This window comes from Vogesella aquatica (assembly GCF_028548455.1).
Taxonomy (GTDB): domain Bacteria; phylum Pseudomonadota; class Gammaproteobacteria; order Burkholderiales; family Chromobacteriaceae; genus Vogesella; species Vogesella aquatica.
On the sequence record NZ_JAQQLF010000014.1, the window covers coordinates 1 to 113,998 of the forward strand.

104 protein-coding genes, 4 tRNA genes and 1 riboswitch (1 of these 109 cut by a window edge) are annotated in these 113,998 nt (G+C 62.1%); of the genes, 40 read left to right on the top strand and 68 right to left on the bottom strand.

Translation table 11 applies throughout. From position 1 onward, the window contains the following. Positions 1–95 precede the first annotated feature (95 nt). The 39 genes from PQU95_RS11800 to PQU95_RS11990 all read right to left on the bottom strand — a co-directional run bounded on the left by PQU95_RS11800 (position 96) and on the right by PQU95_RS11990 (position 46,483). Positions 96–713 (bottom strand): sugar transferase, encoded by a 618-nt coding sequence (locus PQU95_RS11800; protein WP_272752205.1) that lies wholly within the window; start codon positions 711–713, stop codon positions 96–98. Between the two features lie 170 nt (positions 714–883). After that, on the bottom strand, positions 884–2,053 hold the full coding sequence (locus PQU95_RS11805; RefSeq protein WP_272752206.1) for a DegT/DnrJ/EryC1/StrS family aminotransferase: 1,170 nt from the start codon (positions 2,051–2,053) through the stop codon (positions 884–886). Next, positions 2,050–3,276: a glycosyltransferase family 4 protein gene (locus PQU95_RS11810; protein WP_272752207.1), complete on the bottom strand. Its 1,227-nt coding sequence runs from the start codon at positions 3,274–3,276 to the stop codon at positions 2,050–2,052. Before PQU95_RS11810 ends, PQU95_RS11805 begins: the two co-directional genes overlap by 4 nt. A gap of 4 nt (positions 3,277–3,280) precedes the next feature. Continuing rightward, on the bottom strand, positions 3,281–4,369 hold the full coding sequence (wecB, locus tag PQU95_RS11815) for a non-hydrolyzing UDP-N-acetylglucosamine 2-epimerase (protein WP_272752208.1): 1,089 nt from the start codon (positions 4,367–4,369) through the stop codon (positions 3,281–3,283). Continuing rightward, entirely contained in the window at positions 4,366–5,466 is a 1,101-nt protein-coding gene (locus PQU95_RS11820) for a glycosyltransferase (RefSeq protein ID WP_272752209.1), read from the bottom strand. The genes wecB and PQU95_RS11820 overlap by 4 nt, the downstream gene beginning before the upstream one ends. Then, on the bottom strand, positions 5,466–6,479 hold the full coding sequence (locus PQU95_RS11825) for a glycosyltransferase family protein (protein WP_272752210.1): 1,014 nt from the start codon (positions 6,477–6,479) through the stop codon (positions 5,466–5,468). Before PQU95_RS11825 ends, PQU95_RS11820 begins: the two co-directional genes overlap by 1 nt. Further along, on the bottom strand, positions 6,467–7,795 hold the full coding sequence (locus PQU95_RS11830) for a hypothetical protein (RefSeq protein ID WP_272752211.1): 1,329 nt from the start codon (positions 7,793–7,795) through the stop codon (positions 6,467–6,469). The genes PQU95_RS11825 and PQU95_RS11830 overlap by 13 nt, the downstream gene beginning before the upstream one ends. Next, positions 7,796–9,073, bottom strand: a complete 1,278-nt coding sequence (locus tag PQU95_RS11835; protein WP_272752212.1) for an oligosaccharide flippase family protein — start codon at positions 9,071–9,073, stop codon at positions 7,796–7,798. It abuts the gene before it with no gap. An 824-nt stretch (positions 9,074–9,897) separates the two neighbouring features. Then, a complete protein-coding gene (locus tag PQU95_RS11840) occupies positions 9,898–10,956 on the bottom strand; it encodes a Gfo/Idh/MocA family protein (protein WP_272752213.1) in 1,059 nt (352 codons plus the stop codon). A gap of 2 nt (positions 10,957–10,958) precedes the next feature. Continuing rightward, positions 10,959–12,263: a nucleotide sugar dehydrogenase gene (locus tag PQU95_RS11845; protein ID WP_272752214.1), complete on the bottom strand. Its 1,305-nt coding sequence runs from the start codon at positions 12,261–12,263 to the stop codon at positions 10,959–10,961. Between the two features lie 17 nt (positions 12,264–12,280). Continuing rightward, positions 12,281–13,471: a GumC family protein gene (locus PQU95_RS11850; protein ID WP_272752215.1), complete on the bottom strand. Its 1,191-nt coding sequence runs from the start codon at positions 13,469–13,471 to the stop codon at positions 12,281–12,283. 19 nt (positions 13,472–13,490) lie between these two features. Continuing rightward, a complete protein-coding gene (locus PQU95_RS11855) occupies positions 13,491–15,767 on the bottom strand; it encodes an SLBB domain-containing protein (protein WP_272752216.1) in 2,277 nt (758 codons plus the stop codon). A 101-nt stretch (positions 15,768–15,868) separates the two neighbouring features. Next, positions 15,869–18,664 carry a YjbH domain-containing protein gene (locus PQU95_RS11860; protein ID WP_272752217.1) on the bottom strand — a complete coding sequence of 932 codons (2,796 nt, stop codon included), beginning with the start codon at positions 18,662–18,664 and terminating at the stop codon, positions 15,869–15,871. Then, on the bottom strand, positions 18,606–18,971 hold the full coding sequence (locus PQU95_RS11865; RefSeq protein ID WP_272752218.1) for a hypothetical protein: 366 nt from the start codon (positions 18,969–18,971) through the stop codon (positions 18,606–18,608). The genes PQU95_RS11860 and PQU95_RS11865 overlap by 59 nt, the downstream gene beginning before the upstream one ends. 263 nt (positions 18,972–19,234) lie before the next feature. Next, entirely contained in the window at positions 19,235–19,492 is a 258-nt protein-coding gene (locus PQU95_RS11870) for an acyl-CoA-binding protein (protein WP_017508078.1), read from the bottom strand. A gap of 107 nt (positions 19,493–19,599) precedes the next feature. Next, positions 19,600–20,160, bottom strand: a complete 561-nt coding sequence (locus PQU95_RS11875; RefSeq protein WP_272752219.1) for a hypothetical protein — start codon at positions 20,158–20,160, stop codon at positions 19,600–19,602. Between the two features lie 3 nt (positions 20,161–20,163). Beyond that, on the bottom strand, positions 20,164–20,922 hold the full coding sequence (locus tag PQU95_RS11880; RefSeq protein WP_272752220.1) for a DsbC family protein: 759 nt from the start codon (positions 20,920–20,922) through the stop codon (positions 20,164–20,166). A gap of 19 nt (positions 20,923–20,941) precedes the next feature. Next, positions 20,942–22,096: a UbiH/UbiF family hydroxylase gene (locus PQU95_RS11885; protein WP_272752221.1), complete on the bottom strand. Its 1,155-nt coding sequence runs from the start codon at positions 22,094–22,096 to the stop codon at positions 20,942–20,944. A gap of 78 nt (positions 22,097–22,174) precedes the next feature. Beyond that, positions 22,175–23,344, bottom strand: coding sequence for an FAD-dependent oxidoreductase (locus PQU95_RS11890; protein WP_272752222.1), 1,170 nt, complete (start codon positions 23,342–23,344; stop codon positions 22,175–22,177). 42 nt (positions 23,345–23,386) lie between these two features. Further along, the gene (locus tag PQU95_RS11895) at positions 23,387–24,676 is read right to left on the bottom strand and encodes an aminopeptidase P N-terminal domain-containing protein (RefSeq protein WP_272752223.1); all 1,290 of its coding nucleotides are present in this window, start codon (positions 24,674–24,676) and stop codon (positions 23,387–23,389) included. Between the two features lie 36 nt (positions 24,677–24,712). Then, positions 24,713–25,084, bottom strand: a complete 372-nt coding sequence (locus tag PQU95_RS11900; protein ID WP_272752224.1) for a VanZ family protein — start codon at positions 25,082–25,084, stop codon at positions 24,713–24,715. 144 nt (positions 25,085–25,228) lie between these two features. Further along, positions 25,229–26,038 (bottom strand): MetQ/NlpA family ABC transporter substrate-binding protein, encoded by an 810-nt coding sequence (locus tag PQU95_RS11905; protein WP_227303087.1) that lies wholly within the window; start codon positions 26,036–26,038, stop codon positions 25,229–25,231. Positions 26,039–26,081: 43 nt separating this feature from the next. Further along, positions 26,082–26,768 (bottom strand): methionine ABC transporter permease, encoded by a 687-nt coding sequence (locus tag PQU95_RS11910; protein WP_272752225.1) that lies wholly within the window; start codon positions 26,766–26,768, stop codon positions 26,082–26,084. Beyond that, positions 26,769–27,506, bottom strand: a complete 738-nt coding sequence (locus PQU95_RS11915) for a methionine ABC transporter ATP-binding protein (protein WP_272752226.1) — start codon at positions 27,504–27,506, stop codon at positions 26,769–26,771. It abuts the gene before it with no gap. Positions 27,507–27,802: 296 nt separating this feature from the next. Next, positions 27,803–28,564 (bottom strand): hypothetical protein, encoded by a 762-nt coding sequence (locus PQU95_RS11920; RefSeq protein WP_272752227.1) that lies wholly within the window; start codon positions 28,562–28,564, stop codon positions 27,803–27,805. A 162-nt stretch (positions 28,565–28,726) separates the two neighbouring features. Then, positions 28,727–28,915: a hemin uptake protein HemP gene (gene hemP / locus PQU95_RS11925; protein WP_272752228.1), complete on the bottom strand. Its 189-nt coding sequence runs from the start codon at positions 28,913–28,915 to the stop codon at positions 28,727–28,729. Positions 28,916–29,017: 102 nt separating this feature from the next. Further along, positions 29,018–31,240, bottom strand: a complete 2,223-nt coding sequence (locus tag PQU95_RS11930; RefSeq protein ID WP_272752229.1) for a catecholate siderophore receptor Fiu — start codon at positions 31,238–31,240, stop codon at positions 29,018–29,020. Between the two features lie 204 nt (positions 31,241–31,444). Then, positions 31,445–32,797: a sulfite reductase subunit alpha gene (locus PQU95_RS11935; protein ID WP_272752230.1), complete on the bottom strand. Its 1,353-nt coding sequence runs from the start codon at positions 32,795–32,797 to the stop codon at positions 31,445–31,447. Further along, positions 32,794–33,807, bottom strand: a complete 1,014-nt coding sequence (locus tag PQU95_RS11940; protein WP_272752231.1) for an FAD:protein FMN transferase — start codon at positions 33,805–33,807, stop codon at positions 32,794–32,796. The genes PQU95_RS11935 and PQU95_RS11940 overlap by 4 nt, the downstream gene beginning before the upstream one ends. Positions 33,808–33,913: 106 nt before the next feature. After that, complete coding sequence (locus tag PQU95_RS11945; RefSeq protein ID WP_272752232.1) at positions 33,914–34,792, bottom strand: DUF4198 domain-containing protein; 879 nt, start codon at positions 34,790–34,792, stop codon at positions 33,914–33,916. A gap of 15 nt (positions 34,793–34,807) precedes the next feature. Beyond that, the gene (locus tag PQU95_RS11950; protein ID WP_272752233.1) at positions 34,808–35,320 is read right to left on the bottom strand and encodes a DUF2271 domain-containing protein; all 513 of its coding nucleotides are present in this window, start codon (positions 35,318–35,320) and stop codon (positions 34,808–34,810) included. A 59-nt stretch (positions 35,321–35,379) separates the two neighbouring features. Further along, entirely contained in the window at positions 35,380–36,582 is a 1,203-nt protein-coding gene (locus PQU95_RS11955) for a DUF3857 domain-containing protein (RefSeq protein ID WP_272752234.1), read from the bottom strand. 123 nt (positions 36,583–36,705) lie between these two features. Then, positions 36,706–38,097 carry an efflux transporter outer membrane subunit gene (locus tag PQU95_RS11960; RefSeq protein ID WP_272752235.1) on the bottom strand — a complete coding sequence of 464 codons (1,392 nt, stop codon included), beginning with the start codon at positions 38,095–38,097 and terminating at the stop codon, positions 36,706–36,708. A 12-nt stretch (positions 38,098–38,109) separates the two neighbouring features. Continuing rightward, a complete protein-coding gene (locus PQU95_RS11965; protein WP_272752236.1) occupies positions 38,110–40,053 on the bottom strand; it encodes a MacB family efflux pump subunit in 1,944 nt (647 codons plus the stop codon). After that, positions 40,050–41,813 (bottom strand): efflux RND transporter periplasmic adaptor subunit, encoded by a 1,764-nt coding sequence (locus PQU95_RS11970; protein ID WP_272752237.1) that lies wholly within the window; start codon positions 41,811–41,813, stop codon positions 40,050–40,052. The genes PQU95_RS11965 and PQU95_RS11970 overlap by 4 nt, the downstream gene beginning before the upstream one ends. A gap of 6 nt (positions 41,814–41,819) precedes the next feature. Further along, positions 41,820–42,491: a PepSY-associated TM helix domain-containing protein gene (locus tag PQU95_RS11975; RefSeq protein ID WP_272752238.1), complete on the bottom strand. Its 672-nt coding sequence runs from the start codon at positions 42,489–42,491 to the stop codon at positions 41,820–41,822. Between the two features lie 201 nt (positions 42,492–42,692). Next, on the bottom strand, positions 42,693–43,439 hold the full coding sequence (locus tag PQU95_RS11980; protein ID WP_272752239.1) for an endonuclease/exonuclease/phosphatase family protein: 747 nt from the start codon (positions 43,437–43,439) through the stop codon (positions 42,693–42,695). Positions 43,440–43,570: 131 nt separating this feature from the next. Continuing rightward, positions 43,571–44,824: an HD-GYP domain-containing protein gene (locus PQU95_RS11985; RefSeq protein WP_272752240.1), complete on the bottom strand. Its 1,254-nt coding sequence runs from the start codon at positions 44,822–44,824 to the stop codon at positions 43,571–43,573. A gap of 96 nt (positions 44,825–44,920) precedes the next feature. Then, a complete protein-coding gene (locus PQU95_RS11990) occupies positions 44,921–46,483 on the bottom strand; it encodes a 2Fe-2S iron-sulfur cluster-binding protein (protein ID WP_272752241.1) in 1,563 nt (520 codons plus the stop codon). 146 nt (positions 46,484–46,629) lie between these two features. On the opposite strand from PQU95_RS11990, the gene PQU95_RS11995 reads away from it, so the two are divergent. The 3 genes from PQU95_RS11995 (at position 46,630) to PQU95_RS12005 (ending at position 47,943) form a co-directional block, all read left to right on the top strand. After that, on the top strand, positions 46,630–47,037 hold the full coding sequence (locus PQU95_RS11995) for a DUF1924 domain-containing protein (RefSeq protein WP_272752242.1): 408 nt from the start codon (positions 46,630–46,632) through the stop codon (positions 47,035–47,037). 10 nt (positions 47,038–47,047) lie between these two features. Continuing rightward, positions 47,048–47,548, top strand: coding sequence for a diheme cytochrome c (locus PQU95_RS12000; protein WP_272752243.1), 501 nt, complete (start codon positions 47,048–47,050; stop codon positions 47,546–47,548). Between the two features lie 125 nt (positions 47,549–47,673). Then, complete coding sequence (locus tag PQU95_RS12005) at positions 47,674–47,943, top strand: PepSY domain-containing protein (RefSeq protein WP_272752244.1); 270 nt, start codon at positions 47,674–47,676, stop codon at positions 47,941–47,943. A gap of 151 nt (positions 47,944–48,094) precedes the next feature. On the opposite strand, the gene PQU95_RS12010 is transcribed toward PQU95_RS12005, so the two are convergent. Beyond that, positions 48,095–49,330: an anion transporter gene (locus PQU95_RS12010; protein ID WP_272752245.1), complete on the bottom strand. Its 1,236-nt coding sequence runs from the start codon at positions 49,328–49,330 to the stop codon at positions 48,095–48,097. A gap of 53 nt (positions 49,331–49,383) precedes the next feature. On the opposite strand from PQU95_RS12010, the gene PQU95_RS12015 reads away from it, so the two are divergent. Continuing rightward, positions 49,384–49,656 carry a DMT family protein gene (locus PQU95_RS12015; RefSeq protein WP_272752246.1) on the top strand — a complete coding sequence of 91 codons (273 nt, stop codon included), beginning with the start codon at positions 49,384–49,386 and terminating at the stop codon, positions 49,654–49,656. A 122-nt stretch (positions 49,657–49,778) separates the two neighbouring features. Then, the gene (locus PQU95_RS12020) at positions 49,779–51,452 is read left to right on the top strand and encodes a SulP family inorganic anion transporter (protein ID WP_272752247.1); all 1,674 of its coding nucleotides are present in this window, start codon (positions 49,779–49,781) and stop codon (positions 51,450–51,452) included. Positions 51,453–51,534: 82 nt separating this feature from the next. Here the strand turns inward: PQU95_RS12020 and ppk2 are convergent, their stop codons facing one another. After that, positions 51,535–52,383, bottom strand: coding sequence for a polyphosphate kinase 2 (ppk2, locus tag PQU95_RS12025; protein ID WP_227305276.1), 849 nt, complete (start codon positions 52,381–52,383; stop codon positions 51,535–51,537). A 354-nt stretch (positions 52,384–52,737) separates the two neighbouring features. Between ppk2 and PQU95_RS12030 the strand changes: the two genes are divergently transcribed. Both PQU95_RS12030 and ushA read left to right on the top strand, forming a co-directional pair. Further along, complete coding sequence (locus tag PQU95_RS12030) at positions 52,738–54,423, top strand: glutamine--tRNA ligase/YqeY domain fusion protein (RefSeq protein ID WP_272752248.1); 1,686 nt, start codon at positions 52,738–52,740, stop codon at positions 54,421–54,423. 105 nt (positions 54,424–54,528) lie between these two features. Beyond that, complete coding sequence (gene ushA, locus PQU95_RS12035) at positions 54,529–56,169, top strand: bifunctional UDP-sugar hydrolase/5'-nucleotidase UshA (protein ID WP_272752249.1); 1,641 nt, start codon at positions 54,529–54,531, stop codon at positions 56,167–56,169. 178 nt (positions 56,170–56,347) lie between these two features. Here the strand turns inward: ushA and PQU95_RS12040 are convergent, their stop codons facing one another. The 4 genes from PQU95_RS12040 to PQU95_RS12055 form a co-directional block, all read right to left on the bottom strand. Beyond that, positions 56,348–57,235, bottom strand: coding sequence for a dienelactone hydrolase family protein (locus PQU95_RS12040; protein ID WP_272752250.1), 888 nt, complete (start codon positions 57,233–57,235; stop codon positions 56,348–56,350). Between the two features lie 176 nt (positions 57,236–57,411). Then, on the bottom strand, positions 57,412–57,855 hold the full coding sequence (locus PQU95_RS12045; RefSeq protein ID WP_272752251.1) for a DUF192 domain-containing protein: 444 nt from the start codon (positions 57,853–57,855) through the stop codon (positions 57,412–57,414). Positions 57,856–57,872: 17 nt separating this feature from the next. After that, complete coding sequence (locus PQU95_RS12050) at positions 57,873–58,913, bottom strand: aminopeptidase (RefSeq protein WP_272752252.1); 1,041 nt, start codon at positions 58,911–58,913, stop codon at positions 57,873–57,875. A 133-nt stretch (positions 58,914–59,046) separates the two neighbouring features. Beyond that, on the bottom strand, positions 59,047–59,625 hold the full coding sequence (locus PQU95_RS12055) for a TMEM175 family protein (protein WP_272752253.1): 579 nt from the start codon (positions 59,623–59,625) through the stop codon (positions 59,047–59,049). A 176-nt stretch (positions 59,626–59,801) separates the two neighbouring features. Here PQU95_RS12055 and PQU95_RS12060 point away from each other — a divergent pair, with 176 nt between their 5' ends. From PQU95_RS12060 to PQU95_RS12090, 7 genes are all read left to right on the top strand, one after another. Beyond that, positions 59,802–60,866, top strand: a complete 1,065-nt coding sequence (locus tag PQU95_RS12060; RefSeq protein WP_272752254.1) for an extracellular catalytic domain type 2 short-chain-length polyhydroxyalkanoate depolymerase — start codon at positions 59,802–59,804, stop codon at positions 60,864–60,866. Positions 60,867–60,905: 39 nt separating this feature from the next. Further along, on the top strand, positions 60,906–61,346 hold the full coding sequence (locus PQU95_RS12065; RefSeq protein ID WP_272752255.1) for a hypothetical protein: 441 nt from the start codon (positions 60,906–60,908) through the stop codon (positions 61,344–61,346). Between the two features lie 124 nt (positions 61,347–61,470). Beyond that, a complete protein-coding gene (locus PQU95_RS12070; protein ID WP_272752256.1) occupies positions 61,471–62,289 on the top strand; it encodes an AraC family transcriptional regulator in 819 nt (272 codons plus the stop codon). Positions 62,290–62,512: 223 nt separating this feature from the next. Next, positions 62,513–63,481 (top strand): DMT family transporter, encoded by a 969-nt coding sequence (locus PQU95_RS12075; RefSeq protein WP_272752257.1) that lies wholly within the window; start codon positions 62,513–62,515, stop codon positions 63,479–63,481. 164 nt (positions 63,482–63,645) lie between these two features. Beyond that, positions 63,646–63,721 (top strand) — tRNA-Ala (locus PQU95_RS12080). Between the two features lie 13 nt (positions 63,722–63,734). Continuing rightward, a tRNA-Glu gene (locus PQU95_RS12085) sits at positions 63,735–63,810 on the top strand. A gap of 8 nt (positions 63,811–63,818) precedes the next feature. Continuing rightward, positions 63,819–63,894 (top strand) — tRNA-Ala (locus PQU95_RS12090). A gap of 92 nt (positions 63,895–63,986) precedes the next feature. On the opposite strand, the gene PQU95_RS12095 is transcribed toward PQU95_RS12090, so the two are convergent. The 3 genes from PQU95_RS12095 to PQU95_RS12105 form a co-directional block, all read right to left on the bottom strand. Continuing rightward, positions 63,987–64,508: a hypothetical protein gene (locus PQU95_RS12095; protein ID WP_272752258.1), complete on the bottom strand. Its 522-nt coding sequence runs from the start codon at positions 64,506–64,508 to the stop codon at positions 63,987–63,989. A 44-nt stretch (positions 64,509–64,552) separates the two neighbouring features. Beyond that, positions 64,553–65,161 (bottom strand): GTP cyclohydrolase II, encoded by a 609-nt coding sequence (ribA, locus tag PQU95_RS12100; RefSeq protein WP_272752259.1) that lies wholly within the window; start codon positions 65,159–65,161, stop codon positions 64,553–64,555. An 87-nt stretch (positions 65,162–65,248) separates the two neighbouring features. Further along, a complete protein-coding gene (locus PQU95_RS12105; RefSeq protein WP_272752260.1) occupies positions 65,249–65,944 on the bottom strand; it encodes a GAF domain-containing protein in 696 nt (231 codons plus the stop codon). Positions 65,945–66,009: 65 nt separating this feature from the next. On the opposite strand from PQU95_RS12105, the gene PQU95_RS12110 reads away from it, so the two are divergent. Next, on the top strand, positions 66,010–67,089 hold the full coding sequence (locus tag PQU95_RS12110) for a hypothetical protein (protein WP_272752261.1): 1,080 nt from the start codon (positions 66,010–66,012) through the stop codon (positions 67,087–67,089). Here the strand turns inward: PQU95_RS12110 and PQU95_RS12115 are convergent. The 6 genes from PQU95_RS12115 to PQU95_RS12140 form a co-directional block, all read right to left on the bottom strand. After that, complete coding sequence (locus PQU95_RS12115; RefSeq protein ID WP_272752262.1) at positions 67,084–68,319, bottom strand: response regulator transcription factor; 1,236 nt, start codon at positions 68,317–68,319, stop codon at positions 67,084–67,086. The genes PQU95_RS12110 and PQU95_RS12115 overlap by 6 nt on opposite strands. Next, entirely contained in the window at positions 68,292–70,004 is a 1,713-nt protein-coding gene (locus PQU95_RS12120) for a putative bifunctional diguanylate cyclase/phosphodiesterase (RefSeq protein WP_272752263.1), read from the bottom strand. Before PQU95_RS12120 ends, PQU95_RS12115 begins: the two co-directional genes overlap by 28 nt. Then, a complete protein-coding gene (locus tag PQU95_RS12125; protein WP_272752264.1) occupies positions 70,001–73,081 on the bottom strand; it encodes a PAS domain S-box protein in 3,081 nt (1,026 codons plus the stop codon). The genes PQU95_RS12120 and PQU95_RS12125 overlap by 4 nt, the downstream gene beginning before the upstream one ends. Before the next feature lie 150 nt (positions 73,082–73,231). Next, a complete protein-coding gene (locus tag PQU95_RS12130; RefSeq protein ID WP_272752265.1) occupies positions 73,232–74,410 on the bottom strand; it encodes a GGDEF domain-containing protein in 1,179 nt (392 codons plus the stop codon). A gap of 260 nt (positions 74,411–74,670) precedes the next feature. Next, positions 74,671–75,738 carry an alanine racemase gene (gene alr, locus PQU95_RS12135; protein ID WP_272752266.1) on the bottom strand — a complete coding sequence of 356 codons (1,068 nt, stop codon included), beginning with the start codon at positions 75,736–75,738 and terminating at the stop codon, positions 74,671–74,673. Between the two features lie 7 nt (positions 75,739–75,745). Further along, the gene (locus tag PQU95_RS12140) at positions 75,746–77,065 is read right to left on the bottom strand and encodes a D-amino acid dehydrogenase (RefSeq protein ID WP_373321401.1); all 1,320 of its coding nucleotides are present in this window, start codon (positions 77,063–77,065) and stop codon (positions 75,746–75,748) included. A gap of 181 nt (positions 77,066–77,246) precedes the next feature. Between PQU95_RS12140 and PQU95_RS12145 the strand changes: the two genes are divergently transcribed. The 9 genes from PQU95_RS12145 (at position 77,247) to PQU95_RS12185 (ending at position 85,993) form a co-directional block, all read left to right on the top strand. Next, on the top strand, positions 77,247–77,723 hold the full coding sequence (locus PQU95_RS12145) for an Lrp/AsnC ligand binding domain-containing protein (protein WP_272752268.1): 477 nt from the start codon (positions 77,247–77,249) through the stop codon (positions 77,721–77,723). Positions 77,724–77,799: 76 nt separating this feature from the next. Next, a complete protein-coding gene (locus PQU95_RS12150; RefSeq protein WP_272752269.1) occupies positions 77,800–78,426 on the top strand; it encodes a 4'-phosphopantetheinyl transferase family protein in 627 nt (208 codons plus the stop codon). A 257-nt stretch (positions 78,427–78,683) separates the two neighbouring features. After that, positions 78,684–79,883, top strand: a complete 1,200-nt coding sequence (locus PQU95_RS12155) for an ammonium transporter (protein ID WP_272752270.1) — start codon at positions 78,684–78,686, stop codon at positions 79,881–79,883. A 142-nt stretch (positions 79,884–80,025) separates the two neighbouring features. Continuing rightward, a complete protein-coding gene (hemP, locus tag PQU95_RS12160; RefSeq protein ID WP_272752271.1) occupies positions 80,026–80,199 on the top strand; it encodes a hemin uptake protein HemP in 174 nt (57 codons plus the stop codon). A gap of 65 nt (positions 80,200–80,264) precedes the next feature. Beyond that, positions 80,265–82,364 carry a TonB-dependent hemoglobin/transferrin/lactoferrin family receptor gene (locus tag PQU95_RS12165; RefSeq protein ID WP_272752272.1) on the top strand — a complete coding sequence of 700 codons (2,100 nt, stop codon included), beginning with the start codon at positions 80,265–80,267 and terminating at the stop codon, positions 82,362–82,364. 10 nt (positions 82,365–82,374) lie between these two features. Beyond that, positions 82,375–83,430 (top strand): hemin-degrading factor, encoded by a 1,056-nt coding sequence (locus PQU95_RS12170; protein WP_272752273.1) that lies wholly within the window; start codon positions 82,375–82,377, stop codon positions 83,428–83,430. Next, complete coding sequence (locus PQU95_RS12175) at positions 83,420–84,235, top strand: heme/hemin ABC transporter substrate-binding protein (protein ID WP_272752274.1); 816 nt, start codon at positions 83,420–83,422, stop codon at positions 84,233–84,235. Before PQU95_RS12170 ends, PQU95_RS12175 begins: the two co-directional genes overlap by 11 nt. Further along, positions 84,232–85,236, top strand: a complete 1,005-nt coding sequence (locus tag PQU95_RS12180; RefSeq protein ID WP_272752275.1) for a FecCD family ABC transporter permease — start codon at positions 84,232–84,234, stop codon at positions 85,234–85,236. Before PQU95_RS12175 ends, PQU95_RS12180 begins: the two co-directional genes overlap by 4 nt. Further along, positions 85,217–85,993: an ABC transporter ATP-binding protein gene (locus PQU95_RS12185; RefSeq protein WP_272752276.1), complete on the top strand. Its 777-nt coding sequence runs from the start codon at positions 85,217–85,219 to the stop codon at positions 85,991–85,993. Before PQU95_RS12180 ends, PQU95_RS12185 begins: the two co-directional genes overlap by 20 nt. A 133-nt stretch (positions 85,994–86,126) precedes the next feature. Here PQU95_RS12185 and map read toward each other — a convergent pair whose 3' ends face one another. Next, positions 86,127–86,924, bottom strand: coding sequence for a type I methionyl aminopeptidase (gene map, locus PQU95_RS12190; RefSeq protein ID WP_272752277.1), 798 nt, complete (start codon positions 86,922–86,924; stop codon positions 86,127–86,129). Then, on the bottom strand, positions 86,921–87,154 hold the full coding sequence (locus PQU95_RS12195) for a ParD-like family protein (RefSeq protein WP_272752278.1): 234 nt from the start codon (positions 87,152–87,154) through the stop codon (positions 86,921–86,923). Before PQU95_RS12195 ends, map begins: the two co-directional genes overlap by 4 nt. Before the next feature lie 417 nt (positions 87,155–87,571). On the opposite strand from PQU95_RS12195, the gene PQU95_RS12200 reads away from it, so the two are divergent. Further along, positions 87,572–88,048 carry a YbaK/EbsC family protein gene (locus PQU95_RS12200; protein WP_272752279.1) on the top strand — a complete coding sequence of 159 codons (477 nt, stop codon included), beginning with the start codon at positions 87,572–87,574 and terminating at the stop codon, positions 88,046–88,048. An 80-nt stretch (positions 88,049–88,128) separates the two neighbouring features. Here PQU95_RS12200 and PQU95_RS12205 read toward each other — a convergent pair whose 3' ends face one another. From PQU95_RS12205 to PQU95_RS12230, 6 genes are all read right to left on the bottom strand, one after another. Further along, the gene (locus PQU95_RS12205; RefSeq protein ID WP_272752280.1) at positions 88,129–89,823 is read right to left on the bottom strand and encodes a methyl-accepting chemotaxis protein; all 1,695 of its coding nucleotides are present in this window, start codon (positions 89,821–89,823) and stop codon (positions 88,129–88,131) included. A gap of 344 nt (positions 89,824–90,167) precedes the next feature. Then, complete coding sequence (locus PQU95_RS12210; protein WP_272752281.1) at positions 90,168–90,755, bottom strand: SIS domain-containing protein; 588 nt, start codon at positions 90,753–90,755, stop codon at positions 90,168–90,170. A 117-nt stretch (positions 90,756–90,872) separates the two neighbouring features. Then, positions 90,873–91,817, bottom strand: coding sequence for an ABC transporter ATP-binding protein (locus PQU95_RS12215; protein WP_272752282.1), 945 nt, complete (start codon positions 91,815–91,817; stop codon positions 90,873–90,875). After that, complete coding sequence (locus PQU95_RS12220) at positions 91,801–93,333, bottom strand: ABC transporter permease (RefSeq protein WP_272752283.1); 1,533 nt, start codon at positions 93,331–93,333, stop codon at positions 91,801–91,803. Before PQU95_RS12220 ends, PQU95_RS12215 begins: the two co-directional genes overlap by 17 nt. Positions 93,334–93,456: 123 nt before the next feature. Then, positions 93,457–94,470 carry a thiamine ABC transporter substrate-binding protein gene (locus PQU95_RS12225; RefSeq protein WP_272752304.1) on the bottom strand — a complete coding sequence of 338 codons (1,014 nt, stop codon included), beginning with the start codon at positions 94,468–94,470 and terminating at the stop codon, positions 93,457–93,459. A gap of 55 nt (positions 94,471–94,525) precedes the next feature. Continuing rightward, a riboswitch (TPP riboswitch) is annotated at positions 94,526–94,620 on the bottom strand. A 289-nt stretch (positions 94,621–94,909) separates the two neighbouring features. After that, positions 94,910–96,442 (bottom strand): methyltransferase regulatory domain-containing protein, encoded by a 1,533-nt coding sequence (locus PQU95_RS12230; RefSeq protein ID WP_272752284.1) that lies wholly within the window; start codon positions 96,440–96,442, stop codon positions 94,910–94,912. A gap of 431 nt (positions 96,443–96,873) precedes the next feature. On the opposite strand from PQU95_RS12230, the gene PQU95_RS12235 reads away from it, so the two are divergent. After that, a tRNA-Thr gene (locus PQU95_RS12235) sits at positions 96,874–96,949 on the top strand. Positions 96,950–97,239: 290 nt separating this feature from the next. On the opposite strand, the gene PQU95_RS12240 is transcribed toward PQU95_RS12235, so the two are convergent. Beyond that, entirely contained in the window at positions 97,240–97,935 is a 696-nt protein-coding gene (locus tag PQU95_RS12240; RefSeq protein WP_272752285.1) for a thermonuclease family protein, read from the bottom strand. Between the two features lie 113 nt (positions 97,936–98,048). Here PQU95_RS12240 and PQU95_RS12245 point away from each other — a divergent pair, with 113 nt between their 5' ends. Further along, positions 98,049–99,467 (top strand): DUF945 family protein, encoded by a 1,419-nt coding sequence (locus PQU95_RS12245; RefSeq protein WP_272752286.1) that lies wholly within the window; start codon positions 98,049–98,051, stop codon positions 99,465–99,467. Positions 99,468–99,522: 55 nt separating this feature from the next. Here PQU95_RS12245 and PQU95_RS12250 read toward each other — a convergent pair whose 3' ends face one another. Then, positions 99,523–100,317, bottom strand: coding sequence for an AraC family transcriptional regulator (locus PQU95_RS12250; protein ID WP_272752287.1), 795 nt, complete (start codon positions 100,315–100,317; stop codon positions 99,523–99,525). A gap of 95 nt (positions 100,318–100,412) precedes the next feature. On the opposite strand from PQU95_RS12250, the gene PQU95_RS12255 reads away from it, so the two are divergent. The 6 genes from PQU95_RS12255 to PQU95_RS12280 all read left to right on the top strand — a co-directional run bounded on the left by PQU95_RS12255 (position 100,413) and on the right by PQU95_RS12280 (position 105,177). Then, positions 100,413–101,300 carry a DMT family transporter gene (locus PQU95_RS12255; RefSeq protein WP_272752288.1) on the top strand — a complete coding sequence of 296 codons (888 nt, stop codon included), beginning with the start codon at positions 100,413–100,415 and terminating at the stop codon, positions 101,298–101,300. A 102-nt stretch (positions 101,301–101,402) separates the two neighbouring features. Next, positions 101,403–102,122, top strand: a complete 720-nt coding sequence (locus tag PQU95_RS12260; RefSeq protein WP_272752289.1) for a phosphatase PAP2 family protein — start codon at positions 101,403–101,405, stop codon at positions 102,120–102,122. A 187-nt stretch (positions 102,123–102,309) separates the two neighbouring features. Continuing rightward, on the top strand, positions 102,310–102,579 hold the full coding sequence (locus tag PQU95_RS12265; RefSeq protein ID WP_227304197.1) for a PepSY domain-containing protein: 270 nt from the start codon (positions 102,310–102,312) through the stop codon (positions 102,577–102,579). Between the two features lie 57 nt (positions 102,580–102,636). Beyond that, the gene (locus tag PQU95_RS12270) at positions 102,637–103,179 is read left to right on the top strand and encodes a cytochrome b/b6 domain-containing protein (protein ID WP_272752290.1); all 543 of its coding nucleotides are present in this window, start codon (positions 102,637–102,639) and stop codon (positions 103,177–103,179) included. 40 nt (positions 103,180–103,219) lie between these two features. Then, on the top strand, positions 103,220–103,882 hold the full coding sequence (locus PQU95_RS12275) for a winged helix-turn-helix domain-containing protein (protein ID WP_272752291.1): 663 nt from the start codon (positions 103,220–103,222) through the stop codon (positions 103,880–103,882). Beyond that, complete coding sequence (locus tag PQU95_RS12280) at positions 103,879–105,177, top strand: ATP-binding protein (RefSeq protein ID WP_272752292.1); 1,299 nt, start codon at positions 103,879–103,881, stop codon at positions 105,175–105,177. Before PQU95_RS12275 ends, PQU95_RS12280 begins: the two co-directional genes overlap by 4 nt. 90 nt (positions 105,178–105,267) lie before the next feature. Here PQU95_RS12280 and PQU95_RS12285 read toward each other — a convergent pair whose 3' ends face one another. The 3 genes from PQU95_RS12285 to PQU95_RS12295 are packed head-to-tail and all read right to left on the bottom strand — an operon-like array spanning position 105,268 to position 107,559. Continuing rightward, a complete protein-coding gene (locus PQU95_RS12285) occupies positions 105,268–105,624 on the bottom strand; it encodes a translation initiation factor Sui1 (RefSeq protein ID WP_272752293.1) in 357 nt (118 codons plus the stop codon). 28 nt (positions 105,625–105,652) lie between these two features. Further along, positions 105,653–106,618 carry an alpha/beta hydrolase gene (locus PQU95_RS12290; RefSeq protein WP_272752294.1) on the bottom strand — a complete coding sequence of 322 codons (966 nt, stop codon included), beginning with the start codon at positions 106,616–106,618 and terminating at the stop codon, positions 105,653–105,655. Then, the gene (locus tag PQU95_RS12295; protein WP_272752295.1) at positions 106,615–107,559 is read right to left on the bottom strand and encodes a LysR family transcriptional regulator; all 945 of its coding nucleotides are present in this window, start codon (positions 107,557–107,559) and stop codon (positions 106,615–106,617) included. Before PQU95_RS12295 ends, PQU95_RS12290 begins: the two co-directional genes overlap by 4 nt. A gap of 119 nt (positions 107,560–107,678) precedes the next feature. Between PQU95_RS12295 and PQU95_RS12300 the strand changes: the two genes are divergently transcribed. The 7 genes from PQU95_RS12300 to PQU95_RS12330 all read left to right on the top strand — a co-directional run bounded on the left by PQU95_RS12300 (position 107,679) and on the right by PQU95_RS12330 (position 112,684). Continuing rightward, positions 107,679–108,791, top strand: a complete 1,113-nt coding sequence (locus PQU95_RS12300) for an alkene reductase (protein ID WP_272752296.1) — start codon at positions 107,679–107,681, stop codon at positions 108,789–108,791. A 16-nt stretch (positions 108,792–108,807) separates the two neighbouring features. Beyond that, positions 108,808–109,461, top strand: coding sequence for an oxygen-insensitive NAD(P)H nitroreductase (gene nfsB / locus PQU95_RS12305; protein WP_272752297.1), 654 nt, complete (start codon positions 108,808–108,810; stop codon positions 109,459–109,461). 82 nt (positions 109,462–109,543) lie between these two features. Continuing rightward, on the top strand, positions 109,544–109,999 hold the full coding sequence (locus tag PQU95_RS12310) for a VOC family protein (RefSeq protein ID WP_227304215.1): 456 nt from the start codon (positions 109,544–109,546) through the stop codon (positions 109,997–109,999). Next, positions 109,996–110,913 (top strand): glycine betaine ABC transporter substrate-binding protein, encoded by a 918-nt coding sequence (locus PQU95_RS12315; RefSeq protein WP_272752298.1) that lies wholly within the window; start codon positions 109,996–109,998, stop codon positions 110,911–110,913. The genes PQU95_RS12310 and PQU95_RS12315 overlap by 4 nt, the downstream gene beginning before the upstream one ends. Positions 110,914–110,956: 43 nt before the next feature. Then, positions 110,957–111,454: an Atu1372/SO_1960 family protein gene (locus PQU95_RS12320; protein WP_272752299.1), complete on the top strand. Its 498-nt coding sequence runs from the start codon at positions 110,957–110,959 to the stop codon at positions 111,452–111,454. Next, the gene (locus PQU95_RS12325; RefSeq protein WP_272752300.1) at positions 111,451–112,554 is read left to right on the top strand and encodes an MFS transporter; all 1,104 of its coding nucleotides are present in this window, start codon (positions 111,451–111,453) and stop codon (positions 112,552–112,554) included. Before PQU95_RS12320 ends, PQU95_RS12325 begins: the two co-directional genes overlap by 4 nt. Further along, positions 112,547–112,684: a hypothetical protein gene (locus tag PQU95_RS12330; protein WP_272752301.1), complete on the top strand. Its 138-nt coding sequence runs from the start codon at positions 112,547–112,549 to the stop codon at positions 112,682–112,684. The genes PQU95_RS12325 and PQU95_RS12330 overlap by 8 nt, the downstream gene beginning before the upstream one ends. 24 nt (positions 112,685–112,708) lie before the next feature. Here the strand turns inward: PQU95_RS12330 and PQU95_RS12335 are convergent, their stop codons facing one another. After that, positions 112,709–113,998, bottom strand: partial view of an MFS transporter gene (locus PQU95_RS12335; RefSeq protein ID WP_272752302.1) — the 3' portion only. 57 nt of this gene lie beyond the right edge of the window; only the last 1,290 of its 1,347 coding nucleotides appear in the window; the start codon falls outside the window, past its right edge; the stop codon is at positions 112,709–112,711.

A 113,998-nucleotide genomic window follows, 5' to 3' on the forward strand; every position in this document is an offset into this window, starting at 1 on the left:
GCTCGGGAAAGTCGGTAGTGACCTCGAACTGCACGGCACCGCAGTGGCAGCTACCCCGATAGGTTTGTTCCGGTCGGCTCATGCTTGTTGTCCTGTTATCGGGTCACGATCTTCAGCAAAGTAGCGACGATGATCTGCACGTCGCCAACCAGTGTGTGGCTTTGCGCGTAGCGCACGTAGTAGCCCAGTTTTTCCGGCAGCACCTGCTCGATGTAGGCGCGCTCCGGGTCGGCGGCTTTGCCCAGGATCTCGTTCTCGTCGATCATGCGGATCGACGCCCAGTCGGTAATGCCGGGGCGTACCGACAGCACGATGTCCTTCACGCTATCCGGGTAGTGCGCCACGTATTTGGGTACCTCGGGGCGCGGGCCCACCAGGCTCATGTCGCCGTACAACACGTCCAGCAACTGCGGCAGCTCGTCCAGCTTGGTCTTGCGCAGCAGGTGGCCGGCACGCGTCACACGCTGGTCGGCGCCCACCGTCAGCTGGCCGGCGGCTTCGGCGCCAATCTTCATGGTACGGAACTTGTGGATGCGGAACAGCTGGCCGCCACGCCCTACCCGCACCTGGCGGAAGAACACCGGGCCGGGCGAGTCCAGCTTGACCCACAGCGCGATAGCCAACAGCAGCGGCCAGATCAGCCACAGCCCGGCCAGCACCGCCACCAGGTCGAACAGGCGCTTGGCCAGCGCCGAGCCGGGGCGGGCGGCCAAGGTTGGCCGCAGCGTGTCTGGTGGCCCAAAGCTGCTGCGCGACGCGTCTGCTGCGTTGGCCGGTGCTCGCTCCCTCGCTGTACCGTTTGTACTATCTCGGTCGCTGCGCGCCGTCCGCCTTGCATCCGGGCCGCTCGCGGCGCTTTGGCTGTCTTGTTGCGGATCGCGCATCACTGGCCCAGCAGCTGACGCACGGCGGCGATAACGCGGGTCTGGTCGTCGTCGCTCATGCGGGTGTACAGCGGCAGCGTTACTTCGGCTTCAAACGCCGCGTCGGCCACCGGGAACTGCTCGCGCGTCAGGCCGTAGCTATCGCGCCATACCGGCTGGCGGTGCAGCGGAATGAAATGCACCGAGCAGCCAATGCCCAGCTCGGCCATTTTCACGATGAAATCATCGCGGCTGATGCCGGCCTGCGGCTGCAGGCGCACCGGGTACAGATGCCAGGCGTGGTTGCTGCCGGCGTCGGCCGGGTGCGCCGGCAGGGTCAGCGGCAGGCCGGCCAGCTCGGCGTCGTAACGCGCCGCCATCGCCTCGCGCTTTTGCAGGAAGGCGTCGATCTTCTTCAGCTGGTGGATGCCCATCGCCGCGGCGGTATCCGGCATATTGTACTTGTAGCCCGGGGCCACCACTTCGTAGTACCAGGCCGGGGTCTTGGAGGTGTAGCGGTCGAAAGCGTCGCGGCTGATGCCGTGCAGGCGCATCACCTTGCAGCGGGCGATGATGTCGGCGTGGCGCGACACCACCATGCCGCCCTCACCGGTGGTCATGGTCTTGTTGGCGTAAAAGCTGAACACCGTCACGTCGGAATCCAGCGCCCCCACCAGCGTGCCCTTGTAGTAAGTGGGCATGGCGTGGGCGGCGTCTTCTACCACCTTCAGCCCGTGCTCGCGCGCAATGGCGATGATGGCGTCCATATCGCAGGCCAGGCCGGCAAAATGCACCGGAATGATAGCGCGGGTTTTATCGGTAATGGCGGCGCGGATGGCGTCCGGGCGGATGTTGAAGGTGGCCGGATCCACGTCCACACACACCGGGTGCGCGCCCAGGTAGCGCACCACCTCGGCGGTGGCGGTAAAGGTATAGCTGGGCACGATCACCTCGTCGCCCTCTTTCACCCCCACCGCTTCCAGCGCCAGGTGCAGGCCGGCGGTGGCGGAGTTCACCGCGATGGCTTCCACGCCACCGCCGATGTAGGCGGCAAAATCCGCCTCGAACTGGCGGGTTTTCGGGCCGGTGGTTACCCAGCCGGAACGCAGCGCGTCGACCACTTCATTGATCTCGTCCTCGCCGATATCCGGCAGGGCGAAGGGGAGGAATTTGGATGTTGTCAGGTTCATTTGAGTATCGAAAGAAAACTGGAAGCCAATTGCTCATATGCATGATGCTGCAGAACGTAGTTACGCCCGCGCTTGCCCATGGCAACACGCTCATCACCGGGCACCGCCAACAAATCGCTAACCGCTTGGTACAAAAGCGCCGGGTTTTCTGGCGAGATAGTCATGCCACATGCTGCTTCAGCTACAGGGTCGTTGCCGGCATTTATAGCCATGATGACAGGCCGACCAGCCATCATATAGTCCATAAGCTTGTTAGGCGCGATACCGAAGCGGAAAAGCGGCTGACTCTGCAAGCCGATATAGGCCACATCAAAGTATTGCAAAACACATGGAATAAGCCCCTTGGGTACCGGGCTCAAAAAATGAATATTATGCAACGACATTTGTTTGGCCCGGGCCATTAACGCGTCCTTATCCGGACCCGAGCCCACCAAAACGTACGCAATGCTATCGTCTGTAGTCAGCGCTGCTGCATCAAGAACCGTATCGAGCGCATTAGCCACACCATGTGTACCGGCATAACCCACAATCCGTTTGCCAGCAGCCTTGAGAGACTGCAGCCGGACGACGGTTTCGTGATCTGCAGAAACAGGTGCATCCAGCCAATCTTCCGGGCAGATGCCATTGGGTACGATGTGCAGCTTGCCTCGTACCATTCCTCGGGAAACCATGTAATCCTTCACATTAGGCAACATGGAAACCACATGATCAGCGTGCTTGTAGGCGTAATCTTCCGCACACTGCAATAACCGGATAAACGGATGCTTGGGTGACATCCCCCCCAACTCGATGGGCGATAGCGGCCAGAGATCGTGCACTTCGAAAACCAGCTTTGCTCCGTACTTTCGTGCTATGTGCCTGGCTGGCCAAATATCCAGCGGATAGGTGCTAGAAGCAATAACAACATCAGGCTTAAAAGAGCCAAGCAGCGCTGAAGCATGCCTGAAAAGCTGCCCCAGAAAACTAAACATATTGATGACTCGGCCAACACCGTTACCGTTATATTTTGTTGTTCTCAGCCACGCATACGTAATGCCATCAATATCCTCAATTGACACGGACTTGTCGCTGACAGGCCGCACGGTTCTCACATGAGACTCCGTTGCCGCCACAATCATCACCTTATGCCCTAACTTCTGCCACTCTCTAGCCATGTAATAAGGGCGAAACTCCATACCATGACGGATAGAGCCAGCGTAGTGATTTATCAGCAAAATATTCACTTCGTTAACCCTTTATGTATTCCAACATCTTTTTGACGATCTTTATGGACGCAGTGCCATCACCATAGGGGGCAATCGCCGCACCTTGATTACCAACCGAGCCCAGAATGGCTTCTGCTAACTGCCTGGCATCTACAGGGGAAACCAGTTTGTTCCAACCAGATGCCACAAGCTCTACCCACTCGGTTTCATCACGCATGGTGACACACGGCACCGAGAAGAAGAACGCTTCCTTCTGCACGCCCCCCGAATCGGTAGCGATGACAGCCGCAGACATTTCTAGCATGACCATATCCAGGTAGCCGACCGGGTCGATCAATGTCACCTTGTTGGCAATCAGCTCATCCAGACCATGTTGCACAATGACATGGCGGGTACGAGGATGGATAGGCAGTACTACCGGGATAGATTCCGCCACAACCGCCAGTGCCTGCAGAATGACCGTCAGGCGCTGCAGGTCGTTGGTATTTTCTGCACGGTGGATGGTAGACAGAACAAAACCGCCCTTGGTCAAGCCAAGCTCGGACAAGATGCGCGATCTGGACAGCGCCTTGTCAGAAAAGAACTTGCTGGCGTCGTACATGACATCCCCTACCTGATGGCAAGCTTCAGCCGGAATCCCCTCGTTTGCCAGGTGGCTGATTGCAATATCGGTAGGCGCAAACAACAGAGAACTAGCGTGATCGGTCAACACACGGTTGATCTCTTCCGGCATTCTGCGATTAAACGAACGGAGCCCAGCTTCGACATGCGCTACCGGAATATGCAGCTTTGCCGCAGCCAGCGCACCGGCCAACGTGGAATTGGTATCGCCATAAACCAGCAGAAAATCCGGCTGTTCCGCAAGAAGAATTTTTTCAATCCCAGCCAGCTGGGCACCCGTCATTTCGCCATGCCCCCCACCACCAATGCCCAAGTTGGCATATGGTTTGGGAATGCCGAGCTCCTCAAAAAAAATGTTCGACATGTTTTCATCGTAATGCTGCCCGGTGTGGATGATCAGCTCTTCTACACCCAGCTGCAGGAATGCAGCACTGACACTAGCTGCTTTGATGAACTGCGGACGTGCACCAATGACGGTTACAACTTTCATAATTCAATTGCTTTCTTATATGTGTTCAACATTTTCTGGGTACAGACCTGCCAGGAATAATTCTTGACGACAAAATCCCGCCCGTTCTTACCCATCGTCTCACGCAGGCCACGGTCATGATACAAACGTTGCATGGCGGCACAGATTGCCTCGATGTCACCCACCGGGGTAATAAAACCGGTTTGCCCGTGCACCACAACTTCGGGCAAGCCCCCGGCATCCGAAACAATCACCGGCAAACCACAACTGGAAGCCTCGATAACAGCAACACCGAAGCTCTCTTGCCGACTTAAAGCACAGTACACATCCAAAGTTGAAAGTTTCTCAGGCACACATTCATGCGGCACAGCACCAAAAAATTTAACTGAATCTGACAGGCCTAAACTCACGACTAAACTCTCCAAACTGACTCGCTCCGGCCCATCCCCCACTAGGTGCAACTCAACATTACTAAAGGTGCGATCTAGAAACTCCCGCGTCAAAAACAAAGCAAAAGCCGATATAAGAATATCAATTCCATACTTATCATGCAACGACTTTACTGTACCAAAAACAAAAATCGTCTTATCATCACCATCTATTACAGATCGAAACTTATCTACATCCACACCAAACGGAGTTATTTCAATACACTTCAACGATTTATCCAAACCCTTTATAACTCTCGCCATATCAAAGCTTGTTGAGGCAATTACACTTGCTGACTTTAAATTAAAAGTCAACCAAGTTTTATGCAGTATAGACTTGGTAGGAAATTCATATACATCAGATCCCCACGCATTAATCACAACAGGGACATCACAGACGAACCTTGCCGCAGCAGAATACCCTGTTGCATAATGAAAATTCACAACATCAGGCTTTATATTTTTTATTAAACCAAGTAAAAATGGGATATTTAAAATATACCCCACCCCACCCAAGAAAGGCAGCCTGTGAAAATAGCAACGATCAACAGTACTCAATTCATACAAATCATCATGCTGAGAAATTAGATGAATTTCGAAACCCAGCCTAGCAATATTCACAATCCACTGTCTAATATGAATTGAACTTGCAGAACCAACCATTAAAATTTTTTTAATGTGCGTCGTCATTAATCTATGATATCCAAAAACTTTTTATAAAAGAAATTTCTATGATATTTATATGCATTTTCTCTAATAGAATTTGAAACCCTGAAAAAACTCGAATCATCCGAGAAATCACTCAAAAGGTAATCTGAAAACATATGATGCACATTTGACTCAGTGTCAAAAGAGTCAAAAACTGGCAAGCCACAGCCTATGTAGTCAAATATTTTTGTACCAAACTCAGTCTTTTGATCCCTAACTGCACAAACACCAACAGAGGCATTCTTCAGAATATTGATAGCTTGATCGTAGGGCATCCTATTATATATTTTCAGAAAAGAAGCCATCCCATATCTTTCAAGTAGCTGAACAGTTAAGCTTGAACATCCAATGAGCCATATTTCAAGTCCTTTAGAAGCATGCTGCTCCATCACTTTCTTAAGCTTCTCAGTTGTCACTTCTGCATGACTACCATATTCAGCATATTTTCCAAAAATAGCAAAGATTAAATGTTTTTTGTTTAAAATCGACCCAGCAACCGAATTAATGCTGTGCCCATTCATGATAATTTCTATTTTGTTTGATGTTTTAAAAATAAAAGAGTAGTAATCCTTCAAGCCCGGAGTAACAACGACATAATGATCACATAATAAATATGCAACTCTCTCCATCATTAATGCCAAGCGCAATCTAAAAAGACGCCGAAGACCTTGATCACTTATGTTGCAAGACCAGCCATCTCTAACATCAATAATGACAGAAACACTCCGTACTTTAAAAAAAATAGACAATAAGACAAAATACCAATAAGGCCCTATCGAAATAACCACTGTATCAGGTTTAAATCTTAGCGAAAATATCAACAATCTTACAAACCATAAAACTCTCGCAAAAAGACCGCCTACACCTTCAGCATTATGAAAAAAAATAGATTGATACCCATGAATTCTCAAGAAATCTGAAAGTGACTTCGGTCTGATTGCACCTACGTACTTATTTTCATCCCCATAATAGCCTATAACCATTATTTTCTGCATACAGCTCTCCATGCAAACATGCGCAAAAATAACCAATACGGGAGCAAAATTGAAAGCATACCAACTGGATATAAAAACCCATAAAACCCACTAGCCAGAAGCGGTTTCGAGAAAAGAAAAATTACTAATGGCATCAAAATGACTCTAGCCCTTCCTTTGAATGGCAAATTGGCAAGACCATAATATACACCACATACAAATGGACTAATAAGAACACCCCAAATACCAAAAAGCCCCCAAGCATCACCAACAGCAAATGATGACATCGCACCAGAAATTGCTGCATTTTCTGGATCTAGAAAATCAATCAAAATCCCATATGTCGACTGAAATTTATCTCCGGCAACACTGGCAAAAAAACCAGAAATACCAGAGATACCTCTAAAATCTATATAATCAGGAAATACATACAAAGCCAAAACATAGCCTGCTGCCTGAGTAGTGAACCGATGACTCAATATTTGAATTAAATATCCAACACCATCCTTCTCGACTGCATTAAGATAGAAGAAATAAAACATACCAACCAAGAAGAATAACAAAACAGAAACATATGACAAAACACGCCCAAAAGAGACATTCGAATCGAAGCACAAATGAACCGCCAGGATAGAAAATCCAAAATAAACAACAGATGCCTTCTCAATAAACCAAGCTGTTGCAATAAGACTTGCAAAGAATGCAATAGTAAGGTTGATTATGAAAAACTTCGATCTGAATCCTAGGCGCCTTATCATTAATAAAAGAGGAAACAATAGCGGAATATAATTTTTCAGAAGTTCTTTTACTAAGACACCGAAAAAACCTGAGGCCTGCGTAGTCTCTGCCCTTGAAGTTGCAAGCTCTAACGATGTACTATTCATCGAAAAGAAATTCTTTATTGCAACATCTTGACCAAAAACAATATGAAATATTAAAAATACAAATGATAGCCATGAAAGCACAACAATAAAATCATAAATTTTACTCAAATCAAAACGACTGTCATCAATATTTAATTTAACAAGAAAAAAATGGCAAAAAAACTTGCTAGCATAATAAAAAAATACGACGAAATAAAAAAATGCCAATAAGGAAAAACCCACTACTTTCTCAACTGGGTAAGGACTAAAATATGAATTAGAGACATCGGAAAAATTAAAAAGCAGCAAACTAAAACCAATTAAAAATATTAAATTAAAATAAATAACAAAGGAGATCAGGTCCAGCTTAATACCACCCCTGAAGTAGTCCGCATAAAAAAAATAAAATGCAGGCATTGCAAAGGAAAATAATGAGGCCCATGAGAAATACAATAAAAAATCTTGCACCGTCATTTACCTAAAACTCCTAAAAACACCACTAAGCACAGCAGAGTATATAATCTGAAAGAAATAAAATAGAGAGTATATGAACACATAAATTCGCACAAAATCATTCATACTCTCTGAGAAATAAAATCCTGCCAGCAAAAGGACAAAAGTCAACGCATTTGAAAAAAAATTTACTTTTTGTTTCTGCATAACCACTATAACAAAACTAAGTGGATATGATGAAAATCTGAAGAACATCATCATGGCCATAACAGAGGCCAAAGCGCCTGCCTTTGCCCACTGAGCGCCAAAAACTACAATAAATGCCATCTCACCCCATAGCATCAGTATTGCGGCAGGGGCAATTGCCAACATTATTGTCAACCTGAGCATTTTCAAAAAGTCTAATGAAAAATCTAAACCTTCCCGCCTCTTCTTGGACACATTGCTCCGAAATACATCTGCCAGAGATGAAGACACAAAAAGAACTGGTGCACTAATTACCCGTTGCACAAGAAAAAAAAGCCCTGACGCTTCGATACCATATTTATATCCTATCATCGGAATCACTAGCACAGAACTTCCGGTGTTTAATAACGCGGCAGCCAGATCATATTTCAAGAATCCGCTATATTTTCTGAGCAAACCTAACGATCTAACTGTTAGAAATTTCACGCTAAAAAAAACAAAAAACTTCTTGTTTAAATTAAAGTAAGTCGCACCCATCCAAAATATAAACACTACAAAAAACGCTTGCCCAAGCAAATAACCCCAGTAGAGCCCTCTATCCATTCCAAAATAAAAGAACCCAATCTGAAAAGCCACCACAGAAACATTCTGAATAATGCGTGAAATTGCGAGTGATTTAAAGTCACCCACTCTATTTGCAAAAGCACTCAGACTTTGAATGGCACCGACAAACCCAACACCGAGAACTACAAAACATATCTCTGCTAGATTTTTATAAGGTATGATCTTAAAGAAACCACTACTGGACAGAAAGAATAAAACAACTCCAGAAAATATGGAAACGATGGTAGATATGGCAAGTGTTGCAATCAAAATTAATCTTGCATCTCGCTCACTTTTGGGCAGTGCTATTGCCAATTCATAGCGAAGACATGCCGCAATACCGAAAAAAGAGATAATTGAGAGTGCTGCTCCATATGCTCCAAAATCTCCAGGGCTGTATACTCGGGAAATCCATGGCATAAAAAGCAGTGGCACAATTTGTGACACTACAGTACTTAGCATCAGCAAAATAACTGGATTTTTAAGCTTGGCAAAAAAGGTAGTCATCATAAATTAAAGTTAGAAATCATATTATGGTTATTCTAAAATCGAAATTTCCCAACATTAAAATATCGCGCATGACAAACCTCTCATTTTTATTTTCTAACTTAGATCTAATTCTTCAACACCAGCTTGGGAGCAATTTAAATTGAAGATATTTTTGATAGAAATTTGCAATACTTTCTATCAAAAATATACTTCGCCTGACAACTCATACAGGCCTATCCGGCAAGCGTTCGCCACACTGTCATATCCAGCCAATGCGCTGGCCGGCGTCACAATCATCAGGGCATAGGCCAGTACATCACGGGTTACAACCGCACCAATAAAGGCAAACTCGCAATGGTATGGCCACATACCTCTGTTGCATTGGCACCGATGGTCGCGCCTCGCTTTACCAGCGTCCTGAGATCCTCATTTTCTACTTACATGACTGCGAGGTTATTAACATTGGTAAACACCATACACGGGCCACAAAACACATTATCGTCCAGCGTTACCCCGTCATAGATGGAAATGTTATCCTGCACCCTGGCGTTGTCGCTATTAACCAGGTCATTCCCCACAAAACATTCTGGCCAAATGAACAGCGCCCATCAATGCATGCCTGGCCGCAATTGTGTACCCAGTGCCAAATGCGGGCATCGGAACCAATAACAGCGCCATTGTCTGCAATGAGGGTGAACACTGCAGCTCATGAATAACCTTAAAACGGCTGCAGCCCCAGCCTGTTGCTAATCAACCGCACGGGCTGCTGCCCAATGTCGAAGCAGCAAAGCAGCGAACAAAACAGCCAACCTCTATGGACTGGCTGTCCGGCTCAATCATGCCAATCAGATTTCCAGCGGCAGATTCACGCGCTGGCCGTCACGGGCGGAGCGGTAGATGCCCACCAGCAGCTCCAGCGACTTCAGCCCTTCGCGGCCGTCGGTTTCCGGCTCGGCTTCGCCGCGCATCACGCGGATCACATTGTCGTAGTACAGCGGGTGGCCAAAGCCGTACACACTGGTGGTGCTGTAACTGGCGTTCTTGATCTCGTCGTCCATGGCGTGCGGCTGGGCAAAATCCCAGTGCTGGATTTCATTCACCGCCAGGCCGCCGACGCGCACGCTGCCCTTCTCGCCCAGGATGGTGATACTGCCTTCCAGGTTCTTGGGGTAGGTCAGCATGGTCACGTTCATGCTGCCCATGGCGCCGCCGCGCCACTTCAGGCTCACCACCCCGGTATCTTCCGCTTCGATGTCACGCGCCAGCGTGCCGGTGTAGGCCTGCAGGCTTTCTACCGGGCCGACGATCCATTCCAGCAGGTCTACGTAGTGGCTGGCCTGGTTCATGAAGGCACCACCGTCGTATTCCCAGGTACCACGCCAGTCGGCCTGGTCGTAGTAGTCTTGCGGGCGGGTCCAGAACACGTTGACGTTGACCATGTAGATGCGGCCGAAGCGTTTTTCCTGCACCGCGCGCTTGAGCAGCTGCAGCGTGGCATTGCGGCGGTTCTGCTTCACCACAAACAGGCGTTTGCCGGCCTGGTCGGCGGCTTTCACCATCGCCACACCGTCTTGCCAGCGCGTGGCCATCGGTTTTTCGGTCATTACATGGAAACCGGCGGCAAAGCTGTCGATGGCTTGCTGCGGGTGCAGGCCGGACGGGGTGGTGAGGATCACCACATCGGCCTGGCTGCTGGCCAGCAGGCTGGCCAGCGTAGCGTGGCCTACCGCGCCGGTACGCGCCACGGCGGCAGCCAGCGCGGCCGGGTCGGTATCGCAAACGTCCACCAGCTCGCAGCGGTCGGCGTGTTGTTCGATGGCGCCGAAATGGTTGGCCGCAATACGGCCGCAGCCTACCAGGGCAAAGCGCAGCTTGCGGTCGGTAATAATGTCGTAATTCAGCATGATCAAGCTTTCACCAGATTGTCAGCAACCATACGGTATTTGCCACGGCTGTCTACCAGCAGCTGGGCGTGTTGCTTCAGCAGTTCGTAATCAAACTTGTCATGATCTGTCGCCAGCAAAATGCAGTCGTAGCTGGCAACGTTGTCGGCGCTAAGCTCGACGCTGGCAAGGTCAAACTGGTGTTCACGCATTTTCGGGAAGACCGGCACGTGCGGGTCGCTGTAGCTGATTTCCGCCCCCAGCTCGCGCAGTTTTTCCATCAGGAATACCGACGGGCTCTCGCGCATATCGTCTACGTTCTTCTTGTAGGCGATGCCCAGTACCAGGATCTTGCTGCCGTTGATGGCTTTCTTGCGTTCGTTCAGTGCCGAGGCAATCTTGCTGATCACATAGTCAGGCATGGATGAGTTGACTTCGCCCGCCAGCTCGATAAACCGGGTGTGTACGCCATACTCGCGGGCTTTCCAGGTCAGATAGAACGGGTCGATAGGAATGCAGTGGCCACCCAGGCCCGGGCCGGGGTAGTAGGGTACAAAGCCAAACGGCTTAGTGGCAGCGGCACGGATCACTTCGTGAATATCGATGCCCATCTTGTCGGCAACAATCTTCATCTCGTTCACCAAGCCGATGTTTACCGCACGGTGGATGTTTTCCAGCAGCTTGGTCATCTCGGCAGCGCGGGTGCTCGATACCGGCACCACTTTATCGATAACTGCGCCGTACAGGGCTACGCCGATTTCCTGGCAGGCTTCGGTAACGCCACCACATACTTTGGGGATGGTGCGGGTGGTGAAGTCCGGGTTGCCCGGGTCTTCGCGCTCTGGCGAGAACACCAGGAAAACATTTTCGCCGACCTTGAAACCGCGGGACTCGATGCGGGGCAGCAGCTCTTCGTCGGTGGTGCCCGGGTAGGTGGTGGATTCCAGCGATACCAGATGGCCTTCGCGCAGGTGCGGTACCAGGCTATCGATGGTATTGATCACATAAGACAGGTCCGGCTCGCGGTATTTGTTCAGCGGCGTCGGTACGCACAGGATCAGCGCGTCTGCCTCTGGCGCGCGGCTGAAGTCGGTGGTGGCTTCAAAACCAGCCGCACGGGCGCTGGCGATACTGTCCGCGCTGATGTGTTCGATATAGCTTTTGCCGGCGTGCAGGGCATCGACTTTGCTCTGGTCGATATCAAAGCCCAGTACTTTGTAGCCCACTTCGTTAAAGCGGAGCATCAGCGGCAGGCCGACATAGCCCAGGCCGACGATGCCGATGACGGCAGATTTGTCTGCTATCTTATTGAGAAATTTTTCTTTCATAACAATCTGTTGATCATTCATTTCTTAAAAGCCAATTTTAAGTTAAATAGAAATCTTCTGCCGAGTGAACCATCTTTCCTCAACTGAATCTTTATGATAGAAAACACCACCCCCCAGAGTAGGCCTAACATGGCACCCGCTATAACAATTAGCGCCTTTCTAGGCTTTGTTTTAGCCTCGGGAATAACTGCCACATCAAGCACCTGAACTAACGAGCTATCCTTTGCTTCTTCATATCTTGCAATTTCATACTGCTTAGAAACAAGCTCAAAAAGTGTTTCTTGATACTTCACTTCACGCATTGCACGCAAATATGACAAGCCCATCTCCGGAACTTTCTTAGTAGACACAGTTATATCACCGTTACTTTGACTACCCTGCTCCATCTGAGTTAGCTGCCTCTGAAGCTCAACTTGTTCCTGCTTAAGCCGTAGCACTTCAGGATGTGAGGGTGTAGTAAAACTACTCATAGATGCTAGCTGAACTTGTCGTGTTGCAATTTGCGCTTTCAGCATTGCTATAGCCTCGATCATGACCCTCACTTGGCCTTCAGGCTGCAGCAACCCCGTTGACTCCTGCGTTTTCTTTAACGAAGTCTCTGCGATAGATAAATCGTCTCGAATTTGCTTAAGCTGCTTCTCATAAAAGACACGGCGACGGGAGGCATCTGTCACCGCTAGAGACTGATTCATAGACCTGAGCTCAGAGACATAGCCATTAGCCAGCTTAGTCGCCATAACTGGATCAAAATCATCAACACTTACCGTAATCAAACCATCTTTTCCGGCATTGATAGATGTTGCAGCCTCCAACTTAATTCTAGCCGTGGTAATGTCATCTACTTCATATTTGCTCTTAAGAGCAAACCGCTTGATCAAACTATCTGCTACAGTCCTACTTTTAAGAATTCCAACGTATATGTCGGAACTCCCTTTCATACCCACACCACCCACACCGGCCAGCGCACCTAAAGAACCAAGAGCTGCAGCGAAACTATTATTTTGCTGCTGAGGCGGTAGAATAACAGTAGTTGAAGTGAAAACTGGCTTCATCATTAAACTGATACCTAAAGCCGCAGCAGTCACAACTACTGCTGTAGTCAATACAAGTTTTCTTTCACGTACCACTTCGAAAAATAACTCGAATGACATTCCATCGTGGCCTACATTTAAACGCCCAAAATCGGCATCGGAATTTTCAGTATTCATAAGTGGAATTGGGGGTATGTTAATCTTTAAGAACTTTTAGGCCTGCAGCACCCAACCCAAACTGGTACAGGATACTGGTCCATTCTTTCAGACTCTGGGTAACGGTAAGACCGCGCTCCAGCTGCTCCGGCACCACCACAGCATCACCTGGCGCAGGCTGATAGCCGCCTATAGTGCTAAACCAGCCGGTGCTATTGGTACCATAAGCCGTTCCGTTTGCACGCAATACATACACGCCGCTTTGGTCAGCCAAGCGAGTATAGCCACCGGCACTATCCAGGTAGTCGCCTACGTTTTTATTGCGGCCATACAGGTAGGCCGACGGGCTGTTAACCGCGCCAAATATGGTGACGGTGGCGGGCTGGCGCGGTATGTACAGGTTGTCGCCATCTTCCAGCTCGATATCCGGCACGTCCTTCAGTGCCAATTTATAACTGTCAAATTCAAATGCCACGCGGCCGAGGGCTTTTACATTGCGCATGTCTTTTATGCGCTGGCGGTTGCGCTGCAGCTCTGCCTGGGTGGCCGATACGTTTTCTTTCAGGGAGACATCGGCCAGCTTGGCTGCGGCGACGGCTTCTACTTCGCGCTCATAGCGGTCTACGGCGTCGCTCAGCATGCTCTGCTGTTCGTCACGTATGCTGGGCCGGGTAAATACCGCACCGTACAAATAAGCGTTGCGCGACAGACCGCCTGCGCGTGCCAGCAGCTGGCGCAGGGTTTCACCTGGCTGCACGCTGTACACGCCGGGTACGCCCAGCTCGCCTTCTACACGCACATAGCGCGTGCGCTTTTCAGCCGGCACCCGTACATCGTTTTTGGAGAAGATGGAAATAGCGTCGCCAGACTGCAGTTTCAGGTTATTGGCGGCGTCGCCGGCTATGGCTTTACCCAGGTTGAAGGTAATCAGCTCGGTGCCAAAATCATCCGGGCGGATGCGCTCTATCACGGCGTATTCCCAGTTGATTTCGGTACTTTCGTCGCGTTTTAACTCGTAACGCAGGTTGCTACTACCCAGTGTGCGCATGTCTACGGCACTGTTGATGCGGTTCCAGTATGCCGGGGTCAGCAACATTTCCCGGCTGGGGATCAGGTCTTTTACTGCCATGCCGGGCTTCCAGCGTATGCGCTGGGCCAGACCGATGCTGCCGCGGATAGACACCATGTTTTCGTAGCGGGTCGACATGGGGTAGATCTGTACGATATCGCCGTCAGACAGGTTTAACCCTGCTGCACGCTTCAGGTCTATCTGGTCTACGCTGCGGTTTTCACGGTTGATAATACGCTCCAGCGATGCCTGCAGGCTGCTGGCGGTGGTGGTAAGGCCGCCTGCCCATTTCATCAGGTCTGCCAGTGTTTCGTTGCGGTTTAGCTCATAGATGGCGGGTACTTTTACCGGGCCGGCTATGGCTACGCGCTCGCCTACTGCGGGTATATGGATAACATCGCCAGCTTGCAGGCGCAGGTCAGTGCGTTTGTCACCGTTTAGCAGCAGGGCATAAAGATCAAAGGTTCCTACTACTTTGCCATCGCGTTTTAGCTCTACCCGGCGCAGGCTACCCTGCTGGCTGGGGCCGCCAGAAGCAAACAGGGCGTTCAGCAGGGTGCTTACCGAGCTTACGTTATAGCGCCCTGGCTTTTTGGCAAAGCCGGTTACAAATACGGCCAGCTGGTTCAGCCTGCCCATGGTGACCGATAGCTGGTAATTGCGGAAATTGCGGCCAACCTCGGCATTGATACGGCCTTCCAGCTCGCTGAATGCTATGCCGCTAACATTGAACTTGCCAACCTGCGGTATAAACACATCGCCATTGTTATCTACCCGCAGCCGTTGCTGCATGTTTACCTGGCCCCAGACTGTCAGCTCGAACTCGTCACCGGGCTGCAGGCGGTAGTCACCCGCTACCGGTACATTTTCTATCGGGCTGAAAGTAGAAGGTGCTCTGCTAAACAAGCTGCTGCCAAACACCGGCAGGCGGGTGCCCAGTGCATCACACACCAGCGCTTGAAAATCGTTCTCGAAGTTACCGGCCTGACAGCTAAGTACTTTAGCATTGCTATCCACACTGCTATCTACGCTGGCATCTGGCGCAGCACTGCCGGCAGCCGCTGGCGCGCCTGCCTGTGCATTATCGGCTAGCGCAGGTGCCGGTATGGTTATTGACGTAGCTACCGGCGCAGTGCCAGCCATGGTGGCGGCTGGTGCCGCCATACCGGCGGCCGATTGTGCATAGGCGGTGTTCACAAAGCCGGCAGCAGCCAGCAACACGGCCAAACGCGTAAAGTGACTATTCATAGTGGTAGAGTTCCCTGCGCACAGGCTAGTATGCAAATCTGGTAGCCAGGCATGATACTTTTGTATGAAGGTTATTAACAGATACCATTGAATTAATTAATTCAATAATCCATGCTCATTGCCATTGTTACCGACTTCCCCCCCTCGGCTATCACCGGCAGCACATTCAGCTTGCGCTGGGTTTTCCATAGCCAGTAGCCCGTGCCGTAGCCCAGCAGGCTGCCAGCCGCCACATCACTGGCCCAGTGTTTTCGCCCAGCTACACGGCCCGCCGCAGCCAGGCCAGCCACGCCATACAGCCATGGTGCGCGATATTCCTGCGCAAACGGGGTTACGGCAGCAAACATGGCTGCCGCGTGGTTGGAAGGAAAGCTGGCATCGCCACTTTTGCTCTTGGCCCAGCTATCGCCCTTGGCTTCTTTCGGTCTGGCGCGGTTTACCGCATTTTTCAGCAACACGCTGCCAGCGGTAGCCGCCACGGTAGACTGCAGGCTGATGATGGCGGTATTGACCAGCACCGGGTCGTTGGCCAGCGCCATGGTGGCACCTGCGGCGCCTAGCGCCAACACCGGCCCTGCACTGCCTGCTTTGTCCCAGGCTTTGAACATACTGCTGTTGCTGTGGCGTGCCAGCGCTTTGTCCAGCGCTTTATCACGGCTGGCTACACCTGCCAGTATCAAACCACCCGCCCCTACCGCCAGCGCGGTATCGCTTAGCGCCGGGGTGCTGGCCAGGCTGGCGGCAAAACGGCTACGCACACCATTGGCGCTAGGCCACCAGGCCGGGTCTGGCAGGCGGTTGTAGCTGGGGTCATCGTCTTGCTCGCCCAGGTTACCCATGCCATCACCCAGCGCCAGCTCGCGGTTGGGCTCTTCCAGAATGCGCACCAGGTCATGCGGCACATCGGTACGCTGGCCTACGTCGCGTGTCCATGGTGACAGCGACATTTTCACGGCAGCCAGCGTGTCGGATGGCAACATGGTACCCAGCGGTACGGCCATGAAAATGCCTTTGTCTTTATATGGATTGGCTACCGAACCTGGGTTGGTGGTGTCTTTTCCATCGGTATAGGTATACCAGGCCCCCACCTCGATACCACTCTTGAAGCGACGCTTTACTTCTACCCTTACACCGCTGTCCTTGGCCAGAAAACGGCCTGCCCTGCCGGTAACTGTTACACCCAGAGGCAGACGGTAGTGCAACGATGCCAGCCCGGTAACGGTTTTGTAATCGCGCCGGCCAAACCAGCCCTGGTAGTCCCGCTGCTGCACCGCTTCGCCGGAAAGCTCGGCCATCCAGCGCGCGCCTGCCGGATAATACACCAGCTGCCCTGCTACACCGCCAAACATATTTTCCAGCAAGCCGGCAGATAATTTGCCATAAATGCGCTCGGCTGGCTGATACAAGCCGGTCCATGTCAACTGGTTTAGCTTGGGATTATTGCCACGCTTGTATTCGGCAATATCCGTGCGAACATGCGCCAAGCGGCTATTACTGGCTTGTTTGACTTTGCTTATATCTTCCACCAACTTCTGGCTAAGTCCGGCATCGATATACTGCCCGGCAGCCGGGCGATACTGGGCACTGCCATAGGCGTTGACTTCGTAGCGCAGCGCACCGGATGGGTCATTGAAATACATCCCCACCCTGGGTGACAGGCTATAGCGGTTCAGCTGCCTATCTTGCCCTTTAAGCTGGAGACTATGGCCATCCTCATCAGTCACTAGCCTCGCATCCAGACCTTCATCCAGCGCAGCAGAGACTATGTCAAATGACTCAGTTGTGTCTTCTGGCCGGGCATAGCGCACAAAAGCCACATCCTGCAGCTGCTGGCGGCTAGCCTTGCCAGCCAGGTAGTCCTGCAGGCGCGGCAAATCGAAAAACTCGTAGTCGGCTACCGCCAGGTCATTACGGTTAACCCTTACCTTGATCACCCGGGTTTCCAGCGGGGCAAAGTACAGCGCCGTGCGCAGTGCCCGGCCTACGCTACGGCCGATATTGCTTATGCGTGTATTGGTAAAGGAAAGATTAAGCACGCCATTATCGTACGCCATGCTCACCGCACGAAAATCTTGCTGATGCAGCGCCTGCAGAAAATCCTGCCGGTAGGCTGCTGTGTCGCGCCACTGCGTGGCCGTTGGCCGGGTACGTACGCTACTGCTATAGGGGGCCGGCTCCAGAAATTTGGGAATGTATTCCTTTTCGTTAAAAGGAATCTGCACATAGGTATTGATACTCGCGGTATCGCGGGTTTTGCTGACTTGGGCCCCTAGCCAACCCCAACGATACTGAAGCCCGAGAGAAGGCCCCGGGTGACGCTTACCCGCAAAAGTCTCATTGGCGCGAAATTGCTTTTTGTAATCATACGCGTCGTATTCAGCCAATACGGTCCATGCTCTTGAGCTGGTTGGCAGCAGCCATTTCACGCCACCAAACGCGCCATCAATTTTTTTCTGACCATAGCCCAAAGTGATATCTACCGGACCAACTGTTTTGCTGCCAACCACATAATGGCCATCAAACAAGCCAGTACCAAACAAGTCGGTTTTACCCAGTGCAACTGCAGGCAAATACTCCCCCTCGTTTAGCAGTGCCAGCTTCAAATCGATAACTTTATCTTTGTAGCTGCCATAATCAATTCTTGTCTGGCCACTGAATGCCGCCGTACCACGAATCCCCACAAATCTCCCGTTCAACTGCATAAATGGCAGCACATTGCTATTCAGCCAAACCGTGCTATACGGTCGATCAAAGCTGTAACCCATGCCGAAAGTACCATCCACCTCCATACGGGCATCGGGCATGGCTATCAGGCCGGTCTGGCCATTGAGTGATGGACTAGCCAGTGCGGCAAATGGCAGACAACACAGCGATAAGGCAATTGGTGTAGGGCGCATGATGGTTCCGGTTTACCGAGCAAAAAAAAGCTGCCCTGGCACACCAGGACAGCTTTTGACAAGCATGAAACTTAGTGATGGGTAGTGGTAGCGTTGCTACCGGCAGTAGCGGCGAGGCCACCAGCCACAGCAGCACCAATAGCTGCCAGGGTGCCAAGAGAAGCACCGGCAATGCCCGCAGCAGCACCAACAGCGGCCGCACCTGCACCTGCGGCACCAGCTGCGGCACCAGCTGCGGCACCAGCAGCAGAAGCACCAGCAGCAGAAGCACCAGCACCAGCAGCACCAGCACCAGCACCAGCAGCACCAGCAGTAGAAGCACCAGCACCAGTACCTGCAGCACCAGTACCTGCAGCACCAGTACCTGCACTAGCACCAGTACCGGCACCTGCACTCTGGGCAAAAGTTGGCATCGCAGCCATTGCCAGGATCATGGCAGCAATAAGGTTTTTCTTCATAAGACACTCCGGAAAAAAAATGCAAAGGATTGGAAACCAACCCTTTGCATTATAGGCGTGAACCACTGACGAAGTCAGCCGTCATTCAAACAACTTTTGCCTAAAAGCACCATCAGGCCATCAGCTGTTTGACAACGTCAACATAGCCCTGCATGGCCTGCTCGGCATTCTGGCCTTGCAATTTGCCCCATGCGTCGTACTTGGCACGATTGATGAAGTCCATCATTCCCGGGCGTTCGCCCTGTACGTCGCCCTCGGTAGCCTGCTTGAACAGTGCATACAGTTGCAGCAATGTCTGGTTGTCCGGGCGCTCGGCCAGGCTGGTGACATCTTTCTGGGCTTGCTCGAACAGGGCTTTCAGATCGGACATATCGGTTTCCTTCTCTATTCTGGGTGGTGCGCCTGGCGCCCACCGGTTTGTGTGTTGTTAGCCGCCATGGATTCTGGCTGTTGCAAATTTACCATGAAACGATCGTTTCACAAGTCTTCCGGCTCAAGCGCTATGCGCTTCATGCTGTTTACCGCCACGCCATTCTTCTCGGCCGGGGCAAACTGCGCTGCCAGGAAACGCTGCCTTACCTGCGCCGCAAACTGCTCGTCCAGCCCATCTGGCAATACTATGCGCTGCACCACACCCTGATAGTCAATATAAACGTCCAGTACCGTCTCTGGCGGCAACTCATCTTCCAGCTCTGGCAGCACAATCGGCTGCAGCGGCTCGGCCAGCTTATCCAGCTCGCTGGCGGTGTAATAGCGGGCCAGCGCCAAGGGGCGGGACGACACTGCATCACTGGCAAGCACAGGGTTGGCCGCAGCAGGGGACATGGGCGCGGAAACAGGCTCGGCGACAGCCGGCGGGGCGGACTGTACCGCACCCGGCACAGCGGGCGCCGTTTGCAGCCGCACGCTCAGCCCCAGCTGCCCCTGCCGGGCGGGCGGCAGGCTATCCAGCAGCAAATACCCCGCCAGATGTAACGCCACGGCCAGCAAGGCGCTGGCCAATAGCCGCTCCCCCCGGCTACGCGGCAAAATTTGCATGGCTTATTTTGCCGCCAGGTTTTCCTCGATGGCCGCCAGCGGAATGGCGCCAGGTACCAGCGTGCCGTTCGGGAAGATCAGTGCCGGGGTGCCGGTAATGCCCAGCTTTTCGCCCAAGGCGGCGATCTCTGCCAGCGGGGTGGCGCAGTTGTCTTTACCAGCCAGCTTGGCACCGCTACGCATGAATGCTGTCCAGCTTTGCGCCGGGTCTTTACTGCACCAGATCTGGCGCGATTTGCGCTCGGCATCCGGGTGTAGCTGTGCCAGCGGGTACAGGAAGGTATAAATAGTGACGTTATCCAGCTTGGTCAGCGACTCACGCTCCAGCTGTTTGCAGTACGGGCAATCCGGGTCGGAGAACACCACCAGCTTGCGCTCGCCTTTGCCGCGCACTTCCTTGATGGCCTTGTCCAGCGGCAGCGCTTTCCAGTCCACCACCACTTTATTCAGCTCATCCAGACGGGCCTCGGTCACGCTGCGGCGGGTTTTGGTGTCGATCAGGTCGCCGGTAATCAGGTGGTCTACCTTGCCATCCACGTACACCACGGTGAACTCTTCGCGCCCGCCACGCTTCATTTTCACGACCACCTCGTACAGGCCGCTTACCGGTGCTGGCTGTACGGTGCTGACTTCATGCTGCGGAAACTTGGTCTTGAAGGCCGCTTTGACCGTATCGGCACTTTCTTCGGCGGCAGAGGCGCTGCAGGCCATCAGGGGCAACATCAGGGTGGCCAGGGCAAGCTGGCGCAAACGGAATGACATGGTAGTCCTTTAAAAACGGTTAAAAGCCCACGGCGTGGCGGGCGAGCTGGCGCTTGATCAGCGGCAGACGGTTAGTCAGGTTCAAGCCGGCATTGCGCAGCCAGGCCAGGCCAGGCGTCTGTTTGGCATGAAACAGGCCAAACAGGGCATCGCAGGTAAGTTGCATGGTTCGGACAGCTTCTTTGCGGCTTCGTTCATAGCGGCGTAGCGCCAGCCATTGGCCACAATCGCCCTGGCCGGCCAGCGCTGCGGCCAACCTGGCGGCGTCCTGAAAGCCCAGGTTCACGCCCTGCCCCGCTAGCGGGTGCACCGTGTGCGCCGCATCGCCCACCAGCGCCACGCGCTCGGCTATCACCTGCTCGGGGGTAATCAGGCGCAAGGGGAAAGCAGCCGCCGGCGTAAGCACCTCCAGGCGCCCCAGCGCATGGCCGCCCGCGTCGGCCACCACCTCGGCCAGACGCTCGGCCGGCAGTGCCAGCAGCGGCTCGGGCTGGCTGGTGGACCACACCATGCTGATACGGTTGCCGGGCATGGGCAGCCAGGCCAGGATGCCATCACCCAGAAACCACTGCCGTGCGATATCGCCATGCGGCTTTTCGCAGGCAAAATTGGCCACTACGCCGCTGTGGCCGTAGGGCTTGATGTTGGCCGCAATGCCACTTTGCTGGCGCACCCAGGAGTTCGCCCCGTCAGCCCCCACAATCAGCTGCGCCTGCAGCTTGCGGCCATCGTCCAGCACCAGGCCGGCGTGCTGCGGCGCCTGCCACAGCGCCTGCGGGCGTTGGCCGCGAATCACCGTCACCCCGCTAGCGTGCTGCAGCTGCTGCCAGATGGCAGCCAATAGCCAACGGTTTTCGGCTATCCAGGCTAGTGCTTCGGCGCCGGCGTCGGCAGCAGAAAAGGCAATCTGCCCGCCCAGGTCGCCACGCACATCCATACTGGCAATGGTGCCTATGCGCGCCATGTCCGGCCAGGCGCCCAGCCCTGCCAGAAAGGCACGGTTGGCCGGGCTGATGGCATAAATGCGCGCATCCCAGCCGTCTTGCAGGCTGTCTAGCGACTCGCCCTGCCCCTCTACCAAGGCTACACGGCGGCCCTGTTTATCCAGCGCCAGCGCCAGCGCGGCACCTACCAGCCCCCCGCCTACCACCAGCACATCGTATTGCTCGTTCATCTTCTGCTTTCTGACATGAAGCGGCCAACCTTAACGCAAAACCAGACGCAAGGTTGGCCGCAGCAAAGCCGTATTCTTTTATACACCCACGCCAAACACCAGATGGCTGGCAAAGGCACGCCGCGCCGGTGCTACCGCATCCACCGCCGACATGCCCACCCCGCGCAATGCCTTGACGACCGGGTGATGGCCGTCAAACAGCTGGATCAGGCCGTGGGTGAAGCCTACCACGGCGTGGCTATCCACCCGCCGGCTGGCGCTATAACGGCGCAGCACAGCGGCGTCGCCCGGGTCGGCAGCCCCCGCCAGCGCGTCCACCAGGCCTACCGCATCGCGCAGGCCCAGGTTAAAGCCCTGCGCGGCTACAGGGTGCATGGTTTGCGCAGCATTGCCAATCATGACCACACGGCCGGAGCTAACCTTGTTCAGCTGGCGCAGGGCCAGCGGGAACACCGCGCGCGCGCCCACCGCAGTGAACTGCCCCAGGCGCTCGCCAAAGGCTTGCTGCAGCTCGGCCAGCACCACGGCATCGTCAGCCTCACGCAGGCGCGCGGCGTCGGCGTGGCTACGCGTCCACACCAGCATCATGCTGTCGCCGTAAGGCAGCAGGGCAAACGGGCCATCGCTGGCAAAACGCTCGTAGGCGCGGTGCTGGTGCGGCTGGCTGGTTTGCACCTGCGCCAGCACGGCGCTTTGCTGGTAGTCGTGCACATGGCGGCGGATGCCGGGCAAGCTTTCTGCCAGCGCCCCGCCCTCGGCCAGCACCAGCAGGCGGCTGGTCAGCGTGGCCTGCGTGCCATCGGCCTGGCGCAGCGTCACCGTGGCGTAACGCGATAGCGACTTGGCCTGCTCTACCCGGGTTTGCCACAGCACGGTGACGCTGGAGGTGGCCAGCGCCTGCGCCAGCGCAGCCGTCAGCACCGGGTAGTCGATGACGGCGCCCAGATGCGGCAGCCCCAGGTCGGTATGTTGCAGCACGGTGCGGCCAAAGCCGCCCTGCTGCGACACATGTACCGTATCGATGACGGTGGCCGGCAGGCTGTCCGGCCAGGCACCTGCCAGCGCCAGCTGCTCGCGGCTGTACCACGATAGCGCCAGCGCACGGGCATCGCGCACCGGCTCGTTCTCGGCGCGCGCTTCGATCAGTACCACCTGGCGGCCGGCTTGTGCCAGCCGCAACGCGGCCAGCGCACCTACCGGGCCACCGCCCACAATCACCACATCACTATGCTGAGGTATGTTTTGCATGCTTTATTGCCGCCTGGGGCGGCCTCCACATTGGGGCAGGCGTCAGGCCTGCATCAGGGCTTCGATATCGTCGATACGTTTTGGTGCCGCGTCGGTATACACATAGTGGCCAGTGGCGGTGACCTGCACATTGTCCTCGATGCGGATGCCGATATGGTGGTACGCCGCCGGCACGCTATCGTCCGGGCGGATATACAGGCCCGGCTCGATGGTGGTGCACATGCCAGGCTCGAAGCTGCGCCACTGGCCGCCCGGTTTGCGCAAGCCCACGTCGTGCACGTCCAGACCAATGAAATGGCCAATGCCGTGCATGTAGAAACGGCGGTATTCGCCAGACTCGATCACACCGTCCACCGTGCCCTGCAGCAGCTTGTAATCCAGCATGCCCTGTACCAGCACGCGCAAGGCGGCGTCGGCCGGCACGTTCAATGCCACGCCGGGGGCGATGGTGTCGATGGCGGCCAGCTCGGCGGCCAGCACCACGTCGTACAGGTCGCGCTGCGGGCCGCTAAAGCGCCCGTTTACCGGAAAGGTGCGCGTGATATCGCCGGCGTAGCCGCGAAACTCGCAGCCAGCGTCGACCAGCAGCAAATCGCCATTGTTCAGGCGCGCATTGTTGGCCGCATAGTGCAAGGTGCAGGCGTTGGCGCCACCGGCGACAATGCTCTCGTAAGCCGGGTAACGCGCGCCATGGCGGATAAAGTGGTGCAGCAGCTCGGCTTCCACCTCGTATTCGTACATGCCGGGGCGGGTGGCACGCATGGCGCGCACATGGGCCTCGGCCGAGATCTGCCCGGCGTGGTGCAGCACAGCCAGCTCGCGCTCGTCCTTGCGCAGCCGCATCTCGTCGATCAGCGGCAGCAGGTCGCCGTACTGTGCCGGGGCATCCACCCCCGCGCGCGCGCGGCTGCGTACGCTGGCCAGCCAGCCGGCCACGCGGGCATCGATCTGCCCATTGCCCACCGGCCAGTACAGCGCCGGTACGTTTTCCAGCAACGCCGGCAAGCGGGTATCCAGCTCGCTGATGCTGTAGGCCTCGTCAAAGTCGAACGCCTCTGCAGCAGCAGCCGGGCCGTAACGGAAACCATCCCAGATTTCCATGTCCGGATTTTTATCGCGGCAAAACAGCATGCTCTTGCCACGGTGGCCATCCAGCACCAGCACTGCTTCCGGCTCGTCGAAGGCGGTGAGGTACAAGAAGTGGCTATCGGCGCGGTAGGGGTAATGCGCGTCGGCATTACGGATAACCATGGGCGCGGTGGGCAGCACGGCGATGGCATCGCCCAGGCTGGCCAGCAGCTGCTGGCGGCGGTGTTGCAGGCTAAGTGGCATGGTGTTCATACCCGGCAAGAGAAAACGGCGCCCAGTTTACACCCGCGCACGCCACAGAGCGATGCCATGCGCGGCCAACATGACGCCGGTCAAAGCGCCCGCCATATCGGCCACGGCATCCATTACCTCGGCGCTACGCGTCGTGGTAAGCAGCGCCTGCCCCAGCTCGGAGCCCACGGCCCACAGCAGGCACAGGCCCAGTACAGCGGGCATGAGCTGACGTAATGGCTGCCCCCGCCAAGCGCGCGGCAAGGCCAGCAACAGGGCACCCAGTGCAAACAGGCAAAAGTGGCCAATCTTGTCGAAATAGGGAATGCCGGACGGCGTACCGGCCGGCTTCAACAGCAACAGGTAAACGGAGGCCAGCCACCACAGGGCAGCAGGCAGATAGGCAATCAAACGGGACACGGCAGGCACCGGCTTGGACAAAGGCGCCATGCTGCCACGTTCGCGGCATAAAAAAAAGCGGACCGAAGTCCGCCATAGAAGCCTTGAATGCCAGGAGTTTTCAAGGAAAAAGTGCCGTGCTGCCTGGCAGCACGGGTAAAACGCTTACTTCCAGTCTGCCGGGAATTTGTAGCCCGGGTACTTAGGCTCGGCCCAGGCACGGAATTCTTTCGATTTGTAGGCCGCAATCACGTCTTTGGCCCACGGCTTGTTCAGGTCAGCAGCCTTGATCACGCCCCAGTTTACGTAGGCGTAGCTCTTTTCCTGGAACACGGCTTCGGTCAGCTTGATGCCGGACGAGATAGCGTAGTTGCCGTTCACCACGGCAAAGTCCACGTCAGCGCGCGAGCGCGGCAGCTGGGCAGCTTCCAGCGGCACGATCTTGATCTTCTTCACGTTCACTTCGATATCACGCTCGGAAGCGGTCAGCGGGTTGATGCCTTTTTTCAGCTTTACCCAGCCCAGGTCGTTGAACATCACCAGCGCGCGGGCGAAGTTGGATGGGTCGTTCGGCGCGGAAACGGTGCTGCCTTCTTTCACGTCTTTCAGCGATTTCAGCTTGCCCGGGTACACACCCAGCGGTGCGGTAGGCACCTGGAACACTTCTTTCAGGCTCAGCTTGTGCTCTTTGGAGAAGTTGTCCAGGTAAGGCTTGTGCTGGAATACGTTCACGTCCAGCGAGCCTTCCTGCAGGGCCAGGTTCGGGCGCACGTAGTCGGTGAACTCCACCAGTTTCACGGTGTAGCCTTTTTTCTCCAGAATAGGCTTGATGGCCTGTTTCACCTGGTCGCCAAAATCGCCAACGGTGGTACCGAACACGATTTCTTTCTTGGCCGGGTCAGCGGCTTGTACGTTGGCCGCAAAGGCCAGACCGAGGGTGGCAACTGCCAGTGTCTTGAGGGCAAAACGACGCATTTTTATGCTCCTTGTGAGAGAGATCTCTTTGTCTTGATCGGGTTTAACGTTTATCGAGCCGGGCCGCCAGGCGGTTACCGGCAAACTGGATCAGCTGCACGATCACCACCAGCAGCAGCACCATGGCGATCATCACTTCACTCTGGAAGCGGTAGTAGCCGTAGCGGATGGCCAAATCGCCAATGCCGCCGCCACCCACCACGCCGGCCACGGCCGAGTAGCTCAGAAAGCTGATGGTGAGGATGGTGAGGCTGGAAATCAGGCCGGCACGCGCTTCGTTGATCAGTACCTTGACGATGATCTGCGCCGGGCTGGCACCCATGGCCTCGGCCGCTTCCACCACGCCACGCGGGATCTCGCGCAGGGTCTGCTCTACCAGGCGGGCAAAGTACGGAATGGCGGCAAACGACAGCGGCACGGCCGCGGCGATCGGGCCGATGGTGGAACCTACCAGCACGCGGGTAAGCGGCACCAGCGACACCATCAGGATAATGAAGGGGAAGGAACGCACCAGGTTCACCAGCCAGCCCAGCACACCATTCACCGTACGGTGGGCAAACAGCTGGCCCGGCTGCGTCAGGTACAGCAGGATGCCCAGCGGGCCGCCCAGCAAAATAGCCGCCGTCAAGCCGATGCCCAGCATCAGGCCGGTTTCCAGGCTGGCTTGCCCGATTTCCGGCGCCAGGTCGGACAAATTGGCCAGCGCTTGGGCAAAAGTCAGCTCTTCCATTTACGCCACCTCCAGCAGGGATTTGGCCAGGGCCGACTGCGCGCTGACCTGCTTGTCTTGCACGCTCAGGATTTCCACCACTTCACCGGCGTCCAGCAGTGCGGCACGGTGGCAGATGGAACGGATCACGTGCATCTCGTGGGTAACAATCACCACGGTCACGCCAAAGCGGGCGTTGATGTCCTGCAGGCAATCAAGGATGGACTGGGTGGTTTTCGGGTCCAGCGCCGATGTCGGCTCGTCGGCCAGGATCACGTGCGGGCGCGGTGCCAGCGCACGGGCAATGCCGACGCGCTGCTTCTGGCCGCCAGACAGCTGCGCCGGGTAGTGCTGGGCGCGGTCGGCCAGGCCGACAATGTCCAGACACTCGGCCACGCGGGCGTCGATATCGGCCTGCTGCCAGCCGGCAATTTCCAGCGGGAAAGCAATGTTGGCCGCAACCGTGCGGTTGGCCATCAGGTTGAACTGCTGAAACACCATGCCGATATTCTGGCGGGCACGGCGCAGCGCGCTGGCAGACAGGGCCGTGAGCGGCTGGCCGTCCACGGTAACGCTACCGCTATCGGGGCGCTCCAGCAGGTTGATCAGGCGCAGCAAGGTGGACTTGCCGGCACCGGAAAACCCGATCAGGCCAAAAATCTCGCCGGCACGGACGTGCAGGCTGGTATCACGCACGGCGTCAAACCAGCCGCCCTCGGGCTTCTGGAAACGCTTATGTACGTTTTTCAGGTGAATCATGTGAACTCCAAAGCAAAAAAGCCCGCCGGTTTGTCGCTGGCGGGCTTTAAGCTGGGGAATTTTCACTACTGAAAATTCTGGTGGTAGTGGCTGTCACTACCCCCACGCTTTAGCTGTTTTACGCCCGCAAGCTGTGTCAAATCGGCGTTGAATCAAATATTTGATCGCAATTGAACACCAAATGTTCACTTACGTCAAGTACTGATGGCAGCCATATTAGCCATATGGCTGCCAGGTGTAAATATCTGTAGTTATAGAATTTTCTGCTATTTAAATACTGTATACAGCATATAGCGCTAACGCGGCTGGCAGCACACCAGCAGCTGCCCCAGCTCGCCAAAGCCCAGCGCGGCCGGCTCGCCCGGCTGCAAATGGATGACCCCGGCGTACGAGCCGGTAATCACCGCCTGCCCCGGCAAAATGCCCTGCCCTTGCTGCTGCAGGTAGCCTGCCAGCCACAATAGCGGCGCCAGCGGGTCACCGGCAGGGTGCACACCATCCAGCAGCTCGTCGCGCTCGCCCTGCTGCACGCGCAGCGGCATGGCTGCGGCGGCCAAGGCTGCGGCCAACGGCAGCGCCGGCCCCAGGTGCAAACCCTGGTTCACCAGGCCATCGGCCAGCGCCTGCAAAAAAGGCGGTTTGGGCTCGGCGTCAAAGCGGCTGTCTATCAGCTCCAGCGCCAGATGTACACTACTCACTGCCGCCAGGATTTCGTCCCTGCTGTAAGCACCAGCGCGCGGCGGCAAACCTTCGGCAAACACAAATGCCAGCTCGGACTCCACGCGCACCACACCATCACGCACCCACGCGTGGCAGGTGTCGCCGTGGCTGATGGTACTGGCGTAGATGGGGGCCAGCACCAGCCGCCCGTCCGACGGCATGCCGCACTTCCAGCCGCCCGCACTATTGCCCAGCAAAGCGCTCACGGCTTGCTGGATGGCCAGCGCATCCTGCAGCGTGGCGGGCGCTTGTGCTGCGGCCAACAGCGGGCCCTGCTGCCCGGCCAGGCGGCGCGAGGCCAGGGTAATGGCGGCTTGCTGGATGGCGGTGGTATCCATGGCGTGTCTTTCATCGGCTAAGGGTGGGGTTTTGTACCGGCACCGCGCCAGCTTGGCAAGCCCTGTTCTGCGCAGATACCCCCGAATGCAAACAGCGCCCCGTAACGGTGCGCTGCAAAATGAAGCCGAAACCCAGGCTGCGCGGCAAACGCGCCAGATGGCCTACTTGGTCAGGATCAGCTTGTTCTGCTTGGTGATCTGCAGCCGGTATTGCTGGCCGTTATGTTCGATCAGCAATGCCTTGCGCTGGGCAAACAGGCTATCGCTGCTGATGATGTCTACCAGCTCGGCTGGCAGTGCCGGTGCACTGGGTGTGTCTGCTACGGCGGTTTGCGTTGGCGTGCTATTCATTTTCCTGCCTTGGCATACGGGCAAAATGGTGGCGTATCACCCTCGGTAGCAGGCATGGCAGCACGCTGCCATGCCTGCCGGGCTCAGGCGGCTTTACCTGGCTTAGAAGGTAAAGTTGGCCGTCAGGTTAGCGGTGCGAGGCGCACCTGGAATGTAACGGGTACGGTTGTTGTTCAGGCTGGCGATGTACTTCTCGTCCAGCAGGTTGTACACGTTCAACTGCAGGTCCACGTTCTTGTTCAGCTTGTAGCTGGCCATGGCGTCTACCACGGTGTAAGCCGGGATGCCCGGCACGTACTCGGTTGTACGCACTTTGGTATTGGTATTCTTGCCCATGTAACGCACACCACCACCGATGGTAAGGTCATTGTTTACCTTGTAGCTGCTCCACAGGGTGGCGCTCCATTCTGGCGACCAGTCCGCCGACTGGCCGGTGACACCCGCTGTAGAGGTGGTGGAGCCTTCGGTGATGTCGGTCTTCATGTGCGCCAGGCCGGCAGTGACTTGCCATGCCGGAGTAATCTGGCCAACCAGGCCCAGCTCTACACCTTTTACTTCGCGCTTGCCGTACTGCAAGATGGCGCCGGTCACGCTATCGGCCTTGGCCAGCTCGTTCTTGTTGGTGGTCTGGTACAGCGCGGCAGTCAGGCCCAGCCTGTTATCCAGCAGGTCCCACTTGGTACCCAGCTCGATGTTCTCGGTTTTTTGAGGGTCCAGCGCGGTATTGCTGCTGCTGGTTGCTGTGGTAGACAGCGTGAAGTTGTCGCTGCCGGCCGGTTTTTGCGAGGTGGCGTACGCCAGGTAAACGCTGCCGTTGGCTGCCGGCTTGTATACCAGGCCCAGCTTGCCGCCCAGCAGGTTGCCGGATTTTTCCAGGTTGCTGGCAATCAGGTTGCTGCCGGATACGGTGGTGACGTCGGTCTGGGTGTTGTAGTGCTCCAGACGCAGGCCGCCGTTGAGTTGCCATTGCTCATTCAGCTTCAGCGTATCAAAACCGTAGACAGCGATGGTATTGGTAAAGCCCTTGGTCGACGCGCCAGTCAGTTTGGGGGCATAGGCCGTCAGCGCATCACCGCTATTCGGGTTGTAGGCGTTGGCTGCCGCCACGGTACCCAGACCGTCACGGGTGTAGCTGTTCTGGCCTTCGTGCAGCAGCTCCATGCCTACCAGCAGTTCATGCTCGATGCTGCCGGTCTTGAACTGGCTTTGCAGATTGGTCTGGTTGGCCAGAATGGTGTTGTCCTGCAGCGTACTCTGGCGGCTGCGCGAACTGGTCCACGCAGCCGGATTGCTGCTGGTGGTCGTGCTGGAGCCGACAGCAGTCAGGATGCGGTCAGTCTCCGATTTGCCGAAGCGGGTAATGTTGGCCAGCTTGTTGCCATTGGCAAAAGTGTGCTCCAGCTTGGCGGTGATCATGTCGGCGGTTACATCTTCGTAATCGCTATTCAGTCCGTAGTAGTTGCTGCTGTTCACCGGCAAGACGGCAACACCGGCCGGCGTGCCACTGTTGTAGTAGCCGTCCAGGCCGATGGTCGCCACGCCGCCATCCGGCACGTTATCTTGTTTGATGTGCTGTGCGTTCAGCGTGAATACGGTATTGGTATCCAGGCCGGTAGCCAGCGAAACGGCTACACCGTCGGTGTTTTTTTCCACAACGTCGCGGCCTGCCACGCCACCTTGCTGGCGCAGCAGGTTCACGCGTACCGCAGTGGTGTCGTCGATGACTTTGTTGGCATCCAGGGTGAAGCGCTGGTTATCGGCGGTGCTGGCACCCACGCTACCGGAGACCCGGTCTTCCAGATTGGCGCTCTTGCTGATCAGGTTCACGTAGCCGCTGGTCGCGCCGCGGCCGATGTCGGCGCCGGACGGGCCCTTGACGATTTCCACCTGCTCCAGATTGAAGGTGTCGCGCGATACCGCGCCCAGGTCGCGCACGCCATCCACAAAGGTACTGGCCTGCGTGGAGAAACCGCGCATGCTGAAGGTATCGCCAGCGCTGGTATTGCCACCCTCACCCAGCTGCATGGTAATGCCCGGGGTGTTCTGCAGCGCCTGCATCAGCGATACGGCACCTTGCTGCTGCAGCACTTCCTTGCTGATCACGGTCACGGTTTGCGGGGTATCTACCAGCGGCTGGGTCAGCTTTGCCGACGCCGACTTGGTTTTCTTGATCGCCGGGGTAGTTTGTTCCGGGGCGGTCACCTTGGTGGCAGGCAGCGTGGCTTCGGTTTGTGCCAGCACCAGGGCAGGCATGGTCAGCAGGGCGATGGCAGCAGCTTGACGACCCAGGGTCTTGCCGCTTTTGATGTATGCAGAGTGAGCCAAGAGGTTCTCCAGTGGTAGTTCGTGAGTGATTTTTGGCTGGCTTACTGCTTGAAATACCCCAGGCGAGGGCTCACAGCTGGCTGGCTACTGGTATAGTTGATTCGCTAATGATAACAACTATCATTAACTTTTCGCAACACCTGTTCACACTTCCGCAACATCTGCATCACCATCCGGCTACATTAGCCTGGGCAACACAAGCGCTTAGTACACGTCGCGGCAGTAGCGCCCTTCGGCCGCCAGCTCGTCCAGCACCGCCTCGCCCAGCACCTGGCGCAGCACCGCATCCACCCCGCTGGCCATACCGGCCAGGCTGCCGCACACGTAGATGGCTGCACCGTCGGCCACCCACTGCTGCAGACGCTCGGCCTGCTCGGCCAATACATGCTGCACGTAACGGCGCTGCGGCTGATCGCGAGAAAAAGCCGTATCCACATGCTGCAACACGCCCTGTTGCTGCAAAGCCTGCAACTCGTCGCGGTAGTAAAAGTCGTGCGCCACCTGGCGCTCGCCAAACAGCAGCCAGCCCGGCTGTGCTGCGGCCAACTGCTGGCGCGCGCGCAGGTGGCTGCGCAGGCCGGCCAGGCCAGTGCCATTGCCGATCAGGATCAAAGGCCTTGTGGCGTTGCCGGCCAGGCGGAAGCGGCGGTGCGGGCGGATGCGCAGACTCAGCGGCTCACCTAGCCCCAGGGTTTGCGTGAGGTGCTGCGAGGCGAGGCCAACCCGCCCCTGCTCGTCGGCACGCACCCGTACCAGCAGCTGCAGGCTGCCGTCAGCCGGGATCGACGCAATCGAGTACTCGCGCGGCCTACCCGGCTCGGCCGGCACCTGCACTTCTACCAGGTCACCAGACTGCCACGGCGGCAGCGGGCTGCCGTCGGCCGGGCGCAGCGCCAGGTGGTAGGTGGCGGCGCCACAGCTGCCCTCGTTGAGGCAGCGCCGCTCTTGCAGCTGCCAGCGCGCGAACGGCTGCGCCGCGGGCGCCGCGTTGATCGCCATGTCACCATCCTGCACGCCAGCCAGCGCGGCCAGCTGCCGCCGCCACGTCGCCAGTGCCACCTCGTCCAGCGCGTCTACATCAATGCGCGGGTACAGCGGTTCTGCGCCGCTATCGGCCAGCCAGCCATCCAGCGCCCGGCCAAAGGCGCAAAACTGCGCATAGCGGCGATCACCCAGCGCCAGCACGGCGTACTGCAGCTCACCCAGCGCAGCCGGGGTGGCAAGGTTGGCCGCAAAACGGCGCGCCATGTCCGGCGGCTCGCCCTCACCCGCGGTACTGGCTACCAGCAGCAGGCGGCTGGCCTGCTGCAGCGTGGCCACATCCAGCTGCGCCAGCGGCAGGCATTGCACCGCCAGCCCTGCCGCCTGCAGCGTAGCGGCGCTTTGCTGCGCCACGGCCTCGGCCTGGCCGCTCTGACTGGCGTAAGCCACCAGCCACGGCGCGGCCACGCTGGCGGCGCGCCGGCTGCGACGCCACTGCCGCCACGCGGCCACACACACACCGGCATAGGCCAGCCCCAGACCGGCCGCCCAGATCAGGCGTTCTTGTTCCATCATTGCTCTTCCATCATGTCCAGAAAGGCGCGGCTGTAGCGCACCTGTAGCTGCTCGCCGTCGCGCAGCAGGAAGGCCGCGGCCAACCCTTGCTGCTCGGCCAGCGCCATGCCGGCGTGCGGGCCCAGCACCGTCAGCGCGGTAGACCAGGCGTCGGCGGCCATGCACTCGGGGTGGATCACCGTCACCGAGGCCACGCCGCGCACCGGCTGGCCGCTACGCGGGTCCAGCGTGTGTGCGCAGCGTTCACCGTGGTGCCAGAACACCTTCAGGTAATCACCGGAGGTGGCCACCGACAAGCCATGCAGCGCCAACCGCGGCGCGGCCAACCCTGCGCTTTGGCTATCGTCCGGCAGCGCCAGCGCCACCCACCATGGCTGGCCGTCCGGCTTCATGCCCTCGCCGCGCAGCTCGCCGCCCACTTCCACCAGAAAGTGGCGGTAACCGTACAGGCGCAGATAGCGCGCCAGCAGGTCCACGCTAAAGCCCTTGGCCACCGACGACAGGTCCAGCTGCACGCCACCCGGCTGCAGCACGCTACGGTTGGCCGCATCCAGCTGCAGCGCTTGCCAGCGGCACTGCGCCAGCAAGGCGCGGGCCTCGTCCGCCGACGGCGGCACAAAACCGGCAGCGTCGTAGCGCGGTGCCGGGCCAAAGCCCCAGCGGTTCACCAGCGCACCGGCAGCCGGGTTGTAGGCGCCGTCGCTGGCTGCTGCCACCTGCAGCGCGTACTGCAGCACGGTGAAAAAGCCGCCCGGCAGCGGGTGCCAGCTGCCCGCCGGGGCGCGGTTGAAGCGGCCCAGGTCGGAGCCGGCTTCCCAGTGGCTCATCTCGGCCACCACGCCGTCCAGCTGCTGCTGTAGGCCAGCGGCCAGAAAATCGGGGATCTCGCCATCGATCGCCAGCAGCACCTGCCAGCTGGTACCCATGCTGTGGCCTGCAAAGCGCACCACGCGGGCGCGGGCAGGCGGGCAAGCCGGGTCGATGTGGCGGGGAATGAGGATGGCGGTCATACGTACTCTCTACCTTGCAATGGCGCACGCGCCATCAAAAACCAAGCGGCAGGCCAACGGCCTGCCGTGTCGCGGATGGGCGGGCCATAGGGCCCGACCGGTGCTGTTAAGGCAACACTTCCAGCGTGGCGGTGTAGCTGGCGCGGAACGGCGCCATCGGCATCATGCCAGGGCCGCCCATGCCAGGCTTGCCACCTTCGGGCGGCGGGCTGCCGGCACCCGGGCCACCTTGCGGCGGCGTCGGCATCGCATCGCGCTTGGGCCAGCTGGCGTTTACCCAGTACATGCCACCCTGCTTCCAGCTCACCTTGATCTCGCCCTTGGCGTCGGTGGTGTATACCTGTTCGTCCAGCAGGCCAGTGTGGCGCACGCCGCCACGCACCACGCTTACCGGCATGCCGGCTACCGGCTTGCCATCCATCAGCAGACGGAAACTGCTGTTATCACCGGCGAACAGTTCATTGGGGTGGCTGACGGCCTGCAGCTCCAGGCCCTTGCCAACCGCTTGTTGCACGCCGGCAGTGGGTTTGCCGGCGGTAACGAAGGTTTCGATACGGCTGACGCTGAGCGACTTGCTCACCTCGGTGGCCCCGGCCGGAATCTGCTGGTAGATGTTGGCCGGCGTACCGCGCACGCGCTTCACTTCGTTACCCAGCTTGTAGCTGGCCATGGCGCCCTCGCCCACCAGCGAAATACGGTAGCTGCCCGGCTGCTTCAGCTCGATGTCGAAGCTGTTACGGAAGCGGCTGCTGGTGATGTTCTGCGGGTTGACAGCAGCGCCATCCGGGCCGGTGATGCTGAGGCCGTCCAGCTTCAGCGGCTGGTGCTCAAAGTCAAACAGTGCTTCGGACACGGCGGCGTCCACGGTCACCCACGGCTTGTCGCCTTCGATGGCGCCGGCAGACGGCAGCAGCCAGCCACGGTGGGCCTGGGCAGACAGCGAGACCAGAGCCATGGCGGCCAGGGCGAGCAGTTTCTTGTTCATGGTGTGCGCTCCTGCTTATTTGGCGGTAACGGTGATCTTGCCCAGCTCGCCCTTACCCTGGGCGCTGGTCTGCTGCTCGCCTTTGGGCGGCCATTGCAGCGGCACGCGTACCAGCTCGCGGCCACCGGCTTCACGCGCCACCTCTACCACCACCTGGTAGGCGCCCGGCGCCAGCTTGCCCAGCGCCGATTTGTTGTCGGCAAACACCAGGGTGTGCTCGCCCGGCGCGCGGGTAGCGCTGGATACGCCATCTACCGGCAGGGTCAGCTCGCGGCCGCTCTTGCGCCACCACTGGCGCATATCGTTTACCCACTTGGTACCGGCGTTGTCTTTCTTTTTCAGGTCGTACCATACCGACAGGTTGCCGGCGAACTGCTGGTCGGCGGTTTCCAGCCACATGGCCAGGTAGGGGCGGTGGTACTCGGCCACGTTCAGCTGCGGCAGCTCTACTTTCACGGCCAGGTTGGCCGCCATGCCTGGTGCGGCGGCAGACGCCAGCGCCAGCGCCACGGGGTAACGGTATTTCATGCTCAAACTCGCTAGGTGGGGGTGGGTAAAGTGCAGCCGGGCTGCAATGCAAAATCGGTTTAAAACGGCCGCGGGTCATACGGTGCCCGCAACGGCAACTGCGGGCTGCCCAACAGCGCCGGGCTGAAACCGGCGCCAAACGGCAGCGGCGTGACGTCTGGCACAACAGGCAGCATGGATCCCGCCCCTGCGCTGGCACGCCCTGCCGGGTCCAGCCACTGCGCACGCATGCTGCCCTGCGCCGGCACGTGCAACAGCACGTCATCAAACGCCAGGCTGGTGGGCAACAGTGGCAGCGCGCTGCGATGGCGCCGGGCCAGCTGCGGGTAGCTGTCGAGACCGCGTGCGGCCAACAGCGCCTGCAACAGCGCGACCTTGTCGCGGCTATTGCCGTAGCCCTGCACCAGCACCTGCTCGGCAGCACGCGGCTGCAGCGCATGGCTGCTGTAGGCCAGATACGGGGCCGGCAGCTCGGCCACCCAGCGGTACAGCGCCTGCATCTCTTTCAAGCGCTCACCATCGCTGGTGGCGACCAGCTGCGCGGCTTTGTCCTGGATGGCAGCGGACGGCTGCGGCAGCGGCCACAGGTGTGCATAGGCCTGCCCCAAGGCCGACCAGTCGCGGTAGGCCGAGTAGGCAAAGTGCGGCACCGGCTGCGCACCGTCGCCGTTTAACTGCCACTGCGCCTGCCACTGCGCCTGCCATTGCACGCGGCCATCGGCCGGCGCCTGCTCGCGGATGTCGGCATTGGCGGCCACCTTCAGGCCCGAGCTGGCCGGCGCGCCGAGGCTGAAGTGCACCGAACGCAGGTTCTTGACGCTGGCCGGGTAGAAGTCGCCCTGCCTTGCCTGTAGCGGCAACAGCTGGCTGTCGGTACGGAAGCGGTACACCACACGCGCCCCTTTGGCCGCCTGCGGAAAGGCAATGTCCAGGCTGCGCATGCTTTGCGTGTAAGGGTTGGCTTGCGCCTTGCTGTACGGCTGGTCGGTCACCGCGCTGGCCGGTACCGGCACGCGGCGGCCGTCGGGCAGCACGGTGTAGGCCTCCAGCAAGGTGACAGTTTGCGTTTCGGGTCGGTACTCCAGCTGGCGTACGCGGTTGCGTGCCACGTCGCTGTCGTCTTCCAGCAGGATGTCGCGCGTCATTTCTTGCGTGCTGCGGCCGGCCTGCAGCTGCAGATCAACGTGGTACACCAGGTTGACTTCGGCCATGGCCGGCAGGCTGAGCAACAAGGCCAGCGGGAACAGATACGGTGCATTCATTTTCGTAATAATAATCTATTTGAGAACCATTATCATACATAAAAAACACGACACCATACATGCAAAACACATACAGACACTACCCATTGCTGCGGCCACACCGACACGGCATGGCCGCGCTGGTCAAACTATGGCTTCAGGCTGCCAGCCGCCGCCCAGCGCCTTGATCAGCGTGACGGTGGCTTGCTGCCGTACCAATCGCTGCTGCAGCAGGCTGTCGCGGCTGCTGGCGTGGCTTTTTTGTGCGGCCAACAGCGTGGCCATGTCCACCAGGCCCTGCTGCTGGCGGATACGCGTCAGCTGCAGCGTGCGCTCGGCCTCGCGGCTGCTTTGCTGCTGCAGGCGCTCCTGCTGTCGCGCCAGCGCCACCGCGTTCAGCGCGTCTTCCACCTCGCCCAGCGCGGTCAGCGTGCTCTTGCGGTAGCCGTGCAACAGCTGCAGGCGGGCAGCCTGGCTGCTGGCCACCTGGGCGCGCAGCTTGCCGCCGTCAAACAGCGTTTGCGCCAGGCTGGCGCCCAGGCTCAGGGTTTGCGTCGCGCCGGACAGCGACAGCAAGGCGGTAGAAGCCAGCCCGGCGCTGCCGGAAAGCTGCAGGCTGGGGTACAGCGCGGCACGGGCGGCGTCCAGGTTGGCCGCAGCCGCTGCCAGCTCGCTTTCTGCGTTTGCGATATCGGGGCGGCGGCGCAGCACCTCGGACGGCAAGCCGGCCGGCACGTCCGGCACCCGCAGCTCCAGCAGCGGCTCGCTGGCCACGCTGAAGCCCTGCGGCAGCTGGCCAGCCAGAATGGCCAGCGTGTTCAGCAGCGGTGGCTGCTGGTTTTGCAGGCTCAGCACCGTGGCCTGCTGCACCAGCCAGCTGCTGCGCACCTGGCTCACGTCCAGCTCGGTGGCCGCGCCGTGGCGTAGCTTGGCCTCGCTGATATCCAGTAGCTGGCGGCTGTCGCGCAGATTGGCCTGCGCCAGCGCCAGCCGCTCGCGCACCGCCTGCAGCTGGCAGTAGGCGTTGACCACCGCCACCACCAGCGTCTGGCGTGCGGTGGCCAGCTCGTAGCGGCTGCCCTGCAGGTTGGCCGCCACCGCGCGCTGGCTGGCGGCCACCTTGCCCCACAGGTCCACCTCGTAGCTAAGGCCAGCCGACAGGCTGCTGCTCTTGCTGGTAGTGCTGGCGCCAGCCGCTGTGTCGGTTTCACGCTGGCTGCTGCTGCCGCTAAGGCTGACCGACGGAAACAGGCTGCCCGCCACGCTGTCGGCGCTGGCTTGCGCCTGCTGCACGCGGGCCACCGCCTGCGCCAGGTCCGGGCTGCCTTGCAGCGCCTGCGCTACCAGCCGGTTCAGCTCGGCCGAGCCGAACAGCTGCCACCAGCGGTCGTCCAGCACGCTGGCGTTGCTGCGGGCGCTGGCCTGCGCCTGCCAGGCGTCGGGCAGTGCCAGCGCAGTGTCCTGCGGCGGCGTGGTCTGTGCGCAGCCGGCCAGCGTGGCCGCCAGCAGCGACAGGGTAAAAGCTTGATAACGCATGATGCTTGACTCCTAATCCGACGCCAGTGCCGCCACCGGGTCCATCTGGGCGGCCTTGCGTGCCGGCAGGTAACCGAACAGCAGGCCGGTGGAAAACGCGCAGCCAAAGGCCAGCACGATGGGCATGGCGGTGATCTTGACCGGGGTATCGAACGCAGCGATCAGCCAGGCGGTGCCCAGGCCGGCCACCACGCCGATGGCGCCGCCAATGGCCGACACCACCAGCGCCTCGATCAAAAACTGCTGCAGGATGTTGCGCTCGCGCGCGCCGGTAGCCATGCGGATGCCGATTTCGCGGGTACGCTCGGTTACCGACACCAGCATGATGTTCATCACCCCGATGCCGCCCACCAGCAAGGAGATGGCCGCAATGGCGCCCAGCAGCAGCGTCATGGTGTTCTGTGTTTCTTCGGTGGTGGCGATGATGGACGCCATATTGCGGATCTGGAAATCCACCTTGCCGTGGCGCTCGGCCAACAGCTGCTCCACGGCGGCCTGGGTTTCATCGATACGCGCCACATCCTTCACCGCCACGTTGACGTTGCGCAGGCTGCGCGCGCCCGAGATGCGCAGGTTGTTGGTGGCGTACGGCACGATGATCACGTCGTCCTGGTCCATGCCGCTGGGCGAGGCACCCTTGCGGCTCATCACGCCCACCACCTGCAGCATCACGTTATTGGCCATCACGAACTCGCCCAGCGGGCTGGGGTTGCCGGGGAACAGGTTTTCCGCCGCGGTCTTGCCCAGCACCGCCACGCCGGCGTAGCTGTCGTCGTCTTCTTCGGTAAAGAAGGTACCGCTGGACAGCGCCCAGTTGCGCGCTAGCGGGTAGCTGGCCGAGGTGGCGATCAGCGTGGTGCTGACGTCGTTTTCGCCGGCACGCAGCGTCACGCTGTTTTGCTGTTCCGGCACCGCTGCCAGCACGTTGTCTACCTGCTTGTTGATGGCGGCCACGTCTTCCAGCACCAGCGTGGACGGGCTGAAACCGCGCTGGTTGCTGCCGCCGGGGCGCACCAGCAGCAAGTTGCTGCCCATGGCGCTGATGTTGTCCACCACGCGCTGCTTGGCGCCGTCGCCGATGGCCATCATGGCAATCACCGAGCCCACGCCGATGACGATGCCCAGCAAAGTGAGCACGGCGCGGAACAGGTTGCCGCGCAGCGAGCGCAGCGCCAGGCGCACGGTTTCGGCCAGATCGGCCAGCGTGCTGAAGGCGCGGTGCACCAGCGGCGGCTGGTAGTTGGCCGCAGCCTCGCCGTGGCGGCCGCTATCACTGAGGATATGGCCGTCGCGGATTTCGATAACGCGGCTGGCGTGGGCCGCCACTTCTGCCGCGTGGGTGATCAGGATCACGGTATGGCCGCGCTGCGACAGGTCTTTCAGCAGCCGCATCACGTCGGCGCCGCTCTTGCTGTCCAGCGCACCGGTGGGTTCGTCGGCCAGGATGATGCGGCCGCCGTTCATCAGCGCGCGGGCAATCGACACCCGCTGCTGCTGGCCGCCGGACAGCTGGCTGGGGCGGTGGTACAGGCGCTCTTCCAGCCCCAGCTCGCGCAGCAGCTGCACGGCGCGGGCACGGCGCTCGGCGTGCGGCACGCCGGCGTACATGGCCGGCATCTCCACGTTTTCCACCGCCGTGCCGGCGGCGATCAGGTGGTAGCTCTGGAACACAAAGCCGAACTCTTCGCGCCGCAAGCGCGCCAGTTCGTCACGGTTCAGGCCGCTAACGTCCTGGCCGCGGAACAGGTAGCGGCCGCTACCGGGGCGGTCCAGGCAGCCCAGGATGTTCATCAGCGTGGACTTGCCCGACCCCGACGCGCCGACGATGGCAAGGAATTCGCCTTCGTGGATGGCCAGGTCGATGCCGTGCAGCACGGTGCTTTCCAGCTCGCCCTGGCGGTAGGATTTGGTCACCGCCGACAGCTGGATCAGCGGTACGGCTGGCTGCTGGCTCATCGGCCGGCCCCCATGCCCGGTGCGCCCATGCCTGCCGGCGGGCCCATGTCGGCATTACGGTTGCTGTTCTTGCGCGCCGCTTCCTTGTCTTGCGCCTTCTCGCCCACGATCACGCGCTCGCCCGGTTTCAGCCCGCCCAGCACCTGGTAGCTGACACGGTCGGTAATGCCCACCGTTACCTTGCGTTCCACGATGCTGTTATCCGGCAGCACCACGCGCACCGTGCCTTCGCGCACGCGCTGCTGTCGGCCGCCGCTGCCGACGCCGCTCCACACCGGCAACGCGCGCGGCTTGACGCGGGCCGCGTCGGCAGCAGGGTTGGCCGCCTTGCCGGCTTTGTCCGTTTTGCCCGGGTTGGCCGCAGCGGCCTGCAGCGCGGCGCCACCACGCGCCCCGGCCGGCGGCATGCCGCCCTCGCCCTGCGCCTGGCGCTGCTCGGCGCGGCGCGCACGCCAGGCTTCGCGCTGCGCCGGCGTCATGCTTTCAAACTGTTTGCGCCGCGCTTCGCGCTCGGCGTCGGACAGCGGCGCACCGCCAAAGCCGGCCGGGCGCTCGCCTGCGGGCGGCAGCATGCCGGCTGCGTCCATCGCGGCGTTGGCAGGCAGCACCTGACGCTTGGCTGCTTGATGGTTGGCCGCAGCCTTGCCTTCTTTGCCTGGCACAGCGGCGCCCGCCTGCGGCAGCTGGCCTTTGCCCGCGCTGGCCTCGCCGCGTGGCGCCTCGCCAGCCGCACCTGAGGCTTCTGGCTGGCCGCGGCGGCTACCCGGCGCCATGCGCGCCAGCTTCACCGCACCGGCCGGCACCACCAGCGTGTCGTGCGCTTCGGCAGCCACGAAGAACACCTGCGCCGTCATCTGCGGCAGCAGGTTACGCTGCTGGTTCTTCACGTCGAACAGTGCGTTGTACAGCACCACATTGTTGTTCACCGTGGGGGTGGGTTCTACCTTGCGCAGCTCGCCCTGGTAACGGCGGTTGCGGCTGCCCAGCGTGGTGAAGTAAACCGGCATGCCGGGGCGCAGGCGGGTAACGTCGGCCTCGGACACCTGGGTCTGTACGGTCATGGTGGACAGGTCAGCAATGCGCAGCAGCGTGGGCGACGACTGGCTGGCGTTGATGGTCTGGCCCTGCTTCAGCGAGATCGACACCACCACGCCGTCCATCGGTGCCAGGATTTGCGAATACTTGAGGCTGGTTTCATCCACGCGCAGCGTGGACTCGGCCTGCTCGATCTGCGCCTGTACCGACGCCACCTGGGCGCGGGCACTGCGCAGGCTGGCTTGCGCCTGTTGCAGGCTGTCGTCGCTGGTGGCGCTGTCGCGCGCCAGGTTTTGCTGGCGCTGCAGCTGCTGCTCGGCCAGCTGCAGGTCGGACTGGCGCGCCAGCAAGGTGGCCTGCAGGTTTTTCAGCGCGGCGCGGCGGGCGTCGACAGTGGCACGGTAAACGGTGGAGTCGATCTCGGCCAGCAGGTCACCCTTTTTCACCACCGAGCCGACTTCGGCGTAGATTTTTTCCAGCTGCCCGGACACCTGCGCCCCCACGTCTACGTAGTCGCTAGGCTGCAGGCTGCCGGTGGCGGTAACCAGGTCTTCGATATCGCCCTGCTGCACGCTGGCAATCAGGTAACGCGACAGCGCGTCTTCCTGCGCGTGATAGTGCTGCCAGCCGTACCAGCCGGCGGCCGCCAGCGCGGCAACAATACCGCCGGCCAGCGCCATGCGCTTGCCGCTACGGCGACGAGGGGTGGAGGGAGTCGGGTTCATGTCGGCTCAATGAATGGTGAATAGGGCAATCAGGGCAGGCAGCAACAGGCCCAGGCCGAACAGCGGCCAGGTAGACGGGCGGTTGCCGGCGTGTTTTTGCAGAATCAGCAGGCCGGTGACGCAGAACAGCACGCTGCCGATGGCGATGGCGTCGATGAACCAGCGCCAGGCATCGCCAGTGTGGCGGCCCTTGTGCAGGTCGTTGAAATAGGCCAGCCAGCCGCGGTCGGTGACTTCGTACTCCACCAGCTGCTCGGCCAGGCTGACGCGTAGCCAGGCGTCGCCACCGGGGCGCGGCATGGGCAGGTAGACTTCCTCAGCCGACCACTCCGGCACCGCGTCGGCTACCTGGCAGCGGCACAGCCCGGCGAGCCAGGTTTGTGTTGCTTGCGGCAACTTGGGCGGTGGGGCTTCGCTTTCGGCCAGCAGCTGCAGGCGGTCGGCCTGGGCCTTGGGCAGCGGGAACTGCTGGTTGTGGATGACGGGTTTGGCTTCGATCTGGCTGGCGTGGTTCAGCGTGAAGCCGGTAATGGCAAACAGCAGCATGCCGCCCAGGCAAATGGCGGAGCTGATCCAGTGCCATTGCAACAGGGTACGCAGCGCAATGCCGCCAGCAGGGTTGGCCGCAGCGGGGTTGGCCGCAGCGGGGCTGCGGCGCGAAAAGAGTCGGAAAGCCATGGACGGGTTCGGTTTGTGGTGACAAAGGGAACTGACTGGCTTGCCGCTGCTCGCGGCTGGCTTGTACAGCGAGCGGCGATGTTAGAGACAACAGGAATGATTTGCAATAACAAATGGCGCTTTTTGCGCCCGCCTTCATAATCCTTAATGAAAAGCCGCAAAACGTTTACACACCGGCAACGCTTAGGCCGGGCAGCGGCATCAGCAGGCGGGCAAACGCAAGCTGGCGCGCACAGGCAGGTGGTCTGACAGTGCGGACCAGGGTTGGCCATGGCACACGGCCACTTGCTCTACCGCCAGGCCGCGCACATAGATGCGGTCCAGCGCCAGCAGCGGCCAGCGGGCCGGAAAGCTGCGGCCATGGTGGCCATGCACGCTGGCGTGCGCCTCGTACAGGCCGGCTTCTTGTAAAAGGTGGCGGTCGGCTTCGCGGCGCCAGTCGTTGAAATCGCCAGCCAGGATCAGCGGCATGGCCGGCGGCACGTGCCGGGCCAGGTAGTCCAGCAATACGCGGTACTGCCGCCGCCGGTCGTGTGCCAGCAGGTTGAAGTGGCCACACAGGCAGGCCACCGGCACCGGCCAGCCGGCAGGCTGGATGATAGTGTGCAGCAAGCCGCGCTGCTCCAGCCGGCTCACCGTCAGGTCATGGTTGGCCGCCAGCTGCTGCGGAAAGCGCGACAACACGGCATTGCCATGATGGCCGTGGTCATAGCGCGCATTCATGCCATAGCAGGCCTCGTGCGCCAGCGCTTGCGCCAGATAGCTGTGCTGCGGCCAACCTTCATGCCGCGCCGCCCGCCTGTCGTGACGGCCCTGCACTTCCTGCAAAAACAGCACGTCGGCGCCCTGCTGCTGCAGCGCGGCCGCCATCTGCGGCAGGCGCACCCGCCCACCCAAGGGCGACATACCCTTGTGCAGGTTATAGGTCACGACCGATATGGATTTCATGCGCTCTATACTGACACCACGATGCCATTTCCCAAGCATGGCTACATGTCACAACCTAGCGGGCAGAACCGTGCAGCACGGCAATGCGCAGCTGTGGCCTTACCGCACCATGACGGACCGGCAACAGAAGGCTAGCCCAGAAAATGCCGCTTGATCTTGTCTGTCAGCAATGCCCGCGCTTCAGCCTCGCTGATATCCTTCAAAGTGGCATTAACCTCCTGTGCGATACGGAGAAAAACCTGCATCACCACAGGGTCGAAATGCGACCCCGTTTCCTGCTGCAGGATTTCCATCACTTTCTCGAACGGGAAAGGTGACTTGTACGGCCGTTTTGACGACAACGCGTCAAACACGTCTGCCACAGCAAAAATGCGTGCCGACAAGGGAATAGCCTCGCCAACCAGACCTCGGGGATACCCGCCGCCATTCCACTTTTCATGATGGCCCGCCACCACCTCATGCGCGCCATCCAGCCACCCCATGCCATGCACGATTTCTTCACCCAGGGCGACATGCGTGCGCATGATGCTCATCTCGTCCTCATCCAGCTTGCCCTGTTTCAATAGTATGGCATCCGGAATACCGATTTTCCCGACATCGTGCAGAAAGCTGCCGGCAATCAACGCCTGCATGGCCGCGCCGGACAAACCCGACTCCTCGCCGATTCTTGCTGCAATCCATGCCACACGGTAATTGTGCGCCCCCGTATCGGAATCCCGTTTTGCAATGGCTCTCCCCAACGCCTCCATCATCGCAATATGAGAATCGAGAATCTCGTAAGCTTTCTTGGCATTTTCCCTGGAGAGTTTCAGCACAATGGGAAAAATGGCCAGGCCACACAGCAGCGCTGCCAGCGCCGCCATGCCGGCGACACGGATCGCAGCGGATTCGATGTTGTCCCGCTGCCAGGCAGGGACAACCCGTACGCCTTCGAAATAGCCGGCAATGCGTTGCCTGCCCGCTTCTTTCATCGGTACAAAAACCCTCAGCGCCCACAAACCGTTGTTCAGCTTGACGCTTTCGTAAGAAGCCTCCGTATAGCCGGGCTTGCCATGGCCGGGCAGCTGATCTTCGATATGCGTGCCGGTAGCCGTCATCGACTCTGCAAGTTTGCGGCCCTGCGCGTCATAAATCTCGGCGATGTCAAACAGCCCGCCGGACAAGCCCTCCGCCGCTACCCGCGCCCTGCTGGCGGCCGCCTCCCCCATCAGCGCGTTATGGTCGGTAGCCGGCAAAAAGCGCTTGGACTCCTCCATTGCCAGCAAGACGATGTCGCGCTCTGCACTCTCGGCAGCCACCAGCCATGCCATCGGGGCGGAAATCAGCGCCAGCACCACGCTGACCAGGCTGATGCGCCGCGCAGCCCGTCGTTCAAAATAAGCCATGAATTGAACCTGAATCGGTATATTTTATAGTTATTGCATATAGAACCATAAAAAGCCGCCCCTAGACAGCGGGGCGTGCCTGATCCGGCCACCCTGCTATCCGCCGTAGCGAATTGTCAGCGCCTGGCTTTGTGCACAGGCCTGGCATGCCAATACCCAGCCCGTCGCCACCTCATCGTCACTCAGGGCGGGATGGTGAGGCATCCCCACCTTGCCCGCTTCAAGCCGGCAGCGGCAGGTGCCGCACACCCCCATCCGGCACTGGGCGGGTGCAGCCAGGCCATGACGCTGCATGGCGTCCAGCAAGACTTCACCAGCCGCTACTTCCAGCTGGTGCGACTGGCCGCCCAGATCAACGGTCAACTGGCTTGCATAACCCGAACCGGTCACATCACTAGCCAGGGTAAAGCTTTCGACCTGCACATGGCCCGGGTTCGCGCCCAGATCCAGCACACACTGCCTGGCCAGCTGCATGAACGCGGCCGGGCCGCAGATATAGACCTGACGCCCTACTGCCGGACGGCACAGGCCTGCCAGCTGTGACGGGGTCAGGCGGCCGGATTCGGCAGAGTAATAAAGCCGGAGCGCAAAGCGATGGGGATACTGTTGTTGCAAGCGCAGCAGGTCATCATGAAAGATGGCACGCGCCTGGTCTTTGTTGGCATACACCAGCGCTACCTGCCCGGTGCCATGCTGCAAGGCATCGATAAGTATGCCGTACAGCGGCGTAATGCCACTACCGGCAGCCAGCATGAGCATATCGCCGGAACCGCTACCCTGATAAAAACAACCAGCCGGTGGCAATGCGGCAAGACCGTCACCAAGGCGCAAATGCTCATGCAACCATGCCGACCCACCCCCCGCCCGGGTGCGTTTGACCACGATGGAGAGCACACCACTGCCAGGTTGGCCGCATAGTGAATAACAACGCCAGACCGGCCCGCCAGGCAGGGGGAGGCGTAATGTCAGGTACTGGCCTGGCCTGAAGGCAAACCGCTCGCGCCAGCGCGCAGGCACCTGCAAGCCGATACGGATCGCATCGGCAGTGACAGGCTCGATGGACACCACGGCCAGTGCGCCCGCGCCTTCATCACCGTTCGGCGATACATCACTTGCACCATTGGCACCCCCCGACATTCCGTCACGCATCCCCAGCATGCCGGCGACCTGGCGGCGACGAAAGGCCAGCAACCACGCCACATGCAATGCAATGACGGCAAGCGTGGCATTGGCGAAGAATTCATGGACATCCTCGCTGTCATGCCCCGACAAGCCCCCTGTGCTGTCGCCCTCCTCGCCCAGCGCATCCGCCTGTGCTGCGGGTATCAAGCGGGACAGCCCCTGCTGGATGGCCTGGGCATTATCCACCATCGTAATGCCGGTATAGGAAGTCGCACCGATCAAGGCGATCATGCAAAGCATCAGGATTTTTCCCCAGCTTTGGCCAGAAACGCTCAGCCAGCCGTGCCTGTTGGGCAGCAGCCCGGGATAACCCCGCAAATTGAATAGCAAAGCAAATACCCGCCAGACCAAAACCGCCATCAGGCCATATCCCAGCCAGAGATGCAGCAAGCCGGCATCATCGCCCGTCAGATAAGCCAGTATGAACAGCGCAGCCAGCAGCCAGTGATAAAGGCGAAAACGTGAGAAAGCATTCATGGCACAGCCCTTTGTCGGCAAATGTATGAGCTCAAGACTGCATCGACAAACTTAAACCGGCATTAACCATCTTTATGGCATGGCCAATTAATTTGGGCTTAAGCCGGGCCGCCTACCTTGATAGTACCGACCACGCAGGAGCCATCATGCGAATTTCTCTTGTTTCCTTTTCAGTATTACTGGGCGTGCTATCGCTCCCGGCAGAGGCAAACCCGGCCTTACTGAGCCATTACCAACAGCAGGCCCTACAAGAAAACCCGGGCTTTAGCGGGTTTTCGGCAGCACGCGGCAAACTGCTCTATTCACGCCAATCCAGTGCCAGCGGTAAAACCATGAGCTGCACCAGCTGCCATACTGCCGACCCCAGACAGCCCGGTAAAACACCCGCGTTCAGGGAACTGGCCCCCCTCGCACCCTCGGTGACACCTACCCGCTTTACGGACCTGAAAAAAGTGGAAAAGTGGTTTCGTCGCAACTGTGACGACGTTTATCAGCGCAGCTGTACAGCCCAGGAAAAAGGGGACTTTGTCAGCTGGATTCTCTCGGTGAAATAAGGAGTGAACCATGCATCACTGGCAAAAAATCCTGATGATGGCGGCGCTGATGCTATCGGGCAGCCTCTACGCGGATGATGATCACGAGGGTGACCACCATCGCCAGCCGAACCATACCAGGGTGAAAGCCCCGGCTGCGTGGCAGGCAGAATGCGGCAGTTGCCATATGGCCTATCCACCGGGAATGCTTCCCCCGGCCGCCTGGAAAAAACACATGGATACGCTACGGCAGCACTACGGCAGCAACGCCACACTGGATGCCGCCGATGAAAAAGCCATCCGCGACTTCCTGCAGCTGGCATCCAGTGAAAACCGGCAGCCGGTCCCGACCAGCAAACCGGGTGAGCCACCACGCATCACCGATACGCGCTGGTTCCAGCACCAGCATGACGAGATTGCCCCTGCCATCTGGAAGCGAAAATCTGTCGGCAGCGCGGCCAACTGCATGGCATGCCACCACGGGGCTGCGCAGGGCGATTTCGACGAAGACAGTGTGCGTATTCCCCGCTGAGTTTTCGTGAACTGCCGTTGACCCACCTCGGCGCAAAAACAGATACCGGTAAGGTCTCGTTAAGGAATAACTGCTTAAATACACCCATACCTGTTAAACACAGGATTAACCACGGAGTTGAAACCATGAAAAAATTTATCGCCATCGCCATGATTGCCGCTTTTGCCTCCAGTGCCGCCATGGCCGGAGCGGAATGCAAAGCCCAACCCAAAGACAAATGGCAAAAAGAAGCAGATTTCCAGAAGAAACTGACGGCTGATGGTTACAAGATCAAGAAATTCAAAGTATCCGGCAATTGCTACGAAATTTACGGCACAAACAAGGACGGAAAAAAAGTCGAAATTTACTTTGACCCAGTGAGCGGCGCTCCGGCAAAAACCAATATCGAAAACTGATTTTCCTTGCATCAAAAAAAGCGCACTGTATTCAAACAGTGCGCTTTTTCACTAAAATACACGAGCAGGCATGTAATGGCCGAGCCATTCCAGCAGCTCAGCCAGCCCCCTATTTTGGTCTTGCTCGCAAAACTGCTTCACACATAAAAAACTAGAAACGCATTGCCAGATAGACAGCGGATACCGCCAGTGTCAGCACGGTCACGGGGATACCCACGCGGGCGTGGCACTTCCAGTCAATAACGACCCCTCTGCGGGCAGCCGCATCCACCACAATGATGTTGGCAATACTGCCGACAATGAGCAGGTTCCCTGCCAGTGTGCTGACCAATGCAAGCAACAAACCACTCATCTCATGCTGCGCCACTGGCAGCAGCAGCATCACGGCGGGCACGTTTGACACGATGTTGGACAGCAGGAAGGTAGCTGCAAATAATGGCCCCGGCTGGTCCAGATATATCCCCAGCGATGAAAGGTACTGGATGGCATCGGCAGTAACGCCCGTGCGCTGCAGGGCATGGTTCACGACAAAAAGGCTGATGAACAAGACCAGCAGCTCCCAGTCCACCAGGCCCAGCATATGCCGGGAATGCAGCTGGCGGCTCATGAGCAAGATACCGGCCCCGATAAGCGCCATATGCTCGGCAGGCCACGGTGCCACAAGAAAGGCAATCAGCAGCGCGGCAGCAATCACCAGCCCCTTGGCCGTTTGCCAGGCGTTGAATGGCACAGCCTCTCGCTGCACACCCGGTACTGCTGCATGGCTTGCTACTGCCTCCTGTTCCTGCCAGCGCCCGCCACGCTGCCAAACGATTACCCCCCAGGTCGCCAGCAGCCCCAGCCCCACCGGCAACGCCGCATCCAGAAAATAGCCTGCAAATGGCAAGCGCAAGGTTTGCCCTATCAGCATGTTTTGCGGGTTACCAATCAAGGTGGCAGCCGAACCAATGTTGGCCGCACACGCCAGCGCCAGCAAGAAAGGTACGGGAGCCAGCTTGCGTTGCTTGCATGCATCGACCAGTACCGGCGCAATCGCCAGGCAAACGATGTCATTGCTGAATACGGCAGACAGCGCGGCAACCGTGGCGATCAGTACCGCCAGCAATACCGGCGGGCGCAGTGACAGTGCGGCAAGCTTGTAGGTTATCCAGTCGTAAAACCCGCCAAGGCGCATTTGCGCCGAAATCACCATAAAGGAAAACAGCAGAATGACGGTAGGCAGATGGATGGCCGCTACCGCTTGTTCCGGGCTCAGCGCGTTGATGCTGATCAATGCGATGGCACCGAGCAGAGCCACGCCGGTACGGTCCAGCTGCAGGAACGGCAGCCCGCCAAGAATCATGCCAAGGTAGACGACGAGGAAGACGATGAGAATAGTGGTGATCATGGTGATTTCGCAGGCTGGCGCATCCCCATTGACGCACCGTTTAAAGAGGGTCGATGGCAGACACCCTCAAGGAATATGCCCATCTTAACAAAACTTGCAAAACACACTCACTCAGCAATGACTTGCCTGCACGGCTACAGCTGCCTGCCCACCGCATCGGCTACGGTATGTTTACCTTGTCGCAGCTGAAAATCATCCGGAAAGTCATCCGCCTGTCGGTGCTCATCCCCTTTGCCATGCTCTGCGCGCACCCGCCGTTCAAGTGGGACTATGTCCAGGCAGGCACCTGCCTGGCGGGCACGGTGTATTTCATGTTTCGCGGCTAGCGTCTGTTGCGGCCAACCTTGCGCTGGCGCACAGCATGTTGCTGTAGCACGCTTAACCCTTGAAACAGGCAGGGTTTATTGCTTAGTCTGATGGCAATACAACTCGAACAAGACTGCCTGCCATGCTCACCGCCTTGCCGGGGCTGCGCCCCACCCTGCTGGATACCCTGCGCCACTACAACCGCCAGCTGTTCCGCCAGGACCTGATGGCCGGGCTGACGGTGGGCATTGTGGCCCTGCCGCTGGCCATGGCGTTTGCCATCGCCAGTGGTGTGCCGCCGCAGGCGGGGATTTTTACCGCCGTGATTGCCGGCTTTATTGCCTCGGTGCTGGGCGGCACGCGGCTTTGCGTTACCGGGCCTACCGGAGCGTTTATCGTCATCATCTACGGCATTGTGCTGAAGTACGGTGTGGCCAACCTGATTATCTGTACCTTCATGGCCGGGGTGATGCTGGTGATCATGGGCTTGCTGCGGCTGGGGCAGGTCATCAAGTTTTTCCCCATGCCGCTGATTACCGGCTTTACCAACGGTATTGCCGTGCTGATTTTCCTTACCCAGCTGAAAGACTTTTTCGGTCTGCCCATCGACAAGATGCCGGCAGGCTTCTTTGCGGTAATGGATTTGCTGCGCATCACCCTGCCGCAGTTCGACCCGCTGACGCTGGCCATCTCCATGGCGTCGCTGCTGCTGATCCTGTTCTGGCCCAAGCGGCTGGGCAAAACCCTGCCGGGGCCGTTTGTGGCGCTGATCCTGGCCACGCTGACCGTGGCACTGTTCGAGCTGCCGCTGGCCACCATAGGCAGCAAATTCGGCGGCATACCACAGGGGCTGCCAGGCTTTCACGGCCTGAGCTTTGACCCGGAACACCTGTCCGACCTGCTGGCGCCGGCCTTTACCATTGCCCTGCTGGGCGCGATCGAATCGCTGCTGTGCGCGGTGGTGGCCGACAGCCTCACCGGCGACAAGCACGACGCCAACCAGGAGCTGATCGCCCAGGGCGTGGCCAATATGGTGGTGCCGTTCTTTGGCGGCATTCCCGCCACCGGGGCGATAGCGCGCACGGCCACCAATATCAGCAACGGCGGGCAAACGCCGGTATCGGGCATTGTGCACGCGGTCTTGCTGCTGCTGGTGATTCTGGTGGCGGCACCGTTGGCCGCGTACATTCCGCTGGCAGCGCTGGCGGCCATCCTGATCTCGGTAGCCATCAAGATGGGCGACTGGGATATCCGCAAGGCCGCGCAGTTCCCGCGCCAGGACACGGCGGTGCTGGCCATTACCTTTGCCCTGACGGTGATCTTTGACCTGACCATTGCGGTAGAAATCGGCCTGCTGATTGCCGCCGTGTTTTTTATCAAGCGCATGGCCGCCAGTACCAGCGTGCAGCAGCTCAAGCCGGAGCACGCCGTGCTGTACGAGCGCCATTCGATTGCCGGCAAACACGTACCTGCGGGCTGCGTAGCCTACCGCGTAGAAGGAGCACTGTTTTTTGGTGCGGCCGATACGGTAGAGCAGATTGCCCAGGAAGCCCCCGAGGCGCGGGTGATCATCCTGCAGCTGCACCGCCTGGTGCTGCTGGACACCAGCGGCCTGCTGGCGCTGTCGGCACTGAACCAGCGCCTGGCGCAGCAAAACCGCACGCTGGTGATCTGCGGCGCGGGTACCGAAGTTACCGCCATGATACGCAGCGCCCACCTGGCCGAAGAAATGGGGCCGCGCAATATCCAGCCCGACCTCACCACCGCCCTGCAGCGGGCGGAAGAAGTACTGATCAGCGGCGTGGTGTGGGGCTAGCCCGCCACCGGCGATAGCCGGCAAACAAAAAAGGTTGGCCGCAATCGCACTGCGGCCAACCTTTTTGCTGCCTGGCGGCGTATCAGAAGCTGCTGATATCTTTTTCGGAAGGCTCGAACACCTCGGCGGCGGCACCGACAATGCGCTCGTCCGGCTTCAGGATGGCGGTGTTCTTGTTGGGGTACGGCAACGTCCACAGGAAGTGGCGCAGGCAGTTCAGCCGCGCGCGCTTTTTGTCGTCGGACTTGATCACCGTCCACGGCGCATCTGCGGTATCGGTATGGAAGAACATCGCCTTCTTGGCTTCGGTGTAGTCGTCCCACTTGTCCAGCGACTGGATATCGATAGGCGACAGCTTCCAGTGCTTGAGCGGGTCGTCGCGGCGCGAGATAAAGCGGCGCAGCTGCTCTTCGCGGCTTACCGAGAACCAGAACTTGAACAGGCGGATGCCGCTGTTCACCAGCATGCGCTCCAGCTGCGGGGTCTGGCGCATGAATTCCAGGTACTCCTGCGGCGTACAAAAGCCCATCACGCGCTCGACACCGGCGCGGTTGTACCAGCTACGGTCAAACAGCACCATTTCACCGGCGGTAGGCAGCAGCGGGATATAACGCTGGAAGTACCACTGGCCACGCTCTTGCTCGGTGGGTTTTTCCAGCGCCACTACGCGCGCGCCGCGCGGGTTCAGGTGCTCCATGAAGCGCTTGATGGTACCGCCCTTGCCTGCTGCGTCGCGGCCCTCAAAAATCACCACAATTTTCTGGCCGGTTTCTTTCACCCAGTTCTGCACCTTCAGCAGCTCTACTTGCAGCTCGGCTTTCTGGCGCTCGTAATCGGCACGCTTGATGCGGTTTTTGTACGGGTAAGCGGCTGGCAGCGGCGCGCTGTTGCTGTCTTCTGCCGTGCCATGCGGCGCGTGCGCTACCTGCATGGCCACCGGTGCGTGGCTGACGGCCTCGATCTCGCGGGCCGCCGCCTCGCGTTGCGCCTGGGCCGACGGTTTGCGCCGGCGGCCCGCCGGGCGCGCAGCGGCTTGCAGGGTCGCCGCTTCGCCAGGGGTTTGCGGGGTGTCAGGGTTGGCCGCCATGGCCTTTTCATTCTCATTCATGGGCTGCTCCTGGGGGGTGGGTAAACGATTCATGCTACGCCGATGTCCTGCGCCATTTATCGATTTCGATAAATGTGCTTGATATGGCGCAAATCACCTGCCCCAATTACCCACTATCCGCGATACCGGGGTTATCGGTTACAATCGTGCGATTATCTATTGCTACAAGAAAAGTCGATGTCTGCAGAAAACAATGCCCCGGTGATCAGCAACTTCATCCGCTCGATCATCGATGAAGACTTGGCCACAGGCAAACGTGCCGCCGTGGTGACCCGCTTTCCGCCAGAGCCGAACGGCTACGCCCACGTAGGCCACGCCAAGGCGATCTGCATCAACTTTGGCCTGGCCGAAGACTACAACGGCCAGTGCAACCTGCGCATGGACGACACCAACCCGGAAAAAGAATCCGACGAGTTCGTGCAAGCCTTCCGCGAGGACATCAGCTGGCTGGGCTTCAAGTGGAACGGCGAGATCCGTTTTGCTTCCGATTACTTCGGCCAACTGTACGACTTTGCCGTAGAGCTGATCCGCGCCGGCAAGGCTTTTGTCTGCGACCTGACCCCGGACGAAATGCGCGAATACCGTGGCGGCCTGACGGCACCGGGCAAGAACAGCCCCTACCGTGAGCGCAGCGTAGAGGAAAACCTCGACCTGTTCACGCGCATGAAGAACGGCGAGTTTGCCGACGGCAGCAAGACGCTGCGCCTGAAAATCGATATGGCCTCGCCCAATATCAACCTGCGCGACCCGGCCATCTACCGCATCCGCCGTGTGCATCACCACCGTACCGGCGACGCGTGGTGCATCTACCCGATGTACGACTACACGCACTGCATTTCCGACGCCATCGAAGGCATCACCCACAGCCTGTGCTCGCTGGAGTTCGAAGACCACCGCCCGCTGTACGACTGGGTGCTGGACAACATCAGCATCGGCCACCACCCGCAGCAGATCGAATTCTCGCGCCTGGAGCTGCTGTACGCACTGACCTCCAAGCGCAAACTGCAGCACCTGGTGAACCAGGGCGTGGTCACCGGCTGGGACGACCCGCGCATGCCTACCATCGCCGGCATGCGCCGCCGCGGCTACAGCCCGGCTGGCGTGCGCCTGTTTACGCAGCGCATTGGCGTATCCAAGAGCGAAAACATCATCGACATGTCGGTGCTGGAAGGCGCGGTGCGTGAATCGCTGGAAAACGAATCGCCACGCGTGATTGCGGTACTGGACCCGATCAAGGTGACCCTCACCAACTATCAGGACGGTGTCACCGGCAGCCGCAGCGCGCCGTTCCACCCGCACCACCCGGAAATGGGCGAGCGCGACATCCCGCTGGCACGCGAGATCTACATCGAACGCGAAGACTTTGCCGAAGTACCACCGCCGAAGTGGCAGCGCCTGACGCCGGGCGGCGAAGTGCGCCTGCGCTACAGCTACGTGATCAAGTGCGATGAAGTAGTCAAGGACGACAGCGGCAACGTGGTAGAGCTGAAGTGCTCGATCGACCACGACACGCTGGGCCAGAACCCGGTTGGCCGCAAAGTGAAAGGCGTGATCCACTGGATTGCCGCCCATCACGCCATCGAAGCCGAAGTGCGCCTGTACGACCGCCTGTTCACCGAAGCACGCCCGGACGCGGTGCGTGGTGAGGACGGCGAATACGTGGACTTCATGAACTTCCTGAACCCGGCCTCGCTGACCACCATTACCGGCTATGTCGAGCCGGTGGTGTTGCAGGCGGCGCCGGAAACCCGCTACCAGTTCGAGCGTATCGGTTATTTCGTGACCGACCGCCGCGAACACCAGGCGGGCGCCAAACCGGTGTTCAACCGCACCGTTGGCCTGAAAGACAACTGGAGCAAATAAATCCAGCCATCACGGCAAGCCCTGCACGCAGGGGCTTGCCGTTTTTTTTTGCCCTGCGCGATACTGCAGGCTCTGCGTCTATAAAACGAAATACGGGGCCCATCCATGAAACTACGCTATCCGGCACTCTGCCTGTCCGTACTTGCCGCCATGTCGGCGACTTCTGGTGTTGCACTGGCCAAGCCGGCCAAAGACCAGGTTTACAAGATCACCATCCTGCATACCAACGACCACCACGGCCGCTTCTGGCGCAATGGTGACGGCGAATACGGCATGGCCGCACGCAAGAACGTGATCGAGCAGATCCGCGCCGATGTGCGCAAAAACGGCGGCTACAGCCTGCTGCTGGACGGCGGCGACGTGAACACCGGCGTACCGGAATCCGACATGCAGGATGCCGAGCCGGACTTCAAGGGCATGAACCTGCTGGGCTACGATGCCATGGCCGTGGGCAACCACGAGTTCGACAAGTCGCCGGCCGTGCTGGCCAAACAGCGCCAGTGGATCAACTTCCCCATGCTGTCGGCCAACATCTACAAAGACGGCAAGCGCCTGTTCGAACCGTACCGCATCTTCAAGCTGGGCGACGTGCGCGTGGCGGTGATGGGCCTGACCACCGACGACACCAAAAAGCTGACCAACCCGGAAAACACCAAGGGCATCGAGTTCCGTACCCCGGCTACCGAAGCGGCCAAGCTGGTACCGCAGCTGCGCAAACAGGCTGACGTGGTGATTGCCACCACCCATATGGGCCACTACGAAGACGGCGACCACGGTGTAAACGCGCCAGGCGACGTGGAAATGGCACGCAAGGTAAAAGGCCTGAACCTGATCGTAGGCGGCCACAGCCAGAACCCGGTGTGCATGAAAGCCGAAAACGTGCGTGACAACGCCTACGTACCAGGCACCGACTGCGCACCGGACCGCCAGAACGGCGCCTGGATCGTGCAGGCGCACGAATGGGGCAAATACGTTGGCCGCGCCGATTTCGAGCTGAAAAACGGCGAGTTCAAACTGGTGAAATACCAGCTGATTCCGGTAAACCTGAAAAAAACCGTGAAGGACAGCGCCGGTAAAGAACAGAAGGTGTACTACACCCAGCAAATTGCCGAGCACAGCGAAGTGCTGGAATTCCTGCGCCCGTTCCAGAACAAGGGCCAGGAAGCCTTGTCGGTAGAAATCGGTGCCACCGAAGCCAAGCTCAATGGCGACCGCAACCAGGTACGCAGCCAGCCCACCAGCATGGGCATCCTGATTGCCAGCGCCATGAAAGAAAAAGCGCAGGCCGACTTTGCCATCATGAACTCGGGTGGCGTGCGTGATTCCATCGCCGCCGGCAAGATCACCTACAAGGACGTGCTGAAAGTACAACCGTTCGGCAACACACTGGTCTACGTGGACCTGTCCGGCAAGGAAGCGCTGGAGCTGCTGCGCACCGCCGCCAAAATGAGCCCTGGCTCCGGCGCTTTCCCGCAGTTTGCCGGCGTGAAGCTGGTGATCGAGGGCGGCGAACTGAAACAGGCACAGATCGGTGGCAAGGATATCGACCCGGCCAAAACCTACCGCGTCGCGATGAACAACTTCAGCGCGGCAGGTGGTGATGGCTACCCGAAACTGTCCAGCCACAAGGGCTACGTCAACACCGGTTATGCCGACGCCGATGTGCTGAAAGCCTTTATCAGCGCACGCAACGGTGTGATCAAGGCCGGTGCCTTCGAGCCAGCCGGCGAGATCGTGCGCAAGTAAGCACCATCACGCCAGGGTTGGCCGCACGCGGCCAACCTTGCAGCTTGCCACACCCCAAGCCCCCGCCTGCAAGCCAGGCCGGGGGCTTGCTTTTGTCTGCTGCTAGGGGCCTGGCAGCCGGCAAACAGCAAGGCCGCTGCACAGCAGCGGCCTTGTTACTTCACGATGCAGACGCTGTTTACGCCAGCTGCTGGCGCAAGAAAGCCACGCTGCGGCCCCAGGCCAGCTCGGCGGCGGCCTTGTCGTAACGGGCGGCATTGGTGTCGTTGTTGAAGGCGTGGTTCACACCCGGGTACAGCTGCAGGGTGTAGCGGTTACCGGCGGCTTTCAGCGCCGCCTCGAACGCCGGTATGCCGGCATTGATGCGCTCGTCCAGCGCGGCGTAGTGCAGCAGCAGCGGCGCCTTGATGCGCGGCACGTCGGCGGCCGCCGGCTGTGCGCCGTAGTACACCACCCCGGCGCCCAGCGCCGGCGCGTGCACCGCCAGCTGCCCTACCTGGCCGCCACCCCAGCAGAAGCCCACCGCGCCCACTTTGCCGTTGCCCTGCCCTTGCAGGTAGGCCAGCGCCGCCAGCGACACCTCGCGCGACACAGCGGCATCCAGCTTGGCAAACATGTCGCGCGCCTTGTCTTCGTCCGCCGGGGTACCGCCCAGGCTAGACAGATAATCCGGCGCCAGTACCACAAAGCCTTCCAGCGCCAGCCGGCGCGCCACGTCGCGGATATGCGGGTTCAGGCCACGGTTTTCGTGGATGACGATCAGCGCCGGTAGCTGGCGCACATCGCCGCTGGCAGGCTGTACACGGTAGCCGCTAAGGCTGGCCTCGCCCAGGCGGCCAAACACGGTATCGGCTGCCTGCAAACGGCCATCCCCCGCCGCCACCATCTGGGCCTGGGCATAGTTGTTTTCCAGTAGCGGCAAAATGGCATAGGCAGCTGCCGTGCCACCGGCCAGCCGCGTCAGGCGCTGGAAAAAATCACGCCGCGACAGCGGTGCGTGCGTGTATTCGTCGTACAGCTGGATGATGTCCTGGTCTACAGCGGGTAAAGTCGGCTTCTGGCTCATGCTGGGCTCCATGGCGGGTAAGGGGTAGACGACAAGGCAGCATAGACCATGCCGTTCAAGAAAAAATCCCGCCAGCCTGAAGCAGGCTACGGGCCGGGCCCGTCAGGCCAGGCTGTACTGACCCCCCAAGCAGGCCAGCGCTGCCAGACAAGCCACATGCCAACTCGATACCCCAGTCAGTGCCTATCCACCGAACAGTCGCGCAGCTGCACCTTGCTGCCCTCGGCAACATCCAGCGCGGCAAAACCGCCTTGCGGCAGCTCCAGCGCAGCCACACCGTCACGCGTGCTGGCATGCACATCCAGCGTGTCTGGCTGCATGTCGGCTATCTGGAAAATCACGCCGGCCTCGTCAATAAAGCCGATCGACAGCGGCTGCCAGGTGTCACGCATCCAGAAGCGCAAGGGCTGGGGCTGGGCAAAGGCAAACCACATGCCGCTACGTACATCGTGGCGGCGCGACAGGCCACGCATCTGCTGCGCACCGGTTTCTGCCAACGGCACCGCGCCCAGGCTGCGGCCATTGTCAAACACCACCTGGCACTGGCGCATGGCGGGCGCCTCTTCTTGCGCTGCGGCCAACATGGGCCAGCAGCCCAACAGGAAAAGCAGAGTCTTCACAGGATTTTCTCCGGGCATCATGGTGCAGGGCGCGCACCGCTGGCTTCCAGCAGCAAAGGCAACAGGATGCGCAAGCTATCGCCGGCCCGCTGCTCCAGCCGCCCAGGTAACAGCTGCGGCAGACGCTGCAAATTGTCGATGTCGGGGCGGTGCCAGCTACTGCCACCGGGGATATCGGGCAAGGCGGTCTGGGTGTAGCCATCGCCCTTGCCCAGCGACCAGTTGGTGGCCTCTACCGCCAGTACAGGAATACCGGCTTTGTCGAAGCTTTCCTGGTCGGAGCAGCAGCCGGTTCCCGCTGGGTAGTCGGGGTGCAGGCCGGGGTTGCTGCGCGCATCGATAGCGAGTGACGCGGCCAGCGCCAGCGCGCGGTCGCGGGCGGCACCGGCAGCCGGGTTGGCCGCAAGCGTGCGCTGGCCGGCATTGAAATACAGCACATCGCCAGTAAGCAGGCTATCCAGATTCACCATCAGCACAATCTGGCTGCGCTCGGTAGCGGATAACTGCGCCAGATACGCCTGCGAGCCTTTCAGGCCCAGCTCTTTGGCACCAAAGGCCACAAACTTCAGCGTGTGCTGCACCGGCGCATCAGCCAGCTCGCGCGCCAGCGCCAGCATCACGCCGACGCCGGAAGCATTATCGTCCAGCCCTTGCAGCTGCTCGCCGCCAAACACGCCCTCGTGCACTTCGTGCAAGGTGGTAGCGGTATCAAAGTGGGCGCCGATCACGATCACCTTGCCGCTAACGCCAGGCTTGGTCGCCACCACATTGCGCGACTGCAGCAGGCGGCGCTGGCGCACATTATTGGCAAACACATAGCTGTATTCGGTATCAAAGGCCTGGGTTTGCGTTTGATAGCCCATGCTGGACAGCTGGATATGCAGGTACTCGGCGGCGGCAAACTCGCGCTCGGCGCCGGCCAGCCGGCCGGGGAACTGGCTGGCGATATAGCGCATTTCGCGCGCCGCGCGCTCGGCGGCCGGGCTGGCGTCCGCCGCCATGCACGGCGACAGGCACGACAGCACACCCAGTACGGCCAGAATCTTGTGCAGGGTCATATTTATCCAGAGTAAGCATCATGCCGCGATGATAGCCGGTGTTCCCAGGCAGACCAACACGTTGCCTCACTGCAGCAGGCAACGCACAGCCGCCAGCCCGCGCCGGCGGCTATGTGCTGCGGATACCCGGCGCCTAGCCGGCCTGTAGCAGGCGCTCGATGCGGCGGTCCGGCACCAGCCACATCAGCGCCACGGCGGCATAGATACCCCAGGCCAGCACCGGCAGCTGCATGGCCACCACAATGCCCAGCACGTACAACACCAGCGACAGCTTGCCTTTGAGGTCGCGCCCCAGCGCCTGCGCCAGCAAGGCGTTTTCCGGCGAGCGTTGCAGTGCGCACTGCAATAGCCAGTAGGCCAAGGCCGACATCAGCAATACCAGGCCATACAGCGCGGTGGGCAGCGGTGCAAAGTGGTTCTCGCCCATCCAGCCGCTGGTAAACGGCACCAGCGATAGCCAGAACAACAGGTGCAGGTTGGCCCATAGCACTACGCCGCTGACATGGCGCGACGCGTGCAACAGGTGGTGGTGGTTATTCCAGTAAATACCGACATACACAAAGCTGAGGATATAGCTGACAAAAACCGGCCACAGCTTTTGCAACACCGCCCAGTCGGCCCCGTGCGGCACTTTCAGCTCCAGCACCATGATGGTGATGATGATGGCCAACACCCCGTCGCTAAACGCTTCCAGCCTGCCTTTTCCCATCATGATGCTGCCCTTTTTACTGTCGTTGAGCGCACAGTATAGAAGTTTGCCAAAACCGGTTTAACGAAAGCAAAAGACAACAATCAATATAAAAATAATGCAATATTCATATTGCTATCGATAAGCTGGCCAACAATACAAACACCCCTCACCCGCAGCACTACGACAGGAAGCCAGACATGCGTCAAACCTCCACACACATCGTTCAGCTGGATCAATACAAGGTCGCCGCCGGGGAAAGCTCGCTCTCCGGGCTGTCATCCGGAGCCTTCATGACGGTGCAGCTACACCTGGCACACTCGGCCAGCTTCGCTGGTGCTGGCGTGGTGGCCGGCGGCCCCTACCGTGGCGTAGAAACCTTTCGTGGCGCCGCCTGGCTAGCCGAGGACGCCTACGAGCTGAATGCGTTGCAGCTGTGCATGGCGCCGCTAACGCCACAGCTGGCACCACCGGCACCACGCTCGGTACAGCTGGCACGCGAAGCCGAGCGCGACGCGCTGATCGACCCGCTGGCCAACCTGGCGCACCAGCGTGTCTATATCTTTACCGGCAGCGCCGACAGTGTGGTGAACAGCGCGGTGGTGGCACAAACCCGCGACATGTACCGCCTGCTGGGCGTGCCCGACAGCCAGATTGCCTACCACGACCAGCTACCGGCCGGGCACTCGCTGATTACCGACAACCCGGAAGACTCGCCGCTGGGCAGCAACCAGCCACCCTACCTCAACAATGGCGGCTTCATGCAGTCGCACCACATCCTGCAGCATATCTACCCAGGCCTGGCGGCGCCGGTAGCGCAGGCCAGCGGCCAACTGCTGCGTTTTGACCAGCGTGAATTCTTTGGCAACGACCCGCACGCCAGCATGGCCGACTTTGGCTACGTGTACGTACCACAAGCGGTGCTGGACGGCGCACCGGCGCGGGTGCACATCGCCCTGCACGGCTGCAAGCAAGGCTACAGCTATGTCAGCTACACCCTGGGCCAGGCCGACACTGCCACCCAGCCACCGTACGGCAACCGCTACATCACCACCACCGGCTACAACACGCTGGCCGACAGCAACAACCTGATCGTGCTGTACCCGCAAGCCGCCGGCAGCGACAACACCCTGGCACAAAACCCGGACGGCTGCTGGGACTGGTGGGGCTACACCAGCCGCAGCGCCGATTACCCCGACTACTACTCGCGCCAGGCACTGCAGATTCGCGCCATCCACGCCATGCTGCAGCGCCTGGGCGGCTGAGCCGCCTACACCACTGCCCGATACCACAAAGGAACAGACATGACCCACGCCGACCCCACCCTGCCACAAGCCGCGCAGTTGCCAGCCGCCCCTCAGCGCCCACGCCACGGCCAACTACTGGGCAAGCTGGCCAGCCGCCAGCAGCACAACCTGGGCACCAGCCTGGCCATGCTGCCCGCACTGGCGCATACCGGTACCTGGCTAAGCCTAGCGCAGCTGCAGGCCGCCAGCCTGCAAAAACTGATTGCCCAGCAAGATAGCTGGCTGGCGCAGTGGCAAGGCTGGCTGCACAGCGCCTGCCAGCTGGGCCAGGCCAACACTGTATCCAAGCTGCTGGAGCAGGAAATGAACCTGGCGCTGCGTGCGGTGCAGATCGTCGGCCAGCAAGCTGTCGACCTGGCCAGCCTGCAGGAAAACCTGGAAATCAACTACGGTTACTGGGCCAGCCTGCAAACTGCCGGCAGCACCACAACCGCCTAAGCACGCGTGGCCTGGCGCTTTAGCCGCACCTGCGGCCAAGGTGCCAGGCCTGTCAACATGCATTGCCACCGCTACGGGCTGCCGCTAAGCTGCCAGCTCTTGCCCTATCCAGGCTCGGCCAAGCATGCAAGGCGTCCCCCAGCAGTTTGAATTCACCCCAGACCAGGCTCAGTTCTTTCACCCGCCAACGCGGGCAGGCATCGAGCTGTACCGCGCGCATATCGTGCAGCACGCTTTCGAGCCGCACACGCATGCGGCGTATGGCTTTGGCACGGTTATCAGCGGGGTGGAGCGCTTTCGCTACCGCGGCGGCGAACACCTGGCCAGCCCCGGCAGCATCGTAACCATGAACCCAGACATACTGCATACCGGGCGCGCCGACACCGACACCGGCTGGCAGTACCACATGATCTACATAGAACCCGCCTTGCTGGACGAAATCGCTGACAAACCAGGCTGGTGGTTTGACCAAGCCGTGCAACGTGACCCCGCACGCGCACAACAGCTATCGCAGCAGTTGGCCGCACTGTGGCAAACGCACGATGCGCTGGCGTTCGACTGCCTGCTGGCGCAGCTGCTGCAAACCCTGGCACCGCTCGCCACCACACAAGGTACACCGCAGCGCGGCCAACGCTTTGACCGTGTTATCGACTACATGCACGCGCACCTGGCGACACGCCTGAACCTGGAAACACTGGCCGCGGTTGCCGGGCTCAGCCCGTTCCACTTTTTGCGCCAGTTCCAGGCACACTACCACGCCACCCCGCAGCAAATGCTGATGGCACTGCGCCTGTACCGTGCCAAACAGCTACTGACACAAGGCATCGCCCCCGCCATGGTGGCGGCCGATTGCGGCCTGGCCGACCAGGCCCACCTGAGCCGCAGCTTTCTGAAACGCTACGGCACCACGCCTGCGCGCTACCAGAAAGCCATACGCGGCTAGGGCCTGTTAACGCTCTTTTTCCAGACAAGCTTCCCACTACGGCGTTGCCGGGCTTGCGCCGGGAACCACCCAGCGCATCGCCATCCGCCTGGCATTGGAAAATTTCCCGGGCCTGCGCGGCGGCAAGCAATAGTGTCAACTGGCCCCGACTCCACCGCAAGCTGGTACAAGACAGCCCGGCACCGCCGCAGCGACACTGGGGGCAAGCACCCTGGAGAAGCCCATGTTTACCGGTATTGCCTTTGCCCTGGCCGCCGGCACGCTATGGGGGCTGGTGTTCATCGCCCCCCTGCTGCTGCCCGACTACCCCGCCGCCCTGCTAAGCGTTGGCCGCTACCTGGCCTTTGGCCTGATTGCCCTGCCACTGGCCTGGCTAGACCGCCGCGAGCTGGCCCATCTCACCCGCACCGACTGGCGCGAGGCGCTACAGCTGTCACTGATCGGCAACGTGCTGTACTACCTGTTTCTGGCCAGCGCCATACAGCGCACCGGCGGCCCGCTACCCACCATGCTGATCGGCACGCTACCCGTGGTGATTGCCATCAGTGCCAACCTGTTCAACCACCAGCGCGACGGGCACCTGCCATGGGGCAAGCTACTGCCCCCGCTGGCCGTTATCCTGGCCGGCATTGCCTGCGTCAACCAGGTAGAGTTGGCCGCACTGGCCCTGCAGCCCGGCATAGACATGGCGCGTTACGGCAGCGGTGCCATCATGGCGCTGCTGGCGGTAGCCTGCTGGACCTGGTACCCGATACGCAATGGCAACTGGCTACGCGCCCACCCCCAACGCAAACCACGTGGCTGGGCTACCGCACAAGGCCTGGCCACCCTGCCGCTGGCACTGCTGGGCTACGCCGGCTTCTGGCTATACAGCTCGCTGGCCACGCCTGGCTTTGCCATGCCGCTAGGCCCCACACCAGGTAAATTCATGCTGATGATGCTGGGCGTGGCCCTGCTGGCCTCCTGGCTGGGCACCCTGTGCTGGAACGAAGCCAGCCAGCGCCTGCCCACCAGCCTGGCTGGGCAGCTGATCGTGTTTGAAACACTGGCGGCCCTGACATTTGCCTATTTGCTCAGGGGGCAATGGCCCGGCGGGCTATCAGTAGCCGGCATCGGCTTGCTGCTGGCGGGGGTGCTGTGGGCCATGCGCGTGCGCCCGGAAAAACCGGCGCCAGCAAGGGTAAGACAATAAACAGCGGCCAGCACTGAACGCGCCCCCATAAAAATCATGCACTTGCAGATTAAGTGCATTTTTTTTGAAAAAACTTGCAGCAAAACGCTTGACGACCACAAGGCCGCAAGTTAAAGTTCGCACCTCTTCGCAACGCAGCGATGCGAAACGAAGAGCTGGTGTCAGGGGGTATAGCTCAGTTGGGAGAGCGCTTGCATGGCATGCAAGAGGTCAGCGGTTCGATCCCGCTTACCTCCACCAGGAAACACACTAGGTCCCCATCGTCTAGAGGCCTAGGACATCGCCCTTTCACGGCGGTAACCGGGGTTCGAATCCCCGTGGGGACGCCACATTGCGTGGGGGTATAGCTCAGTTGGGAGAGCGCTTGCATGGCATGCAAGAGGTCAGCGGTTCGATCCCGCTTACCTCCACCACCAATTAAAAAAACCGGTCAGATGACCGGTTTTTTGCTTTTCTGCCGTGCAAACCCGCAACACCACACCCTGCGTCTTGTGCGCGACCACCACTAAACCGTAAACAAGGCCTCGTACCGTACCCACTGCGCACTCTGCGCATGCCAGTCAGCCGGCTCGGCACTGTGCTGCAACACCCGCAACAAAAAGTGCACCGTACCGAACATGGCATGAATGCGGCCGCGCGCGGCTTCACAGGCCTGCGGCATGCTCAGCCACAAGCGCTGCCACAGGTGGCACAGCCGCGCTACCACCTCGCTTATTTGCACCAGTTCGTTGAACAAACCATGCGAAGGTTGGCCGCCAGCCATCAGCGCCCGCTCGCGCATGTCCGCCAGTCGCTCCTCCAGCAAGGCCAGCAGCTGGTCCAGCGCATGCGCCAGCTGCGCCGGGGTAGCGTCTTCACCCGCCTGGCCATCGGGGTCCAGCTGCAAGGCGTGCTGGCTCAGCAGGCTGGCGCTGAAAGTGGTCACGGCCGCAACAGGGTGACCATGCGGGTGATCATGGCCAGGCAGATGCTGCGGCGCGTGCTGGCTGATCGCCTCGGCACTACCCACTGGTGCAATCTTGATCATGTCACCCTCCTGTTCAGGTTTTTATCGCCAGCATGGCTGCAAACTTAAGCGCCGAACAAATGGCCCAGCTTGGCGCGCTTGGTATCCAGATAGTGGTCGTTATACGGGTTGCGGCCAACCTGCAGCGGCACGCGCTCGGCCACCCGAATACCAGCCTGCTCCAGCGTGGCAATCTTGCGCGGGTTATTGGTCATGATACGCACAGCGTCCACGCCCAGCAGTGCCAGCATTTCGCGCGCGATGCGGAAGTCGCGCATATCGGCAGGAAAACCCAGCTGCTCGTTAGCCTCTACGGTATCGGCACCACCATCTTGCAGCTTGTAGGCGCGAATCTTGTTGATCAGGCCGATGCCGCGGCCCTCCTGGCGCAAGTACAGCAGCACGCCACGGCCTTCGGCAGCAATGGCCTCCAGCGCCGCTTCCAGCTGGAAGCCGCAATCGCAACGCAGGGAAAACAGCGCGTCGCCGGTAAGGCATTCGGAATGCACACGGGCCAGCGGGGCATCGCCACTGCTGATATCGCCCAGGGCAAGCGCCACATGCTCGCGCCCGCCATGCTCTTCAAAACCATGCATCTGGAACACGCCCCAAGGCGTGGGTAGCGCGCAGCTGGCTACCAGGTCAACGCGGGGCTGGTTGTCGGCTTGGTTCAAAATAGACTCCGATTCAAGAAAAACAGGCGGGGGCATGGTAGCCACGCCCTCACCGAATGAGAAAGATCAATCAACCGAACACGTCAGTCAGCTTTTTTCAACAGTACTGCCCAGCTGGCTAAACGGTGCCGACAAGGCCAGCGCCAGCGCTACCAGCGCCGCCTGCTCGGCCTCGCCAAAAAAGCCGGGCCGCGCGTCTTCGGCATCCAGAATGCCCATCACGCGGCCATCCGCCGCCAACACCGGCAGGCAAACCTCGCTCTGCACTTTCGGGTCGCACTCGTAGTAGGCACCGCCGGCAGCCTGCCAGGCGGCCACATCGGCCACGATGGCAGCACGGCCACTCAGGCCCACGCGACTATTGTTGCTGAACAGGGCAAAGTCTTCGGTAAGCGGAAACTCGCCACGGCTGGGCAGGCCGCGGTAGGCCAGCTTGACCAGGCGCGCCTGGCCATCACGCTCGAAGCGGCAATACACCCCCAGCCAGTCGGCGGCGGCAGCCTGCAGCGTCGCCTCTACCAGCGCATGCAGCTGCAATAGGGCTGCAGCGGCAGTTTCACCCTCGCCCCCCAGCCAGGGCGCCACGCTGTACGGGGTGTCATCCAGCTCGTCTACCAGCGAGCAGCTACCCCCCTCGCCCAGCTTGGGCACCTGATAGCGGTACAAATCCGCCGGCGCCGCTTGCGGCAAACCGGGCAAGGTGGCGGCCAGCTGATCGACAGCATGGGCAACAGCAGCAGCCGGCAGGGACAAACCCACGGCATCCAGATACGCCTGAGGCATACGCGTGACTCCGGTAAAGTAATTTAGTCGGGTATTATTACCTTTTTGTACTGGACACTCCAGCCATGACTGCAATTGTGCTGCGCAACCCACCCGCGCTCACCCTGCGCGCCGGCCCTGCCGCACGCCGGCACTTACAGCAAAACGGCTTGCACGCGCGGGATATCCGCACCCTGCCCGGCGCCGCTGGCGGGCCAAAGGCGCTGGGGCTGTCCGGGCTGGACCAAGCAGTATTCGACTGGCTGGCCGCCACGCCCGCACTACGCGACCTGGTCGGCGCATCGATAGGCGGCTGGCGCTTTGCCTGCGCCATGCAGGCCGACCCCGCCGCTGCACTCGCTCGCTTTGCGGCCAACTACGTGGCGCAGGATTACAGCCGCCAGACGACGCGCGCACTGATTTACCAGCACTGGCAGGCCCTGCTGCACGACACGCTGGGGCCCGATGGCCTGCAGGCCATACTGCAGCACCCGCACTACCGGCTCAGCCTGATTCTGGTACGGGCGCGCGGCCTGCTGCACCATGAACAGCGCGCACCACTGCTCGCCGGGCTGGCGCTGGCTGCCGCCTGCAACACCCTGGGGCGCACGCAGCTACGGCATGTATTCGAGCGGCTGATCTGCCACGATGTACGCAGCACGCTGGCGTTTAGCCCGCAAGATGGCCTGCCCACGCAGCACGTGGCGCTGTCTGCGGCCAACCTGCTGCCGGCACTGCTGGGCACCACCGGCGTACCGGGGCTGTTTGACGGGGTAGCCATCCCTGATGCCAGCGCAGGGGTGTACCGCGACGGCGGGCTGCTGGACTATCACCTGGATTACCCGTGGCAGCAGCAGGCCGGCATCACGCTATACCTGCACTACCAGCAGCGTATTGTGCCGGGCTGGTTTGACAAGCTGTTGCCGTGGCGCCAGCCCGTGGCCAGCCACCATAGCAACACGCTGCTGGTGACGCCCAGCCCGGCCTACCTGGCTACGCTGGCACTGGGCCGCCTGCCCGACCGCGGCGACCCGAAGCGCTTTGCGCACGACGACGCACAGCGGCGCCGGCTATGGGCGCAGGCGGTAGCCGAAAGCCACCGCCTGGGGGATGAATGGCGCGAGCGGCTGCTGCGCCAGGACTGGGGCGATATCACGCCCCTATGAGGCGACCTCTCCGGCTTCCAGCGCCTGCAGCAGCGCCTTCATACTGCTATCCACATCGGCGCTCTGGTCGTACAGCTCGGTAGCTTCCTGCGTGGCACGCGCCACCAGCCCGGCCAGCAGCCGCTCCTGGCCTTCGGTCAGGCCCAGGCTGACAAAGGCGCGCTCCACATCCTCGCGCAGGCGCAGCATGATGTCGTTGCTGCTCCATTGCTGTTCGCGAAAACGGTTGTCGATGATTTGCAGCGTGGCGCGGGTGCGCGACACCAGCTGCGCCAGCGTAGCGGCCTGCTGCTGCTGCTGCCAGGCAGCGTCCAGCGCCGCCAGCCGCGCCGTGGCGCCTTCCACCAGAAACGCCAGGTTGTCACGCAGCCGCCCGTTGCGCTCTTCGTCTTCGCGCGGCATGTTCTTCACCGCCAGCGATACCTGGCCATAAGTAAACACCGTCACCCGGCCGGCATCCACAATGGGGCCGCGCCGCGCCAGGGTGTCGATCAGCCCGATCTCCAGCTGGCCACAAGGGCCTTCGCCATTCACGGCGCTGGCGCCACGGGCAGAGCGCAGCTGCACGCTGGCATCCAGCCCCAGGTCTTGCAGCGCTTGCAACACGCACTGCTGCAAAGCGGCGTTATCCGGCAGGACAAAGGTGTTTTTCAGAAACTGCAGCACAATGCCGATTTCGCTGGCACTGGTCATGGCGGTAAAGGCCGCCTGCATGGCGTTGGCCACCTGGCCTTGCAACTGCTGCCCCGTCTGGCGCGACTCGCCATTGCGTAGCGCCACGCCGATCTTGCTCAGCAACTCGGCATTCACGTAGGGCTTGGCAATATAGTCTTCCGCCCCGGCCTCGTAGCCGGCCATCTTGTCTTCGAGCTCTACCCGGCCGGACAAGAAAATCACCGGCACATGCGCCAGGCGTGTATCGGCCTTGAGCTCGCGGCAAATGTCGTAGCCTTCCATATCGGGCAGACCCACATCCAGCAACACCAGCTGCGGGCAGGTCTGCGCCTGGCTGGCCAGCACATCCAGCCGCGACAGCGCACTCATACCGTCCGCAGCCTCTTCTACCGCAAAGCCTTCCAGCTCCAGCAGCTGCTTCAGGTTGAAGCGTAACGGCGGCTGGTCCTCCACCATGAAAATACGGACAGGCGGTGTGCTCTGGGCTGCCGGCGCGGCGGCCACAATGTCTTCTTCAAAAAAAATGGTCATGTCGGCACCCTTGCGGTCATCCATTCAGGCAAATGCTCGGCAACGTCCTGGGCACTGAGCGGCGGGCTGAACAGATAGCCCTGGTACGCATCGCAGCCCATTTGCTGCAGTAACTGTTTTTGTTCTTCGCGCTCTACCCCCTCGGCAATCACCGACATGCCAAAACTGCTGGCCAGCGAGATCACCGCCTGGGTAATGGCCCTGTCTCCGGCCGAGGTCAGGATATTGCGCACAAACGACTGGTCAACCTTGAGTACGTCCAGCGGAAAACGCTTCAGGTAAGCCAGGCTGGAATAGCCAGTACCAAAGTCATCCAGCGCCAGCTTCACCCCCAGGCTTTTCAGCTGCAGCAAGGTGCCTACCGTGCGCTCGGCGTCGACCATGGCCGTGCCTTCGGTAATCTCGATTTCCAGTAGCGATGGCGGCAAGCCGCTGAAATCCAGCGCGGCCTCGATACTGTGCAGCAGGTTGGCCGCAGCAAACTGCCGTGCCGACAGGTTCACCGCCATGCGCACTCCGGGTGCCAGCTGCTGCCAGCTGGCCAGGCGCTGGCAGGCTTCGGCCAACACCCAGCAGCCTATGGAAATGATCTGGCCGTTTTCTTCGGCCAGCGGGATAAAGCGCAGCGGTGACACGCGGCCCAGCCGCGGGTGGTGCCAGCGCAGCAGCGCCTCGAACCCGGTCAGGCGGCCGTCTTGCAAGGCGATCTGCGGCTGGTAGTGCAGCTCGAACTCCTGGCGCTCCAGCGCGCGGTACAAGTCATTGCTTAGCCGCAGGCGCTCGCTGGCCTCGGCATTCATCTGCGCGGTATAGCCCAGCACATGGCTGCCACCCAGGCCTTGCGCCTGGTGCAAGGCTACCTCGGCGCGGCCGAGCAGCTGCTGCGCGTCTGCCGCATCAGCAGGAAACAGGCAGTAACCGATACTCACCGGGATAAACATTTCCTCGCCCAGTACTGTCATGGGCTGCAGCCAGGCTTCCTGCAGACAGGTGGCCAGTAGCCCGGCGGCGGCAGGCTCGGCCACCTGCGCCACCACGGCAAAGTTGGGCCCCACCATCCGAAAGGCCCGCCCCATATCGCCCAGGGTTTGCTCCAGCCGCCGCCCGCACTCGCGCAAGGCGGCATCGCCGGCCTGGTAACCCAGCGAGTCGTTAATGCGCGAAAAGTAGTCCACCCCCAGCACCAGCACCACTACCAGCTGGCCCGGCGTCTCGCACAGCCCGCCCTGGCCGGATAGTGCTTCCAGTAGTGCCATGCGGCTACCCAGGCCGGTAAGCTGGTCCAGATAGCGCAGCCGGTGCGCCTCGGCCTGCAAGCGCTGCGCCTCGACCTGCTGCTGCGCGCTGCGCCCCAGGCGGGTTTCAATGGCGTTGAGCAGGTCTTCACGCTGGAAGGGCTTGGCCAGGTAGTCGTCCGCGCCCAGGTTCATGCCCTGGCGCTGGTCTTGTTTATCCGCCAGGGCCGTCAGCAAAATCACCGGCAGCTGCGCGGTAGCCGGCTGGCTGCGCAGCTGCCGCAGCAGGGCGTAGCCGTCCATGCGCGGCATCATCACATCGCTGATCACCAGCGCGTATACATGGCTACGCAGGTAGTCCAGTGCCTCCTGGCCATCGCCGGCGGCATCGGCTTCGTACCCTTCCAGCCGTAGTAGCGCCATGATGTTGTTGCGAATGGCGATGTCGTCCTCTACCACCAGAATCCGCCTCATGCTGGCCGCCCTTTCTGCTGTTCCTGTACTGGCAGGCGCACGCAGAAATGCGTGCCGCGCCCCTGCTCGCTGGCCACGGCAATCTGCCCGTGGTGCAGCTCTACCGATTTGCGCACGATGCACAAGCCCAGGCCGGTGCCCGGTATCGGCCCGACATTCTGCGCACGGTGAAAGGCATCAAACAGCTGCGGCAGGTCTTCTGGCGGAATGCCTATGCCTTGATCCTGCACGTCGAAAATGATTTCGTTGCCATCGCAGTGCGCCGAGAAGCGGATCTCGCCGCCCTGGGGCGAGTACTTGAAAGCGTTGCTGAGCAAATTGCCCAGAATTTCACGCAACAGTTTTTCGTCCAGCAGCAATACCGGCTGCGGCAGCGCCATTTCCATCACCACGCTGGCCAGCACTTCTTCCCCCCGCGCATGCGAAGCGTGGCTGACCTCTTGCACCAGGTTCTGGCAAAAACGTGCCACATCCAGCGGCTGCGGCACAAACTCTACCCGCTCGGCTTCCACCCGCCCGATCAGCAGGATATTGTCCAGCATGTCGGTCATGCGCTGTACCGAGGTCTGGATCGATTCCAGCAAGGCTTCGCGCCGCTCTGGCGGCAGGCGGTCGTGATAGTGGCGCAGTAGCTCGGCCGACGACAGCACGGTGGCCAGCGGGGTGCGGAACTCGTGCGAGGTCATGGACACAAAGCGCGACTTCAGTACGTTCAGCTCTTGCTGCTTGGCCAGCGCATCGCGGATCTCCTGCTCGGCGGCATGGCGCTCGGACACATCCACCAGCGTCCAGATGGTGCCCTTGTCCGGCTGGCTTTTCACAATGCTGGTGCCATTCATCTGCACCCAGATCAGCTTGCCGCTTTTGGTTTGCAGCTGCCGTTCGGTGGTAAAGATCTGCCCCGCCGCCAGGCAGCCGTAAGCGTCGCGGCCAAAGCTGTCGAACTCCTCGTCACTACGGAAATAAATGCGGCTGCTCATGCCGATCAGCTCGGCTTCGCTATACCCCAGCAGCAGCGAGAAGGTGCGGTTGATCCACAGCAGGCGCCGATTGGTGACAAAGGCCATGCCGACCAGGGCAGACTGCAAGATGGCCTCGCGCTCGGTATGCGTGCGCAAGAGCTCGAACTCCAGCTCCTTGCGGCGGCTGATATCCATCATCACCCACACCGTACCCTGCGCCATCTGCTCGGGGTTGATGGGTTTACCGGACAGTTGCACCCACAATAGTTGGCCGCAGGCCGTGCGCATGCGCATTTCGGTGGCGTAGGCACGGCCTTCGGCAAAGGCCAGCCTGGCATCGCGCGTGGTGCGCAGATAATCCTGCTGCACGTCGTAGTAGCGTTCCAGGCTGCCACCCTGCATGCGCTCCGGCGTGGTCTGGAACAGCTCGGCAGCGGTGCTGTTTACCCAGCGTACAAAGCCCTGGCCATCGACAAACGCCATGCCGGCGATGGTGTTGTCCAGGATGGACTCACGCTCGCGCAGGGTGCAGGTCAGGTCTTTTTCCAGCCGTTTGCGATGCGTGATATCGGTAAAGAACACCAGCGCTGCCTGGCGACCGTGCCACCCGATCAGTACCACTCCGCTATCGACCCAGCGCACCTCGCCATTCTTGTTCACTACACGCAGGTCATCGCGCGCCTCCACCGGCTCTCCCCCCACGCGGCGACGGTGCATATCCAGCACACGCCCCTGGTCGTCCGGGTGAATCAGGCTGGCAAAATCCACCTCGGCCAGCTCGGCAATGCTGTAGCCACTGATTTCGGCAGCACGCGGATTGGACAGCACAATGCGCATGCCCTGCACCACCACAATGCCGTCGCGCACATTGTCGATCACCAGCCGGTAGTGCTCTTCCGACTGGCGCAGGGCGTCTTCGCTGCGGCGCCGGGCGGAAATATCACGGAAAAACGCCCCGATAAAGCCCTGCTGGCTGGACGAAAAAGGCCAGAACGAGGCATCGACATGCTGCAGCTGGCCATCACGCTGCAGGGTGAACTCCAGCGACGTGGCTTCGGCCAGCTGCATACCCTGATCGCCCAGCAGCAAACCGGCAGGTAGCTGGTCCGGCGATAGCGGCAGCACCTCCAGCAAGGGGCGGCCCACCGCGTGCTCGCCGCGCAAGCCAAAAATTTCTTCGGCGTGGATGTTCCAGTCGATGATGACACCGGTGTGGTCCAGCACCACCATGGCGATACTGGCAAACTCGAACAACATGCGCGCCCGTTCCATGTGCTCGTACAGCACCTGCTCGGCCACATGCTGGCGCGTCATGTCGCGCAGGGTAATGCCGCGGTAAGGCAGGCCGGACAGCACAAACTGCCAGCCGGACAGCTCCAGCGGCACCCGGCTGCCGTTGCTGTGCAGCGCCGGTATTTCCAGCGGGCGCATGGTCTGCGCCATGGCGCCACCATCGTCAGCAAACAGCCAGTCATGAAAGCGGTTCTGCAATGGCGCCGGCACCAGCAAGGCAGCCAGCGGCCGGCCCAGCGCGGCGCTATCGGGCCAGCCCAGCAAACGCTCGGCCTCGTGGTTCCACTCGCAGACATAGCCTTCGGCATCCAGCACGATCACGGCAATGGCCGAATAGGCAAACAGATGCCTCAGGTTATCGTCGTTAGTGATGCTGCGCTGATACAGGCCGGCCAGTTCATCCACGATACTCTCCCGCCCGGCCAGCCAGTCTTCGGGCAACAGCGCCGGGTCTGCGGGCTGCTCGAACAGCACCCCGGCCAGGCGAGGCTCGCCACCAAACGGGGAAATCATGCTGAAAGTACACTCGGCTACCGCGCGGTAGCTGCCATCCGGCTGACACAGGCGGAACAGCCGCTGGCGGCGGCCGGATGCTGGCGGCTGCGGGTCTGCAAACAGGGGAAGATCATCGGGGTGTACCGCCGCCATATAACGCGACGGGTCTTCGTGCAGCGCAGACAGCGGCCGGCCCCAGAGTGCTTCGAAGCCGGCTGAAACAAACAGGAAGCGGCTACGTGCCGTATCTGCCAGCCAGTAAGCGCAAGCTAAAGACTGGGCGTCACCGGTAGGAACCGACAACGACAGGGTAGACTCAAGCGGCATGAATGGTTCCTTGCAAGCGGGCGTGCCAGGTTCATTCTTTCTTCATGCCGTTAGGGTTTTCAAGTAATTATTTATAAATTTACTTAGTTAACGTGAAAGTAAAACTTATTGCCAATGCAGATAGCCGCAGGTCGGCCACTGTATTGCTGACTAAGCCGTCTGCGCCAGTACGGCATCATCGCCGCTTACCACACGGTTGCGGCCCTGCTGTTTGGCCTGATACATGCGGGCATCGGCCAGCGCCAGCAGGGCCGGCCAGTCTGCTACCTCATCCTCATGCCATTCTGCCAACCCCATGCTGGCAGTCAGCGGCTGCCCGTCGGGGCGCAGACCCAAACCACGGCGGCGTACCCGGCGCAATACCAGCCGGGCCTGGGGCAAGGTGGTTTGCGGCAACAGCAGCAAAAACTCCTCGCCCCCCCAGCGGCACAGAATATCGCTTTTACGCAGCTGCAGGCCCAGGTCTGCGGCCAACCTTTTCAGTGTCTGGTCACCTGCGGCATGACCAAAGCTGTCGTTGATGGACTTGAAATGGTCCAGGTCGATAAACACTACCGCCAGCGGCATGCCGCTACGCTGGGCTTGTACCGCCAGCAGCTCCAGCATTTCTTCTGCACTGCGGCGCGAAAACACGCCGGTTAGCGGGTCGCGCACCGCCTGCCGTACCAGCGCCATCATGAACGCCAGCTGGGTGGTACAGGCCAGGGCTGACACCCCGGCGATCAGCACCTGCAGCCAGAAAGCCCCCCAGAACACCGGCGGCACCATGGCAGACCACTGCAGGTAACCGGATAGCAAATGTGCCAGCAACGCTGGCAGCGCAAACACCAGGCACTCCACCAGCGTCAGCGGAAAAATCGCCAGGCCTGCCAGCAACACAAAGGGCAAGAAGGTATAGCCGGCACTGATGATGCCGGACACCCCGACCAGCGAGTAATGGCTTAGCAGCAGGTGGGAAAACAGATAAAACAGCGACGGAATGGCAAACAGCATGGCCATGCCACGCCACGCCTGCAGCAGGCGGCCATCCGGGCGCAAGGCACGCGTGAGCCAGACAAAGGCGAGTGTCGCCAACAGGCGCAAGCCCGCCAGCTGCCAGGACAGCGGTGAAGGCAAGGTGTAAATATCCACCACAATCCACAAGGGCGTGAGGATGGAAAACAGGCACGAAAACAAGCGCACGCGGTTCAGCAGCATGTGGGCACGGCGGCTTGCCAGCAAGGGCATGTGCCGATGCGGCGACAGCAAGCTGCCGGCATCGCCGTGGCCAACTTCGCCTGGCAATAAGCCCAATACTTTTACCCAGAACAGCATAGACAGTCGGCCCATCACGTCCCTAGCATCTTCAATAAGGCTGCATTATCAAAACTATATCATTTCGATAGTTTGCTAAAAATCAAGGTAGCCGATATTTGCCATAGGGATAGCCATTTTCTGCCGACTTGCAGGCTTGCATGGCAGTACCATGCCCCTAAAACCCGCTTCATGCCGCCCAGGCTGCACGAAAAAGCCCCCTGCCATGACTGGCAAGGGGCTTTTATACAGCATGGCAAGCGCAACATTGTGCACTTCCATGCCATGGCTATGTGTTATTCGTAGCGGAAGTGTGCCCGCTTCACATTGCACAACACTTCGTAACCAATGCTGCCGGCGTGCGCCGCCACGTCGTTGACGCTGATAGTGTCGCCCCACAGCTCTACCGTACTGCCTACACCAGCCTGCGGAATGTCGGTGAGGTCTACCGTCATCATGTCCATCGACACACGGCCGATGACGCGGCTTGCGATGCCGTCGATCAGCACCGGGCTGCCGGTGGACGCCAGCCGCGGGTAGCCGTCGGCGTAGCCACAGGCCATCAGGCCGACACGGGTGGGCCGCTCGGTATGGAACGATGCGCCGTAGCCCACCGGCTCGCCCACACCCAGCTCGCGCACGCCAAAAATACGGGTGGTGAGCTGCATCACCGCCTTGAGGCCAACGTTGGCCGCATGGCCGGCCGGCAGCGGCGTGGCGCCGTACAGCATGATGCCGGGGCGGCCCCAGTCGCGGCGGGCGTCGGCGTGGATCATGATGCCGGCCGAGTTGGCCAGGCTGGTTTCCCCGCCCAGGCCGGCGGTGGCGGCGTCGAAAGCGGCAATCTGCGCGTCGGTGGCCGGGCAACCCGGCTCGTCGGCCCGGGCAAAGTGCGTCATCTTGACGATGGCGTCCACTTTGCCGCTCTCTTGCAGCTCGCGGTAGGCGGTGGCGTAATCGGCCGGGAAGAAGCCGGCTCGGTGCATGCCGGAATCCATTTTCAGCCACACGCGGTACGGCTTGGCGGCCGGTGCGGCCAACAGCATGGCCAGCTGCTCGCGGTTCTGCACCACCAGCCACAGGCCGTGCGCCTGCACCTCGGCCAGCTCGGCCGCCTCGAACACGCCTTCCAGCAGCAGGATGGGCAGGCTGATGCCTGCAGCACGCAGCTGCAGCGCCTCTTCCAGGCAGGCCACGGCGTAACCGTCGGCCACGTCGGCCACCGCCTGGGCGCAGCGCACCGCGCCGTGGCCGTAGGCGTTAGCCTTCACCACAGCCAGCGCGCGGCCGCCGTGCTGCTGGCGCGCCAGCAGGTAGTTATGTCGGAAATGAGCCAGACGGATCGATGCAATCAATGGGCGCATGGCAGTCTCAGGCTTTGGCCGCAGCGGGCTGGAACATCGGCACCACCAGGGTTTCGCCTTGTTTGGCGTAACGCTGCATCGACAGGCCATCTACCAGGATTTCCGGCTGCGTGCCGGTGATCAGGTCGGCCAGCACCTTGCCGGAACCGGCGCACATCGTCCAGCCCAGCGTGCCGTGGCCGGTGTTCAGCGACAGGTTGCTGTAGCGGGTGCCGCCGATAATCGGCGTACCGTCCGGGGTCATCGGGCGCAGGCCGGTCCAGAACTCGGCGCGCGACACGTCGCCGCCGTCCGGATACAGGTCGGTCACCACCATTTCCAGCGTGGCGCGGCGTTTCGGGTTCAGGCTGAGGTCGAAACCGGCCAGCTCTGCCATACCGCCCACGCGGATGCGGTCGTCAAAGCGGGTAATGGCAATCTTGTAGGTTTCGTCCAGCACGGTGGACACCGGCGCGCCCTTGGCGTTGGTGATCGGCACCGTCAGCGAGTAGCCTTTTACCGGATAGACCGGAATGTCGATGCCGATGGCCTTGACCATTTCGCGCGAGTAGCTGCCGGTGGCAACCACATAGTGATCGGCGCTCAGCAGCTCGCCTTCCACCACCACGCCGGTGACTTTGTCACCGTAAGTCTGGATGCTGTCGATGCTCTTGCCCCACAGGAACTTCACGCCCAGCCCGGCGCACATTTCGGCCAGGCGGGTGGTGAACATCTGGCAATCACCGGTATCGTCGTTCGGCAGGCGCAGGCCGCCCTTCAGCTTGTGCTTGGTCTTTTTCAGCGCCGGCTCGATGCGGGCGCAGCCGTCGGCGTCCAGCACTTCGTAAGCCACACCGCACTCTTTCAGCACCTCGATGTCCTTGCCCATGGCGTCCACCTGCTGCTGGCTGCGGAACAGCTGCAGCGTGCCGCCCTCGCGGCCTTCAAAACCCAGGCCGGTTTCGGCTTTCAGCTCGCGGATCTTGTCACGGCTGTACTCGGCCAGGCGCATCATGCGGCCTTTATTGACGTTGTAGGCCTGCGGGTTGCAGTTGGCGAACATGCGCGCCATCCATTCCCACTGGTAGGTGCTGCCATCCACGCGGATAGCCAGTGGAGCGTGTTTCTGGAACAGCCACTTCATCGCCTTGGCCGGGATGCCGGGCGCCGCCCACGGCGCAGCGTAACCCGGGGATATCTGGCCGGCATTGGCAAAGCTGGTTTCCAGCGCGGGGCCGGGCTGACGTTCCACCACGGTGACGTCGACGCCGGATTTGGCCAGATACCACGCAGTGGAAATACCGATGACTCCACCACCAAGAACGATGACTTTCATGTTTACCTCCAGGCTACCCTGTTGAAACAGGACAGCGCGGGCTGTCCTGTCGTGTGTGCAATCGGCGGCTGTTACCGCTCAGTGAATTTGCGTAGTATATTGATTAAAACGCAGTTTTTTTCACTTATGTTTAACAATCAAGCAGTGTATACCACTGCAAATAAATGGAAAAACAGTGAAACCGCAACGCAACATGGACAAAACTCGCCAGCTGGACAAACTGGACATCAAGATCCTGCAACAATTGCAGGCCAACGCCCGCATCGCCATGACCGAGCTAGCCGAAAAAGTGGGCCTGTCCACCACCCCCTGCACCGAGCGCGTACGGCGGCTGGAGCGCGAGGGCGTGATCGAAGGCTACCACGCCCACCTGAACCCGCAGGCGCTGGGCGCCAGCCTGCTGGTGTTCGTGGAGATCAAACTGTCGGCCAAATCCGGCGATATCTTCGACGCCTTCCGCCGCGAGGTACAAAAGCTGCCGGATATACAGGAATGCCACCTGGTGTCGGGCGAGTACGACTACTTATTAAAGGTGCGCTTACCCGACATGTCCATGTACCGCAAGATCCTGGGCGACATTCTGCTGAAGCTGCCGCAAGCCAACGAATCGCGCAGCTACGTGGTCATGGAGGAAGTCAAAGAGACCCTGTTGCTGAATCTGGAAGCCTGAAACCATCATGCCGCGTGACTTGACAGTCATTCCTGACTAAGCTTCCGGCAATGACAACCGACTCCAACAGCCCGTTATGAATACCCTGATCCTGCTGGACCGACTGCCAGACCCACTTATGCAAGACGGCGTTGCCCAGCGCGAGGCACTGAAAACCCTGGGCCGCCAGCTGGCGCTACAAGCCGCCTCGCAACTGATATCGCTGCCACTGCGACACTTCGCCCTGGACAGCGACAAGCCGCACTACCTGCTATTGGAGGGCGCACCGGCGCCGCTGGGGCTATCCATCAGCCACAGCGGGCCGTGGGTAGCAGCGGCCGTGTCGGCCTGTCGCCCGCTGGGGCTGGATATCGAACAAACCACCCGCTCCCGCAATGCCGACGATTTGGCCGAGCTGCTATCGGCTGACGAAGCCGCCTGGCTAGCCGCCCAGCCGGAAGACAGCCTGCCAGGCGACCCGTTCTGGTGCATCTGGACGCTGAAAGAAGCGCTGGGCAAATACTGCGGTCGGCGCTGGGAGACGCCACAGCAGACTGGCAGCATCCACCAGCTGGACCACTACGCCGCCCACCTGGCGCTACCGGATAGCGGGCTGATACTGGCGATTACCGCGCCAGCCGCGCTGGACTGCCAGCTGCAGTGCGGCCAGCAAAAAGCCGCGCGCGTCAAACTGCAGCCGTGGCCGGGTTACCTGCGCCGCTAAGCTGCCGGCAGACGGGGCGCCGCCGGCCTGGCAGCAGCCCGCTGCATGCGGCCAACCATTACGGTGCACGCAAGGCACAACATCGGTGCAATGGCTGCTTTACGCACCAAATACTTGCGCCTTGTCGCCCGCTTTGCGTGCCCGCCACCTGGCCCGCCCCGCAGCCGGGCAATCCCCCACACCGCGCCGCACCGAAATAGCCCGTCTGGCACTGTTATTGCTCACCCTGCACCAGAATATCAATCAGGGAGCAAGAGATGCCTGCCACCACCCCCAACGACGTACTGTTCCTGCTGCTGGGCGCCGTGATGATCCTGGCCATGCACGCCGGCTTTGCCTTTCTGGAGCTGGGCACCGTGCGCAAGAAAAACCAGGTCAACGCGCTGGTGAAGATCCTCACCGACTTTGCCGTGTCGGCCATTGCCTACTTCTTTGTCGGCTACAGCGTGGCCTACGGCGTGGATTTTCTGGCCGATGTAAAGCACATCAGCCAGGCCAACGGCTACGAGCTGGTGAAGTTCTTCTTCCTGCTCACCTTCGCCGCCGCCATCCCCGCCATTGTGTCCGGCGGCATTGCCGAGCGCGCCAAGTTCCACCCGCAGTCCGCCGCCACCTTCCTGCTGGTGGGCTTGGTGTACCCGTTCTTTGAAGGCATTGCCTGGAACGGCCACTTCGGCGTGCAAGACTGGCTGGCGGCCAACCTGGGCGCACCATTCCACGACTTTGCCGGCTCGGTAGTGGTACACGCGGTAGGCGGCTGGATCGGCCTGGCCGCCGTGCTACACCTGGGCGCGCGTCGCGGCCGCTACAGCAAGGAAGGCCGCGTGGCCGCGCACCCGCCGTCGTCCATCCCCTTCCTGGCGCTGGGCGCGTGGATCCTGATTGTGGGCTGGTTCGGCTTTAACGTGATGAGCGCACAAAAGATCGCCGGCATTTCCGGCCTGGTGGCGATGAACTCGCTGATGGCCATGGTGGGCGGCACACTCACCGCCATGTGGCTGGGCAAAAACGACCCGGGCTTTATCCATAACGGCCCGCTGGCCGGCCTGGTAGCCGTGTGCGCCGGTTCCGACATCATGCACCCTGTCGGCGCCCTGATCGTCGGCGGCGTGGCCGGTGCCATGTTTGTGTGGCTGTTCACTCTCACGCAAAACCGCTGGAAGATAGACGACGTGCTGGGCGTGTGGCCGCTGCACGGCCTGTGCGGCGCCTGGGGCGGCATTGCCGCCGGTATCTTTGGCCTGGAAGCGCTGGGCGGCGCCGGCGGCGTCACGCTGATGTCGCAGCTGGCCGGCACCGCCGCCGGTGTGGCCGTGGGTTTTGGCGGCGGCTATATCGTGTACGGCGTGCTGAAGAAAACCGTGGGCATCCGTCTGAGCGACGAAGAAGAATTCAACGGCGCCGACCTGTCCATCCACCAGATTACCGCCACGCCGGAACGCGAGAGCAACTGGTAAGGTTGGCCGCAAACCACCCAAAACCCCGCCACTGGCGGGGTTTTGTGCTTCTTCAATGCAGAAATATCGCAGTGCCGTGCGCGCCATAAGCAAACAGTTGCCTTTGATGTTAATAAGAATTATTATCATCAAAGGAGGTGACATGATGACGCCCGCACCCGCACTGCAAGCCAAACCAGCCGTAGACAAGCAGCCATACACAGTACTGGATACCCGCACGCTGTTTGCGCGCGACCGCCAGCTGCTGATCTGCCATCGCGGCGAGTACTACCGTCTGCAACTGACGCAAAACGACAAACTGATACTGGTGAAGTAACACCGCAACCACCCCACCGAGCCAGCCATCGCCAGCCACGGTGCCACGCATACAGGAGAAGATCCGTGTCCAAGGATCGCATTACCCTGGCGGGCATTTGTCTGACGACAGTGGCCCTGCCTGTTTTTGCCGACAGCCCCACCGTGCTGGACACCACCACGGTCACCGCCAACCGCATCAGCGAACAGCTGGCCGACACCGCCCCCAATATCTCGGCCGTTGGCCGCAAGCAGCTGGACCGCCAGCACGCCAGCGACCTAGACAGCTTGCTCGCACAGGAACCCGGCGTGTCGGTGTCCGGCGACCAGGGCCGCCGCGGCAACGCCGGCGTCACCATCCGCGGTATCGAAACCAACCGCATCCTGATGCAGGTAGACGGCACCCGCCTGCCCGACGCCTACATGAGCGGCAGCAGCGCCATTTCCGGCCGCGACCTGGTAGAGCCGGACACCCTGCGCCAGATCGACATCATCAAGGGCCCGGCCTCGGCGCTGTTCGGCAGCGACGCCATCGGCGGCGTGATCAGCCAGCACACCTTCGAGCCGGCCGACTTTGTCGACCGCGACAAGCCGCTGCACTTTGGCCTGAAGCAATCGTACTACGGCGCCCGCCACGGCAGCGCCACCACCGCCACGGTAGCCGCCGCCGGCGACAATACCGCTGCCATGCTGATGCTGACCCAGCGCCGCGCCCACCAGCTGGACACCCCGGCCAGCCGCGACATCGAAGGCGGCCAGCGCACCGTAGCCGACCCGCAGCTGACCGACACCCGCAACGTGCTGGCCAAGGTAGCGCTAGGCCAGGACGGCCCGCACCAGCTGCTGCTGGGCGTGGAAAGCTTCGACCGCCAGCGCCAGACCGAGCTGCTCAGCGCCCGCGGCGCCGCCACCGGCTATAGCGTGCGCGACCGCGACAGTGACGACGACACCCGCCGCCAGCGCTACAGCGCCGAATACCGCTACCAGGGCGATGGCAGCCTGGCTGCGGCCAACCTCAAGCTGTACCAGCAAACGCTGCGCAACGAAGACAAGGCGGTAGAAGTGCGCAACACCGGCACCCGCTACGAAAACCACCGTTTCGACCAGGACATTAGCGGGCTGGACGGCCAGCTGGAATGGCGCCTCGGCGAGCACCGCGTGCTGACCGGCATCGAAGCCACCCGTACCGACACGGCACGCCTGACGCGCACCACCGCCGGCAGCACCACCAGCAGCAGCAAGACCTTCCCCGACAACCGCAGCGAGCGCCTGGGCCTGTTCGTGCAGGATCAGTTCCGCCTGGGCAGCCTCACCGTTACCCCGGCGCTGCGCTACGACCGCTACACCATGACGCCGCAAAGCGACGCCATCTACCAGGCCAGCAGCGGCGGCGCGGTACCGGTCAGCCGCTTCCAGGACAGCGCCTGGTCGCCCCGGCTGGGCCTGAGCCTGCCGCTGGCCGACGGCATTACCGGCTTTGCCAACCTCAGCACCGGCTTTCGCGCACCGCCGTTCGACAGCTCGTTCATGACCTTCAACAACGCGCAGGCCGGCTACCGCATCATCCCCAACGCCAAGCTGAAGTCGGAAACCTCGCGCGGCATCGAGCTGGGCAGCAAATACCAGCGCGGCAGCGTCAGCGGCCAACTTACCGCCTTCTACAACCGCTACAGCCACTTCATCGATACCGTCACCCTGGGTAGCGACCGCGCCTCGCCGCGCGGCATCTTCCAGTACCAGAACCTGGACAGCGTACAGACGCACGGCGTGGAAGCCCGCGCCGGCTGGCAGGCCAACAACTCGCTATTGCTAGACGGCAGCCTGGCCTGGGCGCACGGCAGCAACCGCAAAACCGGCACCCCGCTGAACAGCATCGACCCGCTGAAAGCCACGCTGGGCGCGCACTACCAGCAGGGGCAATGGGGTAGCGACGTGCTGATCACGCTGGTTGCCGCCAAAACCCGCGCCGCCAGCGCCAGCCAGTTCAAGGCCCCCGGCTACGGCACGCTGGACATGGGCGGCTGGCTGAAGCTGGGCAAGCAGACCACGCTGCGCGCCACGGTGCACAACGTGGGCGACAAGAAATACTGGCAGTGGGCCGACGTGAAAAACATCACCGGCAGCGCTGTGGACTTCTACGCCCAGGCCGGCCGCAGTGTCAGCGCCAGCCTGGAAACCCGCTTCTGAAAGGACCGCCATGAACGCACCCCTTACCCTGCTGCAGCGCTACGAGGCGCTGAAAGCCGAACAGGTCCACCTGCGCCAGCGTGATGCCGCCACGCAGCTGGGCGTCAGCGAAGCGCAGCTGCTGGCCTGCCTGCCGGGCAGTACCCGCCTGCGCTGCAACCTGCCGGCCCTGCTGCCGCGCCTGGCCGAGCTTGGCACGCTGAAAGCCATCACCCGCAACGAACTGGCGGTACACGAGAAAGACGGCCGCTACGACAAGCTGACGCTGTCCGACAAAGTGGGCCTGGTGCTCAACCCCGGCCAGCTCGACCTGCGCCTGTTCCCCGCGCACTGGGCCCACGCCTACGCCGCCGAGCAGGCCAGCCCGCGTGGCACGCTGCGCTCGCTGCAGTTCTACGACGCCGCCGGCCACGCCATCCACAAGCTGTACCTGAAACAAGACAGCGCCGTACCTGCCTGGCAGGCGCTGGTGGCCGAGTTTGCCGATACGGCCAGCACGCCGGTGTTCGACAGCAGCAACGTCGACGCTGCCCCGGCCAGCCAGCCGCTGCCGGCCGGCTTCGACGCCGCCGCCTTTGCCGATGCCTGGCTGGCGCTGCAGGACGTGCACCACTTCCACGGCCTGCTGCGCAAACACGGCCTCACCCGGCAGCAAGCGTTCCGCCACGCGCCGGCCGGCCACGCCTGGCCGCTGGCCGGCGACGCGGTAGACCGCCTGCTGCGCGGCGCCGCCGACAGCGCGCTGCCGATCATGGTGTTTGTCGGCAACCGCGGCATGGTGCAGATCCATACCGGTGCGCTACAGCGCGTGCAACGCATCGGCGAGTGGCTGAACATCCTCGACCCCGGCTTCAACCTGCACCTGCAGGACAGCTGCCTGCACGAAACCTGGCTGGTGCGCCGCCCCACGCGGGACGGCATCATCACCGCCATCGAAGCGTTCGACGCCGACGGCCACAGCATCGTCAGCTTCTTCGGCCAGCGCATCGAGGGCGAGCCGGAACTGGCCGGCTGGCGCGAGTTGGCCGCCGCCCTGCCGCGCAAGGAGGCCAACCATGTGGCGTAAACGCCTGCCGCTATTGCTGGCACTGGCGATGGCCCACGCCCTGGCTGCCGCCCCGGCACAACCGGCGGCCGGCCCGCGCGTGGTGGCGCTCACCGCCGACGTGGCCGAAATCGTGCTGGCGCTGGACGCGCAGCACTTGCTGGTTGGCCGCGACAAGCTGGCGCGCCAGCCGCAGCTGGCCCGCGTGCCCGAGATCGGCAGCTCACGCGCGCTGACCCCGCAGCCGGTACTGGCCAGCAAGCCCGACCTGGTGCTGGGCAGCGACCAGGCGCAGCCGCCCGCCATCTACGACCAGCTGCAGGCGCTGGGGCTAAAGGTTGGCCGCATCCGCCACAGCGAAGACCCGGCGGCCTTTGCCGACGGCATTCGCCAGGTGGGGCAGGCGCTGGGGCAGGCACCGCGTGCCGAACAGCTGGCCGCACGCTGGCTGCAGGCGCTGCAACCGCAGGCCGGCAAGGGCAAGCGCGTGCTGTTCAGCTACGACGGCCGGCTGGTGGCCGGTAGCGGCACCGCTGGCGACGCCATCATCCGCGCCGCCGGCGCCGTGAACGCCGCCGCCGACGTGCAGGGCTTTTTGCCGATGACGCCGGAGGCGTGGCTGCGCGCAGCGCCGGACGTGGTGATCGTGGCCGCGCACAACGCGCCGGTATTCGGCAGCCTGGCGGCGCTGAAAGCACGGCCAGAGCTGGCCACCAGCCCGGCGGTAAAAGCGAACCGCGTGCTGGCCTGGCCGGCAGCCGACTTCCTGCGCCTGGGCGTGGCCAGCCCGGCCACGGTGCAGAAACTGCGGGCGCTGGCGTCATGAGCGGCAGCCGCACGCTGGCCGCCCTGCCCGCCTGGCCGCGCTTGCCGGGTATCGGTTTAGGGTTGGCCGCAGCAGGCGGGCTGGCGCTGATCTGGCTGCTGGCCGGTTTTGGCGGCGGGCAGTGGCAGGCGCCGGACTGGAACGACCCCATCGTGCGCCAGCTACGGCTGCCGCGCATCGTCAACGCGCTGCTGGTGGGCGCGGCACTGGCGATGAGCGGCGCGGCGCTGCAGGCGCTGTTCCGCAACCCGCTGGCCGACCCGGGGCTAATCGGCACTTCGTCCGGCGCCGCGCTGGGGGTGATCGGCGTCATCGCGCTGGGCATCGGCGGCCTCAGCGTGCCGCTGGCGGCATTTGGCGGCGGCCTGGCCGTGACCGCGCTGATCCTGCTGCTGAACCGCCTGCTGCAAGGCGGCCAGGCCGGGTTGCTGATCATCGGCGTGGTGGTGGGGGCGTGCTGCGGCGCCATGGTCAGCCTGCTGCTGTTCCTGTCCGACGACCTGACGCTGCGCGGCGCCATGAGCTGGCTGTCCGGCAGCCTGGCCGAGGCGCGTTTTGCCGAACACGGCTACGTGCTGCCGGTGATGGCGCTGGGCGCGGCCACGCTGCTGCTGGTGGCGCGCGACCTGGACTGCCTGCTGCTGGGCGACGACACCGCCCGCTCGCTGGGGGTACAGGTTGGCCGCACCCGCACCCTTACCGCCGTTGGCGCGGCGCTGCTGGCCGGCGGTGCGGTGACGCTATCCGGCATCATCGGCTTTGTCGGCATGATGGTGCCCAACGCCATCGCCCTGCTGGGCGGCGGCACCCGGCGCCAGCTGATGCTGTGGTCGGCCTGGGTCGGCGCCTTGTTCTTGCTGCTGATCGACACCCTGGGCCGCGAGCTGGCCTACCCGGTAGACCTGCCGGCTGGCGTGATGGCGGCCTTTGCCGGGCCGGTGTTCTTTTTATGGTTGTTCCGTCGCCTGCAAGGAGGCCGCCATGCGCGCCCCCGCCTTTGAGCTGGACCACATTGCGGTGCACGCCGGTGCCCGCTGCCTGTTCAGCGCCCGCCAGCTGCACATCCCTGCTGGCAGCCTGTGCGCCATCATCGGCCCCAACGGTGCCGGCAAGACCACGCTGCTACGCGCGCTGGCCGGTTTTCATGGCGACTGCCACGGCCACAGCCTGGGGCAACCGCTGCGCGCCGGCCAGCCGCGCCCGCTGGCCTGGGTAGGCCAGCACGAAGGCGCCGACAGCCCGCTGTGCGTGGCCGACTACGTGATGCTGGGCCGCCGCCCGCAGCTGGGCTGGCTGGGGCGCAGCAGCGCGGCCGACCAGCAGGCGGTGGCGCGGGCGCTGGACAGCATGGCGCTGCCAGGCCTGGCCGGGCAGCGGCTGGCCACGCTGTCCGGCGGCGAGCGCCAGCGCGCCGCCATTGCGCGGGCGCTGGCACAGGACACGCCGCTGATGCTGCTGGACGAGCCGTGCAACCATCTGGACATCCGCCACCAGCAGTTGCTGCTGCGCCAGCTGCAGCAACTGGCACGCCAGGGGCGTACGCTGGTCTGCGTACTGCACGAGCTACAACTGGCGGCCAACTTTGCCGACTGGCTGCTGCTGGTGGCCGACGGCGAGTTGGTGGCGCAAGGCCGGCCGGACGCGGTGCTGCACGGCGACCTGCTCAGCCAGGTGTACCGCTGGCCGATCCGCGCCGAACGCCAGCCCGTTAGCGGGCGCTGGCAGCTGGACGTCTACGGCCACGGCGCCGTGGCCTGAGCAACCCAGCACATGCTGCCCCGTACGAGAAAACAAAAGCCCCTGTCTGCTGACAGGGGCTTTTTTGCTTTTCACACGACACGGCTGTGAATTCAACGGCTTGCGTACTGCATGCCGCATCATGCCGGCACGGTCAGACCGGCGCGTAGCTGCCCACGCCGTCCGGCCAGCGCGTCAGCACGTCGTAGCCGTCTTCGGTCACCACCACCATGTGTTCCCACTGCGCCGACAGCGAGCGGTCCTTGGTTACCACGGTCCAGCCGTCGGCCAGCTGGCGGATGTCGGCCTTGCCGGCGTTGATCATCGGCTCGATGGTGAAGATCATGCCCGGCGCCAGCGTCAGGCCGGTGCCGGGGCGGCCGTAGTGCAGTACCTCCGGCTCGGTGTGGTACACGGTGCCGATGCCGTGGCCGCAGTACTCGCGCACCACGCTAAAGCCCTCGCGCAGCGCCACCTGCTGGATGGCGTGGCCCACGTCGCCCAGGCGCGCACCGGGGCGCACGGCGCGGATGCCGGCGCACATTGCCTCGTAGGTGGTGTCCACCAGCCGCTTGGCCAGCGGCGACGGCTCGCCCACGTAGTACATGCGGCTGCTGTCGCCGAACCAGCCGTCCTTGATCACCGCCACGTCGATGTTGACGATGTCGCCGTCCTGCAGCGGCTTGTCGTTGGGAATACCGTGGCAGATCACGTCGTTGACCGACGCGCAGATGGTTTTGGGGTAGCCGTGGTAGCCGATATTGGCCGGCTTGGCCTGCTGCACATTGACGATGTACTCGCGGCAGATGCGGTCCAGCTCGTTAGTGCTGACACCGGGCTTCACGTACTGGCCGATCATCTGCAGCAGTTCGGCCGCCAGCGCACCGGCGCGGCGTGATTGTTCGATCTCGCCGGCGTTGCGGCGGATCACTTGTCTTTGCTTACCGCTCATGGCGTGTCCTCTCGGGTAGCGGGTGGTAAGGAGATGCCCGGCAGCGGCTCGCCCGCTTCGGCGCGGATCAGCAACTGGCAGATGTCACTGTAGCTCAGGCGCGGGTTCAGTTCGGCCAGCATGCCGACGCGCAGCCAGTGCTCGGCCTGGGCGTTGATGGAGCGGCACAAGGCGCTGCTGGTCTGGCGCAACGTTTCGTGCATCTGTTCGGAAATCTTGACGATACCCACGGCCATCTCGCTATACGTTTTATATATGTTTCGTATATTAGCAGTTGGCCGTGCCAACCGCCAGCCGGGCTACTCTGTGCCGCTGCCGCCACAGAGTAGCCATCTGCCAGCAAGGTGGGCGCAGGGTTCGATACGTAGCGCACACACCGCGTGTACACCACGTACCCGAACACCCGGCAGGGAGATTGCCATGCCCCGGGCTGTATACAAGACACAACGGCAGCAGCCCCCAGGATCAGCCACGGCACCAGCTGCAAAAAATGCTAAAGCATGCCGACAAGCTGATCATGCTGGCCATCCCCCCAGCGGCAACGCCATCATCCATCATGCAACAGGGCCCGCAATGGTAAGCACAACAGCATTGGCAGGCCGGCACGCAATATCGATAATGGGCTTTTTGCTGCGAAGGGACTACAGATGAGCTTGCAATCGGTACGCGATTACTTTGCCCGCCACGCGCCGGACATCGACATCATCGAGCTGGAAACCAGCACCGCCACGGTAGCGTTGGCCGCAGCAGCGCATGGCGTCGAGCCGGGGCGCATTGCCAAGACACTGGCGTTTCGCCTGACAGAGGAGCGCACCATCCTGCTGGTGGCGCGTGGTGATGCACGCATCGACAACAAGAAGTTCAAGGCGGCGTTCAGCAAGGGGCGCATGCTGCCGGCCGAGGAGGTGCAGGCGCTGACCGGCCACCCGGTGGGCGGGGTGTGCCCGTTTGGCCTGGCGACACCGCTTCCGGTTTATGTGGATGTATCACTGCAGGATTTTGACGAAGTACTACCGGCAGCTGGCGATGTCCACACTGCGGTACGCATCAGCCCGGCGCACCTGACCGAGCTGGTAAACGGGCAATGGGTAGACTGCTGCCAGGCACAAACCGAAGACGCCTGACACAGGTGGCCAGCATGCCAAAGCCCTGCCGACAGTGCCGGCAGGGCTTTGTATTCATGTAACAAGGTTGGCCGCAACCCTTACAGCACCGGCACCCCTACCCCCACAGCCTGCATGCCGTCACCACCGCGGCTCTGCCCTGGCTGCGGCAGGTTGAAAAAGTCGATCGTGGCTTTCAGCTCGTGCGCCATCTGCTCCATCTGCTCAGCCGACGAAGCCGTCTGCACTGCCGCCGAGCTGGTTTCTTCCGACATCTGCGCTACCTGCTCCACATTGCTGGCCACCATGCCGCTGGCCGATTGCTGCTCGGCCAGCGCAATGGAAATGGACGCCACCGAGTCGTTAATGCGTGCCATATTGCTGCTGATACCGGTTACCGCCTCGCGTGCCTGCAGGGTTTGCTGCAGGCCGGCATCCATCTCGTCTACCGTGGCGTGAATAGTCTTTACCACCTGCTGGCTGCTGCTGACCATCTCGGTAATGATGGTGCCGATCTCGGCGGTAGACTGCGCGGTGCGCTCGGACAGCTTGCGCACTTCGTCGGCCACCACGGCAAAGCCCCTGCCCTGCTCGCCGGCACGCGCCGCCTCGATGGCCGCGTTCAACGCCAGCAGGTTGGTCTGCTCGGCCACGTCACGGATCACCTGTACCACATTGGAAATCTGCTGCGACTTGGCACCCAGCAGGTCGGCCTGCTGCTGCGAGCCGCGCGCCATGTCGGCCACGGTATTGATGGTGCCCAGCGTACGGTCGATGATGCGCTCGCCATCCAGCGCCAGGCTGCCCGATGCCTTGGCGTCTACCGCCACTTCGCGGGCGTTGTCGCTCACCGAGCTGATGCTGACCGACAGCTGCTCTACCGACGCCGACATGGCCGCGGCAGCGCGGGTTTGCTCCTCGGTACTCACCGCCACTTGTTCCGATGCGGCGGCCAGCTCGCTGGCGTTCACGCTCAGCCGTGCAATGATGCTTTCCAGGTTGCGTACCAGCCCAATCAGCCCGCTTTGCATGGCACCCATGGACGCCACCACGCTGCTGCTGTCGCCCGCGCGGATCTGCAGCTTCTGGCTAAGGTCGCCCTTGGCAATGCGCTGCGCCAGCGCAACCACATCCTTGGGCTCGCCCCCCAGTTGCGCCAGCAGGTTACGGATGATCTGCCAGGCCAGCACCGCACCAAACAGCACACCGGCCACCATCAGCATGGCCGACAGGCGTGCGCTGAAATTGGCACTTTCTTCCGACTTGGCATATTCCTGGGCCGCTACTTTCAGCTGCAAGTCGATCAGTGCGGAGATGCTGCCGGAGACCGGGTCCAGTGCGGGGTAGAGCTGCTTGTTGTTGAATACCAGTAGCGGCGCTTCGTCACCGGCTTCTACCAGACGGCGCAGTTCGTCCACCGCACTGTCGGCACCCTTCATGGCCTGCTCGGCCTGACCCGCCAGCGCCAGCTCCTGGTCGGTAAGGTAGGTGGAACGGTACGCATGCCATTCCCTGCCGATAGTGGCACGGGCGCTATCCAATTCTTTCAGAAAGGTTACCTTGTCCATGGCGCCGGCATGCACTTTGTGCGCCGCATCCACAATGCTCACCGCGTAGCCGTCGCTGACTTTTTTCAGCTGCTGCAACGGCACCACCCTGTCGTAATAAGTACTTGAAAAATCTTTCAAAATAGCCGACTGGGTATGCATGCCATAAGCACCCAAGGTCATGGCAATCGCCAGCAGAACAATAACCAGTACGGTAAGGCGCTGGCCGATAGTCAGTGTAGGCAACATGGTCACGCTCCAAATTTCGATAAGTTTTGCAACTGTATTTTGAAACTAAACTTATTGATATGTAGCGCCCAGCTTGGGTGCCGTCAATCGAAAACATGCGGTATAAGTATTTCTACCTAGCAGGCTGTGCCAGCCACTTCCGGGTAGAAAATGCCATCATGCTGGCTATTGCGCCGCACAAAAAGCACGACCTGCCAGCCTGGCCGCCCGATAGAAATAAAATACCAATTAAATACCAAATTAATAACAGCTGGCGTCAGGCAAGCGCAGCACCGCTTAACCCAGAAGCATGCAGACATGAAAAAACCCGCCACACGGGCGGGTTGGCCGGCTAGCGGGCGGGCTCAGGCGTAATTGGCCGGGAACAACGCGCGCTCTACCGATTCGATCAGGATGTGGATCACCTTGATGTGTAGCTCCTGCACCCGGTCGGCGTACTGGCCGCCCGGCGTGCACACGTCGATATCGGCCAGGCCGCCGATGACCGAACCCGGGCGGCCGGTGAGCGACACCACCACCATGCCGCGCGCTTTGGCCGCATTTACCGCCGCCAGAATGTTCTTGCTGGTACCGCTGGTGCTGATCGCCAGCAGTACGTCGCCAGCGCCGGCGTGCGCTTCCAGGTAACGCGAGAAGATGGCTTCGTAGCCGTAGTCGTTGCCCACGCAGCTGATATGGCTGGGGTCGCTGATGCTGGCTGCCGGCAGCGCGCGGCGGTCGTTGCGGTAGCGGCCGGACAGCTCCTCGGCAAAGTGCATGGCGTCGCACATCGAGCCGCCGTTGCCGCAGCTGAACACGCGCCGGCCGTTATTGAACGCATTGACCAGCGCATCGCCGGCCGCCTCGATGGCAGACAGCGCCTGCGGGTTGGACAGCAGGGCATCCAGCGCGCTGCGGGCTTCGGTGAGGGTGGCAACAATATGCGGTTTCATAGGCGAGGCGTGTTCTGTATAGCGAGTCGATGCGGCATTTTACCCGTGCTTTGCCGCGCCATCACCCATCATCTGTACACAAAATGGCAGCAAAGCGGAAAAAACCGCCTGCCAGGGCTACCAGTACAGCACCTGGCGGCGATCCAGCCCGATAGCCAGCTGCTGGCCAACGCACGGCGCGCCCTGCCCGGCCAGCTCGCGCACGCCCAGCAGCAGCTGCCAGGGTTGGCCGCCGTCACCCGCCACGGTCACCCGCCAGCCGTCTGCCTGCGCCTGGGCTGCCACAATGTCGCGCCGTGGCTGGCCGGCGCCCAGCACAAAGGCCTGTGGCGGGATGGCGTGGTCGTCAAATACATTATCGAGGCCGACAAAGCGCGCCACCCAGGCGCTGGCCGGCGCCTGCAAGATGGCCTGCGGCGTGCCCTGCTGCACGATGCGCCCCGCTTGCAGGATGGCCACGCGCTGCGCCAGCGCAAAGGCTTCGTGGCGGTCGTGCGTGACCAGCAGCGCCGGCACCTGCAAGGCAGCCAGGTGGCGGCGTACGTCGGCCAGCAGCTGTTGCTTGAGGTGGGTGTCGAGGCTGGAAAACGGCTCGTCCAGCAGCAGCAGCCGTGGCTGGCACACCAGCGCGCGCGCCAAGGCCACGCGCTGGCGCTCGCCGCCGGACAGTGTGTGCACCGCTGCCGCCCCGCGCCCGGCCAGCCCCACGGCATCCAGCATCTGCACCGCCTGCTGGCGTGCGGCCAACTTGCCCGAACCGCGCTCTACCAAACCGAATGCCACGTTGGCCGCCGCGTCCAGGTGCGGAAACAGCGCGTGGTCCTGGAACATCATGGCGATGTGGCGCTGCTCCGGCGGCAGCCGGGTGATGTCCTGCCCTGCCAGCTGTACGCGCCCAGCGTCAGGCCGCTGCAAGCCGGCCACCAGCGACAGCAGGCTGGACTTGCCCTCGCCGGATGGCCCCAACAACGCCAGCGTTTCGCCAGCGGCCACCTGCAGGCTGACGCCTTGCAACACACTGCGCGTGGCGTAGGACAGGGTCAGGTCAATCAGCTCGAGCATGGTTTTTCTCCGGCCACTCGATGACCACAAAGGCCAGCAGGGCAAACAGCATCAACAGACAGGACAGCAGCAGCGCCAGCTGCAGGTTGGCCGCGCCAGGCCGCCCCAGGTGCTGGTAGATCAGCGTGGTAAGCGTGGCCCACTCCGGCCGCGACAGGAACAGGCTGACAGCAAACTCGCCCACGGCGGTAGCGGCAGCAAACGCCAGCCCGCGGCGCAAGGCCGGGCGCATCAGCGGCAGGCTGACGCGGCAGAAACTGCGCCACGGCGTGGCGCCCAAGGTGCGCGCCGCTTGCGGCAACTGCGGCGGCAGCGCGGCGGCGGCCGACAGCACGCCCTTGGCCACAAACGGGTAAGCCAGCAAGGCGTAGGCGGCGATCAGCAGCCCCACGCTGGCGCTGTACTGCGGGTACAGCAGCAGCAGGCCAAAGGCCAGGCACACCGGCGACACCATGAACGGCAAAAACACCAGCGCGCGCAAGGCCAGCCAGCGCTGCGCCGCCCAGCCGTGGCACAGGCCCAGCAGCAGCGACAGCCCCAGCGCCGCGCCGGAAAAGCGCAGGGTATTGCCCAGCGCCGCCAGTACTTCGGGCTCGGCCAGCATCGCCCATACCGTGGCATCGGCCTGCAGCGCACGCCATACAATAGCCAGCAAGGGCAGCAGGCAACACAGGGCCAGCACCGTCAAAGCACTCGCCAGCAGCAGGCGTTGCGGCCAACCCTGCGCCGGGGTACGCAGCGTCGGTGCCAGCCGCTGCGGCCGAGCCAGGCCGCGCTCCAGCGCGGCGTAAGCCAGCGCCACGGCAGCGCCGACGCCCAGCGCCAACAGCGCCAGCACGCCGGCGTCGGCCAGGTTCAGCTCGTAGGCCACCAGCGTATAGATCTCCACTTCCACCGTGGCGTAGCGCTGGCCGCCCAGCAGCAGCGCCAGGCCAAAGCCGGCAAAGCAGTACAGAAAAATCAGGCACAAGGCCGACGCCAGCCACGGCCGCACCACCGGCCACTCTACCCGCCAGAAGGTACGCCACGGCGGGGCGCCCAGCGTACGCGCCACCGCCAGCCGGCTGGCCGGCACCTGCTCCAGGCCGTCCACGCCGGCGCGCACCAGCAGCGGCAGGTTATAGAACAGGTTGCCGTACAGCAGCAGCCACGGCGTGTCCTGCAGATTCACGCCGGCCACGCCGTGCGGGCCGAACAGCGCCAGCACCCCCATGCCGGCCACCAGCGTGGGCATGACAAAGGGCAGCATCAGCATGCGCAACAGCAGGCGGCGGCCGGCAAAATCGAAACGCGCCAGCACCCAGGCCAGCGGCAGGCCGATCAGCAACGCCAGCGCGCAGGTGGCCAGCGCCTGGCCAACCGACCACGCCAGCCGCCACTGGATATAGCTGTCCTGCAATAGCGCCAGGCTGAAACCGGCGTGACCTTCCTGCAGCAGGCGTGCCAGCGGCGCGGCCACCATCAGCAGCAAAAAGGCCAGCGGCAACAGGGCTGGCAGGGTGAGGGAACGATTCATGTGCAAGACGGGTGCCGGTAAAAGGTGTCGGTCATCTAATGAGGCGTTGTGTCACAAAAGCGCAAGGGCGCCGCAGGCGCCCTTGCCACGCCGTGCTGCGGCCAACGTTGGCCGCAGCGGCGATCAGTTGGCCTGCTTCACGACCAGACGGTTCCAGCGGCTGACCCAGGCGGCGGTTTTGCTGTTCATCGCCGCCAGGCTGGGGTTGCTGAACTTGGCCGGCTTTTGCGCGTGGGCAAACACCGGGTCGATGGCGGTGCCGGCTACTGCCGGGTACATCCACATCTTGGTCTGCAGGCCGGTTTGCACGCCTTCGCTACGCAGAAAATCGACAAACGCCTGCGCCGCCTGCGGCTCCTTGCCACCCGTCAGCAGCGCCACGCCTTCCACTTGCAGGAACACGCCGCCTTTGAGCAGCAGGTTGGCGGTGGGCGATTCGCTGATTTTTTCCTTGCTGTAGAACACTTCTGCCGCCGGGCTGGTGGCGTAGCTCACCACGATCGGGCGGCTGCCGCCGTTGCGGCTGAAGTCGGTGTAATACGCCTCGCTCCAGCCCTTGCTCACTTTCAGGCCGTTGTCGCGCACTTTCTCCCACCACTTGAAGGCACCGTCTTCACCGCGGTCGGCGATGGTGGCCAGCAGAAAGGCCAGGCCGGTGCTGGACGTGGCCGGGTTTTGCACCACCAGCAGGTCTTTGTAGGCGGGCTTGGCCAGGTCGTCCAGCGTGGCCGGCAGCGGCAGCTCGGCCTTGGCAAACCAGGTTTTGTCGTAGTTCAGCGTCACATAGCCATAGTCCACCGCTACCGCACCCGGCAGCTGCGCGTCTTTTTCGGTGCGGCCAAGCTTGCTGCTGGTGGGCGCCAGAATACCGGCAGCGCTGGCCTTGGCGATCAGCGTGTTGTCGATGCCGTACACCACGTCGGCAATCGGGTTGGCACGGGTCAGGATCAGCTTGTTCAGCATTTCGCCCGCGTCGCCGCCTTTGACAATGGACAGCTTCACGCCGTTTTGCTTTTCGAACTCGGCAATACGGTCTTTAGGCAGGCTGAACGAGCTGTGCGTCATCACGCGCAGCTCGGCGGCCAGGGCAGACAGGGACAGGCCGGCCAGCGCCAGCAGCAGTACAGACTTCTTCAACATTACAGACATCCTCTTTTGGTGATGACGCTACCAAAAGAGAAAGCGGGACACGGGCAGACACCCATCACGCTCCCTCCGCTGGCATTATCCAGATCAGGTTCTGGGGTATGTCTCAGCCCGCACGCGCAGGCACCCCCGGTGATCAACCAGCGAGTATAGAGCTTTGCGTCACATTCGTTAACACCTGCCGACCACGGCGTCACACCCGGACAACAAATAAACGCCATACGCGGCAGGCCAAACCATCCGGTGCACGCGTGTTTCTGCTGCGCCAACTCGCCACCCTGCATGGCTATTGCTTGGCCGCACCGGCTTTGGTACACCGGTGGCGCAAGTGGCCGCGCGGGGCAGGCGCTTCAGCCCGCTGCCCCTGCTGCGGGCCTGATAGCAAAAAGCCAGGCGCGAGGCCTGGCATGGGGCGATGGCACCAACCACATCAGGCAAGCGGCACAATACCCATCCCTTGCAACGCGGCCAGCTCGGCCTGCAAAAAGCGCTGTGCCAAACCCTGCAGGTGAGCCAGCTGACTGGCATCGCTGTCCATCGTCTTGCCTTCGTGCACCACCCGCTCGCGGTTACGCTGCAACAGCCCATGTACATGCCGGGCCAGGCCATCCGCCTCGCGCACCCCGGCCAGATACTGCTGGATGAACAGCTGGGTAAAACGCGAAATCGGCACGCCGCCGCCGCTTTGCGGGCTGGCCAATGCAGCAATGCCCGCACTATGCTGCGCCAGCTGCACAATGCGCTGGTTCAGCCGGGCGGCCGCCTGGCCGTTGGCCGCCGGCTGCTCGGGCAGCGGGTGCAGCATGCGCGAGCCCACCAGCACGCGGATCACCTCTACCAGCTGGCTACGCGGCATGCCAGCGCCTGGCAGCTGCCGGGCCAGCTCGCCCAGCGTGCGCGGCTGGCCATCCTGTAACAGATCCAGCAGCGGGTCGTACAACGCAGGGGTCAGGTTGATGGTGCCACGCGGCAAGGCCAGCTTCATTTTTACCTGGTCACGCGGCACCGCCAGCGCCACACGCATGCGCTCCCACTGCGCCTGCTGCTCGGCCGGGGCCAGCTTGCGGGCGCCTTTTATCCAGTAATCGCGGCGGAACTGCTGGTTCTGGATGTAATCACGCACGGTTTCGCGAAACAGCGGGTCGGCGATACCGTCCAGCAGCGCCTGCTGCTCCGGCGTAAAGTGCAACACCGGTACCTGGTCCATGGTGCTGGCCTGGCAGGCGTAAGCCAGCTTGGCCGGTGCCAGCGCCGCAGCCATGTCGGCAAAGTACATCGGCTCCCAGTCGCGGTTGAAGTATTCATGCGCCAGATAGTGCGGGTCTTGCTTGGCAATGCTGCCCAGCCTGTCTTTAACCCGGCTATCGGCAAAGGCGCGCGGCTCTGCGGCAGCCAGCTGCTGGCTGAAATCCAGCGCAGCTTTGACCTGGGCCTCGATACCGGCACCGGGCGCACTCATGCGCTCGGCGTGGGTGGCAAACAGTTTGCGCAGCGGCGCAAACGCCGCCCAGCCCGGCAGGGTGTTATAGCTGATATACAGCACGCCCCCCACCCGCAGGCGGCGGCGTACAAAGTCGACGATCAGGGCGCGGTTGTCCGGCGAGATCCAGCTCCAGATACCATGCAGGCCAATGAAGTCGAACTGCGGCAGGTCGTCGCGCGCGCAAAACTCGGCAAACGACTCGTCGCTGAGCACCGCACCACTACCACTGATGGCTGCCATCTCTTGCGCAAAAGCGGCGTGCTGCGGGTTGAAGTCGTTGGCGTACCACTGCAGGCTGCCGCTGGCGGCGTGCAGGTTCACGCTCATGCCCTGGCCAAAACCCAGCTCGCAGGCGGTGTGCCAGGCCGGCAGCGCGTAGCCGGCATCCTGCAGCACAAAGCGCGCGTAGTAGGGGTTCAGCTCGCTGTAGTACCCGTAGGTGTAATCCACATCCGTGACATAACCGGCAGACCAAGACATAACGCGCTCCCCTAAATAAGTAATCCGCACCCGGACAAGTTACGCCCACCATAGCGCATGGCTACCCAAAGCGGCAGCAATCGCCCGCCAGATTCTGCTGCCTGTCCGGCTGGCGTCGGCAGCGGCGCGACACCTTGTGCCGCCACCGGCGCGTCTGGCCAGCTTCATAGCAATAATCTAGCTATCGTATTTTTATTATCAATTTAACTTTTAAATTTAAATGCAGCATCATGACAGCAGCCCATCACACCGCAGGAGCCGCAACATGAAACGCTTATTCCAGCACCGCATCCACCTGGACGAAATCTGGGCCAACCTGGTGTGGCTGCAGTAATGCCACCGAGCGCTCCCGCCCCATCGACCTGCATGCAAAAAAATTGCATGCAGGGGCTTGCCAAAGCGCGCGGGCTTGTCTAATATTCGCGTCCTACGCCGGTGTAGCTCAGTTGGTAGAGCAGCTGACTTGTAATCAGAAGGTCGAGGGTTCGACTCCTTTCTCCGGCACCAAGCATTTAGGCCCCTGTCGCAAGACAGGGGCCTTTTGCCATTTGCGCGACGGCGCACGCTGTCACATTACCGTGGAGATGTCAGGCAAACCCTTTTTGCCCGTATACCATGAACAAACGCACCGCCCGCCCCACCATGGCTGCAAGTAGGCAAGAACGGTAACCGGCTTGCTCGGGGTAACCGCCTGCACGCTTACGGTGGCCAGCCAGGGGGCTACTGCGGCCAACGTCAGACCCTCCGCCGCGTAGCGGCAGCACGAGCCGGCAAGGCCAACCGCTAACGCTACGGGCTCACGGGCGGCATAGCGACGCGCAGGGGATGCCGTCGTTATTGCCGTCCAGCTTTTTCACACCGCATTGCTGCAGGTAAAACTGCGCCTCGGCGCAGCTGGCCATCTGGCTGCAGCGGTTTTTGCTGCCACACTGGAAAGCCGCTGCCGGCTTGGCCGGGCTGGCGGGGGTGCTGCGACCAGGGTTGGCCGCAGGCGGTGCCGCAGGTGTGTCCAGCGGGGGCAGGCTGCTGGCGCGGCGGCTGCCACGGCGCCAGTCTTGCGGGCGTACCGGGCCGCCACCTGCCCACAGGCCGCGCCCGGCAGCGCGGGCGCTGTTTTCGGCGGCGATATAGTGCGGCTCTTTCAGGTAGTCACGGTAGGCCCAGGCCCAGCCGTCCTGCACCTGGGCCAGGTTGATGTCCACACCGTCCAGCCACAGGCGGCCAACGATGCGGCCGTATTTGTCGGTTTCATGGCGCTCCAGCTGCACATGGCGGCCAAACACGCGCGCGGCCAGCGCGGCACGGGCCCGCAGGCCGTAGGGCTGGGCTTTTTCCGGCGCGTCGATCTGCCCCAGGCGCACGGTAAGCTCGCGCCAGTCTTGCAGGCACTTTACCGTGTCGCCATCGCTGATCGCCGTGACCCGGCACGCCTGCCCTGCCCAGCTGGCGGCGGCCAGGCACAGGCATAGCCACCCTGCTATGGTTTTCAGCACACGACGCTCCTGCAACATAAAAGTGCACTGTAATGGCAGGCCCGGCGGCGGGCAAATTGACCCTGGCTATTCCGATGCCATACAGTGGTACTTTCCCCCGCCCGAGCCCCGCCATGAAGCCCGTCCATCTTGCCCTTACTGCCGGCGCCGTCCTGCTGGCCACCTTCAGCGGCGCCAGCGCCTATACCGCCTGGCGCAGCCACCAGCAGCTGGACAAGCTGAACCAGGCCATGGTGCAGTACCCGCTGCTGAAAGTGATCAGCCGCAGCAAGAGCTACAGCCTGTGGCAAAGCGAAGAAACCGTGAGCTACCAGCTAGGCTGCGACAACGAAATCAACAGCGAGCTGTTTGGCGGCACGCGCCCGGGCATTACCGTGCGCAATACGGTGTCGCACAACCCGCTATCGCCCGGCGTACGGACTGACATTATCTGGCCGGCCAGCTGGGCAGAACCTATCAAGCAGCTGTTTGGCGATGCGCAACCGCTGAGCATCCACACCCGTGCCGGCTGGCTGGGCCAGATGGAAACCCGCATCAGCAGCCCAGGGTTCCGCGTAGAGAAAAACGGCAACATGCTGCACTGGAAAGGCCTGGAAGCCACCTTCCAGTACGACCTGCCGCTGCAAAACCTGCAGCACGAGCTGATACTGCGCGGCAGCGACGCCAGCGATGCCCAGGGCCGCTTCAAGCTCAGCACGCAAGACCTGCAGCACAAAGGCCAATACCAGCGCAGCAGCAGTGGCCTGTTACTGGGCCAGGAAACCCTGCGCTTTGGTGGCATGCAGCTCAGCGGCAGCCAGGGCGATACCCAGCACAGTTTTAGCGCCGGCATCCTGGAAACCAGCCTGCAAAGCAGCGAGCAAGGCGGCATGGTGGCGCTCAGCGGCAAAGGCAGCTGGGTGGGCCTGCACTACAACAGCAAGCCGCTGGGCGACCTGTCCGGCCAGGCCAGCCTGAGCCGGCTGGATGCCAAGGCGCTGGCCGATTACAACAAGCAGGCGCTGGCCCAAGGCATACTGCAATGCCATTTCGACAGCCAGCTGGCCAACCCGGCCAACCGCGCACTGCTGGCGCGCATCCTGTCGCGCAGCCCGGTGTTCGCGCAGGTGATTGCCCTGGCCAACCCGGAAGGCAACAGCACGCTGAACATCAAAGCCAGCCTGAGTGCGCCAAGCGAGGCCGAGCTGGCGGGCAACGACGCTGCGCTGGCCAAAAAACTGGCACTGCAAACGCTGATTAGTTGGCCGCAAATCCTGCCGGAGCGCTGGATCAACGATTTTGCCCCCGAGGCCCAGCGCGACATGCTGGTGCAAAGCTACCGCAGCATGGTGTCGCAGATGCTGGCCGCCGGCAGCCTGCAACAGGCCGGTGCGCTGCTGCAAACCCGTTTCGAGCTGGCAGACGGCAAACTGCTGCAAAACGGCAAGCCCTACCAGCCGCAACGCGCGCCCGCGCTGGCCGCCAGTGCACCAGCTGCAGCGCCGCTAGACCCGGCCATGCCGGTGGCGCCGGACGAAGCCCTCAGCCAATAAACCGCCCCCCTCCTGCCCCATGCGACCAACCTTGCCCAGGTTGGCCGCAGCCGTTTTACGCCCTGGCAGCCAGCAGCTGGCGCCGGTAGCGTTCTGGTGTCATGCCGGTATGGCGGGCAAACATGGCAATAAAAGCGGACGGCGTGGCGTAGCCCAGCTCGGCGGCGATATCGGCCACGGTACGGCCCGCCTTCAGCCAGGCCAGCGCCTGCAGCAGGCGCACACGGTTGCGCCAGGCGGCAAAGCTCATGCCCAGCTGCTGCTGGAAACGCCGCGCCAGCGTGCGCTCGGTGCTGTGCACCTGTGCAGCCCACGCCGCCAGCGTGGTGTTGTTGCCCGGCTCGGCACGCAAGGCATGCAAGAGCGGGCGCAGCAGGCGGTCGTGACTATCGGGCAGGTAGTCGTCCAGGCTGCCGGCCTGCACCATGCGCTGCACCAGCAGCTGCGCTTGCAGAGTGTCCCATTCATCGGCCATGGCGGTAACGCCGCGTTGGCAAAAGTCATCCAGCAAGGCACGCAGCAGCGGGGTTTGCGGTATCAGGCAGGGCTGCGGCGGCAGCTGTGCGGCCAACCCTGGCGCCACATACACCGACACGTAATCCAGCGCCTGGCGGATGTGCGCCGCATGCGGCAGCTCGGCCGGTATCCACACCAGGTACTCGGCCGGCGCGGCCAGGGTACGCTCCGGCAGCTGCAGCTCCAGAATGCCCAGGCTGATGCGGTTGATCTGGCCCCACGGGTGGATGTGCCACTCGAAGTCGGTATTGGCCAGGAACTGCTCGTGGCGAAAGTGCAGCGGCGCCGGGGCCGGCAGGCGCTGGTCGGTATCGCTGTAGGCTAGCGTGTGCATATTGTCGGCTCCGGCGTATGATTCTGTCTGATTTGAAGTATATACCTTGCAACAGACAAGCTTACACTCGCCGTATTCTTGCTCTGGAGCCTGTCATGGCACGATTTTTCCCCCTGCTGGCGGTGCTGATCTGGGCCGCCAATACCGTGGTATCCAAGGCTGCGGCCAGCGTGCTGGACCCGGCCGCCATTTCTTTCTACCGCTGGCTGGTGGCCTTGCTGGTGCTCAGCCCGTTCATGTGGCGGCCGCTGCGCGCGCAATGGCCGGCCATCCGCCCGCTATTGCCGCGCTTTGCCACACTGGCGTTACTGGGCATGGTGGCCTACCAGTGCCTGGCCTACTACGCCGCCCACCTGACCAGCGCCACCAATATGGGGGTGATCTGCGCGCTGATTCCGCTGCTTGGCTTGCTGCTTAACGCGGTGGTATTCCGGCAGCGCATCAGTGCGGCTGCCGCTACCGGGGTGGCGGTATCGCTGGCCGGTGTGCTTTACCTGCTGGGCGCCGGCAACCCGCTGACGCTGCTGGCTGGCGGGGTGAACGCCGGCGATGCGCTGATGCTATTGGGCTCCACCAGCTATGCGCTGTACGGCATTCTGTTCAAACGCTGGGCACCGCCGTTTGGCCAGTGGCTCAACCTGTACGTGCAGGTGGGGTTGGCGGTGCTGATGCTGATACCGGTAGCGGCTAGCGCGCAAAGCATGGCCATTCCCCCGGCAGGCGTACCGCTGGTGCTATTTGCCGGCATTGCCTCGTCCATTCTGGCGGCCTACTTCTGGATGCGCGGCATCCAGACGCTGGGCAGCGAGCGCACCGCCATCTTCATGAACCTGCTGCCGCTGTTTACCGCGCTGCTGGCCAGCGTGGCGCTGGGCGAAACCATCCATGGCTATCACTGGCTGGGTGGCGGCCTGATTCTGCTGGGTGTCAGCCTGAGCCAGGGCGCAATCCGCTTTACACTGCGGCAAAAGCAACACATTTGATGCCCCCGGCACGGCTATCGCACTAAAACTGTGCTTCATTAAGCCGAATTTAAGTTAACGCATGCAGCATAAAGGACATATTATCGATAAGGCTGAATGAACATGCACGGCAGCGTACTAAGCGATACCCCGGGGGCTCGACTTCCCATTCCGGGCCAGAGGGTAATCCGCCGTACCGCCTGGCAACTGGCCTGCGCTGCCGGGCTGGCAGTGCTGTTTCTGGCGCTGGAGTACGACACCAGGCTGGACGATGCCGTCACCCGCCTGTTCTATAGCGACGCCTTGCAAGCCTTCCCTCTGCAGAACAGCACCTGGCTGGACTGGCTAAACCACCGCCTGGCCAAATACGCTGTCGCGGCCAGTGTGCTGTGGCTGCTGTACAGCGGCCTGCGTCGCCGCGACAGCCGCCGCGCTTTTACCGCCGGCATGATGATGCTGGCGACCGCTGCGGTATCCAGCCTGAAAGCCCGCAGCGCCCACTCCTGCCCGTGGGACATGGCCGCCTATGGTGGCAGCGCAGAACACTTCCCCACCCTGGCTGCCACCCCGCTCAATGCCGGCCCCGGCCATTGTTTTCCGGGCGGGCATGCTTCCGCCGGTTTTGCCCTGATGGCCTTGTACTTTTACTGGCAGCCCAGCCACCCGGGCCGGGCGCGCATGGCACTGTGGGGCGGCGTGCTGGCCGGCATGCTGATGGGGCTGGGTCAGGTAGCGCGCGGCGCCCACTTCCTTAGCCACAACCTGTGGAGCGGCTGGGTAGTCTGGCTAGTGTGCGTGCTGGGCTTTGCCCTGTTCGACTACCGCGCCGCGCGCCGCCCCTAAAGCCCCCACCTCAAGCCCATGCCGGCCTGCCCACGCAGACCGGCATTTTTCATGCGCCCCGCACCCGCCACCAACAGCAACAAAGCCGGCCATGCAAAACATCCGCCAGGCATAAGGGGGCGTTAAGACTGGCTTGCTTTAATGCACCTGTACCTGCGCCGCGCAGGGGTCTATACGGAGCGTCACCATGAAAAAACTGTTTGCTGTTGCCCTGATTGCCGCCTTTGCTTCCAACGCTGCCCTGGCCGGGGCCGAGTGCAAAGCCCAGCCAAAAGACAAATGGCAGAAAGAAGCCGATTTCAAGAAAAAGCTGACCGCCGAAGGCTACCAGATCAAGAAGTTCAAGGTATCCGGCAACTGCTACGAGATCTACGGCAAAAACAAGGACGGCAAGAAAGTGGAAATCTACTTTGACCCGGTAAGCGGCGCGCCGGTTAAAACCGACATCGAAGACTAAACAGTCCTGCCCTGGCCTGCCGGCAAACGCCGGCAGGCTGCTTACCTGGAGCCTGCCATGAATACCCTGCCCGCCACCCCGCACCGCCAGTACGTCTGGGACCCGCTGGTGCGCCTGTTCCACTGGAGCCTGGTGGCCTGCGTGCTGGCCAATTTCCTGCTACTGGAAGAAGGCGACCCGCCGCACCGCTGGGCAGGCTATATCGCCAGCGCCCTGGTGCTGATCCGCATCGTGTGGGGCTTTATCGGTAGCCATCACGCACGCTTTGCCAGCTTTTTCCCCACCCCGGCACGCCTGCGCCACCACCTGCAACAGCTGCGCGCCGGCACGCTGCCGCACAGCGACGGCCACAACCCGCTAGGGGCCATCATGATGCTGGCGCTAATGGCACTGGTACTGTCGCTGGGCGCCACCGGCTACCTGATGGGCACCGACGCCTACTGGGGCGAAGAATGGCTGGAAGAGCTGCACGAAGGCCTGGCCAATACCCTGATGCTGGCCGTGGGCCTGCACGCCGCCGCCGCCATTGCGATGGGCAAGCTGGAAAAGGTGAACCTGGTGCGCGCCATGATCACCGGCTACAAGACCTGGCGCCAGTGACGCAGTACACTGCCGCCATCACCTGCTGACGGATACCCCCATGCGCATTCTGATCATCGAAGACGACCTGCTGATCGGTGACGGGCTACAAACCGGCCTCACCGCCCTGGGTTTCAGCTGCGACTGGCTACGCGATGGCAAGCTGGCACTGCGCGGCCCCGACGCCGCCCCCTACGACGCCGCGGTGCTGGACTTGGGCTTGCCCGGCGTGGACGGGCTAAACGTACTGGCTGCCTGGCGCCAGGCTGGCCACACCCTGCCGGTGCTGATCCTGACTGCCCGCGACAGCGTAGACGACCGCATCCGCGGGCTGGACAGCGGCGGCGACGACTACCTGGTCAAGCCCTTTGCCCTGGGCGAAGTGGCCGCCCGCCTGCGCGCCCTGCTGCGCCGCCGCAGTGGCCAGGCCAGCCCGCTGCTGCAACACGGCCGCCTCAGCCTGGACCCCGCCGCCCGCCGCGTACTGCTGGACGGCCAGCCGGTAGAGTTGGCCGCACGCGAGCTGACGCTGCTGGAGCTGCTGCTGAACAACAAGGGCCGCGTGCTGAGCCGTGCCCAGATTGAAGAAAAGCTGTACGACTGGGCGCACGAAGTAGAAAGCAATGCGGTAGAAGTACACATCCACCACCTGCGCAAAAAGTTGGGCAGCGAGCTGATCAAAACCCGCCGCGGCCTGGGCTATACCCTGGGCGACGAAGCATGAGCCACAGCCTGCGCGGCACCGTTGGCCGCAGCCTGCTGAAAACCATCACCCCGCTGTGGCTGCTGGCCTGCCTGCTGGTAGGCCTGCTGGCGCACCACGAAGTATCCGAGCTGTACGACGAGCAACAGCAGCTGTTCGCCCGCCAGCTCTACCACACCTTACCGCAGCTAAAGAGCGGCGCGAGCAATGCCCGCCACGAAGAAAATGCCGACCACCAGGCAGTCGCCATCTGGGACGGCCAGGCGCGCGCGCTGGTGGCCGACACCGACGGCATGCAGCTGTCGCCGCGCCCCGGTTTTACCGGTTTTGTCACCAGCCTGCACGACAAGGAAATCTGGCGTGTGTACTACTACAGTGGCGAGCAAGGCACCGTTGCCGTGGCACAAGAAGAAGGCGAACGCTGGGAGCTGATGCGCGGCCTGCTGCTAACGCAGCTACTGTGGCTGATCATCCTGCCGGTAGCTATGCTGGCTATCTGGTGGGCGCTGGGCCGCGGGCTGAGCCCGCTGGTGCTTATCCGCCAGCAGCTACAACAGCGCAGCACCGACGACGACACCCCGCTGCCTACCGATGTGCCCAGCGAAATCCGCCCGCTGATCGACGCCATGAACCAGCTGATTGCCCGTGTGGCCAGCACCCTGCAGCACGAACGCCGCTTTACCGCCGACGCCGCGCACGAGCTGCGCAGCCCGCTGGCCGGCCTGCGCGTACAGGCCGAGCTGGTACAGCTGCTGGACGAGCCGGCCGCACGCCAGGCCGCCATCGGCAAGGTACTGGCCAGCGTGGACCGCGCCAGCCACCTGGTAGACGAACTGTTGGCGCTGTCGCGGCTGGAACAGCAGCAAACCCTGCCGTTTGCACCATTATCGTGGCCGGCCATTGCCGAGCAGGCCATGGCCGAGGTAGCCGCCGCAGCCACGCAGCGCGGCACCCGCCTCTGCCTGCAGCTGGATGGCCACGGCCCGCTGGCCGACGGCGACGCCAGCCTGCTGCAGCTCTTGCTGCGCAACCTGCTGGATAATGCCGTGCGTTACAGCCCGCCCGGCAGCCAGGTGGCCTTGCAGATCGGCCCGCAACAGATACAGGTGCTGGACAACGGCCCCGGCATTGCCGCCGAACACCTGGCGCGCATAGGCGAGCGCTTTTACCGCCCGGCCGGGCAAGACGCCAGCGGCAGCGGCCTGGGCTTGTCCATTGTTGGCCGCATCGCCAGCCTGCACCGCCTGCAGCTGGCGTGGCACAACCGGCCGGAAGGCGGGCTATGCGTGACACTGCAGCCGCGCGCAACACAATAGCCAAACCCAGGGCTGATGTAGCCGCAAACAGACAAGCCCCTGTCGGTGAGACAGGGGCTTGTTGCATCCAGGCCGACGCGCTGCTGCCATTCAGCCGCCGCTGCGCTTCACCGTGTAACCCAGTGCGGCCAACTTGGCCAGCACCGTGTCCACGTGGTCGCCCTGTATTTCGATATCGCCGTCCTTTACCGTGCCGCCACTACCGCAAGCGGTACGCAGCTGCTTGCCCAGCGCGGCCAGCGCATCGGCCGCCAGCGGCACGCCGCGCACCAGCGTTACCGTCTTGCCGCCGCGCCCCTTGCGCTGGCAGCCCACCCGTACCACGCCGTCGCCGGCCGGCACCGACTGTGTGCCGCAGCGGCAGGCGGCTTGTGGCTGGCGGCAGCCGGGGCACATCTGGCCGTGCTCGGTGCTGTATACCAGCCCGCCTTCTTTACCGTAGCGCATGTCTGCCCCCCTTATTGAAAGGCCCGCATCACACCACGGGCGGCGCGGCGTGTAAAGCGCTGCCGTTCACAAAACCGGCTATGCGCTGGTAGGCCGCTGCGCAGGCTTCCGGCACCAGCGCTTCCAGCAGCATATAGGCGTGAATCTGGTCGGCCGCGCAGTGGTAATCCACCGCCACCCCGGCGGCAGCCAGCTGGCGGGCGTAGGCCAGGCCTTCGTCGTGCAGCGGGTCGTAGCCGCCGGTCAGTATCTGCGTGGGCGCGTGCCGGGCGCCAGGTTGGCCATACAGCGGCGAGGCCGCGTGGCGGTCGCCCCCTTCGCGGAAATAATGGCCGAAATACCAGGCTATGCGCTCGGCCTCCAGCAGATAGCCCTGCCCCAGCGCCTGGATGGATGGCTGCGACAGCGTGTAATCCAGGCTGGGGTACACCAGTACCAGGCGGCTGATAGCCAGGCTGGCGTCGGCCTGCGCCCACTGCGCTACCGTGGCCGCCAGCGCGGCACCGCCGGAATCCCCCGCCAGCACGGGCAGGCCGTCGGCGATATTGGCGCCGCGCGCCAGCAAGGTTGGCCGCAAGCCGTGCAGCACGGTGCATACATCCTGCAAGGCGGCCGGGTACGGGCATTCCGGCGCCAGCCGGTATTCCACCGACACCACCACGTGCCGCGTGGCCTGTGCCAGCCTGCGGCACACCGGGTCGTAGCTGCTGACGCTGCCGGCCATATGGCCGCCGCCGTGGCAGTACACCAGCACCGGCAGCGCCTCGTCCGGCGCCGGGTGATAGATGCGCACCGGCACCGGGTAGCTGCCCGGCACCATGGCCTCCTGCACCCACGGCAAAGCGGGGCCGGCCGGCACCATGGCGGCGATCAGCCCGGCCAGCGCCTCGCGCGCGCTGATGGGGGTGGTTTGCTGGCCTGCGGCCAACCTTTGCGCCTGGATGGCGTTGACCTGGGCCAGCCAGGCGGCCAGCGCGGGGTGAAGCGGTGTCATGGGTGTACCTCGGTTGACGGGGTGGCCACCTGGCCGCCCCGGTAATGGGTGATGAACGCTTGCAAACGCTCGCCCAGATAATGGCGCAGCGCCTGCACCACCGGGTTCAGCAGGCGGCGGTCGGCGCACATCATGTGCAGCGGCGCCGGCTCGCCCAGCCACGGCTGGCACAGCGCCACCAGGCGGCCGGCGTGCAGGTCGGGCAGCACGTCCAGCGCCGATTTGTAGGCAATACCATAGCCGGCCAGCGCCCAGTGCCGCACCGCGTCGCCGTCGTCCGACACGCGGTTGCCGCCCACCTGCACGCTATGCGCCACGCCATAGCGGAAAAACTGCCAGCGCTGGTGCACCTGCTCGCCCAGCTGGAAACACAGGCAATTGTGCTGGCGCAAGTCATCCGGCTGCTGCGGTACACCGGCGCGCTGCAGGTAGGCCGGCGCCGCGCACAGGATGCGGCGATTGTCGGCCGCCAGTGGCACCGCAATCAGGCTGGAATCGCCTGGCACACCGTAGCGGATGGCCAGGTCTACCGGCTGGCGGTAGACATCGGCCATGCGGTCGGACAGCTGCACCCGCAGCGTGACGCCGGGGTGGCGCTGCTGGAAATCGTCCAGCCAGCCCAGCAGCTGGTGCCGCCCCAGGTCGGACGGCAGCGACAGCTGCAGCGTGCCCTGCAAGTTGCCACCGCCGGCAATGGCGTCGCGCCCGGCGCCAAGTGTGGCCAGCGCCTGGCGGCAATGCGCCAGAAACAGCTCGCCCTGCGGTGTCAGGCGCAGGCTGCGCGTAGAGCGTACAAACAGCGCCGCGCCCAGCTCGGCCTCCAGCCGTTTCAGCGCCGCGCTGGTGGCCGCCGGGGTCAGGTCCAGCCGCCGCGCCGCCGCCGACAGGCTGCCGGTTTCGCTGGTCAGCACGAAAATTTCCAGGTCTTGCAGCGCCTTCATTTTCAAAAATCCTTCACAAGTGCTTGCAATGCAGCGCGGTTTTTCAAATTTCCATACAAGGCAATGATAGCAGCACCGTTTTCCTGCCCGGCAGGAAACCCCAACAGGAGCTTGCCACCATGCCCGATATGTCGTTGTTTTCACCACTTTCCCACCCGGCCTTGCCGCTGCCCAACCGCATCGTGATGGCACCGATGACGCGCTGCCGCACCGACCAGCCCGGCGACGTGCCCAACGCGCTGATGGCCGAGTACTACGCCCAGCGCGCCAGCGCCGGCCTGATCATCAGCGAAGCCACGCAGATTTCGCGCCAGGGCCAGGGTTACAGCTTTACCCCCGGCATTTACAGCCAGGCACAGATCGACGGCTGGCGCGGCGTAACCGACGCCGTGCACGCCGCGGGCGGGCGCATCGTGCTGCAACTGTGGCACGTTGGCCGCATGTCGCACCCGGTATTCCACGACGGCGGCCTGCCGGTAGCGCCGTCGGCACTGCCGCCGCAGGCCCAGGTGTGGGTGGCCGACGCCAACGGCCAGGGCCAGATGCTGGACTGCCCGACACCGCGCGCGCTGGACAGCGGCGAAATCGCCGACATCGTGGCCGACTACCGCCAGGCCGCACTGAACGCCATGGCCGCCGGTTTCGACGGCGTGGAAATCCACGCCGGCAACGGCTACCTGATCGACCAGTTCCTGCGCAGCACGTCCAACCAGCGCCAGGACCGCTACGGCGGCAGCCGCCGCTCACGGCTGCGCTTTTTGCTGGACGTCTACCACGCCGTGGCCGGTGCCATCGGCGCAGCGCGTACCGGCGTACGGCTGGCGCCCTATATCACCGCGCGCGGCATGGCCTGCCCGGACATCATCCCCACCATCCTGGAAGCAGCCGTGCAGCTGGACAAGCTGGGCGTGGGCTACCTGCACCTGTCCGAAGCCGACTGGGACGATGCGCCACAAGTCGACCTGCTGTTCCGCCAGGCGCTGCGCCAGCGCTTTGCCGGCACGCTGATCGTAGCCGGCCGTTACGACGCCGCCCGCGCCGAAGCCATGCTGGCCAGCAAGCTGGCCGACCTGGTGGCCTTTGGCCGCCCCTTCATCGCCAACCCCGACTTGCCAGCCCGGCTGCAACACGGCTGGCCGCTAGCCGACTTCGACCCCGCCGCGCTGTTTGGCGGCCAGGCCGACGGCTACACCCGCTACCCACCCTATACCCCGCCTGCCAGCCAGGCCTGACACAGAGAACTGCACCATGGACATCACCGCTTACCTGCTCCGCCGCTACACCACCAAGGCTTTCGACCCCGAGCGCCGGCTGGACGCCGCGCAACTGGCGCAAATCGAAACCCTGCTGCGCTACAGCCCGTCGTCCACCAACGCCCAGCCCTGGCATTTCATCCTGGCCGGCAGCGACGACGGCAAGGCGCGCATCGCGCAGGCCACCCAGGGCTTTTACAGCTTTAACGAGGCCAAGATCCGCCGCGCCTCGCACGTGGTGGTGCTGTGCACCCGCGCCCAGGTAGACGACAGCCACCTGCTGCAGGTGCTGGCACAAGAAGACCAGGACGGCCGCTTTGCCAATGCCGAGGCGCGCGAAGGCCAGCACCGTGGCCGCAGCCACTTTGTGAACGCCCACCGCTTCCAGCTACGCGACAGCGTGCACTGGATGGAAAAACAGGTGTACCTGGCGCTGGGCATGCTGCTGCTGGGCGTGGCCGCCATGGAAATCGACGCCTGCCCGATCGAAGGCTTCGACGCCGTGGCGCTGGACGAGGCGCTGGGCCTGCGCCAGCACGGCCTGGTGCCGTCGGTAATCGTGGCGCTGGGCTACCGCGCTGCCGACGACTTCAACGCCGCGCTACCCAAATCGCGGCTACCGGCCGACAGCGTCATCACCCGGCTGTAAGCCCCCCTTTGCCCGCGCCCCGCACGGGGCCGGGCCCCTGCCGGGTGTGCGCTGCGCACCCGGCTTTTCACAGGAGCCTGTCATGAGCATCCAGCGACTGGATCATTTCACCTTGCGCACCCCGGCGGTAGCCGCCACCGTGGCCTTCTACCAGCACGTTATCGGGCTCGCCCCCGGCCCGCGCCCGGCCTTCCGCTTTCCTGGCGCCTGGCTGTACGCCGGCAGCCAGCCGGTACTGCACATCGCCGAAGTGGGCGACAAGCAAGACCAGCTGGAGGCCTACCTGGGCAGCCGCGACGCAGGCAGCGGTAGCGGCTGCCTGGACCACGTATCGCTGCGCGGCAGCGAGCTGGCTGCCACCCAGCAGCACCTGCTGGCGCTGGGCCAGCCGTTCCGCGAACGCGTGGTGCCGGAAATCAACGAACACCAGCTGTTTCTGCAAGACCCCAACGGCGTCACCATCGAGCTGATCTTCCCCTGCTCGCCCGACGACCGCATCGTGGGCGAACCGATGCCGCAGCTGGAGATCGCGCCATGAAGCCGCCACGCCGCCTGCCGGCTGCCAGCCGCCGCCAGTGGCTGAAGCTGGCCGCCACCACCGCGCTGCTGCCGGCGCTGCCGCTGGCCGCCGCAGAGACCCCGCCGCTGCGGCTGGGCGTGACCGACCTGAGCTTTCACCGCGCCACCGCTGCCGTGGTGGTAGCGGTGCTCACCCGGCTGGGCTACCGCGTACAGCGCAGCTACGCGCTGCACGAGGCCAACTTCGAGCGCCTGCGCAACGGCGACATCGACCTGCTGGCCTCGGCCTGGCTGCCGTACAGCCACGGCGTGTACCAGAACCGCGTGCACGAAGTAGTAAGCACCCGCGAGCTGGGCCTGCACTACCAGCCGTACGCGCTGTGGGGGGTGCCCGACTACGTGCCGGCCGACGTGGTCGGCGGCGTGGCCGACCTGCTCAAACCCGAGGTGCGCCAGCGCATGACGCCGCTGATCCAGGGCATCGGCCCCGGCGCCGGCATTACCCGCTTTTCGCTGCGCATGATGGACGAGTACGGCCTGAGCGCCGCCGGCTACCGCTTCCAGACCGGTACCCAGCAGCAATGCTTCGACGCCTTCGAGCAAGCGGTAGCGGCGCAGCGCTGGGTAGTAGTGCCGCTGTGGCACCCGCAGTTCCTGCACGCGCGCTACCGCATCCGCGAGCTGCAAGACCCGAAAGGCCTGCTGGGCGGCACCGACCGCGCCGTACTGCTGGCGCGCAGCGACCGCCTGTCGCGCCTGACACCGGCCCACCTGCAGGTGCTGGACAACATCCGGCTGGATAACCGCATCGTGGCCACGCTGGATTACGCCATCAACCGCGAAGGGCAAAGCGAAGACCAGGCCGCAGAAGCCTGGCTGGCCGCCCACCCCGACACCCTGGCCGGCTGGCTGCGGCCAACCCTGGGCAGCTAAAGCCCTAACTCGCAACACCACACAGAAGAAACCGGAGGAGAACATGCCACATTCCGTCCCCACCCCCGAGGCCCGTCTGGCCGCGATGGGGCTCACCCTGCCCAGCCCGGCGCCGGCGCTGGGCAACTACGTGCCCTGGTGCATCGTGGAACGCACTTTCATGACCTCGGGCCAGTTCCCCTGGCGCGACGGCCAGCTGCTGTACCGCGGCCGCCTGGGCCAGGAGCTGGACATCGACCAGGGCTACGCCGCCTGCCAGCTGGCGGCGCTGAACGCCATCGCCCAACTGAAACAGGCGGTGGGCGAGCTAAGCCGCGTGCGCCGCATCTTCCGGCTGGAAGGCGTGCTGAACGTGGCCGAGGGCTGCACCCAGCACCCGCGCGCGCTGGATGGCGCCTCGGACCTGCTGGCCGCCGTGTTTGGCGAACAGGGCCGCCACACCCGCATGATCTGGACCAACCCGGTGATGCCGATGGACGGCTTTTGCCTGGTGTACCTGTTTGCCCACGTGGACACCGCCGTTGCAGGAGACGCCCCATGAACGCCACACAACGCCTGTTTGTCGCCAGCTGTCTTTCCATCATGGTGACGTCGATGATCTTTTCCATCCGTGCCGACATCCTGCAGCCGGTAGCGGCCGACTACGGGCTGAACAACGCCCTGATCGGCCTGACCATGTCGTCGGTGTTCTGGGGTTTCACGCTGGGCATCCTGGTATGCGGCCTGATTGTGGACGTAGTGGGCATGAAGCGGCTGCACCTGCTGTCCGGCGCCGGCTACCTGGGCGGGATCGCGCTGATCCTGCTGGCGCCGGTACCGGCTGCGGCCAACCCTGACGGCGGCCTGTTTGCCAGCACCGGCAGCACCGTGCTGTACCTGGGGTTTTTGCTGACCGGCATCGCCCAGGGCGTGGTGGAGGGCGTCACCAACCCGCTGGTGGCCACGCTGTACCGCCACGACAAGCGCCGCATGCTGCACAAGCTGCACGCCTGGTGGCCGTGCGGCCTGATCGTGGGCGGGCTGGTGGCCTGGGGCATGGGCCAGCTGGGGTTGGGCTGGCAGCTGCGGCTGCTGAGCGTGGCGGTGCCGGTGGTGGCCTACCTGCTGCTGATCGCCCCGCTGCACTACCCGCCTACCGAACGGGTCAGCGCCAGCGTCAGCACCGGGCAGATGCTGGCCGAAACGCGCCGCCCGCTGTTCCTGCTGCTGTTCGCGCTGATGTGGCTGACCGCCGCCACCGAGCTGGCACCGGACCAGTGGTTTGCCAAGATCATGGCCGACCTGCTGCCGGCGCTGGGTAGCAATACCATCCTGTTCCTGGTGTATACCGCCGGCCTGATGTTCGTGCTGCGCCAGTACGCCGCCGGCTGGCTGTTCCAGCGCCTGTCGCCGTACGCCATCCTCACCGCTAGCGCGCTGCTGTCGCTGGCGGGCCTGGCCACGCTGGGGCATTTGTCGGCCGATGCGGCCTGGGCCGGTAGCGCCGCCTTGCTGGGCGCCACGCTGTTCGGTGTGGGCAATGCTGGCCATCACCAGCGAGCAGTTTCCGCGTGGCGGCGCGCTGCTGCTGAACCTGATGGGCGGCGCCGGCATGCTGTCGGTGATGGTGGCGCTACCGGTAGTGGGGCAAATGATGGATAGCAGCAACACCACTACCGCGCTGCGCCAGCTCAGCCTGCTGCCGGCCATCCTCAGCGTGGTGTTTGCCGTGCTGTGGTGGCGGCAGCGCCAGCGCGGCGGTTACGCGGTGCAGGCCCTGCCGCACGACTAGGGCCCAAGCCCAGACCCGGCCGGCTTAGCCCGGCCGGGCTTCCAGCGTGTCGCGCTGCGCCAGCGACGGGAAGCAGCGCATCCACAGCACCACCACCAGCAGGGTACCGGCACCGCCTAGCACCACCGCCGGCACGGTGCCGAACAGGTGGGCGGTCACGCCGGATTCGAACTCGCCCAGCTGGTTTGACGCACCGATAAACAGCGAGTTGACGGCATTGACGCGGCCGCGCATGTCGTCCGGCGTTTCCAGCTGCACCAGCGTGCCGCGAATCACCACGCTGATGATGTCGGACGCGCCCAGCACCATCAGCGCCGCCAGCGACAGCAAAAAGTGGGTAGACAAACCAAAGCCGATGGTAGCCAGGCCAAACACCGCCACCGAGGCAAACAGCGTGCGGCCAACCTTGCGCTGTACCGGGTGGCGCATCAGCCATACCGACATCGCCAGCGCCCCCACCGCCGGCGCGGCGCGCAACAAGCCCAGGCCCCACGGGCCGGTGTGCAGGATGTCGGCGGCAAACACCGGCAGCAAGGCCACCGCGCCGCCCAGCAGCACGGCAAACAGGTCCAGCGAGATGGCGCCCAGAATATCCGGCCGGCTGCGGATGAAGCGGATACCGGCCAGCAGCGAATCCATGCTCACCTTGCGGCTGTCGGCCACGTGCGGCGGCAGCGGCAGGCCCAGCACCAGCACCACGCCAGCCACAAACATCAGCGTGTTCAGGCCATAAGTCAGCGGCGCGCCAAAGGCAAACAGCAGGCCGCCCAGCGCCGGCGCCACGATGGTGGCCATCTCGTTGGCCGAGGCTGCCGCCGCCACCGCCTGCGGCAGCAAGGCAGGCGGCACGATATTGGGCAGGATGGATTGCATGGTAGGCATGTCGAAGGCGCGGCAGGTGCCGATCAGCAGCGACAGGCCGAAGATCAGCTCGCGGCTGACCGCCAGGCCCACGCCGCTATTGGCCAGCAGCATGGTGGCCGCCGCCAGCGCCTGCAGCAGCATGCTGATGGCCACGATGCGCTGGCGCGGGTAGCGGTCGGCCACCGTGCCGGTAACCAGCACCAGCAGGATGCGCGGCAGGAACTGCAGCAGCCCCACCAGGCCCAGGTCCAGCGCGCTGCCGCTGAGGGTGTACATCTGCCAGCCTACGGCCACCCCCATGATCTGGAAGCCGCCGGTCAGCAGCAGGCGCGCGCTCCAGAACTGCCAGAACGGGCGATGGTGACGCAGGGACAACACGGGCGGTGACGCTGGGTTGGGCATGGCAAAGGCAAGCAAAAGGGGAAAGCCGTACAGGCTACGCCGCCAGCC

Excerpts from the sequence above, each read along its gene's own strand:
- hemP (WP_272752228.1), bottom strand. The coding sequence starts at position 28,915 with ATGAATAGCACGCCAACGCAAACCGCCGTAGCAGACACACCCAGTGCA.
- PQU95_RS12295 (WP_272752295.1), bottom strand. The coding sequence starts at position 107,559 with ATGAAGGCGCTGCAAGACCTGGAAATTTTCGTGCTGACCAGCGAAACC.
- PQU95_RS11990 (WP_272752241.1), bottom strand. The coding sequence starts at position 46,483 with ATGAATGCTTTCTCACGTTTTCGCCTTTATCACTGGCTGCTGGCTGCG.
- PQU95_RS12280 (WP_272752292.1), top strand. The coding sequence starts at position 103,879 with ATGAGCCACAGCCTGCGCGGCACCGTTGGCCGCAGCCTGCTGAAAACC.
- PQU95_RS11905 (WP_227303087.1), bottom strand. The coding sequence starts at position 26,038 with ATGCGTCGTTTTGCCCTCAAGACACTGGCAGTTGCCACCCTCGGTCTG.
- PQU95_RS12130 (WP_272752265.1), bottom strand. The coding sequence starts at position 74,410 with ATGGGCCGACTGTCTATGCTGTTCTGGGTAAAAGTATTGGGCTTATTG.
- PQU95_RS12120 (WP_272752263.1), bottom strand. The coding sequence starts at position 70,004 with ATGAGGCGGATTCTGGTGGTAGAGGACGACATCGCCATTCGCAACAAC.
- PQU95_RS12270 (WP_272752290.1), top strand. The coding sequence starts at position 102,637 with ATGAATACCCTGCCCGCCACCCCGCACCGCCAGTACGTCTGGGACCCG.
- PQU95_RS12260 (WP_272752289.1), top strand. The coding sequence starts at position 101,403 with ATGCACGGCAGCGTACTAAGCGATACCCCGGGGGCTCGACTTCCCATT.
- PQU95_RS12070 (WP_272752256.1), top strand. The coding sequence starts at position 61,471 with ATGCAAGGCGTCCCCCAGCAGTTTGAATTCACCCCAGACCAGGCTCAG.
- PQU95_RS11855 (WP_272752216.1), bottom strand. The coding sequence starts at position 15,767 with ATGAATAGTCACTTTACGCGTTTGGCCGTGTTGCTGGCTGCTGCCGGC.
- wecB (WP_272752208.1), bottom strand. The coding sequence starts at position 4,369 with ATGAAAGTTGTAACCGTCATTGGTGCACGTCCGCAGTTCATCAAAGCA.
- PQU95_RS11940 (WP_272752231.1), bottom strand. The coding sequence starts at position 33,807 with ATGACCGCCATCCTCATTCCCCGCCACATCGACCCGGCTTGCCCGCCT.
- PQU95_RS11870 (WP_017508078.1), bottom strand. The coding sequence starts at position 19,492 with ATGTCCGATCTGAAAGCCCTGTTCGAGCAAGCCCAGAAAGATGTCACC.
- nfsB (WP_272752297.1), top strand. The coding sequence starts at position 108,808 with ATGGACATCACCGCTTACCTGCTCCGCCGCTACACCACCAAGGCTTTC.
- PQU95_RS11845 (WP_272752214.1), bottom strand. The coding sequence starts at position 12,263 with ATGAAAGAAAAATTTCTCAATAAGATAGCAGACAAATCTGCCGTCATC.
- PQU95_RS12150 (WP_272752269.1), top strand. The coding sequence starts at position 77,800 with ATGAATACCCTGATCCTGCTGGACCGACTGCCAGACCCACTTATGCAA.
- PQU95_RS12055 (WP_272752253.1), bottom strand. The coding sequence starts at position 59,625 with ATGATGGGAAAAGGCAGGCTGGAAGCGTTTAGCGACGGGGTGTTGGCC.
- map (WP_272752277.1), bottom strand. The coding sequence starts at position 86,924 with ATGAGCGGTAAGCAAAGACAAGTGATCCGCCGCAACGCCGGCGAGATC.
- PQU95_RS12210 (WP_272752281.1), bottom strand. The coding sequence starts at position 90,755 with ATGAAACCGCATATTGTTGCCACCCTCACCGAAGCCCGCAGCGCGCTG.
- PQU95_RS12315 (WP_272752298.1), top strand. The coding sequence starts at position 109,996 with ATGAAGCCGCCACGCCGCCTGCCGGCTGCCAGCCGCCGCCAGTGGCTG.
- PQU95_RS11805 (WP_272752206.1), bottom strand. The coding sequence starts at position 2,053 with ATGAACCTGACAACATCCAAATTCCTCCCCTTCGCCCTGCCGGATATC.
- PQU95_RS12020 (WP_272752247.1), top strand. The coding sequence starts at position 49,779 with ATGCTCACCGCCTTGCCGGGGCTGCGCCCCACCCTGCTGGATACCCTG.
- PQU95_RS12215 (WP_272752282.1), bottom strand. The coding sequence starts at position 91,817 with ATGCTCGAGCTGATTGACCTGACCCTGTCCTACGCCACGCGCAGTGTG.
- PQU95_RS11830 (WP_272752211.1), bottom strand. The coding sequence starts at position 7,795 with ATGACGGTGCAAGATTTTTTATTGTATTTCTCATGGGCCTCATTATTT.
- PQU95_RS12300 (WP_272752296.1), top strand. The coding sequence starts at position 107,679 with ATGCCCGATATGTCGTTGTTTTCACCACTTTCCCACCCGGCCTTGCCG.
- ppk2 (WP_227305276.1), bottom strand. The coding sequence starts at position 52,383 with ATGCAGGTAGCGCACGCGCCGCATGGCACGGCAGAAGACAGCAACAGC.
- hemP (WP_272752271.1), top strand. The coding sequence starts at position 80,026 with ATGATGACGCCCGCACCCGCACTGCAAGCCAAACCAGCCGTAGACAAG.
- PQU95_RS12060 (WP_272752254.1), top strand. The coding sequence starts at position 59,802 with ATGCGTCAAACCTCCACACACATCGTTCAGCTGGATCAATACAAGGTC.
- PQU95_RS12265 (WP_227304197.1), top strand. The coding sequence starts at position 102,310 with ATGAAAAAACTGTTTGCTGTTGCCCTGATTGCCGCCTTTGCTTCCAAC.
- PQU95_RS11980 (WP_272752239.1), bottom strand. The coding sequence starts at position 43,439 with ATGAAATCCATATCGGTCGTGACCTATAACCTGCACAAGGGTATGTCG.
- PQU95_RS11975 (WP_272752238.1), bottom strand. The coding sequence starts at position 42,491 with ATGGCTTTCCGACTCTTTTCGCGCCGCAGCCCCGCTGCGGCCAACCCC.
- PQU95_RS11860 (WP_272752217.1), bottom strand. The coding sequence starts at position 18,664 with ATGCGCCCTACACCAATTGCCTTATCGCTGTGTTGTCTGCCATTTGCC.
- PQU95_RS12075 (WP_272752257.1), top strand. The coding sequence starts at position 62,513 with ATGTTTACCGGTATTGCCTTTGCCCTGGCCGCCGGCACGCTATGGGGG.
- PQU95_RS11945 (WP_272752232.1), bottom strand. The coding sequence starts at position 34,792 with ATGAACAAGAAACTGCTCGCCCTGGCCGCCATGGCTCTGGTCTCGCTG.
- PQU95_RS12325 (WP_272752300.1), top strand. The coding sequence starts at position 111,451 with ATGAACGCCACACAACGCCTGTTTGTCGCCAGCTGTCTTTCCATCATG.
- PQU95_RS12180 (WP_272752275.1), top strand. The coding sequence starts at position 84,232 with ATGAGCGGCAGCCGCACGCTGGCCGCCCTGCCCGCCTGGCCGCGCTTG.
- PQU95_RS12290 (WP_272752294.1), bottom strand. The coding sequence starts at position 106,618 with ATGACACCGCTTCACCCCGCGCTGGCCGCCTGGCTGGCCCAGGTCAAC.
- PQU95_RS11915 (WP_272752226.1), bottom strand. The coding sequence starts at position 27,506 with ATGATTCACCTGAAAAACGTACATAAGCGTTTCCAGAAGCCCGAGGGC.
- PQU95_RS11995 (WP_272752242.1), top strand. The coding sequence starts at position 46,630 with ATGCGAATTTCTCTTGTTTCCTTTTCAGTATTACTGGGCGTGCTATCG.
- PQU95_RS12095 (WP_272752258.1), bottom strand. The coding sequence starts at position 64,508 with ATGATCAAGATTGCACCAGTGGGTAGTGCCGAGGCGATCAGCCAGCAC.
- PQU95_RS12105 (WP_272752260.1), bottom strand. The coding sequence starts at position 65,944 with ATGCCTCAGGCGTATCTGGATGCCGTGGGTTTGTCCCTGCCGGCTGCT.
- PQU95_RS11985 (WP_272752240.1), bottom strand. The coding sequence starts at position 44,824 with ATGGCTTATTTTGAACGACGGGCTGCGCGGCGCATCAGCCTGGTCAGC.
- PQU95_RS11820 (WP_272752209.1), bottom strand. The coding sequence starts at position 5,466 with ATGACGACGCACATTAAAAAAATTTTAATGGTTGGTTCTGCAAGTTCA.
- PQU95_RS12010 (WP_272752245.1), bottom strand. The coding sequence starts at position 49,330 with ATGATCACCACTATTCTCATCGTCTTCCTCGTCGTCTACCTTGGCATG.
- ushA (WP_272752249.1), top strand. The coding sequence starts at position 54,529 with ATGAAACTACGCTATCCGGCACTCTGCCTGTCCGTACTTGCCGCCATG.
- PQU95_RS12125 (WP_272752264.1), bottom strand. The coding sequence starts at position 73,081 with ATGCCGCTTGAGTCTACCCTGTCGTTGTCGGTTCCTACCGGTGACGCC.
- PQU95_RS12205 (WP_272752280.1), bottom strand. The coding sequence starts at position 89,823 with ATGTTGCCTACACTGACTATCGGCCAGCGCCTTACCGTACTGGTTATT.
- PQU95_RS12330 (WP_272752301.1), top strand. The coding sequence starts at position 112,547 with ATGGATAGCAGCAACACCACTACCGCGCTGCGCCAGCTCAGCCTGCTG.
- PQU95_RS11935 (WP_272752230.1), bottom strand. The coding sequence starts at position 32,797 with ATGATGGAACAAGAACGCCTGATCTGGGCGGCCGGTCTGGGGCTGGCC.
- PQU95_RS11955 (WP_272752234.1), bottom strand. The coding sequence starts at position 36,582 with ATGAATGCACCGTATCTGTTCCCGCTGGCCTTGTTGCTCAGCCTGCCG.
- PQU95_RS12245 (WP_272752286.1), top strand. The coding sequence starts at position 98,049 with ATGAAGCCCGTCCATCTTGCCCTTACTGCCGGCGCCGTCCTGCTGGCC.
- PQU95_RS12065 (WP_272752255.1), top strand. The coding sequence starts at position 60,906 with ATGACCCACGCCGACCCCACCCTGCCACAAGCCGCGCAGTTGCCAGCC.
- PQU95_RS12185 (WP_272752276.1), top strand. The coding sequence starts at position 85,217 with ATGCGCGCCCCCGCCTTTGAGCTGGACCACATTGCGGTGCACGCCGGT.
- PQU95_RS11840 (WP_272752213.1), bottom strand. The coding sequence starts at position 10,956 with ATGCTGAATTACGACATTATTACCGACCGCAAGCTGCGCTTTGCCCTG.
- PQU95_RS12000 (WP_272752243.1), top strand. The coding sequence starts at position 47,048 with ATGCATCACTGGCAAAAAATCCTGATGATGGCGGCGCTGATGCTATCG.
- PQU95_RS11920 (WP_272752227.1), bottom strand. The coding sequence starts at position 28,564 with ATGGATACCACCGCCATCCAGCAAGCCGCCATTACCCTGGCCTCGCGC.
- PQU95_RS11885 (WP_272752221.1), bottom strand. The coding sequence starts at position 22,096 with ATGAACGAGCAATACGATGTGCTGGTGGTAGGCGGGGGGCTGGTAGGT.
- PQU95_RS11960 (WP_272752235.1), bottom strand. The coding sequence starts at position 38,097 with ATGCGTTATCAAGCTTTTACCCTGTCGCTGCTGGCGGCCACGCTGGCC.
- PQU95_RS12115 (WP_272752262.1), bottom strand. The coding sequence starts at position 68,319 with ATGGATGACCGCAAGGGTGCCGACATGACCATTTTTTTTGAAGAAGAC.
- PQU95_RS12170 (WP_272752273.1), top strand. The coding sequence starts at position 82,375 with ATGAACGCACCCCTTACCCTGCTGCAGCGCTACGAGGCGCTGAAAGCC.
- PQU95_RS12250 (WP_272752287.1), bottom strand. The coding sequence starts at position 100,317 with ATGCACACGCTAGCCTACAGCGATACCGACCAGCGCCTGCCGGCCCCG.
- PQU95_RS12255 (WP_272752288.1), top strand. The coding sequence starts at position 100,413 with ATGGCACGATTTTTCCCCCTGCTGGCGGTGCTGATCTGGGCCGCCAAT.
- PQU95_RS11970 (WP_272752237.1), bottom strand. The coding sequence starts at position 41,813 with ATGAACCCGACTCCCTCCACCCCTCGTCGCCGTAGCGGCAAGCGCATG.
- PQU95_RS11910 (WP_272752225.1), bottom strand. The coding sequence starts at position 26,768 with ATGGAAGAGCTGACTTTTGCCCAAGCGCTGGCCAATTTGTCCGACCTG.
- PQU95_RS12200 (WP_272752279.1), top strand. The coding sequence starts at position 87,572 with ATGAGCTTGCAATCGGTACGCGATTACTTTGCCCGCCACGCGCCGGAC.
- PQU95_RS12230 (WP_272752284.1), bottom strand. The coding sequence starts at position 96,442 with ATGTCTTGGTCTGCCGGTTATGTCACGGATGTGGATTACACCTACGGG.
- PQU95_RS12175 (WP_272752274.1), top strand. The coding sequence starts at position 83,420 with ATGTGGCGTAAACGCCTGCCGCTATTGCTGGCACTGGCGATGGCCCAC.
- PQU95_RS12030 (WP_272752248.1), top strand. The coding sequence starts at position 52,738 with ATGTCTGCAGAAAACAATGCCCCGGTGATCAGCAACTTCATCCGCTCG.
- PQU95_RS11890 (WP_272752222.1), bottom strand. The coding sequence starts at position 23,344 with ATGCAAAACATACCTCAGCATAGTGATGTGGTGATTGTGGGCGGTGGC.
- PQU95_RS12015 (WP_272752246.1), top strand. The coding sequence starts at position 49,384 with ATGGCAGACACCCTCAAGGAATATGCCCATCTTAACAAAACTTGCAAA.
- PQU95_RS12220 (WP_272752283.1), bottom strand. The coding sequence starts at position 93,333 with ATGAATCGTTCCCTCACCCTGCCAGCCCTGTTGCCGCTGGCCTTTTTG.
- PQU95_RS12050 (WP_272752252.1), bottom strand. The coding sequence starts at position 58,913 with ATGACCCTGCACAAGATTCTGGCCGTACTGGGTGTGCTGTCGTGCCTG.
- alr (WP_272752266.1), bottom strand. The coding sequence starts at position 75,738 with ATGCGCCCATTGATTGCATCGATCCGTCTGGCTCATTTCCGACATAAC.
- PQU95_RS11950 (WP_272752233.1), bottom strand. The coding sequence starts at position 35,320 with ATGAAATACCGTTACCCCGTGGCGCTGGCGCTGGCGTCTGCCGCCGCA.
- PQU95_RS11895 (WP_272752223.1), bottom strand. The coding sequence starts at position 24,676 with ATGCCACTTAGCCTGCAACACCGCCGCCAGCAGCTGCTGGCCAGCCTG.
- PQU95_RS12145 (WP_272752268.1), top strand. The coding sequence starts at position 77,247 with ATGGACAAAACTCGCCAGCTGGACAAACTGGACATCAAGATCCTGCAA.
- PQU95_RS11880 (WP_272752220.1), bottom strand. The coding sequence starts at position 20,922 with ATGTCATTCCGTTTGCGCCAGCTTGCCCTGGCCACCCTGATGTTGCCC.
- PQU95_RS11850 (WP_272752215.1), bottom strand. The coding sequence starts at position 13,471 with ATGAATACTGAAAATTCCGATGCCGATTTTGGGCGTTTAAATGTAGGC.
- PQU95_RS12285 (WP_272752293.1), bottom strand. The coding sequence starts at position 105,624 with ATGCGCTACGGTAAAGAAGGCGGGCTGGTATACAGCACCGAGCACGGC.
- PQU95_RS12005 (WP_272752244.1), top strand. The coding sequence starts at position 47,674 with ATGAAAAAATTTATCGCCATCGCCATGATTGCCGCTTTTGCCTCCAGT.
- PQU95_RS11875 (WP_272752219.1), bottom strand. The coding sequence starts at position 20,160 with ATGCAAATTTTGCCGCGTAGCCGGGGGGAGCGGCTATTGGCCAGCGCC.
- PQU95_RS12310 (WP_227304215.1), top strand. The coding sequence starts at position 109,544 with ATGAGCATCCAGCGACTGGATCATTTCACCTTGCGCACCCCGGCGGTA.
- PQU95_RS12155 (WP_272752270.1), top strand. The coding sequence starts at position 78,684 with ATGCCTGCCACCACCCCCAACGACGTACTGTTCCTGCTGCTGGGCGCC.
- PQU95_RS12040 (WP_272752250.1), bottom strand. The coding sequence starts at position 57,235 with ATGAGCCAGAAGCCGACTTTACCCGCTGTAGACCAGGACATCATCCAG.
- PQU95_RS12275 (WP_272752291.1), top strand. The coding sequence starts at position 103,220 with ATGCGCATTCTGATCATCGAAGACGACCTGCTGATCGGTGACGGGCTA.
- PQU95_RS11965 (WP_272752236.1), bottom strand. The coding sequence starts at position 40,053 with ATGAGCCAGCAGCCAGCCGTACCGCTGATCCAGCTGTCGGCGGTGACC.
- PQU95_RS11825 (WP_272752210.1), bottom strand. The coding sequence starts at position 6,479 with ATGCAGAAAATAATGGTTATAGGCTATTATGGGGATGAAAATAAGTAC.
- PQU95_RS11835 (WP_272752212.1), bottom strand. The coding sequence starts at position 9,073 with ATGATGACTACCTTTTTTGCCAAGCTTAAAAATCCAGTTATTTTGCTG.
- PQU95_RS12110 (WP_272752261.1), top strand. The coding sequence starts at position 66,010 with ATGACTGCAATTGTGCTGCGCAACCCACCCGCGCTCACCCTGCGCGCC.
- PQU95_RS12320 (WP_272752299.1), top strand. The coding sequence starts at position 110,957 with ATGCCACATTCCGTCCCCACCCCCGAGGCCCGTCTGGCCGCGATGGGG.